Raw genomic sequence first — 115,343 nt, forward strand, 5'->3', positions numbered from 1 at the left:
AGCCCGCTGGGCATCAGTCACCGACAACGGCGGAATCTTCGGACCGGGACGACTCATGAACAACCAACGACGAACCTGCGACTCAGGTCACTAGGCCGTGTCTGACAAGTGCTGCATGAGTGAGAGGGCTCTGATGTATCGGATGTGCGCTGGCCCCGTCGTGTGGGGGCAGGCTTGGACCGCTTTCGATGCGTGGCGGCCGATCTAGAGGACGTGCACCATCAGCACGACACTGAGGGCAACTCCCACAAGGCCCGCCATGTCGTAGTGCTTCCAGAATGGTTTGCGGGAAGCGAGTGCCGTCTCCGCGCGCCCAGGGGACATGGGGTCATAGAGGACTGCAACGCTGTCCCCTTCGCGGGTGCCGGCGGGGACGTGGTCTTCACCTGCACTGTGTGTCCGCTTGACACCGTCTGGCGTCGTGTAGCTCAGAAGGAATTGCGGGCCGCCCTTCCCACGCCAATCACGATCGAAGCACCGAGCGATGACCTCGACGCCCCGGGAACGAAGCGTCAGCCGTCGCCGCATCTGCCAGACCACGACCAGCAGTAGAAAGATTGCGACGCCGTCGTAAGCGATCGTGTCCTGCACCCTCAAAGGCCCCCCAGTTTCGCAGTGGCACTGGTGAGCATTCAACCAGCCGTCGAGACCCTCCGGGGCTGCGTTACCGGCTCGCGAAGCCAGAGAATGAGTGAGGCGAGCTGAAGCCCGGCGTGGTAGCGAGCGGCGAGCTTGTCGAAGCGGGGCGCGATCGCCCGGAACTGCTTGAGCCGGGCAAAGCAGCGTTCGACCACGTTGCGGGTTTTGTAAAGCTCACGGTCGAAGGTCGGCGGTCTACCGCCCTTCGTCCCTCGCCGCAGGCGGTTGGCTTTCTGGTCGGCCCGCTCCGGGATCACGGCCTGGATGCCCCGCCTGCGCAGGACTTGGCGGATCGCGCGGGTCGAGTACGCCTTGTCCGCGATGACCGCATCGGGTCTGCGGCGGGGCCGCTCGGCACCGGTCCGGGGCACCCTCAGCTCGTCCGTGACCGTGTCGAAGACGGTGGAATCGTTCACGTTGCCGGGTGTGCCTGCGACGGCCAGAGGCAGGCCCCGGCCGTCGCAGGCCAGATGGATCTTCGTGGTCAGCCCGCCGCGGAACCGGCCCAGCGCCTGGCCAGCCGACGCGCGTGCCGGATCTTCCAGTTCGTCCCCCGCCGCCGCCCCATTTTTCGCGCACCCGCGGCGTGCTGATGAGCCCGGTTGATCGGGTCCGTGGACAGCTTGAACGTCTCAGACCGGTGCGGTGCAAGCGCGAACGCCCGCCAGATCCGTGAGATCGCCGACTGTGACATCCCCGTGGCTGCAGCCATCGATCTGGTCGACCAGTGGGTGGCGTTCTTCGGCCTCTCCTCAAGAGTCTTGACGATGACCCGCTCGACGTCCGCATCACTGATCTTCCTCGGGGCACCCGGCCGCGGTTCGTCGGACAGGCCGTCCAGACCCCGTTCGATGAACCGCCGCCGCCAGGTGCGGACCGTGTCCGCGGCAACATTCATCCGGCGGGACACCTCCAGGATCGAGTGTCCCTCCGCGCACTCCAACACGATCCTTGAGCGCTGAGCCAGAGCCTGGGCCGTCGTGCGACGACGCACCCAACCCTCCAGCACAGCCCGCTGAGCATCAGTCACCGACAACGGCGGAATCTTCGGACCCGGACGACTCATAAACAACCAACGACGAACCTACGAGTCAGGTCACTAGTTCTGAGCACCCCGGCGCCCGCGAACTGCTTGCCAACCTCGCCGAATACGCGCCGTGGGAAGGCAAGGGGGTTCGCAGCGCCAGCTGCGGCGCCAGCGGAGCGCCGCGCTGAGCTCACCGCCCACAGCGACGACACCTCCGCTCACGGGGTGATGGGATAACTGGCGCACAGCGCGTGGTCGATCAGGGCGCTGGCCGCGTTCTCCTGCTCCAGTATGTGCTCCGTGGTGTCGCCGCGGGCCTCGGACATGGAGACAACAGCGCTTCGACGCCCGTCATCGGTGACGCCGTTCAGGGTGATGTAGCCGCCGTCCCCGCCCTCGTGGCTCCAGTAGGTTCCTCCGCATCCCAGGGGGCGTTCGACCAGGCCGAGCCCGTATCGGCCCCGGGGCCACAGCTGTTGGACCTTCGCGCTCACAGGGACGGTCTGCTTCATCTTGGCCAGTTGCCGGGCCGGTAGTAGGCGTCCGTCGAGCAGCGCCCGGAAGAAGCGGTTCTCGTCCCGAGTTGTCGTGACCCAGGAAAGGTTCGCGTAGTCCACCGGTATCTGGTCGGTGACATTCACCCGGGAACGGGGTCCGAAGAGCTGGTAAGCCTGGGCGTGGGGCCGGGGCAGGGTGGGCGAGGTCCCCACCCAACGGGTCTGGTCGAGGCCCAGGGGGCGCAGGATGCGGTTTTTGATCTCTTGGTGAGCGGGGTGACCGGTGGCCATCTGGATAATCATGTCGAGCAGGACGTAGCCGGTGTTGGAGTATGCCCAGCCCTTGCCGGGCAGGAAGTCCTCCGGCTCATGGGCCATGGCGAGGTCGACCAACTGCTCGGGTTCGTAGATGTCGTGGCGCTGCTGGTAGTACTCCTTCGGCGTGGTGTAGCCGGGCAGGGCGTCCCGGATGCCGCCCGTGTGCTGAAGGAGGTGGCGGATGGTGATCTGGCTGCCGTCGTTGCCGTTGCCCCGCACCACTCCGGGCAGCCAGTGGTCGACCGTGTCGTCCAGGTACAGCCTGCCCTCGGCTTCCAGTTGGAGGACCACGGTGGCAACCAGCGTCTTGGACGTGCTGGCCATGCGGAAGTAGCCGCCGGAGGAGACGGGGCGGCCGGTGTTCAGGTCGGCGGTACCGCTGGTGGCGACCGACTGCCGACCGTCAGGCGCTATCAAGCGGGCCTGCACACCGCTCACACCGAGGGCGTGGATCGCCCTGGTGTCCCGGCGTAACTGCTCCACAGGAGTGGGTCCGGCCGGCTGAGCGATGGCGGGGACCACCTCGGCGGCGAGCAGCGTAGCGATACCGAGTGCCACGACCAGGTGTTTTCTCAGAGTCGAAGTCATGTCTGGACGCTAGTTTCGTCCCCACCGGGGCGCGATCCGGCGCACCCCAAGATCGGAACGGGGGATAACCCCCCAGCGCGGGCCGTCTCCGGTCTGGTATCGGTCTGCCGAGCGCGGTGTGACGGTTCGCGAATCCAACACCACCGAGCGGTCCCGCCGTCAGACGGGGCCGCTCTCTTGTCGAAGGAGCCTCAACCTCGATCGTTTCCTTGGTCCGGACAAGGCCATGCGCCCTCAGGAGTTTCGCGACCGCGGGCGCCAGGTCGAAGTCGAGTACCTCCACGCTCACCTGCCGCGCGTCCTCAAGTCACCGGTCGGTACCCCGCACCACCCACCCCGAGCAGGAGAACACCCGGTGATCTGCGGCGAACCCGCGACTTGGGCGTTCTGACACCTCCCACTCAGTGCGGAGAAGGCCCGTACCCCCAGGGCTTCGGCGTAGTCGACGGGTCCCCCGTTTTGTGATCATGCATGGCCGAGGAGGGTGAGGGGGTCAGCGGGCGTCGCGGCGGAGGCCGGCGGCGATGCTCTTGACGCCGCTCAGCCGGAGGGCGCTTTCCCCAAGACGAAACGCCCTGCAAGAGCGGGTCACGGTTCGGGCGGAGCGGGCGCTCGGGGAAGGCTCCGCCGGAAGCACGCCCCGAGGTCGGAGGGGACGAGAGACAGCGTTCCTCGGTGGCGGTGGGCGAGTTCGCGGGCGATGGGGAGGCCGAGGCCGGTGCCCCCGCGGTCGCGGGAGCGGGCATCGTCGAGCCGGACGACGCGTTCGAAGACCCGCTCGGCGTCCTCTCCGGATACGCCCGGCCCGTCGTCGTGCACGGACAGGACGACCTGCTCGTCCCGGTTCCGGACGTTGACCTGGACGCGGCTCGTGGCGTGGCGAGCGGCGTTGTCGACGAGGTTGCGCAGCAGTCGCCCGTGCTGCCGCGCACGTACGCGGGCGCGGTGGTGTCCGCGGTGAGTGTCACCGGTCGGTCCGGCAGTTCGTACTGCTCGACCAGCAGGGAGACGAGAGCGGCCAGGTCCACGGTGCCGCTGCCGGTCGTCGGTGCGTGGGCGTCGAGGCGGGCGAGGAGCAGCAGGTCCTCGGCGAGGCTCCGGAGGCGTCCGGTCTGCCGTGCGGCGGTAGCGACCGCACTGGGCCAGTCGCTGCGGTCCGGGTAGGCGAGCGCCACCTCCAGACCGGCCAGCAGGGTGGCGAGCGGGCTGCGCAGTTCGTGTGCGGCGTCCGCGACGAAGCGTCTCTGCCTGGCGGCGGCCTCGTCGAGGCGTTGCAGGGTGGTGTTGATGGTGGCGGCCAGGGCGGCGATCTCGTGGTGACACGCTCTCTCGGGTCGCCCGAGGTGACCGAGGCGGTGGCCGTACGGATCGCCTCCACCGGCCGCAGCGCCACCCGTACGGTGACGTAGGTGACAGCGGAGATCAGTACCAGGCTGACGAGTCCGGCCCGCAGCAGCAGAAGGTAGATGTTGTCGGTGATCGCCTCGGCCGTGTGGGGGAGCACGACCGCATGAACCCGCAGTGTGGCGTCCGGGGCGACGCCCAGGGCAGCCGCCTGCTCGGTGCTCAGTTCACCGGCCCAGATGTCGGCGAACAGGACCGGGTAGGTACCGCCGGACAGTTCGAAGCGGCCCACGGGCCCGTCGTCGCGGCGCTCCGGAATGCGGATGTAGCGTTGCGTGAAGTACCAGCCCGAATCGGTGTCGGTGGGCCCGGAGAGCGGGGGCAGTGCGGGCAGCACATGGGGGAACCCGGGGCGAGGACGTCCATGCCTCCTCCGGAGGCGACAGCTGTGCTGCGGCCGGTCGCGACGACCTCGTACGGTACGGCGCTTCTGCGGCGGCGATCCGGGTGCCCTGACGGTAGACGTCGCGGTGCAGCCACCAGCCGATGGCGACCAGGATGACGGCGGCGGTCGAGGCGACGACCAGGGCGGTACGGGCGCGTACGGACCGTGGCCACCCTACGCGTCGCGGCTCAGCCGTGTTCACGGTCGCCCACCAGGCGGTAGCCGATACCTCGCACGGTCTGCACGGACCGCCGGTCGAACGCGGCGTCCACCTTCTTACGCAGGACGCTGACGCGCGCCTCCACCAGATTCGGATCCATGGCGTCATCAGGCCACGCGTGATACAGCAGATCCGCTTTCGAGACCGCCTGGCCCGCCCGGCGGGCCAGCAGCTCCAGCACGGAGAACTCCCTCGGGGCGACCTCCACCCGCACCCCGGCCCGGCGGCAGACCCGGGCGGCGACATCCAACGACAGGTCACCCACGGCGAGCACGGGCGGGGCCACGGCGGCGGCTCGCCTGACCAGGGCCCGCAGCCGTGCAACCAGCACCAGGTACGAGAAGGGCTTGGCCAGGTAGTCATCGGCACCCGTGTCCAGAGCCTCCGCCTGGTCCCACTCCCCGTCCTTCGCGGTGAGCACCAGGATCGGAGTCGCGTTGCCCTCGCGGCGCAGCTGGGCGCAGACCTTGTAGCCGTTGAGGCCGGGCAGCATCAAGTCCAGGACGACCACGGCGTACTCACCGGTCCTGGCCATCCACAGCCCCTGCCGACCGTCGTGGGCCAGGTCGACGCTGTAGCCCTCGGCGGTCAGACCGGTGTGCAGGGTCCGAGCGAGGTCCACCTCGTCTTCGACCACCAGGATGCACATGCCGTGGAGCCTCGCACAGGGCCGGGAGGGTTTCCTGATCGGCCGGTCAGGTCGGGTCAGCAACCGGTGACCAGGGGCCGGGCACCCTGGCGACGTCTCCACGCCGCCGAAAGGTTCCGTCGCCGATGTCCCTCGATGTACGCGCCCCCGCCGCCACCGTGTCGGCTCCGGCCCGGCTGCTCTCCGGCCCGGTCAGAGCCCTGGTCATCATCGCACCCGCGTCACTGACCGCAGCTCTGGGACTCTGGGGCATCCGCAGGCAGAACACGATGTGGGGCGACGAAGCCGTCACCTACCAGCTCGCGCAACGCGAGCCGTCCCAGATATGGGACACGGTCCAGCAGGTCGACCTGGTCCACGCCCCCGATCCACAGGAGATGGCGAAAACAGACACCCTGGAGCGTCACTTTCGCGAGTACGCGACAACGCGGGTCAACGGAGCGCAGATCACTGTCTACGTCCGGGACCGCGACCCGTCCCCGAAGGGCGGTCCTCCGGTGCAACGGTCCTGAGAGAAGAGGACCGTGCGCGATGACCACGACGACCGTGACCTCTGATGCTGTCGCGACCCCCTGGATGCCGCCGCGAAGCTGCGCCCGGCCCCGGGCTGTACCAACGGTGACGACCACGGGGAGTGGCACATCGAGGCCGACCTGGGCGTGTTGCGTGCTCTGGCCCAGCTGGCGCTCGCTCAGGACTCGGACGAGCTGGCCGCCCGTCTGGAGAGGCCCTCGCACCCGCTGTGTACGGAGCCGCCGCATGCCGTCCTGGCGCCGGGCGCCACGCCACAGCGGTGGTGTGGCACCCCGGTCGAGAAGGAGGCCAACCCGTGCGAGGATCACGTTCCTGAGCGCGCAGCTGAGCCGGGTCGCTGCGCCTGGGTGGGGTTCGGACTACGGGTGGGCGGATTCGGCCAGCCGTCGGATCCGCCGTGGAACAGCCGTATCGGGCGGTGATCGGTCCGAGCGGCTGCCGCGTGCGGCAGGGCGGTCATGCGCGACAAGAAGGTCTGCAACCGGGGCAAGTGCACGGTTCCCAGGCACCGGGAGGCCTCGGTAGTCGGCACCGGGAGGCCTCGGTAGTCGCAGGCCAGTGTCCACGCGCCGATGACCTTCCCGCTGGGGGCCTTCCACGCGCTGTTGGACGATCGTGTACCCGGCGCACCGCTCTGCTCGCCGCGCAGCTCCGCGCAGAGCGGACCCGGCGATGCCCTGTCACGGATGCCTTCACCAGATCGGTCAGGTGCCTGGGTGGGGTGTCAGGAGTCGGGGTGCGCATCAGTCTGAAGCGTCCAAGCGGCCCCTGGGCAGCCTGCCGGGAGGGGCGGGAAGCGGTGCCCCTTCACGTCGGTACTCCAGTGATGGCCGGCGCCGCAGTCGCACTCATAGATTCCGCTCTCCGGCACGACCTCGCCCGGATGCCACGATGTCCGTTCCTCGCTCATGTTCCCTGTGTACGACGCCCCGCCGCAGGGCGCGACTCCGGGAGCCCCCGGCATGCTGTGACCGGCGCGGAGTCGCACCCTGGAAAGATGAGTGCGCCGACAGTCGTTCACCACTTCTCCCCCACCGGCTTCGGCGGGTCACCATCCGCGGGCAGATCGCCGAACTCCCCTACGACGATCACGACGCTGCTCGCTGTCGTAGTGGCAGGACACCTGGGCACAATGCAGATGTACCCCGCGCCGGACGGCGGCCAGGCGAGGCCGCTCCTAGCGCAGCGGGTGGCGCTCGTCGCGGAGATCCAGCTACTCAGGACTCGGAGCGCAGACCGGCGGACGCGTTGTGACGCCACCGCTCCGCAAGTTCAAGAAGCCCCCACGGGTACGAAGATATACACGAGCGCAGCGATCATTGACGGCTGCACAGGCTCTCGGCAAGCCTCCAGGTCCTACTCCTGGCCCGATACGACATCACCGGACGCCTACGGCTGTTCGGGAAGATCACCCCGCTGAAACCTGGCCCGGCCCGGGACATCGCCGACCACCTCCCGCAGATGGCCCCGGCCGCCCCTGGACCGGTGTCCCGGTCAGCGTGCCCTGGAACAGGCGCAACCCCCTTGCCGGTCCGGGTCGCCCCCTCCCGTGACAAGTCGGACGCGATCCGAAACCCTCGGCGGGAGTTCACGACCTGCCGGTCAGGGTGCTCACGGCCGCGCAACACGAAGGTCGCGACGCAATCGGTGGTCTCCCTCTCCGGGGCGGACTCCAGCAGCTTCGACGCCCTCGGCGGACGCTGTCGGGGTGATGCTCCCGCTGTGGAAGTGGACCTCCAGGCCAGGATCCGAACCGGATACGAAGCCTGCTGCCGGCAAACCTGGGCCGACCTTCCCACGGAGGCCACCATTCGAATGATCGAGCAAGCCCTTCCGGTGGTTGCTGAGCGTATCGCGAAGCAAGCACACGTTCCTGGGGTACGACGACGTCGCAACGCGGATGCCGAAACCCTTGAGGAGATCGATCATGCACGCAGCAGTCCGGCGATATGAGGGCGTGGCGGATCCGGCCGAAGCGGCACGCCTCGTCGCCGAGGGATTCGTACCGCTCGTACGTCAAGTCCCCGGATTTGTGGCCTACTACTGGGTCGATGCCGGGAACGGGGTAATGCTCTCGACCAGCGTGTTCCAGGACCGTTCCGGCACCGAGGAATCCATCGAGCGGGCGGCGCGCTTCGTACGCGACAACCTCGCTGCCCTCCTCCCCAACCCTCCCCAAGTCACCGCAGGCGAAGTCGTTGCCTCTGCATAGCGGTGTCCGGGGCACGCAACCAGTTCCGGCACGCACATCCCGGACTCACCCATGACGATGTCGAAGACAGTGGAGTCATTGACATTTCCCGGCGTGACGACAACGGCCAGGGGCAGCAGTGGCGCGGCCGATGCCGGATGCGTCGCCAGTGACGAAGGCGCTTGCCGGTGAAGTCGTAGGTCGTGCTCACGCGTGTCACCCAGGGGTGTGAGGGCGAACGGGCGTTTCAGCGCTGGAGGGGGGCCGTTGCCGCGAGTGTTTCGGACTGGTGCTCGCCGGGCGGGGGGCAAGCGGGCTGGGCCATGGTCGGGGGAGTTGGGTGTGCGCCGCGGATGGCAAGCGCGATCAGCGGCAGCAGGGTGAGGGCGGTGAAAACGGCGCCGACCAGGGCGGGGCCGGTCAGGCCGAGGGAGGAGGCCAGGGCCCGCCCGGCAAGGGCCGAGCCGACGGCGACGCCAGTGTTGTACGCGGATGTCGTCAGCGCCGAGGCGAGCGTGGGGGCATCGCCTGCGAAGCGCACGACGAGGGAGGTGACGACCGGGTTGACGGAGAATCCGGTCAGGGCCATGAGGAAGATCAGGGCGACAGCCGTGACAGGGCCGTCCGAGAGCGGGATCAGCAGCACCAGGACGAGGGCGGCGGCTGTTGCAGCGGTGATCGTCGTGGTCATGGGACGCCGGTCGCCGAGGCGTCCGCCGATGGCGGTGCCGCCCAGCGCACCGATACCGAAGGCGATCAGGACCAGTGGCACGATGCCGGTCGGGATACCCGCGCGGTCGGTCAGCAGCGGGGCGATGTAGGTGTAGGTCGCCATGATGCCGCCCATGATCAGCACCGCGGCGCCCAGTGCCAGCCACAGCCGTTTCTGGCGCAGCGCACGGAATTCCGCCCGCACCAACATTTCGGCCCGCTTCTCGGCGGTGGGGATGAAGCGGCCGATGACCGTAGCGGCAAGTGCGGAGAGGGCGGCCAGGGCCCAGAAGGGGCCACGCCAGCCGGTGTACTGGCCGACGAAGGAGCCGATCGGCACGCCGATGACGTTGGCCAGGGTCAGGCCGCCCATCATGACGCCGACGGCCCGGGTGGAGTTGCCGGGGCCCGCTGCGGTGGTGGCGATGACGAATCCGACGGCCCAGAACGCGCCGGTGGCCAGGGCGGTCACGACGCGGGCTGCGAGGACGACTGTGAAGGAGCCGCTCAGCGCGGCGACGACGTGCCCGAGCGCGAAGACGGCCAGGGCCAGAACCAGGGTCCGGCGCTGGGGCAGGCGCAGGGTGGCCAGCGCCATGGTGGGCCCGCCGACGATCATGCCGACGGCGAACGCGGTGATCAGCAGACCGGCGTGGGAGACGCTCACGTTCAGGTCGGCGGCCATTTCGGGCAGCAGTCCGGCGATGACGAACTCGGTGGTGCCCATCAGGAACGTGCCGGCGGCGAGCACCCAGACGACGAAGGGGAGCTTGCCGGGGTCGGACCCGGTGGCGGAGGGCATGCGAAAACTTCTTCCCGTACGAGGAGGGGCGGTGGGCGAGGTCAGGGGGCGGACTCGATGGTGATCCGCTCGGCCCCGGACAGCTGGTCGGCCTCGGCATCGATGTGGCCGAGTACCAGCAGGTCTGCGGAGGCGGAGGGGCCGTCCTTGTAGAAGATGGCGAGGTTGCCCCAGGGGGCGTAGTAGGTGAGGTCCCCGGTCCTGGGTGCTTGCGGTTCGGGGGCGTCCTGGGTGGCCAGCTTCCGCGGCGGGTCAGCGATCCGCTCGGTTCCGTGGAAGTCCTGAAGGTCCAGGGTGAGCGGGAGCAGGGAGGCGAGGTCGCGGGCGGCGGGACTGCCGTTCAAGGTCGCGTCGACGGGCTGGCCGTCGAGGGTGACGCGGATGTCCATCAAAATGCTCCTGTCTGAGCCGGACAGGCTCGTCGATACCGTCTGCGCGGACGCCTCGGCGGACGACGAGGTCGTCCCGGTGGCGGGTGCCTGCTCGGGTGAGTCTTCGGAGCAGGCGGTAGCGACCAGTGGCTGCAGCGCGCCGATGGTGGCGGTCAGGGCCCGGCCAAGGGGGAAGATCATGGGGTGCCGCCCTGCGGGTCGGGCATCGGTTCGGCGTAGTGCCGGAAGCCGTCACGGCCGTTGTGAAGGGCATACAGCCGCTCGGCCAGCATGTCGGGGCTGGAGGTCGCGGAGTCGGGGCTGATCGCCCCGGGCACGATCAGTTGTGCGACGTGGATGTTCTCCGGGGCGAGCGCAGTGTGGAGCATCTGCGCGTAGGCGCTTTCGGCGGCGAACGCGATCGAGGTGCCGGCCACGTTCTGGTTGGGCCGTACGGCGCTGGAGCCGTTGACGAACAGCAGCGTGCCCCGGCCGAGCTCCCGCATGCCGGGTAGCACCGTGTTCACGCTGGTGAGAGGTCCCTTGACGGAGAAGGCCAGTGGCGCGTCCAGGTCGGCTGCGGTGGTGTCCAGGACGGGCTTCATGAAGTCGCTGCGGGGCACCGGGCTGAACTGGAGGATCTCGACGGGCCCCAGTGTGTCCGCCGCCTGGCGCAGGGCCTCGGTGAGGGAGGCGGGGTCCAGGACGTCGGCGGTGAAGCCGCGGGCGTGGATGTTGTCCCTGGCCAGTTCGGCTGCCAGGTTGTCCTGGTGCTGGGCGCTGCGCGAGAGGAGGGCGACGTGGTGGCCCGCTTGGCCGAAGCGACGGGCGGCAGCCAGCCCCAGACCGGGGCCGGCACCGACGAGAGCGAAGGTGGTCACAAGAGTTCTCCTCAACGACGTGGATGAGGGTGGGCCGCATCGGGGCCCGGGGAAAGAGCGGTGTGCGCCCGGGTTCAGCCGGTGGCCGGGGTGGCGGTGTATTCCTCGTCGGTGACGGGGGTGAGCCAGTGCACGACGTCGTGGTCCGCGTCGCCCTCGTTGATGGCCAGGTGGACCATCAGACGGTTCGGCGCGGCACCGTGCCAGTGCTCCTCGTCGGCTTCGAACAGGACGCGGTCACCGGGCCGGATGACTTCCAACGGCCCGCCGCGGCGCTGGCACAGGCCGACGCCTTCGGTGACGAAGACGGTCTGGCCCAAGGGGTGGCGGTGCCAGTAGGTGCGGGCGCCGGGCATGAAGTGCACCAGGGACGCGGTGACCCGGGACGGGGCGGGCGCGGCGGCGACGGGGTCGATGTAGACGTCCCCGGTGAACCAGTCGGCCGGGCCCTTGACGGTGTCGATCGAGCTGCGGGTGATCTGCACGGTTGCTCCTTGTGCGGTAGGGGTTCAGGGCTTGAGGAGGGCTTTGATCGCACGGCGCTCGTCCATCGCCTTGTAGCCCTCGGCGACCTGCTCCAGGGGCAGGGTGAGATCGAAGACCTTGCCCGGGTCAATCCGGCCCTGAAGGACGCGGTCGATCAGGTCGGGGAGGTAGCGGCGTACGGGGGCGGGGCCGCCGCGCAGGCCGACGTGGGAGAAGAACAGCTCCTGCCCGTCGACGGCGACCTCGTGGGGGACGCCGACGAACCCGACATTGCCGCCGGGCCGGGCGGAGTGCAGCGCCTGGCTCATGGCCTGAGCGGTGCCGACGCACTCCAACACGGAGTCCGCGCCGATCCCGCCGGTCAGCTCCTTGATCCGGGCGACACCTTCCTCACCGCGTTCGGTGACGATGTCGGTGGCGCCGAACTCGCGCGCCAGCTTCTGGCGGGAGGCGTGCCGTGACATGGCGATGATGCGCTCCGCGCCCATATCCTTGGCCGCGATCACCCCGCACAGGCCGACCGCGCCGTCGCCGACGACCACGGCGGTCGAGCCGGGCCTCACCTCTGCGGCGTCCGCGGCCCACCAGCCGGTGCCCATCACGTCGGACACGGCAAGCAGACCGGGCCACAGGTCCTCGCCCGGCACGTCCTCGGTGGCGACCAGGGTGCCCTGGGCATTGGGGATGCGGACATACTCAGCCTGGCAGGTGGACATGAACTCGCGGTTCAGGCAGTTCGACTGGAAGCCGTTGCGACAGTTGGCGCAGGTGTTGTCCGAGGTGGCGAACGAGCCCACGACGAACTGGCCCTGCTTCACCGAGGTGACCGCGGATCCGACCTCCTCGACGAAGCCGACGTACTCGTGGCCCATGGGATGTGCGTGCTCCGTCGGCTCGGCGCCGCGATAGGGCCACAGGTCGGAACCGCACACGCAGGTCACGGCCGTCCGGATGACGGCGTCGGTCGGCTTGATGATCTTGGCATCGTCCACGGTCTCGAACCGGATGTCACCGGGGGCGTGGATGACTGCTCCGCGCATAAGGAAGGCTCCTTGACTGCTGAAGCCTGCCGACGCCGGGAGGGTTCCGGCAGGCCACCGAATGGGTGAGGGCCCCGCGCAGACAGCGATTCCGCCGCCCGCGGGCCCAGCGCCCGGCCTGCCCGCTCTGACGGGCGGACGGCGAGCGCCACGTCAACCAGGTAACCCCCATCCCGCGCGGACAGCGAGTCACTGACGAGGGGTGTACCAGCAGTACATCCCTCCCGTCCCGGGCAGGCCGTACCGTCGAAGGCATGGACAACCGCGAGGAGGTCCGCGAGTTCCTCACCTCGCGGCGAGCCAAGATCACCCCCGAGCGGGCCGGACTGCCCGCGGGGCCCCGACGCCGCGTTCCCGGCCTTCGCAGAAGCGAGGTCGCTGCCCTGGCCGACATGAGCGTCGAGTACTACGCCAAGCTCGAACGCGGCAACCTCGCCGGCGTCTCACCGTCCGTCCTGGAAGCTCTCGCCCGGGCCCTTCAGCTCGATGAGGCCGAACGCGCCCACCTGCTGAACCTGGCCCAGGCCGCCGACGGATCCGACGTCCTCAACCGCCCCCGCCGACGGCGTACGAAGGACCAGTGGAGGCCGCACCGCAGCCTGCAATGGACCCTGGACGCCATCACCGCAGGTCCCGCGTTCGTCCGCAACGGCCGCATGGACATGCTCGCCGCCAACCCGCTCGCCCGCGCGTTCTACGCCGACGTCTACGCCGTCCCCGGCAACCAGGCGAACCTGGCCCGCTTCAACTTCCTCGACCCCGCCTCGCGCCGCTTCTACCCCGACTGGGACCTCTTCGCCGACGTCGCCGTCGCCATCCTGCGCACCGAGGCCGGGCGAAATCCGCACGACAAGGACCTGCACGACCTCGTCGGCGAGCTGTCCACCCGCAGCGAGGAATTCCGCACCCGCTGGGGCGCCCACAATGTCCGGCACCACGGCACCGGCACCAAACGGTTCCACCACTCGGCCGTCGGAGAGCTCACTCTCGCCTTCGAGGGCCTGGAAATGGCGGCCGAACCCGGCCTCACCCTCACCATCTACACGGCCGAACCCGGCTCACCCTCCGAGGAAGGACTGCGCCTGCTCGCCTCGTGGGCGGCCACCCATGACGGCGACAGCCCCTCCACCAGCGAGAACGCGGGCCGGTAGCGACACCACACCGGGTGAGCTGGGCCGCAATGCCTTACAGGTTGTTCATATGGAAGTGGGTGAGTCGCTCGACTGCGGCGTCGACGTATTCGGGCTCGTCGTACATCTCGTAGTGGCCGGCGCCGTCGATGACCATGAGGTCGACGGGGTTGGGGGCCAGCTTCCACAACTGCATGCCGGTGTCGTAGGAGCCGATGCGTCCGGCGAGGACGACCTGTAGTGGCTGGGTCATGAGCTGATCAGCCAGGTGGAACGCGTCATAGCCCAGCAGGAGGGAGTAGCTGCGCGAGAGGCGGCGGTCGGTGGAGTGTTCGTCACCGCCACGCTCGGTCCGGTAGTCGGTGATGGCCTCAGTGGTGTCGATCGACTACGAGGAACGGCACCCGGTGGAGTGTGGCATCAACCGCCTCAAGCGCCACCGCGCGGTCGCCGCGCGATACGACAAACTCGCCGTCCGCTATGAGGCGACCGTAATGGTCGCGGCCATCAACGAGTGGCTCTGACAGGGCCGTCGGTCCTCATGCCGGACCGGTGCCGGGCATGATGGACACCATGACCACGCCGAGCGCCGACTGGATCACTGTCACCGCCTACGAGAACCTGCCGGGCTGTCTCCGGCCCGTAGCGGCCGTTCGCGCTTGACTGCGCGATCGGGGCATCGACTGGATGCCCTTCAACCGGACCGAGGTCCGCTGGGACCTGGCCTGTGGTGTCAGTACCGACGGTCGGTGGCACGGCTGGTTCGACGTCCACATCAACGCAGACGCTCTGCGACGCCATGGACTGCACCCCGACCAGCCGAGCGCCCGGGTCACTGCCCCCTCTCCACCCGGCTGGTGGCACGCTGCAGCCGAACGTCACGCTCGTTCGTGATCCACTTCTGAAACAGGCCCTGGATCCGGTCCAGCTTGGCGTCGAAGTCGGAATCGGTGGACTCCTTCCAGCCCACCCGTCCCGATCAGCGGACCGGATTCCCCCACCGGCGGCCACAGGAGCTGTCCGGTTGTGCCTGCGCCGGGCCGCAGCGCCTTCGTCGACCGGGAGCGTCGCCTGTCACGGCAGTTGGTTGAACGCCTGGTCGGCATCGGCCACGGCTTCGGGGTGGACGTCGTGGGCGGTGCGACCTTCGGCAACCTTCTGCCAGTTGGTCCGGGCGAGCACCCGTTGGACCGCGAGTAGCTGGGCGGCCAGCAGGCGCGCCTGGATGCCTTCGCCGAGGGCGTCCGCCAGCGCCTCCTCGTCCTCGAGCCGGTACCGCATGAGCCGTCCTGCCAGGCTGGGTGTCGTGAATACGAGCCGGTGGAACGCCACAACCTCAGGGTGGTCATTAAGGCCGGTGACGGGGTCGTACTGCTCGAGGCCGGCCCGGAAGTGGCGGTGCAGCGCCGTCACCGGCTCGATGCCGGACTCACGGTCGCGTACGACGCGTGCTGACTCGCCCTGGTGGTCCGCAAACCGGTAGAGCACCAGGTCTTCCTTGGTGGGGAAGTACCGGAAGAGAGTCGGTTTGGAGATCTCGGCCGCCGCGGCGACGTCGTTGACCGAGACGCGGTCGAAGCCGTGTTGCAGGAACAGCGAGACGGCCGCGTCTCCGATGGCGTCGCGCGTCCGCTCCTTCTTGCGGGCCCGCAGCCCCATCAACTCGCCCATCTGACCACTGTAACATTTATGACCGGGTTGCTTTTTTAACCGAGTAACGTTTCCATGGGCGGCGTGAATCAGATGGACATTCTTCCCGTGCTCGTCACTGGGGCGACGGGCCGGGTCGGCCGCGTCGTCATCGACCAACTCCTCGACGCGGGCGTGCCGGTCCGCGCCCTCACGCGTCGCTCCGAGGCAGCGGCGACGCTGCCTGCGAAGGCCGAGGTCTTCACCGGCGACCTCACCGTGCCCGAGTCACTCGACCCCGCATTGAACGGCGCCGGTGCGGTCTTCCTCGTCTGGACCGCCCCACCTCGGACCGCAGAGGCAGTCGTCGAGCGGCTGGCAGCCCACGTGCGGCGGGTCGTCTTCCTCTCCTCCCCTCATCAGACGCCGCACCCCTTCTTCCAGCAGCCCAATCCCATGGCGGTGCTGCACGCCGACATCGAGCGGCTCATCGCGGCCACCGGAATCGAGTCGACGATCATCCGGCCGGGGATGTTCGCGTCGAACTCGCTGGCCTGGTGGGCGCCCGCGATCCGGGCCGGAGACGTCGTCCGGTGGCCTTACAGCGCCGCCGAGTCGGCACCGGTCGACGACCGTGACATCGCAGCCGTCGCGGCTCGGACGCTCCATCAGGGCGGATACGTCGGAGGCGACTACGTCCTTACCGGCCCCGAATCGCTGACCCTGGCCGCGCAGGTGGACGTCATCGCCGCTGCCCTGGGGCGCCGGATCGCATTCGAGGAGATGTCGCCGGACGAGTTCCGAGGTCTGTGGGAGGGTACGGTGCCCCGCCCGGCCATCGACATGCTGCTCGCCGCGTGGAGTGCGGCGGTCGGACAGCCCGCGTACGTCACCACCGCGGTGGCCGACGTCCTCGGGACGGCACCGCGAGCGTTTCGCCAGTGGGCCGTTGACCACGCCATCGCGTTCACGAAGGGTTCGTGACCTCGTCGACCGCGACCTGCGCCCCAGTCCCGCAGCCCTCAGTCGCCCCGGTCCTCGGCCACTCAAACGGTGACCGAGGACCGCACAGGCCGCCCGGCGTGCCCGCATCCCCTGCGGCCCGACTGTCCTGGCCCCCCTGCTCCCACCCGCCGCTGACCGTGGAAGACCGATCCGCACACTCCAAGCGGAAGGGGGCGCCTGGCCTCCCCAGGTTTTGGCGCGCCTGCCCGGATGACTGATCGTCATGGTGGCTGCGTCGCGTCCCGCCGAGCAAGCCGGCCGCCCGCCGTCGCACTTGCTCGGCGGAAGTCGGCACGAGTGGTGCGGCTCGGAGGCGTTGAGGCACCGCCTGCAACAGCCGGGGACGACTGTGGGGCCGACGGGAGCGCCCCGGCAACAACGAGCGCGAGGTGCTGACGCCGGCTGCGCGGGGCACGTACGCATCCCGAGTACAGGCGACACTGGTTGCGTGATTATCGAACGTGCGTATGCCCATCTCTCCTCGTACGACGAGGAAACCTGGCCTTGGTCGGTGCCCTGCGTCCGTCAGCTGCTCAGCGAAGGGCTTCGGTTCACCGCACCTGTGACCTTTCTGGTCGGCGAGAACGGCTCGGGGAAGTCGACACTGGTCGAGGCACTGGCGGAGGGGTTCGGTCTGGACTCCTACGGCGGCTCCCACGACTGGAGCTACGCTTCCCCGCGCGGCAGATCGGCCCTCGGCAAACGTATGAAATTCGACACCGCCTCGGGGCGTGGGCGCCGCATGGCTGCCAGTTGGTCAGCCCGCAAGGGCTTCTTCCTGCGTGCCGAGACCGCGCGGGACGCTTTGGACAGGGAAGGGTTCTCGCCGGACTGTGTCAGCCATGGTGAGGGCTTCCTCGCGGCGTTCCGGGAAAAGTTCCTGCACGCCGGGCTCTATGTCCTTGACGAGCCGGAGGCAGCGCTTTCCTTCTCTTCGTGCCTCGAGCTGATCGGGCACATCGACCGGTTGGCCAAGGAGGGCGGCCAGATCATCTGTGCCACGCACTCCCCGTTGCTGACCGCACTGCCGGGTGCGGACATCGTCGAGGTCGGTGAGCACGGTATGCGCAGGGTCGCCTGGCGCGAGCTCGGCGTCGTGGATCACTGGCGCCGCTACCTCGCCGACCCGCACACCTATCTGCGGCACATCGTCGAACCCTAGAGGGAGGTCCTCCTTTCAGCCCCTCGGCACATGAGCGATGTGGAAGAACCGGCTCTCCGCGCCAGCCGACAAGCGTGCTGCTCTGCCGACTGCGCTGGGTCGTACAGGCCGGCCCGACGGTTGCGCTCACCGTCGGTGCCCGGCCTCTGCCCACGGGCCCGCGCTCCGAGACTCCCTTCTGAGGCCGCCGCGGATCAGCGGGGCGGCCCGTCGTTGAGGAACCGTCCAAGTTCCAGAACCCCGCTGTGCGCTTGACCTCGATGACGCCGGACGTGGCGATCAGCGCCTTCCACTGCCTCCGGGCCGTGGAGGCCGGCGGCACCGAAGCGGCCGCCGGTTCGCCGGCGCCGAAGGCGAACGCGCCGGCTGCTCGTGGATGTCGCCAAGCTGGTCATCCTCCCGGTCACCGCCCTGTGCGGCATCCACCCGGCCCGTGGCTCCTTCGCCCTGGCGGCTGTCGGGCGGGGCCTCGTGACCTACTTGGGCGGCTGGCGTCGCAGGCATGGGCAGGGGGGGCCGCCGGGATGTCGCCGTACCGGCCGACGAGGGCGGTTGGGGACCGTGCGGGTGCCGGCTCACTGTGGAAGCGGCTGTATCCATGATGAGCGGCCAGCAGGCCGTCCGGTACCGCGGCGGTCTCCGCTGCGCGCTCGTGTTCCGGCAGGCATCTCGACTCGCTGATCCGTACCGGAACCCACCGGTTCACCACTCGCGGCCCCCTCCTCGGTCAGGCGCGTGGCGTCAGTCGCACAGTCAGAATCTGGAACGGGCGCAGAACGAGCGGCACGCCGCCGGCGGTGACGGGCAGGTCGGGTCGGTCTTCTACCGGCCGTTCCAGCAGGTCGGTCGTCGTGGCCGCCATCACCGGGAATCCCGCGCGCAAGGTTGTCGTGGCTCGTCCTCCGAGCGACTCGTAGAGACGCACGATCACGTCTCCCGAGCGGTCGTCCGCGAGCTTCACGGCCTCGATCACGACACCGTTGTGGTCGACCTCGGCCAGTGGGGCGACAGCCGTCGAGCCGGCGACCGTTCGTTCGGCGAGGTTGAAACGGTAGCCCTCGCGGACGGCGTCACCGATGTCCGCACCGATCACCAGGCCGTAGCGCAAGCGGTGTTCGCCCTGGTCGGCTTCCGGGTCAGGGAAGAGCGGGGCGCGCAGCAGCGAGAGCCGGGCGGTGGTCGTCGTCCCGCCGTCGGGGCGGACGTCGCGGGTGACGTCGTGGCCGTACGTGGAGTCGTTGACCAGCGCCACTCCCCAGCCCGGCTCCTCGATGTGCAGGAAGCGGTGGGCGCAGATCTCGAAGCGGGCCGCGTCCCAGCTGGTGTTGGAGTGGGTCGGCCGCCGGACGTGGCCGAAGGGGATCTCGCTGGTGGAGTCGGAGGCCCGGATGTCGAACGGGAAGGCGGCCTTGAGGATCTTCTCCCGCTCCCGCCAGTCGACGGTGATGTCGATGTCGAGTCGCCGAGCGCCTTCTCGCAGGGTCAACTGTTGGCGGATCCGTGACTGGTTGACGCTCCACACGATCTCGATGGTGTCGCCGTGGGCCGTGACCTCGTCGGCCTGGGTCAGGTCCTGCACGGTGTTTCGGTAGAAGGCGTCGACGTCCCAGGCGTCCCACTGGTTGGGGAAGTCCTGATGGAGTTGGAGCAGGTTGCCCGCCGATCCGGGGGCGAGCGCCTCGCGCCCGGCTGTCAGGTCGTACGCGGACGTGATCAGTCCGCGGGCGTCGACCGTGATCCGCACCAGCCCGTTGTCCAGGACGAGGCTGCCGTCCTGGCCTGCTCGTACGGGTGCCGTCCGCAGTGGTGCCGTACGGAGGGCGGCGGCGAGTGCCGGCACCCCGTCGCGGCCGTGCGGGGCAGCGTTGAAGACGACCAAGCCGCCGCCGTCGGCTTCCGCAGGCCCGGCCAGAGCGCGCTGGGCGGTATCGATGACCGCGTTCAGTTCCCGGGCGACTTCCTGGTGGGCCTGCTCCGTCTCCCGGTGCACCCAGGCGATGGAGGAACCGGGCAGGATGTCGTGGAACTGGTGCAGCAGGACGGTCTTCCAGATGCGGTCGAGCGCGGAGTACGGATAGGGCTCACCGGTCCGCAGAGCAGCCGTGGCCGACCAGAGCTCCGCCTCCCGCAGCAGGTGTTCGCTGCGGCGGTTGCCCTGCTTGGTGGCGAGCTGGCTGGTGAGCGTGCCCCGGTGGAGTTCCAGGTAGAGCTCTCCGACCCATACCGGCGCGTCGGGGTACTCCGCGTGGGCCTTGGTGAAGAAGTCCACGGGCCCCTCCATCTCGACCTTCGCGGAGCCCTCCAGGTTCGCCAGCCGGTCGGCGCGCGCCAGCATCTCGCGGGTGGGGCCGCCCCCGCCGTCGCCGTAGCCGAACGGCACCAGGGAGCGGTTGGCCGCACCCTTGTCGCGGAAGTTGCGCTCGGTGTGGCCGATGTCGGCACCGGAGAGGTCGCCGTTGTAGGAATCCACGGGCGGGAAGTGGCTGAAGACCCGGGAGCCGTCGATGCCCTCCCACCAGAAGGTGTGGTGCGGAAACGCGTTCGTGGTGTTCCAGGAGATCTTCTGCGTGAGGAACCAGTCGATGCCGGCGAGCTTCATCAGCTGGGGCAGCGCGGCGTTGTAGCCGAAGGTGTCCGGCAGCCACATGTCGCGCGTCTCGACGCCGAACTCCTCCAGGTAGAACCGCTTGCCGTGGACGAACTGGCGTACCAGGGACTCGCCGCCCGAGAGGTTGGTGTCGGGCTCGACCCAGAGGCTGCCGGTCGGCAGGAACTGCCCGGTCGCCACCTTCTGGAGCACCCGGGCGTACACCTCGGGGCGCTGTTCCTTGAGCCAGGCCAGTTGCTGGGCCTGCGACATGACGAACCGGAAATCGGGGTGGTCGTCCATCAGCGCGGTCACGTTCGAGACGGTGCGGGCCGCCTTGCGGACGGTTTCGCGCACCGGCCACAGCCAGGCTGTGTCGATGTGGGCGTGGCCGACGGCCGAGATGCGATGGGCACCGGCGTACGCGGGTGCGGAGAGGGCGGGAGCCAGCAGTGTCCTGGCCTGCCCGGCAGTGCCTTTGATGTCCTGGAGGTCGATCGCGTCGAGCGCCGCGCTCACCGTGTGCCGGATCTGGCTTCGACGGGTGGCGTCCTCGGGCAGTTGGTGCATGAGACCGGACAGGACGTCGAGGTCTTGGACGAGCTCCCAGACCGTCTCGTCGAAGACGGCGAGGTCGGTGCGGGTCAGCCGGTACAGCGGTTCACCGGCGGACTCGGCGCCTCCCCCGGCGCGCAGCCACGAGGCGACATCACCGGCCCGGGTGGGGACGAACGGGTCACCCGCGGCGTCGAAGTCGAAGATCAGCGGGTTGGCGGCGGCCTCGATGTAGAACTCGAACTCCTCACCCCCCTCTGCCCGTTCGGCGATGAGGAGCCAGGTGTTGCGCGGATTGAGGGCCTTCACGGGGGTGCCGTCGGCCCGGTACACGAGCCCTTCGGCGGAGAATCCGGGCTGGGTGGCGCCGAAGCCGAGGTCGAGCACCGCTTCGACCCGCTCCCCCGCCCAGTCGACGGGGACGCCGCCACGGATCCTGAACCAACTGGTGGACCAGGCCGGGCCCCAGTACTCGCCGGTGCTGATCGGCTCGTAAGGTCCGGCGATTCCCTCGCTCACCGGCACGGGTTCGCCGGAGAGGTGGTGAACACTCACCTCGAGCGGCAGGGAGCGGACGTGGACTGCGGGCCTGAGGCGCTGGTCGAGTACCCGGGCGAGCCGGCGTTCGGTCAGCGTGCGGTCGTCGTGCATGGAGACTCCATCGAAAGTTCCGCGCGGGTAGCGGCGGGCCCGTCCGCCGGCCCGGTCGGATGACAGCGGTGTCCCGGGAACGGCCGGACGGTGCAAGGCTTACGGTCGGTCGATCCCGTACCGGATGACTTCGGTGGGGACCACGGAGCGTCGTGCGGGCAGAGGGGTGCCGGGGCCGGCGTTGATGCGGTCGATGAGCATCTGGCCGGCCCTGCGCCCGATCTCGTCGGCGTCGTAGGACGCGATCGTCAGCGGGAGACCGAGGACGTCGGCGAGGTCGAAGTCGTCGAAACCGGCCAGGGAGACCGGGGCACCCAAGGTGCGGACGGCCCTGATGGCCCCCTGGGTCAGACGGTTGTTGGTGCAGAAGAGCGCGGTGGGGGCGTCAGGTCCCTCCAGCAGCGCGACGGCGGCGTGCTCGGCCTTGGCCACGTCCGCGAGTCCGCGACGGATGTGGCGTTCGTCCGGCTCCAGGCCGGCCGCCTCGTGGGCTGCCCAGTAGCCACGGAAGCGTTCGGCACCGGTGTAGAGCGCGGGCGGGTTGCCGAGGAACCCGATGCGCCGGTGTCCGTCCTCGATAAGCCTGCCGGTGGCCGCTTCCGCTCCGCCGAAGTCGTCCACCAGTACGCAGTCCGCGTCCATCCCCGCCGGCGGCCCGCAGGGTTGCTGACGCGGGTGACTGGGGGCCGGGCTGCCCGGTCCGCAGCCGTCGGCACCAGTGGCGGAAGCTCGGGCGGGCGACACCGAGAATGCCGCACATCCGCTTCACGCCGTAGCGGGGGTGCAGATCGGCGACACGCTGAAAGCGGTTCAACGGCGCGTCTCCCCCGGCGAAACGCCTCTCCGGCTTCGGCAGGATCTCGCGCTCCTCCTCCAGCTCACGGACCTTCCTCCTCGGAGCCGCGATCTCCGCCTCCATCGTGGGCGGCTCCTGCGATACCTCCGGCCGGCTTCGCCGGGGCAGCTCACTCCGGCTGCCCGGACCCAGTTCCGCAACGTCTCCGGACATACCCCGAGATCGGCCGCGCTCTACCTGATGGTCGTTCGGGCCGCGACTCGCACAGCGCGACCGCGTCCGCCTCGAACCGCGGCCGGTGATTCTGCATGGCCACAAGCTGTCCGTCCTCAAATCCTCAGGACCCGGTGTCTCCTGTGTCCAACATCAGAGGTCACCCCCGCCCCTGAATCACGTCTGGGCCTCGTGGCAGACGTTTCTGCCTTTTGTGATGCCCGCGCCAGGTGGTCGCCGCACCGTAGGGCCGTTCACAGACAGGCGGGGAGCGTCGCTGAGGGATGCACAGCGGGTCAGCCGGCAGTGGAGATTTCGCGGACTTGATTATCTATTAGGCTCATGCCACAAAGGAAAGATTTTAAAGGGGGTTGAGGGTGCCCCCTCCTGACAGAGCCGGACGCACCGACGCGACCGCGCCAGCTAGTTCCCTGCCCGTCCCTGACGACCCGGAGTCCGAGCGGATGTCTCACTCGCTGACACCCCATAACAAGGGGAATCTGCCAGCCCTCAACGCGCCACCACTGATCCGCCTTGACGCATACGTCGCCGAGGACGGATCGACAGTGGTCAACGGCCACCTGCTGGTGATGGGTGGCATGCGCCCGGCCAACGAGGCGATTCTCGACGCCGTGGCCATGTTCGCCCGCGCCCTGGGGGCTCCGGTGGCGGCAACCGTCATCGACCGCAGACTGCGGCAGATCGCGCGGCTCCGGGTGTACCCCGACGGATCGAGCCGAACCATCGCCGAGGAGGAGGACCTGCCACCCGGGCGCGAGCGAACCATCGCGGAGGAAGAAGCCTTCCCCCCGCTCGCCCGCGTCGAGCGGATCATCCAGCACGCGCAGCGCGAGGAACTGCACGCCGCGTTCGTCCTTGCCGGTGCACTGCGGGAGCACCTCACGCTCCGCCGGGGCGCGGAGGACGAACTGTCACTGGAGGCCAGGGCGATCGAGGCTTACATCGCCTACCTTCGCGGCGACTATGTGATCTCCACTGCTCTCGCGCTGACGGTCGCACGCATCCGTTGTGGCATCGATCTGAATAGGGCAGCCCCCGAGGTGGTCCGCGCCACTGCCGCGTGGCAAAGGCTGCAGGACGAGGGGCAGATAGCAACCCGAGGAAAGGAACTGCTGCACATGTGGGAGCGGTTGTCCGTGGCGGGCCTGTTGAAAGAACCGTCCCATCACGCCATGGCCCAGGCCGTCCGGACCAGGATTGAACGGGACGGCCGTCACGCGGAGGTACCGCCCCCCGCTCTCGAGCCGGCGTCGGCTGCTGTTCAGGTCGTGGTCCCGCCTGAGGACAAGCCCCTCAAGCCCACCCGAAGGGGGATACGCCGCTTCACCAGGCGGCCGGGTCGAGCGGACGCCTGAGAGTCCTCCCGTACGCAGTTCTTCGGTAGCGGACGAGAGCGCAGGCGATTGGGCGCGTACGATGCCGTGTTCTGGAAGCTGGCAGCGTGCTGGGTGGCCGTCCGGGCAAGCCGAAGGCTCACGCTGGGGGTATCACCCGCTCCATTCCTGGGGTACGCCGGATCGCGCCCCGGTGGCGACGGCACCAGCGTTCAGTCACGGCTGCTAATCCCGGGACCGATCCTGGGCCACGCATGACGAAGGGTCTGACTCATCGATGCGCATCCTCCTGATCGGGCCGCCCGGGGCCGGCAAGGGCACGCAGGCAGTGCGCCTTGCCTCGCATCTGTCGATCCCGCACGTTTCCACCGGTGACCTGTTCCGCGAGCACATCGCCGCGGGCACCGAGCTCGGCCGGCACGCCCACACACACATACACGCCGGACTTCTGGTACCGGACGAGCTCACGATCGGGGTGATCGAAGAGCGCCTCGCCCGCCCGGACACCGAGCGCGGATTCCTGCTGGACGGCTTCCCTCGCAATCTTGCCCAGGCGCAAGCGCTGGACGGCATGCTGGCCGGCTTCAAGTCGAGGCCGGACGCCGTGCTCGATCTGGAGATTCCCGAGGACCAGGTGGTCAGACGGATAGCTGGACGACGTTTGTGCCGTCAGGACCGAACACACATTTCTCACGTCGATCACAGCCCGCCCGAAGTGGCAGGAGTCTGCGACCTTTGCGGCGGTGAGCTGTACCAGCGAGACGACGACCGCGAGGCAACCGTTCGTAAGCGACTGAAGGTCTACCGCACCCGGACGGCGCCGGTCGTCGACCACTACCAGGCCCAGGGTCTGGTGACCACGATCTCAGCCCACGGGCAGGTCCAGGAGGTCCTGCACCGCGCGCTGGACGCACTCGGCCGAGGCCGGGCCGACGCCGCCGGTACGTCGACCTGATCCCCCTCCGCCGGGAACGTGCGGGGCTGCCGTCTCTGGAAGCCGCCGCAGAGGACTGCAAGATCTGCCCGCCCCGACCGCTCTCATCCCTCGGAGGATGCCCACCTCCAGTGCCTCGCCGACCTGGCGAACCGGGCGAGCGAGGGCTCCACTTCGCTGTCGAGGCCGCCTGTCATGGTGCTCTCGGAGTGCTACCGATTCCGCAGGGCTGCTCGGCTCGTCCACCGGCCGCGAGTTGCTCGCTCTCTGCGAGGACTTCAGCGAAGAGCTCGTCACAGCGATGCGGTGGCTCCGCGTGACGGGTCACCAGCGTCGTGAGCCGGATGCCCAGTGCGGCAGCCGTGACGGACGGTGGCATGAACGGAGGGCTGCTACGGGCGGCGCCGCATGGAACAGGTCCGGTTCGGTCTCGGCGGGGACGCCCGGGCTGACCAGGCGCTTGAGCTTGTGGCGGGTATTCTCGGTCTTCTTCGGCTTGAGCGGGAGATCCAGGGACTGGCTCAGGTCGCGGGCACGCATCGGTCCAGCAGCGTCGGCGAAGACGTCGAGGATCCGCCAGGCCGAGGATGTCCAGTTCACCGCCGCGTGGACGCTCTGCGTCCCAACCCCGATTCGGCGTCAAAACGACTTGTCTCGACTTCTTGATGACGCTTTCCGTCTGAGCGAGCGCCGCCCGGTCCGCGGTGGTGCGCTGAGATCAGGGGTGGGATCAGCGTTGAAGAAGACGTCCGGAAGAGGCAGCAGGCTGACGACGGTGCTGCTGGCGGGCGCGCTGGCCGGGTCGGCGCTGACGACGGTCACCGGTACCGCGTCCGCAACCCCGGGGGCCGCCGCCCCGAACACCGCCGCGGCGGCCGTGGTGCCGTCGGGTCCGGGTGTGGAGCTGTCTGCCGCGTCATTCACCCAGATGACGGTGGACGACGCCAGCCGGCGCGTGTGGATCGCCGGGGACCGTGTCTATCCGGACGGATCGCGGGACGGCGAGCTGATCGGCGTGCTCTACGGGGGCGTCGGGCCCGCCGTTGCGAGCGTCCACATGGCCGCCCCCCTGTCCGGCGTCGCGGTGGAGCCGAACGGCTCGAAAGTCTACGCCGGGCAATCGGACCACATCGCGAACTACTCCCACCACAGCGGGTCCTTGTACCCCCTCGACCCGAGCCCGGCGCCGGCCGACAGCTGTGGGCGGGAGCTGGTGCACACCGGCGGGCGACTGTTCTTCACCAGCCGGCCCGCAGCATCGCCCGGGGGCTGCGTCGACGCGCTGGGCAGTGTCGGCGTCGCCGCGACGGCCGCGGGCGGCAAGGCCGGGGAGGTCATGTACTCGAGCACCCCGGTCCATCTCGAGGGAGGGCCCGGAGGTCTGCTGGTGACCGCTCCAGAGCGCTGGTCCCCGACCGCTGACCCCGACCTGGGGATCTACCGGGTGACGGACGGGGCGGACGGGAATCTGTTGGAGTTCATTGGCGAGCGCCGGTTCACCGAGAACGGCTCGGGCCAAGGCATGGACTTCCGGGACGCCGACTTCTCCGCGGACGGCACCGTCCTCGCGGTGGCAGACGGGGTGCGGGGGACCGTGCTGCTCGACGGCCGGGACGCCGGCTTCCTCGAGAACCGCTACGCGCCGCTGCCGGAGGGTGTGGCGCCCACGGCCGTCGCCTTCAGTCCCGACGGCAAGTGGTTCGCCCAGGGCGGCGCGGCGTCGGACGATACAGCCGACCTGACCCTGGCGTTCGCCGACCCGTCGGTCGAGCGGCAGCCGCTGCGCATCAGCTTCGAGGACAACGCTGCGGGCCACCGCGTCGTCCCGCGTGGCGTGGAGTTCTCCGGAGACGGGCAACAGCTCTTCGTCGTGACCTCCAACCAGGAGGGCACGAGGTTCTGGTTGCACAGGATTCAGACCCGGGAGGCCCTGGCACCGTCGCGTCTCGTGGACGTGACGCACGGCCCGGCCGTCGCCGGGGGGCCGTTCAGGGTGACCGGGCGACTGGACCTGGACGGACTGGCACCTACCGAGGCGCCGCGGATCACGGTGCAGCGGATGAACGGCCCGGAGGTCGTCGACCTGCCGTCGGTCCCGGTCGCCGAGGACGGTACGTTCGTCCTGGAGGACGTTCTGCCGGCCCGGGTCGGGAACGTCCAGTACGTGCTCGGCTATGCAGGTGACGAGGTCCATTACATCTCGGAGCACTGGCTTGTGGTGGACACGGTCGAGGCGTCGAGCACGGTGCCCCGCAGCGGCCGGTAGCCGACGCGCGCGGCGGGCTTCATCGGCCGCCTGGCAGATCATGTCGAAGCTGATCGGCCCCGGTGAGCGTCCGAATTGTCCGACAAGAGCGCGGAGTTCCGGCGCTTCCGGGTCCGCTGGGAAGGACGCGACGAAAACCCTCGGAGGGCTTTGCTGACGGCGGTTCTTCCGTAGCGGACTCGGTTCTCACCGGATGCCGAGCGCGGACTTCGCCCCGTCGTGGAGTTCGATGCGTCGCTCCCAGCGAACCGACGGGGCGTTGGAAGTGGTGAGCAGGGCGAAGGTCTGCTCGATGGCGTGGCGGAGCTTGTCGATGCCGTTGATGTTGGGTGTTCCTCTCCGGGAACGTCCACGCCGGTCGACCCGGGACGGACCGGCGACAGCACTGACACCTTCCGCATGCCTCAGCACTCCCCCACGGCGGCGAGTTCGAGGGCGACCGCTCGGACGATGGTGGCGGCCCCCGCAGCAGCTCCGCTGTGGGACCACCCGGATCGCCGGTCTCGGTGTCGACCGACACAACCACGCCTTTCAGCCACGGGCTCAGGCGTACGGTGTGACCGGGGACCGCAGGCCGAGCCACTGCTCGGCGTCCCAGGCACGGAACCTCTCAACCTCGGTGAACCCCAGCTTTCCCGCGAGGCGCATCGAGCCGACGTTGGCAGTCTGGGTGTGGAGCACCACCGGCTCGCCGGGAAGGACGCCGTCGAGCCAGTCGAGTGCCGCCGTGCACGCCTCGGCGGCGTACCCGAGCCCCCACGCCCGCGGGAGGAACAGGTATCCGAGATCGACTTTCCCCTCGGCGGCCGGGCGCCCGTGCTCCGGTGCTCTCCTGAGCAGGATCTCGCCGATCATCGCCCCGTCGAGTTCAACGACGAAACACCCGGGCCATTGCCCAGGCACCTCGGGCACCTCGCGCTCGAGCTCGGCACGCGGGCGGGGTCCGCCGAGGTAGGTGTGCACCTCTGGCGACGCCAGCAGCTCGATGAACGTCACACGGTCCCGGGCCTTGGACTCACGGAGCACGAGCCTCTCGGTCCTGATCGGGACCGGTGGCCAGGTGACGGACTTCAGTTCACTCATGGCGGGCAACCTATCGCGCCCGGGCGACGTGTTTGCGTAACTTCCGCACGTGGCTGCGGATTTGGCGCCGGGTACCGCATGCGCGACGCGAAGCTCTGAAGGTCACACTCTGGGCTCTTCCTGCGGACCGGTCCGCGATCTGGTGCGGTGCGAGGGCTGCCAGGCCGATTCCTTCGGATCACCTTCACGGTCTTGTGCGGCCTGGATACGGTGACGGCATGACGACGATCTTGCGGCACCCCCGACCTGGGTTCATGTGGGATTGGTGGGCAGTGGACGCCCAGGGCTTCCTCGTGCAGTTCAGTGGCGGGCCTGCTCCTGAGCATCTACTGGTGCATGCGGATCGTGTCGACGCCGCGGCTGCATGGGTCGAGGAGAACTGTCCCGCATGGTTCAACGATGCTCCCCCATCGCTTCACGCCTTCAACTGCAACGGCGAACTGCCGGTCTACACCCGCAACAGCGTCCCGGACTCCCCGTTGCGACTGTCCGACGCCCCGGCAGCCATCACCGACGTCGCGACTCTGGTTGAACTGCACAAGGCAGTGGGAGAAGTCTGGACCATTTACCTTGACGAGGGATGGGCCTAGGCACCCCGGGTGGGTCACCTGGCTGACCAGATGAAGATGGCGGCGATGTGGAGTCCGGCGAGGTAGATGGTGGCGGTCTTGTCGTATCGGGTCGCCAGGCCGCGCCACTGCTCACCACACTGTCAGCCCAACTGGGCATCTTGGCCGCCAGCTTGAAAGACTTCGACGTCCCGATCGCAAGTGCTGCGCCGAGTCAGGCGTCGTTCATCAGCGCCGTCAGCTCGGCGTCAGTGGCCTCGGGCCTGAGCGGTGACGTCCAGGTAGTGCAGCTGGGAGACGCATCGGCCGGTAGCGGCGATGAGGGCGGCAACCCTCGCTGTGCGGATAGCGGCCGCGGCGTTGGAGCCAGCTGGGCGCATCACCGCGAGGCTACACAGCAGCTTGTGGGCCTTCTGGGGCTCCAGCCGGTCGCCGCGCGCTGCTGGGGGCATCTGCAGGCGTAGGGAAAAGACCGGGTGTTCGACGAAGGAGTCACAGGTCTGGATGCCATGCACGGGGCCACCAAGACTGATGGTCGCGTTCATTCCGAGTGGCGGAAGTAGCGAACGTGGGACTCTCACTGTTCTGCTGGCGAGCCCAGGAGAGCGTGTCGCTGTCAGGCGCGCCGTCACGTTCGGGGATGCCGCAGATGCGCCGTACGCTGCGCTCGCCGTCGGCACCTTCTTCGCTGGTTGTGGCGGCGCCCTGAGGACGGCGCGGAGTTGATGTTAGGACTCTGAGCCCCGACGGTTCACGGCCGGGGCTCGGCTGGCCTACGGAGCCGGGCTGATGTCGCCGTTGGTGGCCATGTCGAAGATGCCCTGGGTCTTGCCGTCGACCTTCAGGTGCTTGAGCCAGTGCTTTGAGAGGTTGTGCAGGTTCTTGTGCTGCATCTCCCACACCACCGAATGCCCGGCGCAGTCCAGCTTGACCATCAGCTTGTGGTCGCCCGCGATGGCGTTGTAGAGAGCGGGGACCGAGAAGTTGAGTTCCGGATCTTCGCTGGACGTGTTTACCTGCCTGTCGTGCTCCCCGTACGCGATGAGCGTCGGTACGCTGCCTCCAAGGACGCCGCCCTGCGCCGCAGTGGTCTTGTTCCAGCCCCACCGGACGAAGTTTCTGATGCGGTTGAGCCCTTCACCCACCGTCCCCCACATACTGCCCATCGGATCACTCTGCATGATCGCATCCCACACCACGTGCTCCATCGCGGGTTCGCGCTGGCCCTCGCAGTGCACCTCGTCGCCCCACCCATTCCAGGTTCCCGACTTCGTGCTCACGAACATCGGGAAGCCAGGCCGCGGCAACGGGGCGGGGGCGTTCGACGTGCCGTCGGGCGGGAAGATCGGCGCCAGCAGGAATAGGCTCGACACCTTGCCGGGGTTCTTGACCGCGTACGGCCCCATCGTGAACGCGGCCGCAGACCAGCTGATGAAGGCGACCTTGTCCACCTTGCGCTCGCGGATGATCCACTCCACGACGGCGTTCAGCTCGTCCCGGTCGCTGTTCGAGTTGGTCAGCTGGAACGGATAGTTCGGCGTGCCTGGCGTGAAACCTGGAGGTCTCGGCTTCAGAAGGTACTGCTGGGCGGGGTTGACGTTGCGAGGGTCGTCCATCTTCGGTCGCGGTGACAGCCCCGAGCCCTGGAGGTCCATCATGAAGACGTCGTAACCGGCCTTCGCCAGCGCGTTGGCCCAGCTGTACGACCTGTAGTCGAGATCAAAGCCCGCGAGCACCGGAACGCTCCGGCCGTGGAGCATCAGGACGGCCGTGCGCTCGTCGGGATGGCCGGGCGGCGTGCCGTCGACCTCCCGCACGAAGAGCTTGACCTGATCCCCCGCGTTCGCGCCGGGGACGGTGGACTTGTGAGGGATTGCGTGATCGTGCACGTCGACGGGCATGAGGATCCGTTCTGTGGGTTCGGCCCGGGCGTCGTTGCCCTGCACAGACCACGCTCCTGGCGCGGGCCCGCCTGCGCCACAGCAGAGGGGCCAGCCGCGTGACGTGCACTTTCCTGCTGCAGCTGGTCGCCGGGACCAGTTCGAGAGTCCGCGCGTCGGCAGGTCGCCCGTAGATCTCCGGCCCTTCGCCGTACTGCTCACGATCGGACAAGGGGTACATGATCCGCTGCTAGTCCGGTGACAGCGTCGTCACGTCAAGCCCCTCCCGCCGGACCGGCCCCAGGGGGCACCGTACCGGGCGCCACAGGTTCCGGCTCGGTCGGCCAGGTACCCCGGAAACCTCCACGTTCTTGGGCCCTTTGAGCTCCTTGGGCCCACAGGAATCGGACGGCACCTGGCTCACCGTCTCCCCTTCGCGCTCGCCTGGCGATCCCGCGCGGGTTCGGCCTCCTCCGACTCGGCAACGCGTCGGCCCAGTTCGTCCCGCAGCGACTTCTCCCGCTGCCGGACGGCGAGCTCCCGATCCTCGAGGAACCCCAGCCCGAACGGCATCCGGCACCTCCACCGAAGAGAAGACGCGACACGTCACCCCTATTGCGGAAGAGGCGTGTTCACTTCACACCTGAACAGCGGAGATCCCAACAGCACAGCCGGAAAGACGATCGTCTTCCATGAGAAGCCTTTGTCGTATCGATCTTGGTGAGCATGGGTTCGAACGCGACGGCTCGGTCGGGCGATCTTCGGTCTGTCCGTGCATGAGGACAGGACCTCTGGTGCAACTCGGGGTTGTCGAGACCTTGAGCACACCAGGAGGCCCTGTTGTCGCTGCCCTGTGCCCTCGCACCGGCAGGCGCCAACTCGGCTTCACCTGAGCGTGATTGCCTCGCTCATCGGCTCGGGGATACCGGCGGCCCACCGGACCGGACTCCTCAATGATTCTTCGGGGTCGGCTCCTCGTTGTGGGGCGCTGCCAGGCAGCATGGAACGATGCACTTCGAACAGCCGCTGCCTCGCGAGGTGAAAGTCATCGATTCGGCCTCGCTGTTCAGGTTGGAAGAGCGAGCGTGCGACCTCCGTCTGAATCAGCGGTTGGACCCAACGTGGGTGCAGGCGAATACGGCGCCAGAAGGAACTCACTACCTGTGGCCAGCCTTGTGGAACAGCCTGCCCCACCGCCCAGACGTTCCACGTCAGCTGCGATGCGAGCTGCTGATCACGTTGCGTGCGGGAGACCGCGTGATGAGCCTGCTGGATGTGCTTCCCGACGACTTCACCCCGCTGCCTCGGGTGACCTCACGCGAAGAGGGCATTCAGGTCAGCCAGCTCCTTGACCGTGCTCCTTCGGTCAGGGAATGGCTACTGCGGGAGGACGAGGGATCGGATCGGCTGTGCCAGGCGTCGCCAGTAGATGAGCGCGCATCCCAGGGTGAGGAATGCCTCGTGGACGTTGTCGCGGACCTCCCAGCTGATCCGCAGCCACGGAACTGTGGCAGGTGAGCGAAGGCCCCCTCGGCAACCCGGCGTTGGGCGCCGAGTCCGGAACTGCCGCGTCGCACGATCAGTGGCTTCACGCCGAGCGCGCGGACGAGGCGGCGGTACTCGTCGTAGTCGTAGACACGGTCACCGAGCACGACATCGGGCGGCTCCGGGGCCGGCCGCTTGCCCCGCACGGGCGGCGCTGAGCCCTCGACAACGCCTGAACTCCAGGACGGAATGCTGCCTGCGGAGGTTGTCATCCGGGTCGCCATGAACCGAGTGTCCTCGATGGAGGCCTGCCTGCACCGTAGGGTGCGCCTACAAGAGGACAGGAGAGCGCGAGATGCCCGAGGCAACGGTGGCCGGCGTGCTGGCCGAACTGGCTGAGTTCGAGGACCCGAAGATCCGTGCGGTCAACGAGAAGCACGGTGACGATCACGGCGTGAACCTGGGTGCGCTGCGGTCGCTCGCGAAAAGGCTCAGGGCGAACCAGGATCTAGCCAGCCGGCTCTGGGAGTCGGGTGACTCTGCGGCGCGGCTTCTTGCGCTCCTGATCTGCCGTCCGAAGGCGTTCACGCGCAACGAGCTGGATTCCATGCTGCGCGAGGCGCGCACACCTAAGGTGCACGACTGGCTCATCAGCTATGTCGTCAAGAAGAGCCCGCACGCCGAAGAGTTGCGGCAGGCGTGGTTGGCCGATCCGGACCCCGTGGTCGCCGGCGCCGGCAGGGCTCTGACCACGGCACGTGTGACGACCAAGCCCGAGGGCCTCGACCTGGCGTGCCTGCTGGATGTCATCGAAGCGGACATGAGTGGTGCCCCGGACCGTCTGCAGTGGGCGATGAACCATTGCCTGGCCCAGATCGGGATCAGGCACCCCCCACACCGGGCTCGCGCCCTCGCCATCGGTGAGCGCCTCGGAGTGCTCAAGGACTACCCGACCTCGCCTGGTTGTACATCTCCGTACGCGCCCGTCTGGATCACCGAGATGGTGCGTCGGCAGGAGGAGAGTTGAGTCACCCCCGAGGCATGTTCCGACCGGGGCAGAGCCTGCGGCCGCGTTCCGAGGCGCCGTATCGCTCGCGCCGGCCTGTCGCTGATGGCCCGCCCGCCCCTCCCACCGCTGGAATGCCACCTGATCCGGCAGCCGGACTACGCCCTCGTTGCGGACCTCGAAACCGCCGCCGGCAGGGGCGGCCGGCCTGACAAGCGAGCCCGCCTGGCCGCGCCCGATTAACCGACAGCTGTCTGCCGACTGTGCTCCCTGAGCGACTTCTCGATGATGTGCGCACACGTGGTGAACATCTCGACCTGGTCAGGGGTCAGGTCGCTTGCGGAAATCTGCTCCAGTGTGCGCCACATATCGACGATGGGCTCCTGCAGCGCGCGGCCGGAATCGGTGAGGCTGACCACCATGACCCGCCGGTCGTGGGGAGCGGGCTCCCGGGTCAGCAGTCCGGCCTCCTGCATGCGGCGCAGCGACTTGGAGACGGTGGAGTGGTCCAGGCCCACGCGCTCAAGCAGCTCTGCCTGCGTTTGGCCGTCCTGGTCGAAGAGCTGCATCAGCAGCAGTTCCTGTCCCGGGTGCAGGTTCAGGGCGCGCAGCATGGCGGCGGCATGGCTGCGGTGGGCGCGGGCGAGCTGGAAGACGGCGTAGCTCAACCGCCCGTCACGTGCCGTGTTCGGCAGTTCCGGTGAGGTGGTGTCGGACATGACTGCTTCCTCATCATAGGAGTGGGCGTGGTCGGTCAGTTGACAGTGAGGACGATCTTGCCGCGGCTGTGGCCGGCATCGCTGGCCTGCTGCGCCTTGGCGGCTTCTGCCAGCGGGTAGGTGGCGCTGAGCGTGGTCACCAGTTTGCCGTCGGCGACCTCCTGGGCCAATTCGGCCAGCCTCGCGGCGGAGCGCCGCTGCGGGCCCTCGGCGAAGATGATGCCGAGTTCGCGGGCGCGGAAGTCGGCGGTGGTGACAATCCGGTCAGTGGTGCCACGCAGGATGATGGAGTCCTCCAGTGCACCCTTGCCCGCGGCGTCGAAGACGGCGTCCACCCCTTCGGGGGCGAGCTCGCGAACCCGATGGACCAGGTCGTCCCCGTAGACCAGCGCGGTCGCGCCGAGTGAGGTGAGGTACTCCTGGTTGGCCGGTCCGGCGGTGCCGATGACGCGGGCACCGCGTGCGACGGCGAGCTGTACGGCGATGGTGCCGAGCGCACCGGACGCCCCGTGGATCAGCAGCGCCTCGCCCGAGGTGACGTCGAGCAGGTCCAGCACGCGTTCGGCGCCGTCGCTCGCCACGGGCAGTGCGGCGGCGTTCGTCCACTCCAGGCCGACCGGCTTGGGCGCGAGGACGGCCGCCGGAGCCAGGGCGTACTGGGCGTAGGAGCCGGTGTCGGACCAGCCCAGGACTTCGTCCCCCACCTTCAGGTCGTCGACGCCCTCGCCGACGGCGTCGACCACACCGGCGAGCTCCCCGCCGGGCACGGCGGGGAGCGTGGTGGGGAAGATGGCCTCCATGACACCGGAGCGGATCTTGCCGTCCACCGGGTTGACGCCGACAGCCTGAACACGTACGCGGACCTGGCCGGGACCGGGCTGAGGAATGGCGATCTCCGCCTCGTGCAGAACCTCGGTACCACCGAACGCGTCGAAAACAATGGCCTTCATGACTGCGGTCTCCTCATGCAGGATGCTGCGTCGACCACTTGTGTGGCCAGCCACATAAAAGTAGCATCGATTAAGTGGCTAGCCAAGTAATCGCTTCGAGAGGGTCCCGCAGGCCTGCCGAACCACCGAAGTGCCATGTGGTGGGCCCATGGACCACAAGTACCGTGCAGGGCGCACTCGCTGCCCATGGGAAAATGATCACCGTCTCCGCCGCCTCACGGGCGCTGGAGTGCATCGCAGTCTCATCCAGCGGCACCCGGAGCTGCGTGCGGCCGTCACCGCACGCGCTGCCGCCGAACCACCGCCCGGCACCATCCCGGTCCGAGCGCGAGCAAGCGGTCCCTCGTCGTGGACATCGCGAACCCCACCGACCGCATCCGTCGCCGGGACACTCAGATCCACACCTCGAACGGCGTCTCGGAGGGAGCCGCCCACGGCACACCCGACCTCGTAGACCTCACTGAGATGCGCCGTCCACCGGCAACTACCCACCAGCGTCCTGCTCGGCAAGGCAGCCACATGACGATCCGGTCGAGATGTCGGCGCCGGCATCAGGCCCGGGCCCGCCGCCGTCACTCCACACGGCGCGGCCACTCCGTCTCGGGAGAGGGCGAGCGAACCCGCCCCACACCCGGACCTACCCGCCCCACACCCGGGCCCACCCGGCTACGATCCCCATACTCAAGCCCGTTGACCAGGACGTACACCAAAGTCCGGCTGGAGTAGCAGGACCTGCCCGGCCGATCACAGATGTGGGCCGTCGGGCATGATGCCCGAGTGAGCATCATCGTGAAGTTCTTCGTCGCGCCGGACGACACGTCAGCGCGCCTGGTCCTCCAGGCCCGACCGGGACGGGCATTCGAGTCGCTTTCCCTCGGTAACTTCGATCCCGAAGAGGCGGTGGTCGAGTGGGAATGCCTTCTGGCCGGAGGCAGTTTCGAGGAACTCGTCGAGGCCGGTGAGCCTCGCGTCGTCGCCGGCCAGGACAACGACGGATGCTTCGTCTTCGCGATCTCGCCTGGCCTGTCCACTGCGCTCGCGGACGCCACGCACTCCAGGTTGAGCGATGTCGCCTCCTCGTGGGCACAGTTGCGTGCGGAGGACGGCGAGGCCATCGACGCGGAGATCGCGGACGCGATCGTGGGTGATCTGGCTGCTCTCGTCAGCAGTGCCCGGCACCAGAAGCAGGGCGTCTACTGCTGGGTCGCGTAGTAGTTCATGTTCGAAGCCAGATCGCGACGGCCGCGGCGGTGGCGGTGCCGAGGAAGACGTAGCCACGCTTGTCGTAGCGAGTGTCCACCGCCCGGGACTGCTTCAGGCGGTTGATCGCCCGCTCGACGGTGCTGCGCTTCTCGCAACGGTCCTCGTCGAAGCCGGGCGGGCGGCCACCGCGTCCGCCTTTGCGCAGGCGGTCGGCCCCGCTGTCGGTCTTCTCCGGGATGGCGTGGCGGATCCCCCGTCGTCGCAGGGTGCTCGCGGATCGGACCGTTGCTGTAAGCGCTGTCGGCCACGAGGCTGTCCGGCTTCTTGCGCGGCCTGCCCAGGCCGGATCCGGGCACCCGGATGTTCTCCAGAACCGGCTGGAACTGGGTGCAGTCTGCCCGCCGACCTGGAGTGACGATCAGGGACAGCGGGCGGCGGCGGCCGTCCGTGCCCAGGTGCGGCTTCCTGGTGAACCCGCCGCGCAAGCGACCCAGGCCCTCACCTCATGCTCACCTCCACCAGGCGGGTGACGAGACTCTGCAACGGCGCCTTGTTCTGGTGTTCCATCCCTGCGGCATCCTTTGCCCCGGGGGGCGGAGGCGAGTCGGTACGGGCTCCGACCGCATGCTGATGCGCACGGACGGTAGTGGAGTCGACGAGATATCCGAGTCGATCTCGCCTGCGGCGTCAGCCTCGACCTGGCCCTGCTCTCGAGCACGGAGTAGTCACATGACCGGCCGAATTAGTACTAGATGTCCGCGCAGATCCGGCGGGCTTCTGCCAGATCCTTCTTCACTTCGGCGTCGAAGTCGAAAACCCGGACTTGACGTTGTTGCGCGCGGTTGAGGGCCTCCGAGAGCGGCTTGTAGGCCGGGTCTCCCGCAGCAGCCGCAGCGGACAGAGTGACGGCCCCGCTCCAACGGTTGAGGGCCACCAAGCCCTCGTCACCCTTCGCCGTGTACTTCGACTCGTCGAAGTTGGCGAGAGCGACGCAGGCGCCGCGCGCATCGGCCGCCGGCTTCGTCGCGGGTGTGTCCACGGTGTCGTCCTGTGTGACCGCCCAAGCCGTTCCCACGCCTGCGGCGCCCAACAGAAGCCCGATGACCAGGGATCCCACCAGCGGTGCGGTGCGACGTGGCTCGGCATCCGAGTTCTGGGGATTGGAGGCCACTTGAGACGACGGAGATGGCTGATGCATGGCCCTGACCGTACCGGACCGGCCATGCAGTGCGGGGGGGGCGGCCATGCCTCTTCGCCAGCGAGCGCTTTCAGCGTGGTCGACGACCGAGTGATGTCGGCGGCGTGGGCCGGGGTGCGCAACGGACGGGGCTCCCCTGCCCGTTCAGAGAGGTATTCGCCGTCTCAACTCGGGGGCAGAGGTCTGTCGGTCCCCTGCCTTGTCGCACTCGACCTGCCTCACGCCCTGGTCGAGTGGGTCACGAGGCTCATCGTCACTCTGGAGGGTGACCGGCGGTGCCGGCTACCACCGCGCCAACGGGCGCTCGTGTACCTGTGCCGCCACGACACCTTCCCGAGCATCCCGGCATGCTTCGGCATATCCGTCGGCACCGCCCGTGCCCACGTCACTGCCGGCTGCCTCCGCGCCGGTGGACCGCTCGGCGGCGGCGAAGCCGCTTCTCGTGCCGGCGGCTCCCGGCCGGCGGGTAGGACCGGCCTGTCCGAGAGGAAGTGTCAGAAGGTCCAGACCTCGGGACCGCTTGATGCGGCGGGACCGGCAGCAGATCTTCACCATGTCGCCGCCCCATCGGGATGGTGCGGGTGCTGTGCCGCACCACCCGGCAGCGGCGTCCTGACAGCCTTTGCGCGTGGCGTCGTGTTCCCTGGCGTCACACGGGTGAGTATGTGCGGACCCAGCCCTCTTCCCGCACCGAGGCGATGCGATGCCCGACCGTGCCGACCATGCCCGCCCGAGGGGCGTCGCACCGCCCAAGCGGCACCGCCCGGCGGAGCAGTCGCTGTTCAGCGGCATCTACGGCCTCGTGCTGGCCAGCGCGCTGGTGGCCGCGTTGGACGCGACGAGCGCGACGGCTGACCCCGGTCCGGACGCGCTGTGGGTACTGCTCACCGCGTTGGCGGCGGGCGCCGCCCATGGCTACGCACACGTTATCGCCCAGCGTGCGGCCGCCGATGGGACAGCCCCCCTGAGCAGACTGCGGTTGGTTCTTGCCGAGTGGCCCCTGGTCGCCGCCGTGCTGCCCACGGTGGGGATGCTGCTTGCTGCGGTAGCCGGGTGGTGGACGGAAGCTACGGCCGCGGAGGTAGCCTTGCTGTTCAATACCGCCGCCCTGTTCGGCTGGGGCACCTGGGCCGCCCGCACCGCCGGCCACGGATGGCCGTCCTCGCTGCGGGCGGGAGGCCTGGACATGCTGATCGGTCTGGTGATCATCATCGCGGATGCCCTGATCGAGTAGCCGGGCCGTCGGGTGATGTGTCGGCGGGCAAGATCTCGACACCTCGCGGAGCCGAGCATGCCACTGCGAAGAGCCAGTTGCGTAGAGCGGTCCAGGAAACCGTGCTGGAACAACCGCAGTTCCGTTCGGCCGGCAAGAAGCCTGCGGCCGCGAGGTGAGTGCGGCTTCGGATTGCACGAGGAAAGCGTGCGCTGGGGTGAGGAGCCCGATCACCTCCTCCCCGACCTCGTCGCCGGGCAGGTACTGGACCCCGACGGGGTGACCCTTCTTGCTCCCGAGGACGAACCCTTCAGGGACATCTACAGGCGCACCCTGGGCGTTCTCGAACGGCGGTTCGACCTTTCGCTCTGCCCGTGCTACCTGCAGGAAGCACGACTTCCGGCATATGCGGTTCGCGGCACTCCCGCCATGCGCCTTTGACCACTCCAGGAGCCGGCTGAGCTCACCCGGCCCGTCGACACGCACCATTCGGTCGCCAGCTCACGCGCTCACTCGCCAACTGAAGCACTCAGTCATGGACCCGCGGTTGCCAGTTCCTGGCGGAGCTCTCCCGGCGAGGTGGGCGGCCCGTACCCCCATCGAGATGTCCCCCGTGACGCTACTGGGGCCTGAGGACAGGAACTCACCAGGCGTAGTGCGTGGATACGTTTGCCACCGGCCCTGGTGCTCGATCAGTTCGGCTTTGAAGGAGCCGTTGCGCGCCTCGGCCATCGCAATGTCGTAGCTGTCGGCGACGGAGCCGAGGGACGCGATAGCGTCGGCTTCGACCAGGCGGTCGCCTTGGCGAATGGACACGTATTGCGAGCCGCGGCCGCTGTGATGGATGAGCCCCGGGCCCTTCTTGCCCCCTCGCCCTCGCTGCCACACGGCCATCCGCGAAGCGTCGAGTCTGCATGCCCTCCGGGCCTGCCGCCGTCTCTCGGAACCGCCGCGATCACGCCGAGACGAACGGCTCCGTCAAATGCGGCGTCGCCAAATGCAGCGTACCGGCGGTTTCGCGGCCGAGCATGCGCTCCCTCGAGTGCCTGGCCGCCTCAGGGTCGGCCTCGTGCGCGTAGGCGAGCTCGGGGTTGAGCAGCTGGAGCGCGTGCACCAGGAGGTCGCCGGTGACGAGCGCCATATCGTGCCCGTCGGCGACGAGCACGCTCTGATGTCCAGGCGTGTGACCGGGTGTGGCGACCGCGCGCCCGGCGCGCAGCGGCGTGTCCCCGTCGAGGAGCCGGAGCCGGCCGGCGGCCGCGAGCGGGTCGGTGAGGGTCTCGTGAAGCTGCGGGTTGAGCGTGTCGATGACGTCGAACTCCGCCCGTTGGAGGAGGTATTCGGCGTTCGGGAAAAAAGGTCGTCGGCCGCTGGTCGCGCTGGCGGTCGAAGCGTTGCCGTCCAGCACGCCTGCCGCTGACGGGACGGCCGCCTCCGTCACGACCGCCCAACCCACGTGGTCGGTGTGCAGATGTGTGAGCACCACGGTGTCGACTTCGGCCGGGTCGATGCCCGCGGCGGCGAACGACTCCGGCAGCACACCGGGTACGGGCGCCCAGGAGCCTGCCGGGCTGTCCGCCGGACCGATGCCGGCGTCAACGACGGTGATGCCCTGGTCGGCTCGGATCGCGTATGCGCGGAACTGGAGCCGCCAGCGGCCCTCCGCGTCGACCGCGCCCGGGTCGTAGCGGTCGGCCTCGGCCCACTGTGCGGCCGTGGCCTCGGGGAAGGCTTCGGCGCGCGGCGAGAAGAACGGGCCCTCGCCGTCGGCGAGGGCGATGATCTCGGTCGAACCGATCCGGAGGCGGGGAACGCTGAGGGACATGACCGCGATCCTGCCATGCCTTCACGCGGGTGGTGACTCACCTCATGCCGTGATGATTTCTATGTGTGACGAGGACGGCCCGACCAGGCCCTTGAGCCACTCCCCCGAGAGCCGATATACCGGGCCGGCTTGGAACTCGACCTTTCGGCGGCCTCCCCTCGGCTTTGGAGATCACGGGTCGACGCGTGGAGATGGCCGCCGTCGACGAGACAGGTGGACGATGCGCACCGTCAGTCGCGACCTGTCTGCGTCCACGGCTACGTTTTCGTCCCTGGCTGTACGGGCCGGCGGAGTGGTGGGCGAAGCGGTGTGGCTCGCGTGCCGCAGGTAGGTCGACAGGGGCGGGATCTTCGCCTGGACGTTGTCGACGTTGCGTTCCAGTGCGGTTGGGTGCGCATCGCGAAGGCGCGTCTGAGATCGCGCGGTCGTGGCGGGAGAGGTACGTCGGTGCCGCCTCGGGCGCCATTGGCCTGCTGGGCAGACCGCTGGCCCTCCTGTTCACCGTGGAGCGGTACCTGGCGGTTGAGGCAAACAGCATGCCTTGGCACGCAGGGCGGTTGTAGCGCTGTCGAGTCCGGACAGGCGTAATTCCGCCCGTCCGGGCCTGACAACCTTCCCGGTCAGGACATTAGGGAGCCCAGGGCACGAGCATGTCCTTCATCGCATCCGTCAGCGCGAGTTGCAGCAGGGGGCCATAGGTGATCCGGCCGACGCCGAGGCGGCGGAAGCGCTCGAGATCGTGCTTGACCGGATGGGCTGTGGAGTTGACGGGAACGGCAACGGCGCCGATAACCGCCTCGAGCAGATCGTCGTCGTCCTGAATCCGCACCGGGTAGACACTGTCGGCGCCGGCCTGCTCCAGGGCCCGCAGTCGCTCGATCGCCTCGTCGAGGGCGCCTGAGGCATTCTCAGCGTGCAGGAAGAAGTCGGTGCGCCCGTTGACCCAGACCGGGATCCCCGCATCCTCAGCCGCCGCGCGCAGGCCGGCGATGTAGCTCGCGTGCTCCTGCGTGCTGCGCAGACGTCCGCCCTCCGAGTGGACGGTGTCCTCGATGTTGAGACCGACGCCACCGATCTCGGTGAGTCCCGCGATGAGATCTGCGGGCTCCTGTCCGTACCCGGCCTCCAGGTCCACGGACACGGGGACGTCGACCGCCGCGACGATCGGCCTGACGGCGGCGAGTACCTCCTCGAAGGTCTGCCCCTCGTGGTCGTCGGCCCCCCGCGATTCTGCTAGCGGATGACTGCCGACCGTCAGGGCGGGGAACCCGGCGCCGACTGCCGCCCGCGCGGACCAGACGTCCCAGACGGTCGGCAGCACGAGCGGCTTGTACTCGACGTGCAGTTGCTTGAGGCGTTGAGCGCGCTCAACGGTGGTGCGAAGGTCCATGTCGAGGACGCTATCCCGGATCGCCGCTGAACAACGTGTCGGCTGGGCGCGCCACCCGGTGGCCGAAGGGTGCAGTCCCGATCTCGCCGAACCGGGCATCCCACCAATACTGCCCACGCCACAGGCGGTGGGCATTCAACCGCGACGCCCGGATCCCCCGCATTGCCGCATCACGGGGCCTGCACGTTGCACACAAACGCCTTCGGGTTCAGCTCTCGCGGCGAGACCGCCCCCGGGTCGGCCCGTCCTCGACACCGGCCTGCCCCGCCCTCCCGACGCTACCGGGCCGATGTCAGGACGGCTACGGACTGCCGGGCCGAGGTGCGCTGTGTCGGGGTGCTCGCAAATGTACCTGCCGTGTGCTGGACCGGCCCTCGGCGTCGTAGTCGTCGATGACTTGACCGAACCGCTCCCCCGGCCCGGAGACCCATCCGCCGCGCCACGCAGGTACCAGGCGCACGGGGAACGGCGGCGGAGTGCTGGCGCCGAACCCCTCCTCGACCGTGTGCCGACCCGCGCCGGCTCACGGGGCGGGCGGTCGGCGGATCTCTACGGTGGCGCAGGTGTACGTGGTGTCCTCGAGCAGCGTCGGAGTGATGGCAATGCCTGTCAGGTGCTCTGCCAGTGCGAACGCGGCCGGCGACGAAAGATCGGTCTCCGGAGCGTCCTCGCCGAAGTGGAAGCCGATCCTCTGCATGACGTCGACGAGTTCGTCAGAGGCGGTGCCCCATCGGTCCTCCGGAAACATGGGGTCGAAGCACAGCCGCCGGACCTGGTCCTCTGCCCAGAGGAACATACCGACAGCGTTGATGTTCACGAAGTGGGACACCCAGGTCGCCCCGGCGGAGGCCGGCAGGGCTCGCTCTTCGGTGACTCCGAGGTAGCCGTTGGGCTCGATCAGCAACGTCCAGGCGCCAACGGCCGTCAGAGCCACCAGTTGGCGGTCGCCGCGCTCCAGGTCGTACCGGGCGTAAGCCGCGTCGACGACTGCCGCTATGCCGCGCAAGGGCGTCTCTTCCCGCCCGTCGAGCCGGGACACCACCTCAGCCGGTGTCAGACCTCGCACCAGGGTGAAGCAGTACGCCTCGGCGATGTCTGGAAAGTCGTTCTCGAACCATGCGTAGTCCGCTCCGGTCTTCGGCATGCCACCCATCATGGCTCCCAGGACTGACAGTGGAAGGTCAGGGGTGGGGCAGCGAAGCGGTCGGATGCGGTGTCGGCCGGTGCGGGGAGCGCTCTTCCTCACCCGCTGGAGACCCTCGTCGGAGAGGCTTGCCCGTCCGCACCGGCTCTCTGCGCCACCCCTCGCTCGCTCTCTGCCGGCCCGGCGTCGGTGAACCGCAACCGGGCTCCCGGACCGGAGCGTTCCCCCTCGCCTTCCTCGCCGTCGGACGCACACGAACCGAACGTCGCGCGACAACGTCGGGACCCGGCTCCCGAACCAGCGATGCGGTGGACTGCGGCTGCTGTCTGCGGCTGCGGTGTCGGTCGGCTGAAGTATTCTTCGCGCCACCACACACCGACTCGGAGGACCGAGAGAATTGTCCGGCCTGTCTGCTTTCCCGCTGCCCTTCCGTGCTTCCCGTTCCATATCGTTCGCGTCACCCCGAACGCTGCGGGAACTGCAGATGATGCAGTGCAGCTCACACATTCGGGCGAAGCCGGGGTGGTTCGACAAGATGAACGATGCCGACATCGCCGCCAGGTGGACGCAAGAAGCAGTCGCCCAGGGGCTGAGCGAAGCGCAGGTTCGTTACGTACTCGCCGAACTCGCGCATTACGCCGCGCTGCGGGACGGACGAACCGGCATCGAGGTTTCCGCCGTCGACGGGGTGTGGCATTCGGACACGCTGGTCGACGAGACGCTCAGATCCCGGCTGCGCGACGCGGTCCGGGTTCTGGAACAGGTGCCCGAATCAGAACAGGACTGGCATCCCGGCTCCGACGGCCAGGTACTGGATCTGGTTCACCCCTCACTGTTCTGCCTGGCGAGAGAGGCGAGCGACGCGCCCGAGCGGGCGTGGCTGAACCCTACGGACCGCTACTCGGCATACGAGTTCTCGGAGAAGTTCCAGTGGCTCCCCACGGACGTCGATGTCAGCGCCGACGGCGCTGTCGCCTTCCGTTCGTACGTCAACAACGTGCATCCCGAGACTCATCATGAACTGGCCTCCGTACTGCCGGACCTGTTCGCACGCATGCGCCCTCTGCTGGAGAACGTGCTCACCGATCTGCGCCATCCACGGCCCCCGCGCATCGAGGCCGACCCCTTCGGGTGGTACGACTCGGAGCCGGAATTCCCGGACAAGTCCTCCTACGGTGATGATGCGGCCTACACAGAGGCCCTCCGCACCTGGGAGGAGGCCCAGGACGACTGGTGGGAATCCCGCCGCCCGGTCGTTCCGGACGCCCCGGCCTTCACTCCGCCGAAGCTGCCCGACGCATCCGCCCGAGTCGATCTGCGCGGCCGCAGCCTCCAGGTCATCGTCAAGCTCGCCAGCATCTGTCTCACCCCCGACAAGCCCGAGTACACCGGCGGTTCCTGGCATGTCGAGGGGATGCTGAACGAGCGGATCGTCTCGACCGGCATCTACTACTGGGACAGCGAGAACATCTCCGGGAGTCGGTTGAGCTTCCGGGCGGCACTCGACGACCCGGACTACGAACAGAACGACGACAACGGCCTGCGTGAGGTCTACGGCCTGGAGAACGAAGACGCTCTGAACCAGGCGCCGGGTTCGGCAGCGACCCCAGCCGGCCGCTGCCTGGCGTTCCCGAACATCCTGCAGCACCGTGTCGGATCATTCCGCCTCGCGGACCCCACCCGCCCGGGATCTCGCAAGATTCTCGCGTTCTTCCTGGTCGACCCGTCGGAAAAGATCGTCTCGACGTCCGATGTGCCACCGCAACAACCGTGGTCCGACACCTCGACCATGACGCTTGAACAGGCCAGGAACTTTCGCGAACAACTCATGCGGGAACGCAAGTTCTTCGTCGACGAACACAACGATCAGCTCTACGAACGAGAATTCTCCCTCTGCGAGCATTGACCCCCATCCTGAACGCGCACAGGTCAGAAGGGGGCGGCAGATGAGTCGGGGGCTCTGGTCCGCCGGAGCGGTCACCAGGTTTCCGGGCGCCACGGAGATAGGTCCACAGACACGTGCGAGTCGATGTGATCACGACTGAACTCGTGCTGAGGACAACGCTGTTCGCCGTGATGGCAGTAGGCGGAGACGCGGCGAAGGGATGCCGAGGGAGCCGAGGGATGGTGCGGCGGATCCCGCGGCGGCTTAGGTGGGCGCGGTTCCGGCGGAGGCCGAATGCCTTGTCCGCGCGTACTCGATCCAGGTGGACGCGTGACAGGCCTGACACTGTGCGGGGTCACGCCTGCCCCTCACTCCCGCTCCTCCGGCACTGCGGCCAGGCTCGCCTCGATGGCCTCCTCGTCAGACATGCCGTTCCGTTTCAGGTCGCGCGAGCGCCACGGATCGTCGTCGCTCGTCCAGGTGCGGTTGATCGCCTCCTGGAGTCGGGACAAATAGGCCTCACCGTCACGTTCGTACTGTCGCACCTCGGCGGCCTGCAGGCGGATCAGCCTCGACCCCTCCACGGCGCTGTACCAGCAGCGCGCGTTCATGAAGAGATGCTTGCCCTTGGCAAACAGGATCCAGGTGTTGCCGTCGGTCGCGATCCGTTCCGGGCGCTGTGCTTCCCGCGCGATCCGGGCTGCGTCACCCCACCGCTCCACCGGCGGGACCTGCTCCGGAGTTCGTCGATAGGTGTCGTTGAGCGAGACGTACTCGTAGGTCGGGTCCGCGTCACGGTGCAGCGCGAGGAAGAGGTACCGGTGGCAGATCGTGCATCCCAGCTGTGCCTCTACGCGTTCCATCAGACCTGAGTCGTGCAGACGGAGCATGTCGTCCAGCGCCACCCAGTTGTGCGCCTGGCGGAGACGGCCGGCGGCGACCCCGTTGTGCAGCGCCGTGATCGTTGCGTCCACGTCCACGCCACCGGACGCCGATGTCGTCCTGATCAACAAGCCCGCGCAGCCGGGGCAGCGCTCGTCAGCGGGATCCGTCTTGGCGTACGTGTCCTCCGCTGTCACCTGGATGAGCCTCAGATGATTGGGCGCGTCCTTCTTGGCCCACGCGTCGTAGAAGACCTTCACGAACCCGCTCCCGACGGCGTGGGTCGCGTTCAGGCCGGCGCGTCCGACGATCGGCCCACCGAGTGCCTCCTCGACCTGGCTTCTCGAGGCGTCCCGGCTGAGCCCGGGGATCAGGGTACTGAGCCCCGTGAAGCCGTGGGGCGCGGCCTCGGTGGGCTGGACGTGGAAGAGGATCGCCGTCACCGCGCCGTCCCGAAGCATGATCTCGCCACCGGATCCGAACGTCAGATACCGGTCGCGGTGTGCGGGCGCGCCAACCTCGAACTCGCTGATCAACGGGTTCGAGCCGAGCAGTTCGACGGCACGCTGCACGACGTCGTCGTGCTCGGCCATCAGGAGAGCGTCGTTGAACGGCTCAAAGGCTTGCCGCACCGCGGTTGCCCGGGCTGCTGCCCTGCTCTCCGTCTCCTGCGCACGCCGGACGCGTTCCGCATCGCTGATGATCAATGACTCGACGCCGAACCACAGCCGCTTCTCGAACGCCTCACGGTTCCAGGAACGCGTCAGATCGGCCTCGCACAACAACGCCAGGGAATCCCGAAGACCGCCCAGAAAACGCTTGTTCATCATGGTCAAGTACTGCTCGACCTCGGAATCGATGCCACCAAGGGTCGTGTCGATCACCCGCCGGCATTCTCCCGGCGGACGCGCGGGGGCGGTATCGGGGTGGAAGACGGCAAGTTCACCGAAGAGTACGGCGAAGACGGCCCAACGCCGAAGTGCGCTGCGCTCTGCGGCGGCGACGTGCTGTGCGGTCACTGCGAAGCGGAAATGATCATGCCGTCCGTCCCGGGCGACCCACACATTCAGCGTGCCGTGACCGTCGATCCGGACGTCGATGAACGGCTCGTCGCCACCCGGGTCGGGCAACAGCCAAAGCCGCCGCACGCCCCTGCCGGGCGCCGGAACCTGTGGGCCTCGCTTCCTACTCATAGCTCCTCCTCATGCATCTCACCGCGCTGCTCCCTTTCCTCGCGGGGCCCCGCCGCCTTCATCGCCAGGTGCCGCTACATCTCGGGCCTCTCGATCATCCGTTCCCCCGCCCGGGCGTTCGCCGCTTCGTTCGACGTCGTGCCGACGCCGCCCGATACGGTTCGACGGAACCTCGGCTGCTCTCGTCGATGGCCCCCGGAAAGCGGTCGGGTTCCGATTCACGACGTGGCCCCTGGTGGTGAGGGTCGAGTGCCCACTTCACAGAGCGAGCGACTGGTACGCCAAGGCGTGTTCGACCACTTCCTCTGCCGACAACTCCCGCTCCAGCGGCCAGAAGACGAGATCGCTGACGTGACCGGACGGGCAGACCAGAGCCCTGTCGAGCATGTCCAGCCATTCGTTCGCCTCGTCTTCGGAGGCGTAGTCCGCCTCCATGATCCGCTGCACGAGCGTGATCGCTTCCGCCCGACTCAACCCCACCGCACGCATCAGGCCGCCCCCCATGGGCGCACCTTACCGAGCGGCGTGATCGGCCGGACAAGTCCTGCTGACCCGAATCGGAGATTCCTGCCTCTGTGTGCCGACCAGGGCTGCCACTTCGACACGTACCGCAGCCTGCTCCGCAGGCGTGCCATCAATCCCATGATCGCGCGGCGCGGCGTCGCCCACGGCTCCGGGCTGGACAAGGTGCGTCGGGTGGTCAAGCGCGCCTTCGCCTGGCTGGACCAGTCGAAACGGCACCGCATCAGCTGTAAGCGACGCACCGATCTCCACCAGGGCCTGCTCCAACTGCCGGCCGCCTCCGCCCGCGCCGCTTGCGGACCTCATCCTGAGCGATCAGCCGGCCACGCTGAACCACCCCGGCCGCACCTCGGTCAGAAGCGGCTGCAGGGACCGCACTGCGGACCGCAGGTCCTGCTCCGTGGCGTCGAGGGGCTCCGGCAGGCTCAGCCCGTACCGACGCAGCCGCCAGAGGTCGAAGACTTCGCTCCCGTCTGCTTCGAAGTCCACATCGACCTCGGTGCCGTCGTCGCTGACGAAGCGGCACCCTGCTCCATGAACCGTGTAGGAGTAGGTGCCGATGTGATCACTCCGGCTGATCCGGCGCGAACGGGCCAGGCCGAGCACGTCTGCCAGTTGCTCCAGCGAGGGGACGGCAAGCCGCAGGGCCTCGTCGATCGCGTTCAGAGCGTGGACGTAACCGAGCACGAGGTCTCGCGCAGCCCCAACCCGTTCCATACGGCGTCATCCCCCTGAGCCCGTGGCTGAAGGTATTGTTCCATGGAGTCGCCCGCATCTCCGCAGGGCGGCGATCCCGGAACGATCAGCGAGTTGCCGACCAGGAAACTCACCACGGCAGTCGGAGACCTGCATCAGGTTGAGTCGTTGACGACCTGGACCCCGCGGGTGTCGGCGGAGTTGTTCGGGCCGGCAGACAGCACGCCCCTCGAACCTCGCTCCAGAACCCGCGGGAACACCCGCGCCGGACTATCCGTGCTGGCGTTCACCCCGCCTGCCGGCTGAGGACTGCACCAGCGCATCACGCCAGTGCCACGAACCTGCGTGAACGAGTTCGGTTGAGCCTCAGTCCACGGCGATCGAATTTTGGTCACTCTCGAAAATCGCATGAACACTACGGGTAGCATCAACTTGCTTGCAGACCAACGCAATTGGACACGGGGGCGTGTATGGACGAGCAACTGACGGCCTTGGCGACGGCAGCTGCAACCACGGTCATGAACTCGCTCGCTACCGATGCCTGGGAACGGGTGCGGACGCTGGTCGGGCAGCTGTGGCACCGTCCGGAGCAGGTGGCCGCCGTGGAAGAACAGCTGGGAGACGCCCGCGAACTGCTCCTCAGCCAGGCCCATGAGGACGACGCGCTCGACCTCGCCGCCGCTTGGCGGCTGCGGTTCCGTCAACTGCTCGCCACTGACGAGACAGCGGCACAGGCTCTTGCTGAGATCGTCGCTGAACTCACCGCCGAAGTGGGTGAAGACAACAAGCAGGGGTGGGAAGCCCCACGAAGTCTGGAGATGCGGGCGCAAGCCAGCGACGACGCACGGGTGTACCAGTCCGGTCGCGACATGACGAACATCAGGCGTCCGTGACGTCCCGCCGGGATCGCGGGGAGACGGCCGGCGACGTCGAGCTGCATGCCTGGGCCACTCAGCGTGGCACCGTGTATCAGTCGGCGGGGGGCATGGTCGTCGTCCACGGCGGCGTGAACCACCACCGGCACGAGCACCATCACTCAGGCAACGAGGAGTCTGTACGGACCACCACCCCCTCGACGGTTGGGGAGTGCCCGTACCCCGGACTGCGCGCGTTCGGCAGGGACGAAGCGGAATGGTTCTTCGGCCGGGAAGTCCTCGTCAGCAGGATCATGAACCAGCTCGAACTCTGTCTGACCGATCACAGCCCGCTGGTCGTCGTCGCTCCCTCCGGTGCAGGCAAGTCCTCGCTGCTCCGCGCAGGGCTGCTTCCCGAGCTGGCCAAGGGCCAGCTGCCCGGATCCCGGCGCTGGCCACAACTGCTGTTGACCCCCACCGCTGATCCGCTCGCGGCGCTCGTCTCCGGTCTCAGCAGACTCACCGGATCCGAAGAGGCGCTCGTCGCAGATGCGATGGAAGCCGGTCCCGGCAGCTTGAGCACTCTGATACGTGAACGGCTCGAACTGCCGCCGGAGGGTCGGGTGGTACTCGTCGTGGACCAGTTCGAGGAGCTGTTCACCCTCTGCCAGGACGAGTCCGTACGCCGCGGTTTCGTTGACACGCTCGTCGGCCTGGCCGGTACGGATGAGCCCGTCATCCTGGCCGTTTACGGTCTGCGCTCAGACTTCTACAGCTCTTGCACCGCGTTCCCCCACCTGCGTGACGCCTTGATGAACCGCCAGGTCATCGTCGGCTCGATGAGTGACGACGAGGTGCGCAAAGCGGTGATCAGGCCGGCCGCGCGGGGCGGTCTGTCGCTTGCGCCGGGGCTGGTGGACGTCATTCTGCGTGACCTGCGCGGCGCCGCCGGACCGGAGGAGGGTGCGTACGAAGCCGGGCGGCTTCCGCTGCTCGGACACGCTTTGCGGGCCACCTGGCTGGAGCGCAGGGACAACATGCTTACCGTGGACAGCTACCGCGACACGGGAGGCATCGACGGCGCGGTGGCGGCCACCGCCGAGGAGGAGTTCGGGAAGCTGAGTCCGTCCGCCCGGCAGGCGACGCGGCTCATGTTCCTCGGCCTCATCAGGATCGGCGACAACGGGGAAGTCACTCGCCGCCGCCGTACCCGCGTCGATCTGCTGCTGGCCGCCGCCGACCCCGAGGCGGTCCCGGATGTCGCCGAACGGTTCACCGGCGCCCGCCTGCTCACCCAGAGCGCGGAGCGGGAGGACGGCGTCGTCACCGTCGAGGTGACGCACGAGGCACTGCTGTGGGCCTGGCCACGGCTGCGCCAGGAGTGGATAGGGGCAGGCAGGAGCGGTGTACCGGTCCGGCAGGAGCTGGAAGAGACAGCCGTCGCCTGGGAACGTGGCGGACGGAACGACGTGACGCTGCTGTACAAGGGGGCCAAGCTGGAGGTGGCTCGCGCCTGGGCGTCGGGCGCGAGCCCCGAGGACCTCACCCCACTGGTCACAGGGTTCCTCACCGCTTCCCGGCGCCACCAGCGCAGGGTCCGACGGATCGGGCGCGTCGCGGTGACCGTCGTCGTCGTGCTGGCGCTGCTTGCCTCGGGGCTTGCGATCTTCGGCTTCGTCCAGAAGGGTAATGCTCTGGAACAGCGCGACAACGCCATCTTCGACCGGGTCAGCGCCGAGGCGGATCGTCAACGCGACACCAACGGTGCGCTGGCCGCGCAGCTCGACCTCGTCGCATACCGGATGCGGCAGACGGCCGGACTGCGCACGCGGCTGATGACGGCGACGGCTTCCGTGCTGTCCACGCCGCTGCCAGGGCGGTTCGGCGCCTTTCCCTCGGTGGCGTTCGGCCCGGACGGCCGGCTGGCCACCGCCGGCGGCAAGGTGCGGTTCTGGGACGCCTCGGACCCGGTCCACCCGGCCCCGGTGACCTCCGCGCTCAGCGCCGGGGAGGGGGTCAACGTGGGACCGGTCGAGTACAACGAGCGGGGCGACCTGCTGGTCCGAGGCGGCTCGGACGGCAGCATACGGATCCTGGACGTCTCCGACGCCAGTCACCCGGTGGCGCTGTCGGATCCGGTGGCGGTTTCGAAGGGCCAGGTGGTGAGCCTGAAGCTCAGCCCCGACAACCGGGTGCTGGCTCTCGGCACAAGACTCGAGACCAACGGCACGTCGACCGGCGATGTGCAGCTTTGGGACGTCTCCGACCCGAGGCGTCCGCACCGGCTGAGCACCGTGGTGTCCGTGCAGCGGCAGGGCATTACCTCCGTCGCTTTCAGCCCGGACGGCGCCACCCTCGCTGTCAGCGGCGGCACGGGCCCGGGAACCGACCGGAGATTGCTGTTGCGCTTGTGGGACGTGTCGCGTCCGTCCCTCCCCAAAGCGCTGGGGAGTGAGTTGGGCGGTCACAAGGGCGTGATCCACCAGGTGGCGTTCAGCCCCGTAGGGCAGGTGATGGCCACCGCTGGGGGCGATGGCAAGGTGCTCGTCTGGGATGTTTCGGACCGACAACGGCCGAAGATGACCAACACTCTGTTCCACAGCACCACCGTCGACGTGGTCACCTTCAGCCCGGACGGGCAGGTGCTCGCCACTGGCGACAACTCTGGAAGCATCACCCTCTGGAACATCGGTGCCGCTGCGCAGACCAGGGCGATCGCCCCCCTGCTGCGCGGACACACCACCGTCGTCAGCCGTCTGGCCTTCGACACCACCGGTCGAACCCTCGCCAGCGCCGGCGGGGACGGCAAGGTGCTGCTCTGGCGGCTGCCTCCGACACTGGCCGTCACCGATGGCGGTCAGGGGGTCGGCGCGCTGGCGCAGTCCGGTGACGGACGGCTCCTCGCGGTGGCCTCCGGCCTCCGAGTGACTCTCTGGGATGTCTCCGACCCGAGGCGACTCACCCGGCTCGGCGCGCTTCCGCCGTTCCGTACGAGGGTGGATGCGCTGGCTGTCAGGCCTGGGAAGTCGGGCACGACTGTCCTGGCCACCGGAGACAGCGGCGGTGGCGTGCGACTGTGGGACGTCTCCGCGCCGGCCCGTCCGGTGGAGGCCGGTGGGGCACTGCCTGGGCAGACGAAGCCGGTCTCAGCCCTCGCCTTCGACGCCGGTGGACACACGCTGGTCGCGGCCTCGATGAACTTGCAGGGCGGTTATGTGGGCGGGCTGCGCGCCTGGGATGTGTCGGACCCGAAGCGCCCCGCAGCACTTGGTGACGAACTGGGCGGACAGCGGTGGCCGGTCAGGGGCCTGGCCGCCGTGCCCCGCGGCGGGTACATCTACAGCGGGGACATCAACGGCTCGGTCCGTGCGTGGCGAACGGCTGACGGAACCGTTCCCTACTTGGCTGAGCGGGTGGCCAGTGCCCAAGTGGTCTGGTCCCTGGCTGCGGGCCCGAACTCACGGTTGATCGCGACGGGCAGCGGAGACAGCAAGATCAAGCTGTGGGACGTATCCCAGCCGATGTCCCCGAAAGCCATCGGGAAACCGCTGCTCAGCGGCGGCATCGTGACCGGTGTCGGCTTCGCGCCGGACGGCAGGCTGCTCGCGGGGAGCAACGCCCTCGGGCAGATCCGCCTGTGGGACATTTCCGACCCCGCCCACGCGGCCGCCTATGGGCTCCCCGTCACGGGCCACATCAACTCGGTCGCGGCACTGAGGTTCAGCCCGCACGGAGGCTTGCTGATCACAGGTGGCGAGGATGGCACCGTACGACTCTGGCAGACCGACCCCGCCCGTGCCCGTGCGATCTTGTGCGCATCGACGCGTGGGGCCATGAGTCCTGCCCTGTGGAAGAAGTACGTGTCACCGGACCTGGTCTACGACCCGCCCTGCGGTGGATGACACCGGCTCGCGGATGCCCGACATGCCTCCGCCCGCGGCCACTCTCCGGGCTGCGGGCCCGGTGCGGATCCTGCCGGGAACTGCGTGCCGTCCAACAGGGTGACGACGCGGAAGGTCGCGGTGTCGTCCGTGCGAGGCGCTGCCGAGCTTGCCCGGTGCCCGGTCCGACGTCATCAAGGCGCGGGGCGCGGTCCGCGACCTGCTGAAGGCGCACCGGTCCGGGGCCCTGGCTCGCGACCTGGTCCAGCGGGGTTGCGGTTGTCGCGGCGGAAGCTTCTATCGTCCTGAGCAGGGCCGGAGAGACCGGTCTGATGGCGCGGTCGTGAGGGAGGCGTCGATGGGCTGGCCTATCGCGCAGGTCGCACGGATGTCGGGCGTGACCGCCCGGACCCTGCGGCACTACGACGAGATCGGCCTGCTGTCGCCGGCCAGAATCGGAACCAACGGACACCGCTACTACGAGGAGCCCCAGTTGCTGCGACTGCAGCAGATTCTCGTGCTGCGTGCGCTGGACGTTGGTCTTCCCGACATCGGCCGGATTCCGGCACAGCAGATCGACGAGGTGGACGCCCTGCGGGGACACCACCGCAGGCTGCTGGCCGAGCGCGACCGGCTCGAAGCCCTGGCCGGCACCGTTTCCCGCACGATCGTCGAACTGGAGCAATCCAGGAAGGACGGCACACCCATGACCGCTGTCAACCGACCGGAGAACCTGTTCGAGAGCATCCGGCCCTCCCAGTACCAGGAAGCCTGCGCGACTTTCCCGGGCATGCTCAGGAAATCGCCCGGAGGGTCGCCGCGATGACGACGCAGGACGTCGAGGCCGGGCAGCGCGACCGCACGACACAGATGATTCTGCTGGCCGACCTCATGGCGGCCGGCCACCCGGCGGACGCCGCGCCCGTCCAGGCCCAGATCGAAGCCCAGTACCAGGCCTTGACCGGACTGCGCGCCGTGTCCGCCGAGGAGTACCGCGCCATCGGCCCGCTCCTGTGTGGACAACGAGGCGGGGCTCACGGCGTACGAGGCGATCGCGCCCGGCCTGGGCGAGTACCAGCGGGACGCCATCGAGGCGTACGTCGCCTCCCGGCTGAGCTGACCCAAGGCCGGCCAGGGCAACACGCCCTCCCCGCCGCACCGAACGGGTGCGCCTCGCCCGGCTTCCCGGATGTGCCGAGCGAGGTGCTGCCCGTTCTCGGGTTCTGACTCGGGTTCCGTGCAGCCGACGGCTGAGCGTTGCGAACAGGGAGGCGGGGCGGAGCCGGTGTCGCCGAAGCGGGCTGCTCATGTGCGGCAGGAGAACGCTGCGAGACGACCTCCCGGACGGCCTGTGCGGTGCCCGGCTGTTCGATCGACTCAGTCGCGGCGTGGACCAGCCCTGCGCCCCGCTCCACCACTTCGACCGCCTCGCCGCCCGCTGGGAACGCCTTGACTCCATGACGCCTTCATCTCCCTCGCCCCGGCCTCACCTGCTGGAGGCGGCTTCGGAAGCCGGAGAACGAGTGACCGGTGTCAGGGCCGGCCACGGTCCCGCCGAGTGGCGTCAGAGCATTGGTAGGCTCCTCCGCGTCTACGGCGAGGCCGGGGGGATGATCGTGAGAGCAGAGCCGTCGTCAGGCCCTCGGAGCCGCCGGTTCGGAGGAACTGGCGCCGCTGCCCTCTTCGGTGGGCTGACATCCGTGGTGACCGTTGCTGCGATCGGGAGGGCATGGGCTGCTTGTGACATCGGGAGCAGCGCAGCGGCCAACAACCTGACCCTGCTGTTCCTCGCGCCTCTCATATGGACGGCAGCTGCGATTTCGTGGGTCATTCTTCACAGCACCATCGGGAGGCGTCATCGCAGGACGGCCCTGGCCGCAGGGCTCGTCTTCACTCTGTGGTTCACCTGGTTCCTCGTCACATGGCTGGGCATGCCGGACTCCTATCCCTCTCCGTTGTGCCCGGGCAATGTCCCACCCTGGTGGCCGAGATTCATCCCGGTATGACGCCGGGTGCGCCCTGTGAACGACCCTGGCACCGAGAGTGGCAGCTTCGGTGATGTTCGCCGATGGGACGCAGGATCGTTCCCTGTCGGTGGCATCGAGATGCCCGTCCGGACAGGGGGCTGTCAGTGGCAGTTGACAGGCTGAGTTCGTGTTGATCAACGGATTCGAGAACGACCCGCTGGTTGCCGGGGAGGGACTGCTGTCCTTGCCGGGGTTCTGGCCTGCCTACCTGCTGTGGCTGTGCCGGACGGACGACAACGAACCGGAGCCGGCATGGTTCGGTGTCGACGAGGCCGACACGGACGCGGCGCTCGAGGCCCTGACCGACGAGAATCGGTGGCCGGTCTTCCGGATCCCGTTCGACGCGGGCCACACCGTGATCGTCGTCGGCCGCAACCTCGCGGACGACCCCGGGACGGAGTACTTCATCTCCCACCCGCAGTGGGACCGGCACGGGTATCTGGCGACCGTCGACGGGCATCAGGCGGGCCCTGGGCTGTCCTGGCCCGAGCTCACGCACATCGCCGGCACACCCGATCCTTACGCTCCCGGCGCCCGTGCGCCCCACGTCCGGCTGCTGCTCCTGCTGCCCGCGCTCGGCGACGCCGTTCTGCCCGGCGAGGCGACCGGGCTGATCGCCGACGCACTCGTCCAGGTGGGCGTGGCCGCCGACGAGGCTCCCGGGCTGGCGCGGGCGCTCCTCCAAGACCACCCCCTGTGGGAGCCGGCCAGGTGGGCGCTGCCCACCGCTTCCCCGCTCTCCGGATGCCAGGGCCCATTCCCCGGCATCCTCCACTGCGACGAGCCCGGCAGCCCGCGCTGCGGAATCAGGCTCGCGCAGGGCATCGCCCGAGACCAGAGCGACCGATTGGCCCGAGCGCTCGGCACCTGGCCCACCACGTGACTCCGCATGACAGCCAAACGCCCGCACGAGTCGGTCACCCGCACGTGCCGGCGCGTTTCCGGAACTCGGCGACACGCTCCCAGCCACCTGCAGCCCGCTCCCGCCCTGGCCAGTGGCGCTGACGGCTCCCGGCTGCAAAGCCCCTGCTCGAACGTGACGTCTGTCCTCACGGCCTGTCGAGGTACGGCTTGCAAGTATGTACGTGTGTTCATATCCTGCTGGAGTGATGTGGCTGATCTTGAGTTGTGCGGTGCTCTCGGGACTGGCGGGCACGCTGTGCACCCGCGCCTCGGAGGGGTTCACGCGCTGGGGCTACGCCATCGCGGCGCTGGCCTCGTACGCGGCCGCGACGGCGGCGATGGCGTGGCTGGTCCAGCATGAGCCTGTCGGCTTGGTCTACGCGGTATGGACCGGTGCGGCCGCGGTCGCACTGGTGGCCATCGACCGGCTCTTCTACGAGGTGCGTCTGAGCGCGCTGCAGCTGGCTGGGGTTGCGGCCACCGTCGTCGGGATCGGGCTGCTCGGAACGGGGATGGGACAGTGAGCGCTTACCCGCCACGCGCCTGGCTCCTGCTCGCACTGACCGTGGGGCTGGAGATCATCGCGACGTTGTCGCTGAAGGCGTCGCACGGCTTTCGCGACCTGGTGCCGTCCCTGGCAGCGATCAGCGCGTACGCGGGGACCGTTGTGGTGCTCGCACTGGTACTGAAGACGATCCCGATGAGTATCGCGTACGTGATCTGGACCGGTGCCGGCACTCTCGGCATCGCGCTGCTCGGCACAGTGCTGTTCTCCGATCGGTTGTCAACGAGCTCGTGGGCCGGGATCGTCCTGGTGGTCGTCGGCGTCATGATGGTCAACGTCGGCAAGAAGGACCCGTCAGCACCAGGAAGGGAACAGGGTGGCTCGTCCGAAGGGCGCAACGAACGATCCGGGGCGACGCGAGCGGATCGCACTGGCCGCGGTCGAGCTCATCCATGAACGGGGTGTCGGATCGGTCTCCGCGCGCGCGGTTGCCGATCGGTGCGCCGTTCCGGTGGCCTCGGTCAGCTACTACTTCGACTCGGTTTCGGCGCTCCTGATCGAGGCGTGCCGCCTTGTCCTGCAGGAGCGCTCGCGTGAGCTCGATCGGTGGCTGGCAGCCTCCACCCCGGAGACGGTGATCACCGACCTTGCCGCACTTGTCGTGCGTCAGCTCACCGAGCAGCGGGCGACGAGCATGATCGCCTACGAGTTGTACGTCCTGGGCATGCGCGACGACGGGCTGCGAGAGGTCAGCGCGGCCTCAGTGAACCACTTGCGCCATCGCCTCAAAGGCTTGGTGCCACCCAGTGAGGTCGATCGCGTCGCAGCCACAGCGGACGGATACCAGATGCACTGCCTGTTCGAGGATCGCGTCCCCACGGCACGAGAAGTCGCTGTGATCTTGCAGGCTGCATGATCTTCGACCGGGCGTGGCCTGGTCGCGCGCCGGGGCGTAAGCGGTGGGCCGAGGTGGGCGATGACACGGTCGCCGCTGGCTCTGTCACACCGGAGCAGGAGGCGTCATCGATGAGCACGGCCGCAGTCGCGCGCACTGCGGCCTGTGAACCTGCGGAGCGATCTGCGCTCGGTCCGCGCACTTGGCGCCGGCCTTCGCCGGGTGGTGGGTCACGCTGCCTAGCGGAGGTCAGTTCCCTGAGAGATCGTCACTGGCCGACCTGATCTTCGCAGCGGCTCGGCAGACCAGATGGCTGACGCACCACGCGATAGCTGAGGTGGACGACGCTTGAGCTGAAGGTGCGGGTCTCGACGAGTTCGAGATCCACCTGGTGCTCGTGCCGGGGGAAGTACGGAGTGCCGCCGCCGACGAGTACCGGGTAGACCCTCACCCGGTACTCGTCGATCAGACCCAAAGCGGCTGCCTCGGCGGCGAGAGTGGCCCCGCCGATCGCGATGTCGCCCTCCCCCGGCTCGGCTCGCAATCGCTCGATCTCCTCCGCCAGGTCACCGAGGGCCAGGCGGGCGTTGCCCTGTACCGCGGAGAGCGAAGTGGAGAACACCACCTTGGGGAGCGACCTCCAGATCGCGGAGAACTCAAGCGTCGAGAAGTCGATCGACGGACTCTGATCGACGGTCTCCCAGTACAACATCGTCTCGTACAGCCGTCGCCCCAGCAGATGGACTCCGACGTCTCGCACCTCATCGGTGGCGAAGCGGAACACCTCCTCGTCGGGCGCCGTCCAGTTGAAGCCGCCGTCCGGCCCGACGACATAGCCGTCCAGCGAGACGCCCATCGAATAGGTCACGCTGCGCATCAGAGGCCCTCCTCGGTGAGAGGTTCGACAGTACGACCGCCCGACGCCGCAGGCCTCCAGGCTCGCGAGATGGGCCGTGGCCCTTTGTCCCGCTCGCACACGGTCGATCACCGCATCCAGTGCCTGTCGGTGCTCCATCCCACGAAGCGCAGGGCACGCCCGGTGTCTGCCGTTCCGTCGTCGCCGAAGGTGCCGCCCTCGGCTACCAGGGTCAGGCCCGCCAGGGCGGGGACAAGCCGGGTTGCGACATGGGCCGGGTGGCGGGCCATCTCCTCCCTCAGGCCCGCGATGGCCCGCTGCTGCTCCTCCGGCGGGCACAGGGAGAGGTGGAACACCATTTGGCGCCACGCGTACGCAGCGTCCTTGATCGTGCCCAACGGCCGCGGGTTGCGGTGCACACGGGCGGTCAGTCGGCACACGGTCACGAAGCAGCGGCGCGCCAGGTCGGCCCACCCGGGCCTGGGGGCGATGCCCACCCGGTGGACCAGCGTGGCCAAGTTGTGCGTGGTGAGGATCTGCGCCTGCTCGATCACCGTCCCGTTCGCGGCGACCGACCAGGACCGCGAGGACGGCGCAGCGCGATCGGCGCACAGCCGTGCGAAACCGGGCGAGGTACGAGCGCCGTACGAACGGCTCAAGGCTTCGCCGGCCTCGACGATCGCCAGATTACGGATCGCCGCGTAGTCGATGCCGTAGTAACGCTCGTACAACGTGCCGCCGAGAAGTTCGCCCGCGACCCGCGCGGCCTTGAGGAACTTCGGGCTGAACGTGCCCATGAAGATGTCGGCAGCCAGTTCCTCCACGAACGGTGCCCCGAGGTCGCACTGCCGGTCGAGAACGCCGAATTCGCGGACCATCGGGTTGGGCAGGATCGTGCCCGGGAAGGCCTGCACGGCCAGCTCGCCGAGCTGCCGCAGCACAGCGAGCGCACCTTCACCGTCCGACGTGCCCGGCATCGCAGATCGCTGCCCCGACACCGCCCGTACCCAGGGCAGTTCCTCGACGCGCACCTGCCGTTCCAGGTTGCGCAGGAGCAGTGATCGACGGTTGCGGAACGCCCGGTAGTTTGCGGCCATCACGGCTCGCAGCAGCTCGTCGTCGTACGCGTGTGCGGTGGTGTCGGCGACCAGCTGCGGCACCAGCTCGGCCATGACCTCGGCAGACGGGACAACGCCCCGCTCCACGAGCGTGCTGAGGGGTGCGCTCAGCGCGGACTCGACGACCTGGCCGATTGCGGCCGGTACGACGGCTCCGGCGGGCAGACCGGTCTCGCCGCCTTCCTCCTCGGTCACCGGTCCCAGGAGCGGGGCGACGTCGGTGATGCCTGTCTCCAGTGGGAGCGCGGCGAGCCGACGCAGCATCAGCTGGGCCAGGGCGTGGTGTGAAGGACGCGCCGACTGCTCGGTCTGGCGCCGGCGCAAGGCCATGTGCGCGGCCGAGCCGGGCAGGCCGCGCCGCCGCACCATGCTCTGCACTGCGTGCCGCAGCAGGCCGAGCCGACGCGCCTCGAGCGGCCGTCCGGCGACGACCTCCTGCAGTGCCCCGCGCAGAATGCCCAGGTTCTCCTTGGAGTGGCGGTGTTTGGTGCAGCGTGTGTGTTCCGCTGCGAGCAGCCGGTAGCGGCCGAGTAGAGCCTCACCCTGCGCCAGCCAGCCGGCGTCGGGGGCGAGCTCGAGGATTTGGCCGTCCCGCGCCGTCCGTAGCCAGTGGACGAGCAACTCGTCGCCGAACGGCTGCCACACGGCGAGCGCCTCGCGCTGGGTCTCGACGGCCGCGTCGGGCCGCCGCCGTATCAAGGTGTCGACGGCCTCGGAGACGGTGTGCCGATGGACAGCCACGGTGGCGTCCGGCGCGGGCCCGTCCGCCGGGCGGGGCAGAAACCGCAGCCGATCCGCGAACGGCTCCAGCTCCGCCACGAGGTCCAGCGCCGCGCCGGTCTGCCCGTGCTGCACCAGCCAGGCCATGGTGAGCAGCGCGGCCTCCTCGGGCACGCCGATCTCGTAACTGCCGCTGTGCAAACGGGCCCACAGCCAGGCGAGTCCGGGCTCGGTGAGGCAGTAGGCGAAGAGTGCACGCCGCTCGGCGGGCACGTCGAAACTCCGCGCGGCCTCGATCTCGTGGAGCTGGAGCGGGCCGCCCGCGCTCGCGGTTCCGGTGGCGAAGCCGCCCCGTATCACCTCCGGAGACACCCAGGGCGGGAGCCCGACCACGGGCGTACGCGAACCGACCGACAGCCGTCCTGAGGCCATGGCCGCCAGAACCTGCCGCCACCGCTGCCCGCGCGCCTCGGCGCGGTGCCGGACGCCTGTGTCCTCGTGGGTCAACGCGGTCGTGAAGGCCTTGGCGAGCTGGCTCTCCGGATAGGACGGGGCCACGATAAGAGGCTGCTGCTCAGCGTTGTCGTTCATAAGCCGACGTGGCAGGTTCCGCCCCTGCGCCCTCCGGGTCCAGAGCCCGGTGCTCTACTACTGAGCTACACGTCGATGACGGTAGACGTTAGACGTCCGGTGATCACCGCACAACCGTCTTTTTCTCAGGTGCGCACGGCCGACGCGGTTCGGCGAGCCGATGCCGGCGGCTGCTTTCGTGGTGGCTGGACGATGGCCGCGGCTGAGGCATGGCGGCCTGAAGCAGGGTGATCGACGGGAGCGCATGACGTTCAGGAGCCGCAGACTACAAGTATGACTCGTCGCTGCGCACGTCCAGGTGTGGGATGTCGGTCGGCGGCCGGCCGACGCTGTCGTCATCCGCGCCTCATGATGACGTCCGTGCTGTTGCTGCCCGGCCGGGCGGGCCTTCGAGTGCTTCCTGCGGCTATGGCCTGAGCCCGGGAATCCGCAGGCCGCTCTTCCCGTTGACCGCGGGATCCTTCGTGTTCTGAAGCGAGTCGAGGATGGCGAGGCCCTGGCCGACCACTCCCGCCGCGATCTGGTTGACACCGTCGGTGCCGTTGAGCACGGTAAGGCTGGCGCCCGACATGCCACGGGCGGCCGCGTCCGCGAGCGCCGGAAGATTCTCGACCACACGGTTGGCGGCGATCAGCTCCTGGTTACCGTCGCGCAGCGAGAGGGCGCGGGCATTGTTCGCGTCGGCCTGAGCCTGTGCGAGTGTCCGCTCCGTGTAGGCCTTGCCGTCCGCCTCGAACTCGGCAGTGTCCCGGGCGGCTTCGGCGAGGGTGCGCTGGCGGTATGCCTCGGCGTCTGCCGGGCGCCTGACCTCGCCTTCGAGGTTCTGGGCCGCCAGTTCGGCCTGGCGCTGGGCGAGCGCGGTCTGCTCCTCGATGACCTCGTGGGACGCCATGGCCTGAGCAAGCGGGCCGGCCTGGGCTGCGCGTGCGTTGGAACGCTCGGTCTCGGCGAGGAATCCGGCCCGCTTGATCGCTGTGTCACGCTCGTACTCCGCCTTGAGGGCGGCCGCCTGCTGCTCGCGTTCGGTTGCCTCCTGGTCGGCCTTGGCCTGGGCGATACGCGCATGCCCGGCAACTGCCGCGGCGTGCGGAGCGGCCAGGTTGTTGATGTATCCGGTGGCATCCTCGATCTCCTGGATCTGGAGTGCATCGACGACGATACCGAGTTTCTCCATCTCGCTGTGACTGCCTGCCATCACTTCCTGGGCGACCCGGTTGCGTTCCCGGATGATCTGCTCGACGGTCAGTCCGCCGACGATCGACCTGAGGTGTCCGGCGAAGATCCGGCCGACGAGTTCCTCCATCCGTTCTTGTTCGGAGAGGAAACGACGGGCTGCGTTAGCGATCGAGATCGCGTCATCACCGACTTTGAACACACAGACCGCGCGTACGCTCAGCCGAATGCCCTGCTGGGTGACGCAGTCCTCAGCGATCTCCGCTTCCCGCAGTGCCAGGGACAGCATGCGGGCCTTTTGCTTCACAGGCAGTACGAAACTGCCGTGACCTGTGACGATACGGAACTGCGTTTCCTGCGACTGCCGTTTCGTACCGGATATGAGCATGGCCTCGTTCGGCGCTGGAACCTGCCAGAACAACATGAGTGAACTCCCGTCGGGTACTGGGAAGCACTGCACCTCTCAAATTTGCAGCACCCGGGTCAGGACGGCAACGGCTCGACGATCACCGAGCGAGCTGAAATGGAGTCGATGACGATCACCCGTGTGTCTCTGGCGAGGGTGATGTGGGAACGCGACCATGCCGCGTAGGTCTCCGAGCCCCCGCGAACCGCCACCAGAACCTCACCCGGCCCGTCCGGAGGAATCCCCACGGTAATTCTTCCGATCGCCCCGACCGGACTCTGGGCGGATTCGTCAGTACTGGTCATAGGCCCTCTCACCGCGCGGACGGCTCAAGATCACAGGCAATCACCTCCGGCCTGCATTCACGCAGGAACGGCCACGACACATCAGCCGACGGCGACGACTTCTCTCGATGTCTTCACGGTACTCCCGCTCCGGGCCTGGAGCGTGAATGCATGAGCGCGCGGGCCTGCGAGACCTTCATCCTGCCGCGCCGCTCGCTGTGCCGAGGTCGCCAGGGCTTCCAAGATCACCGCTGCTCTGCGTGAAGCGGATCTGCACCGGAGCCTGAGGCCGGGCAACGGGCGCGTTCAGTGCTGCACCGTGAGTCCGGGGCAGTGGCGCCGCATCGCGTCCAGGACCGCCTCAGACGGCTCCGGCAGGGTGTTCGTGGCCATACTGGCGGGACCGAAGCCGAGTCGTGCGTTCATGGACGCGGCACTGCGGACGAGCTTGGGCGCTCGAGCCAGATAGGCATCCGGGTCGTGCAGCACGAGCTCGATGAACCGCTGCGAGGTGTTGCGTACCCGCTGCTCGCGTATCCGCACGGCGGCAATCTCGTCCCAGCCGAACCGCCCCAGCCTCACGTGGTCCACTCCCGCATCGTCCAGGACCAGCTCCGGTCGGTCGCGGAAAAGGCGCTGGATGATGATCACCGAGCAGAACCCGAAGAAGGACACGGCCGTCACCCCCACCGCAGTCATGATCACGGTGCTGTGGGCGATCAGGAAAACGATGCCCAGAGCGACGAAGAGCAGAGAGCCGGCCAGCATGGCCCACACACGCCCCTTGGCGAGCGGGTAGACCGTCGGGGGCAAGGGGACGCCGTTTCTGATCACGGGCCCAGACGATAGGACCAGAACTCTCGTCAGCGGAAGACTTCGCACGAACCGTGCGATACCGCGGCCGGCCCGTCTGCCGTCGTCCCACACGACTCGGCCTCGCCTTGGGCGTGGGTGGGCGCCGACGGGTCCCGGAGTTGAGGGCCCGGTAGCTCGTGCTCGAGGTGGGACCTGCCGGCGAGGGGCGGTGCCTCAAAAGTTTGATGCCAAAAGTTCAGCTTCTCGATCGTGAGCTGTCCGGGAAAGCGTCGAGCAGTTGTCGTGGCTGGTGGAAGGTGACGCGGTAGGAGTTGCAGAAGACGGCGAGCGCGGCAGGAATGTTTCGGCAGAGGGGCAGCGATTCGGCCGCGGATGTCGAGAACGTGGCGGCGCCTTCGTCCCAGGGACATAGCGGCCACGAGCGGCTGCGCGACAGTGGAGGACGACGAGTCATGGATGCCAGGCAGATGGCGCAGGAGCTGTCCGACGCCCACGAGCTGTTGAGCCAGGCGTCAATGGCGCGGCTGGCATACAACGGACTCGACGGGCGGCCGCGCGTCATCCCGATCGGGATCTTCTGGACCGGTGACGAGATCGTCATGTCCACGGCGGCCACGGCGCCCAAGGTAGGAGCGCTGTCCGCCCGACCCGAGGTCGCCCTGACCATCGACGCCGGCGACAGCCCCGGCTCGGCCAGGATGCTGTCGGTGCGCGGCGTCGTGCGCCTCACGATCGTCGACGGAGTGGTTCCGGAGTACCTGGCGGCCGCGCGGACGAACTTCGACGCCGAGTACGCGGCCGAGTTCGAGCGGAACTGCCGGGCCGTGTACGACCGGATGGCCCGTATCGCGGTCGAGCCGCAGTGGGCACGGTACTACGACTTCGGTGCCGGCCGAGTGCCGCGGTTCCTCGCCGAACTCGGCAGGAAGTCGAGCTGACCTCGTCGCCACCGAGGCTTTGAGCGCATGCACCCTGCGGGTACGACACCAATGCCACAAGACAGCACAGCCAGTGGCGCCACCCGCATGATGCCCTGTCGGCGAAGGCTCCCCCGCCCCCTGGGCTGGTGGGTCGGCAACGGCGACTGCCTGACACCCCGCTCGGCGACCGCAACTACGGTCATGACGCCTACGGCCGCCGAGGCCGGGGTTCAGAGCACCAGGCAGGTCATCGTCAGCAAGGGGCGTCCCGCACGGTTCCGGTCGGGGCCCATCGCCGAGTCGTCGAGCGCACGATCGCCCGGATCGACGTCTTTGGCGCCGTCGCATCCGCCGGGAACGGCGCGACGAGGCTCACGAGACCTTCCTCGGTCTCGCCGGTTGCCCCGTCAGACACCGCCACGCCCAACACTCTTGTCAGGACCTTCAAGGAGCATCCACCAGAGTTCGTCCGGCGGCAGGGTTGAACGCGACGAGGCCGTTGGCATAAGCGGACTCGACGCGGCTTTGTTCAGTCGCATTCGGAACCGCGTTCCTGCATGTGGTGCCTGCGCTTGACCCTGACATCAGTTGAGTGCACGGGCCGGGCTTGGTGTCGGGCAGGCCCAAGCTGTGTCCGATCTCGTGGGCGGCGATGCGGGTTTTGTCGTGGCCCTGAGATACCGCCTGACTGCCGAGTTCCACACGCACCTGGCCGCCCGGGCGCACCGGGCCGAGTGTCGCCTGGGGCCAGCCGGTGGTGGCGATGATCTGGATCTCGGCCCGGGTGCCAGGTGCGGCTTCGACCAGTTTGACGTTGTCGACGTTCTGGTTCCACGAGGCGACTCCGGCGGTGATCGCCGCCTCCCATCCGCCTGCACGACTGTCGTCGTAGCGAAGCGTCACCACCGCGGCCGCGCTCGCCGCCGTGGCGGGCTCCGGCGCGGGCGCGGCATGCGCCGCTGTTGCTGTGGCCAGGGCGATCGCGGCGGCGGTGCCGGCTGCCTTCAGCCATGAGGAGTACGGCATTGGCGTCCCTTCACTCGTGGGGGAACTCGGTTCCGCTCGGAGCCGAGAGTGGGGAGAGGCTGCATCAGCCTGTCGGCCGGTCGCAGAGCCGACTCTCCCGGGCCTCAGGACTATGCCCACCACCCCGCACTGATCATGCCCCTGTCATTACGAAGGGCCGGAAAGGGGTGCTGGGTGAGCCGTCGCAGCTTCGGCACCCCCCGTCCTCACGCGCAGGCACGGCCGAAGCGAATGCGCCTGCGCGGCGCCCGCCTCCGCCCCACCCACGCTCCGCGATCATCAACTCGAGGCTCTGGTCGTCGCGTCCGAGGGGATGGATCCCTGACTCGGTGCGGTGTGTCAGGTGATTGATTTCAGGTGTGCTGAGGCAGCGTGTGTCGGCAAAGTCGATGAGGTGACAGAAATCCGCCGTGCTCTGATCCGGTGGTCTTCGCTCGGGATCTCGTCGTCCCTGAGTGCGTCGAGTCCACCCATCCGCCGCGATAGCGGGACGAGGTGCAGTTCGGTCCCTCAGTCGGTGCCCCGGATGCGTATCCCGATCGGGTCCGGATCGGTCACGAGGGCCCGGTCGGTCTCCAGCGGATGAGGCCATGGCGCAAATTGGTCCGTCAGGTGACCGGGGAAGGAGCGAGTCCCGAAGGCGACGAGGGACGCGGCTGTGCAGAAGGTGACTTCGAGGGGTGGGGACCGCTGTTCTGCCGTCCGGGGAGGGTGGGGCGCCGGGCGTCTAGGTATCCCGTCCGCCCCCTCGATGTTCCGGAGCCGGCCGGCCCCTGGACGCTCCGGTAGTCGCCGCACGCAACCATGTGCGGCGGAGGGCTCGCTGACGCGGCTGCGGAGCACCGGGCGGATGCGCCCGAGGGCGGCCGGGACGGTCACGAAGGTGGGTGCCACAGGTGGGCTGCGGGCCGGGGCGGTGGTGGTTGAGAGGGACGCGCCTCGCGAAGGACCGGGGACGTTCACCCCTTCACGCCTTCACGGGAGGTCCCATTGCACCGGCCTTGCCCGTGCCGTCCCGGTCGGGATCGAAGTGGGCCGGGATGTGCCGGAAGAAGAAGTTGTGGATCAGCCGGGCCGAGGACTTGCTGTCACCGAAGTACTCCTGGGCCTGGTGGAACTGGCCGGGGTCGAACAGCACGAGGCGGTTCGGCACCATCGCCAGGGAGACCAGCTCGTGCCAGTTGGCGACGTCACCGCCGTCGGCGAGGATCTCCTGGGCGTCCGCACGGTCCCGCAGCTCGAAGAAGTGCCGCACCCCGGTGCGCCGGTGGGCGTAGAGGGAGGTGCCGCCGCGGCACTGTTCCGCCGTGTTGAGATACAGCACACCGGCCCAGCGGGCCTCGTCCACATGGATACGGGCACCTCGGTGCAGGTTGACCTTCCAGTCCATGGCCGAGGACATGTGCAGGTGGTTGGCGATCAGCTCCTCCCGGGTCCCGGGGCCGAGCACCTCGCAGATCCGGCCGATGGCCTCCTCCTCCATCCAGTGGGGTGCCGGTGCGGTGCGATAGGCGAAGGCGCTGTCCGCACGAGGGGTGAAGGCGCAGCCCAGGGCTGACGCTCTGGCGCGTTCGAAGTCGGTGTACACGTCGTCCACGACGACGAGGGAGGCGTGGTCGATGCCGGTGACGCTCACTGCGAGGCTCCTTCCAGGTCACGGGCGACGGCCGGGCAACCGAGGATGAAGGCCGTCACCTCCGCCACGGCGCGGCGGGAGGCGGCCTGACAGAACCGCTCCACATGGCCGACCGGGTAGCTGCTGAGGGTCACGGACGTCCGCTCGCGCAGCCGGTCGGCCAGACGCAGGCCGTGCCGGGCGTCGGCCCGGGTGTCGTAGGTTCCGGTCTGGATCAGCACGGGCGGCACCGGGGCGGCGGGCAGCGGGAGATGCAGGGGGGACAGTGCGGTGAGGGCCTTCAGCTGGTCGGTGCGGGACGGGTCTCCGAGCATCCCCGTCCAGTGCCGGCCGATGCCCAGCCGGGGGAAGTCGACCAGGTCGGTGACCGGGAAGCGCAGGATCCAGCCGTCGAACAGCGCGGGCTCCAGCAGCACCGCGCGTGCGGCGCCGACCGCGCCCATGCTGTGCCCGAGGACGACGAGCGGGCGCCGCGGCCCCACCGTCCCGCGTAGCAGACGGGCCGCGTGCAGGAGGTCGTTGTAGCCGCGTTCCCCGCCCGGCACACGATGGGCGGGTACGAGCGACCGCGTCACCACCCGGGCGAGCGTCAGCCGCTCGGCGCGGGCCAGTTCCTCCAGGGCGCGTTCCAGGGGGGCGTTGGCGAGAGCGGTCAGCCCGCTGTGCTCCAGGAGCAGCACGGGGCCCGCGGTGCCGGAGAGCTGTACGGGAAGCCGGTTCCCGTCTCCCGCCGTGCAGTACCGGGCGGTGCGGGGCATGGGAGCGGGCCACCCGGTCGAACTCAGCGGCCGCGGTCGCTGCTCGCCGTCCAGCAACAGCTCCATCCGGCCGGCAGTGGTGCCGTCCGGCTCCCGGGAGACCTTGAGCCACAGGGCGCAGTCCGCGGCGGGCGAGGCGGCGACCTCGGGGAAGGAGTCACCGGGCCGCCCCCCGGCCACGAGACGCGCATCGAGGGTGTCGTCGTCGACCCGGTACAGGGCCTCGGCGGCCTCCGCGCCGCGCCCGGCGACCGTACGGACCAGCACGCTGCGCCGCGTGCCCCAGGCCCAGGCCAGTGCCGTCCCTTCGGGAAAGGCGACGGCCCTGCCGTCCTCGCCGTCCCCGGGCGGCCCGGCGCGCAGCACGGCCCTGGGCGTGCCGAGCGCCTCACCGTGCCACCAGCGCCGTGCTCCCAACAGCAGGCGGGTGCGCGGAGTCCTCGCGTCCGGCAGCGGTGTGACGACGAGTCGACCCGTCACCGGGTCCGGACGCAGCAGGCGCTGCGTCGTCACGCCGTGCGCGGTGGAACGCACCAGCACGGTCGCGGGGTCACCCGTCGCCTCCACGGTGACCAGGGCCAGGGGATCGGCGCCCAACTCCACCGCTCGGTCGTTCGCGAACGGCTCACCGCTGCGGTGGACGGCCACCCTGATCCCGTCCACGGGAGGGTCGTCCAGCCGGGCCCCCGGCGCGAAGCCCGTGTACACGAACCCGGGCCCCTCCGTGCCACCGGTCGTCGACGGTACACACGCCAGGTGGACGAGGCTGGGGCGGCGGGCGAGCACGGTGTCCGGAGCGCCGGACTCCGAGAGGTAGCCGTAGTCGCCGCCGGGACGGCCGTAGAGGACGACCGGCGGGCCCTCGGCGGCCGGATGGACGGTCAGCGGGGTCAGTCCGTCAGGTTGGTCGGGCATGTCGACGGCGTGGACTCCGGTCGCGTCCCCGCGCAGCAGGCGGGCCCCCGACTCGGCGTCCTGCCACCAGTAGCCCGCCGTGCCGACGGTCAACAGACCGTGCACCGCCACCGGTCGGCCGGCGCTCCCGCCCGTCGTCGGCATCCCGGTCAGCCCTGCTCGTTGGAGGTCAGTTCGTGGCGGCCGGAGGCCAGCCGCAGAGCCCCCGCCACGAGTAGCGCGGCCACCAGGCACCCGGCGGCGGCCTGTACCGGAGAGCTGTCGGCCGCGGGTGAGCGGACCAGCAGCACGCAGTAGGTGAACGGGTTCACGGCCGCCAGCACCCGCATGAAGGCCGGAAGGCCCTCCAGTGAGTAGAACAGCGGAGCCGTCATGACCAGCGGCAGACTGAACAACGACGTCATGAGGTCGCGCTTGCTGTAGCTGTTGATCCCGAACCCCAGTGCGCAGCCGGTCAGCACGGTCAGCAGACACACCAGTACGGCCAGGCCCGCCATCCGCACGTCCTGGACGACGCTGCCCCGCCCGAGCAACTGCTTCAGCACGAGGATCGCGGCGATCTGTGCCGTGGCGACCAGGGTGTTGGCCGCCAGGATCGAGCCGATGTACTGCGGGAAGGACACATCGGTGGTCCGGGCGACGGCGTACACGCCCCACTTGCGGTCGTTGGCCACGTCGCCCATGCACCAGAACAGGGCGCGGATGGCGATCACGACGAGCACGCCCGCGTAGGCGAAGTCGTCGTACGGCATGCCCTCGATGCGGGCGCCCCCCACGAGTGTGCTGAGTCCGGTGACCATGAACAGGAAGTAGGCGGGGGCCTCGATCATCCGGCTCAGGTGGCTGGTGCGCCAGTTCCACACGCTGAGCAGGTGGAAGCGGGCCAGCGTCAGGGAGGTCTTCACTGCTGCACCATCACACTCTCGGGGGCCGGGGTCCGCTCCGTGTAACGCGCGAGGTACACGTCGCGCAACGACTGCTTCTCGGCGCTCAGGTCCTGCACCCGCAGTTCCGGCGGCAGCCAGGCGAGGACCGGGCGCAGTCCGGTGGCCAGCGGCACCTGCACCGACAGGCCGGTCCGGTCCGCGTCGGTCTCCAGGGTCCACTCGGGGGGCAGCACGGTGGCGAGCCTGTCCGGGCACGGCTCAGGCATCGGTTCGGCGAACACCACGCGTACCTTCATGGTCGCCCCCGCCCGCCGGACGAACTCCTGGATCGGCAGATGGGCGCGCAGCCGGCCCTCGTCGAGCAGCACCAGGTCGGACGCTGTCCGTTCGATGGCGTCCAGGTCGTGCGAGGAGACCAGGACCGTGGCACCCGAGGCCGCTCGCTCGCGCAGATGCTCCATGACGAGTTCACCGGCTGCCGGGTCCAGTCCCGCCGTCGGTTCGTCGAGCACGTAGATCGCCGCCTCTGCCACCAGGGCGCGAGCGATCTGCACACGCTGCAGCTGGCCGCCGGAGATGTACTCGGCCTGCCGGGTCCGGACCTTGTCGAGGTCGAGCAGTTCCAGCACCCGGTCGACGGCTGACTTCGGCACACCGGTCAGCCGTGCGACCAGTTCGATATTCTGACTTACCGTCAACGACCAGTCGACCATGGTGCGTTGTGGGGCCCACATGAGTCTCCCGCGTCCGGTGTCGGTGGTGACCGTGCCGGACGTGGGACGGATCAGCCCCGAGACGATGTTCAGCAAGGTCGACTTGCCCGCCCCGTTGTGGCCCACCACGGCGAGAAGGGTGCCGGGTTCCACGGCGAAGGAGACGCCGGAGAGGGCATTCGTCCCCGTGCGGTACTGCTTGGTGATCTGATCGACGGTCAGGCTATGCACCGAAATACTCCTCCACAAGATCCGCGCCCGCTTGTTCGCCGCCCTCGGGAGGCAGGGTCAGCAGGCTCCGTGCTCGGTCGGCCGCGAGTGCGCCGCTCAGCCAGGACCAGGCCCCGACCGGCCACACACGAGGTGCGGGCCCGCCGGCCGCGAGGCCCGGCTCCCCCGCCGGTGAGCGCCGTACCGCGATCAGACGCACCGGTCCGAGCCGGCACCCGACCGGCACGACCGCGCCCAGGCTCTCCGGCCGGGTGAGCACCACCTCGCCGCTCACCGTGCAGAAGGAGCGGCGTTGTTCCAGACCGGCCAGAGTCCCCTCGCGCATCGCGGCCAGCGTACGGCCCCGCACTCCGGTCGGCGTGAGATACGGCCGTGCGGCCCCTGTGGCGCGCTCCACCACGAGCAACTGGTCCGAGGCGATGGCCCATCCGCGTGCCGACAGTGCCAGACCGAGGCTGGTCTTGCCGCTGTGCGGATCGCCGTGAAAGGCCAGACAGCACTCCCCTCGTACGAGCACCGTGGCCTGTACGGCGGCGATCTCTTCGCGCATGGCCCGGAACGGTGGCAACGGTGAGGGCACCGACGACCAGCGGGTGAACCGCCGCTCCTCGATGAGGACGCCACCGGGCTCGGAGCTGAGCCGGAAGGCCTTGGGCGCGTCGTCCTTGGCCAGCAGCGACCGCAGGAAGCCGCCCTCGCCGGAGGCCAGATCGACCCGGTAACGCGGCGGCGCGCCGGGCTCGGCCCGGTGCGGGCCGAAGAAGAAGTCGAGGTCGGTGGCATCACCAGGGGTGCAGCGGACGCGCACCACGGTGCCGAAGAAGTCGAGCAGCCGCTCGGCGCTCGGCGCGTCATGCGGCACAGGCGCCTCCATCTCCGGCCGGTCGCGGACACACGGCCAGGAGCTCTTCCAGGTGTTCCTGGGGGTCCCAGGTGACCCACGAGGTGGGGCCGTCGGCTCGCACATCGAAGCGTGCACCGCGTGTCAGATGCAGGCGCCAGGCCAGCCGGAGCGGCTGGTCGGGTGGGGCGCACCGGCCGAGGCGCTGGGGCCGCACCATCCAGGTGCGTCCCCACCGGGTCGGCAGGACCGGGGCGTCGTCCAGCAGGCCGGCGTCCAGCCACGGCAGCAGGGGCAGACTGCGCTCCCGGATGCCGACCGGGCGCCCGTAGGAGTACAGGCGCGCCTTGTGCCGCCGGTCCGTGACGAGCAGGTCGTCGGAGACGAACACCCAGCCGAGTCGCAGGAGATGAAGGAGTACGAGCGACTTTCCGGCTCCGCTGTCCCCGGTGATCGCGAGTGCCCGGGCGCTGCCGTCGGGTGCCGCCACCGCGGCGCCGTGCCGGAGGTGCACGAGGTCGCGGAGCGGAGGCAGCCCGAAGGGTGGCACGGGCGAGGGCCGCCGGGCGTGCTCCCCCCATTCCTCATAGAGCCGCCACGGCCCTGTGGTCGTGCGCCACCGGACCCGCTTCACCGCCGCCGTGCCGAGTGCTTCCGTGAAGGAGCCGCCGCTCTCCGTCTCCAGACGCACCACCAGCCCCGCCGGCGAGTCATGGTCTACGAGGTGATCGCTGAGGTAGTAGCGCAGATGGGCCACGTCGGCGGGATCCGGGCAGCGGAACTCCACGGTGACGTCCCGGAACCGGGCTGCCACCGCCATGGCGCCGGGTTCAGGCATCGAGGCCGGCCTCCATCCCCTGCTCGCGCTGCCAGGCGATGAGCTCCTCGCTGATCTCCCGCCGGTCGACGCGGTACTCCGGCTCCTGGGCGGGCAGTCCGTGGACCCGGCTGGGGATCAGGGAGCAGGCGTGCTCCTGCGGGCTGAGGATGCTGTCGAACATCCGCCACGGGAACTCGACGCTCAGCCCCAGCCCCTCGCGCTCGTCCCACAGCCCGCTGCCGGGGCGCAACTCGCACTCGGTGAGGTACTTGGGCGCCGGGAGACCCGCCCGGCGATGGGCGCGGATCTCGTCGAGCAGGCGGCGGCGGTGATCGGGGGTCTCCTTCGGGTGGCCGATCATCACGCCCCACACACTGTGCATCCCGAAGTCCCGGGCCGCGTAGAGCATGCGAACGCCCTCCTCGACGGTCTGCCGCTTGTTCATCAGGTCGAGGTGGTCGTCAAGCAGCGTCTCGATGCCGAGCTGGACCGTGACCCGGCCCAGCGCCGCGAGCCGGCCGAGCCTCTCCCGGCCGAAGTCGGGCCTGATCTCGCAGAACACGCGGTAGTCGTGCTGCTGACCGGAGTCGGCGATCGCCTGGACCAGCCGGGGCGGCAGCGCGGTGTCGAGGAACTGGAACCGGCGCTGCCCGTACGTCCTCGCCAGATGGTCCATCTCCGCAAGGACGCGCCACGGGTCGTGCATCTTGAACCGGGCGTCATAGGAGTCGTTGAAGTTGCAGAAGTCGCACCGGTCCCAATAGCAGCCGCGGGACACCTCCATGCTCACCACCAGCCGGTCGCGCAGCCACGGCCGGCGCAGACCCGCCTCCACCAGCGCGGACTGCTCCGCGTACCCGTCCTTGAAGGTGTGTGCGCGTCCGGCGACCAGCCGCCGCCGGCCGCCGAGCGCGTGTTCCAGTGCGTCGGCGAGGACGTCCTCCGCCTCGCCGTACACCACGACGTCCACCTCCTCGTGCAGCGCGAGGACGTCGCGGGCGACCTGGACGGAGCCGAAGTAGCCGCCGAGCACGACGCGGGGCCGGGGCACTCCCCTCTCCCCTGCGACGCGCGCGACACGGCGGGCCAGGAGCAGACTGGGCAGCAACTGGAAGTGGGTGCTCGTCAGGCAGAGCACCTCGGTACCGACGAGACGCTCGGCCAGCCGGTCGAGGTAGCCGTCGAACGACTCCCGCAGCAGGGCCTCCTCCTCCCCCGTGGCGAGGAACTCCGTACGCGCCAGCTCCTCGCGCTCCGCCCGGTGTGCGGCGCCCGGCGGCGACCACAGAGGCAGCAGCGCGACGTCGGAGGCGAAGTGCCGGTTGGTGAACAGCTTGTACGCGCTCTCCGTCAGGCCCCCGCTCCGCGCATGGGCGTAGAACTCCATGTGCGCCGGGACGAACCGGGCACGGCATCCCAGCTGCCGCAGCCGCCGGGTGATGAGCACGGCCGGATAGCAGGTCGCGAAGGGGGTGAAGAACGGTAGCGAGACCACCGCCACGGTGACCGCGGGCGCCGTGCGGGCCACCGGTGTCAGCGGCAGGAGTGCGGGGCTCTGCGTCATCGGTGTCCTTCCGCGCGCCGCTCCGTCGGAGCGTGGTGTGCGCGATGATGGGTGCGGATCCGGTGCACCGGCTTGGCCCCGGTGCACCGGATCCGACCTGCGGGGCGGGTCAGTCCACGACGAACTGCTTGTGCAGACCGGAGGCCATGATGGCCTCCTCGATGGTGGGCTCGAAGAATCCGTCGTCCTCGAACTCCACCTCCGCTTCGGCGGTGTTGAGCTGCTCCCCTTCCATGTGATTCACCTCCTCTCGGCGAGTGGTTGCGTCGACCTGTCCGGCGTCTCGACGGACAGGAGTCTGTTGACCAGCAGCCGCCACACGAAGGTGCGCAACTTCGGTACGGACCCGTGGGCGCAGCGCCCGGCCAGATCGGCCCATGAGCTGCCGCCGTCGCCAACGAGGCGGGCCACGGCGGCGCCCGACACGGACAACCGCAGCCGCTGCCCGGTGATCCGGGAAGCCAGGAGGACATCGGCGGCCTCGGTGACAAGCCGCGTGCCGGGGCCGAGGCGCAGCAGCAGATCGCCGGTCAGCTGGGCGGCGGAGTTCAGCAGGCCGGCGCCCGGCTCGGCAGGCTCCAGGCAGCGGTGGTGCAGCGCGGCCCGCACCAGAGCGCGCTCCGAGGAGTCGCAGCACAGCTCCGCCGCCGCCGCGGGCATGCCGTCCAGCAGTCTGCTGGGGAGGCTGAGAAGGGCGCCTTCCCGCGGCTCGTACAACAGGGTCCGTTCGCCCTCGCGGAGCCGGACGACCCAGCCTTGCGCGGGTCGCAGCGGAATGCGGTCCCAATCAGGTCCGGGGCACGGGACTTGCGGCGGGTCGTCGCCGTCGCGCCCGGCCGTGCGCCGGGCGGCCGCCCGCAGGAAGACGACCTCCTCGGCGGGCCGGTCCTGGTCCCCGAAGGCGCTGCCGAGGATGCGGTCGGTCCGGGCGGCGACGTCCCGGTCCTCGGCGCTGGCGGGTTCGGGCAGCGGGCCCACGTAGTCGTAGCGCAGTGCCATCTGCAGGTCGTCGGCCGGGTTCTGGTGGAGCACCCGTACCTGGAACAGGTCCGGAGTGGCGGCGACCGGGGACAGGGCGTCGAGGACGAACGGGCCGATCCCGAAGGTACTGTCCGGCACCGCGTACCGCTCGCGCGAGCGGGCCAGCGTAGCCGCCGCGAACTCCACCGTGCGGGCCGTCTGCCAGCGCGCCTCACCGGGGAACCCGGCGATCCCGAACAGGTGCACGCTGACGCCGGAGGCGAGGAGCGCGTCCAGGTTGGGCGCGATCCAGGACGCCTTGATGTCTTTGCGCATCCGGTCCAGGACGTCCTGGTTGTACGACTCCAGCCCCAGGTCGAGACGACGGCAGCCGGCCGTGTACAGCGCGTCCGTCAGCCGGCGGTCGATCGTCGGCGAGAACCGGGTCTCGCCGTACCAGAGGTAGTCGCGGTCGGCGAGTCCGTGCGCCAGAGCCCGCATGCTGCGGACGGTCAGGATCTCGTCCACGAACTGGAAGTGGCGGGTGCCGTGGCGCCGGTGCAGCTCGTCCATCTCGGCGACGACGGCCTCCGGCGCGCGGATGCGGAACTTGTCGGAGGCGAAGGGAATCGCGCAGAAGGCGCACTTCCAGGCGCAGCTGCGGGAGGCGATCACCGGGAGCACCGGCCCCGGCGCCAGGTAGCCGTCGGCCAGCGGGTGGTCGGTGAAGTCCGGTACGGGCAGCTCGCCCAGCGAGGCGGTGGCGGAAGGGCACCGGTGCAGTTCGTCACCGTCCGGTACGACGATGCCGGGCACGCCGTGCAGGGACCGGCCGGACAGGAGCCGGTCGACGAGATCGACGATCGACTCCTCGCCCTCGTAGCAGACCAGGGAGTCGATCAGTTCGAAGAACGGGTGGCCCGGCCGGAGCCGGTCCGCGATCCGGGTGACGAAGTTCCCTCCGACGGTGATGTGTACCTCGGGTCGCTCCCGCTTGATGAGACGCGCGGCGGTCAGTGCGGCGATGAGCTGGGAGTCGGCGGAGACGGAGAGACCGACCACCTCCAGGTCCGGCAGTGCGCGCAGCCGGGGCACGAGGACGCGCTCGAAGACGTGCACGTACGGGTTGTGCACCGTGTCTGCCACGGCGCGCATGGCCTGTCGGCTGGAGACCGGACGGTGTCGCAGGTCGAACCGGTCGAAGTTCAGCTCAGCACCCGGGGTCAGGGCCGCGATCCCGTCCAGCACGGCCTGGCAGACGGCTGTGGCGGCCCTGTGGCCGTCGACGTCGGTGATGCTCTCGGGTGAGCGCAGGAAGGCTGCCGCACGGTCCACCGACGAGCGGGCCGCCTCGAACTGGTCGCGGGCCCGGGGACCGAGTACCTGGTCGCACTCGGCGGCGTAGCCACCGGCCCCGTCGGGACTGAGGAGATGGCGCATCGTCTCGGCCGACAGGTCCAGCGCGGACGCCGCCACGTGGTGCCGGCGCAGCACCGCCAGCAGCAGGGGGACGGCGAGGTGCGGTGCGTACGGGTTCCACAGCGGCGGGTTGATCAGCAGTACCCGGGACGAGCCGGGCCGGTGGTCCGGAGGAATGGGCATGTGCGCGGGCATGGGCTCACCTCGCCCCCTCGCGGGGGAATCAGGCGGGTGTGGGCGCGGTACGGGCTCTCAGGAGCGGTCGGTGTACGTGCCTTCGCCGTTCCAGCGGGCGATGCGGCCGGGTACGAATGTCTTCCGCACCGTGTTCTCGTCCGGTATCCAGGCGCGCCCCAGAAACCGGCGCGTCAATTCTTCGAGAGGGCTTTTGCCCTCCGGGCCGTCAGTGAGATTCATGGGCTCGTTCAGGGCGACTACCGGATTCGATATGAATCTGGGCCGACCCCGGCTATTGGGTGCCGACTGGTGTGCGGTCAGCGGATGCAGGAGCCAGGCGTCCCCCGCTTTTCCGGTGAGCGAAAGGCGGTCGTCCGACGTGCCGACATGATCCCGGGTGGGAATGTGCGCGCTGGTCATTCCGCACGGATGCTCGGCCAGTTGACGGAGAATGCCCCTCGTGGCCGAGGGCGCCGCGAGAGTGGCCCCCTCGCCCTCGCCGACATCGGACCAGAGGATGAACAGCAGCAGTGCCTGTTCGGGGCTGTCGGGGTGGTGCACGAAGAAGTCACCGTCCACGTGCCAGCTCTCGGACAGCTGCGTGGTGCGGAAATTGCAGATCAGAGCGTTGCTGAGGCGGACGGGCCGTCGGATCCGGCCGGCGCCGCCGAGGAGCGTGCAGACGGCCGACCAGAGCACGGGAGCCACGTCCGCGAGGTCCGCCACACGGCTCGGAGGCAGCGAGGTGAGGCCCGCCGGGACGGTGAGCCGACCGTCCGTGGACAGCCCCTCGCGCCGGAGAGTTGTCTCGAAAAGCGTCCGGAGTCGGGAACCAGGTGTGAGGTCCACGGCATTTCTTACCCGGACATATCCATTCCGGACGAAAGAGGCCGCGATCTTCTCGAGCGAAATCGCGGAAACGCGTGCGCTCTCGTAGGGGTGAGAAAGGGATTCCTGGGAGGGCGTGGAAACATTCGTCAACGGAGCCCCCGTTGCTCGTCTGACTCGACCGCCGCGAGGCTAGCAACGCCCCGTTCGCAGCGTCAATGACCACGATCGGGTCCGCGTTCGAACCGCGCACAGCGCAAAGGGGACTTACTGTTTCCCAAACATGGAATTCCCGCCGTCCCGGTGGCCCGATCTGCCGGCCGCCGGGCGAGCCGTCTTCGGCCGCCGCACCGCTCGCACCGTGCGGTGCGGCTGCCGCTCACGCTCGGCAACCGGCACTATCGAGCCAGATCCACATCCTTTTCCTCGCCAGCCGGTTCGAACAAAACGGGGACGGATCCGACGCCGGGGTACGCGCCAGAGCCGGTCTCGCGTACGTCGTTCGGGCACCCGTTCGCCGAAAGGGCACCCCTGAGACGGTCCTGAAAGGAATTCCACGCCTCCATGCCGCCGCACTCGGGCCGGGCGTACGGGTTGCGCGACAGGGCGGGGAGGAGCACGACCGTGGACCCGGCAGCGCGTAGGGGCAAGCCGGTCGGTCAGGGAGCGGCAGGCCCGAACTCGTCGCCGCGTGAGTTGGCCTTCACCGCCCGACTGGTCACGGCATGAGGAAGCGAGCGCCACCGACAGCACCGCCCCCTGCCTTTCACCCGGCGGCCTCCTGGAGGAGCCGGCAGGGAGGGCCGTACGGAGGTGGAGGGCGGGATGGGAGACTGTCCGGATGAATATCCGGAGCAGGAACAACATCACCGTCGCCGGGCGAGTGGACGGGCCGGTACTCCTGCTGGCACACGGGTTCGGATGCGACCAGAACATGTGGCGCCTGGTTCTCCCCGTCCTGGCCGAGAACTACCGGGTCGTGCTCTTCGACTACGTCGGATCAGGCCGCTCGGCCCCCGCGGCCTGGGACGAGGAGCGGTACAGCTCGCTGGAGGGCTACGCCCTCGACGTGCTCGAAGTCTGCGAGGAGCTGGACCTGCGCGATGTGACCTTCGTGGGGCATTCGGTCAGCGCCATGGTCGGGGTCCTCGCCGCAGCGCAGGCCCCGTCGCGGTTCTCCCGCCTGGTGATGGTCGCGCCCTCCCCGCGGTACATCGACGAGGAGGGGTACCGGGGCGGGTTCAGCGCGGAAGACATCGACGAGCTGCTGGAGTCCCTGGAATCGAACTACCTGGGATGGTCTGCGGCGATGGCCCCGGTCATCATGGGCAACGCGGACCGCCCGGAACTCGGCCAGGAACTGACCACCTCGTTCTGCGCGACCGACCCCGACATGGCGCGGGTCTTCGCCCGCACGACGTTCCTGTCCGACAGCCGTGCGGACCTGAAGACGCTGAGCGTGCCGACCCTGGTCCTGGAGTGCCGGCAGGACGTGATCGCCCCCCGCGAGGTGGGAGCCTACGTTCACGCCGCGATCCCAGGCAGCCGACTGGTCACGCTGGAGGCGACGGGGCACTGCCCCCAGCTGAGCGCTCCGGAGGCCACCGCCGCTGCGATCACCGACTTCGTCGGGACAACCGGATGACGTGCGGCACCGACGAGGGTCAGGACCCTGGCAGAGACCATGACGTGACCGCCACGGACGCGATGTTCACCTGCCTGCTGGAGGACAGTGCGGAAGAACTGTACGACCAGGCCCCGTGCGGGTACCTGTCGACGATGATGGACGGCACCATCGCCAAGATCAACGGCACCCTGCTGGAGTGGCTGGGCCTGGAGAGGCACCAAGTGGTGGGGCGGATGCGGTTCACCGATCTGCTCACGGTGGGGGGCAAGCTGTACCACGAGACGCACTTCGCCCCGATGCTGCAGATGAAGGGCGAGATCAGCGGCATCGCCCTGGACATCAGAGCCGCCGACAAGCAGCGGATCCCCGTACTGGTCACCTCGAAGGTCAAGGCCGGCGACGCCGGTGAGCCGCTCCTCATCCGCACCACCGTGTTCGACGCCCGCGAGCGCCGCGCCTACGAGATGGAGCTGCTGCGTGGCCGCCAGGCGGCCGAGGAAGCACGCCGGCAGGCGGAGGCCGACCGCGCACGGCTTCAGGAAGCCCTCGCCGTGCTCCAGCAGAACCTGCTGCCCGCCGAGCTGCCCGTGATTCCTGGCCTGGAAGCCGGTTCGTACTACCACACGGCCTCCCCAGACCTGCTCGGCGGCGACTTCTACGATCTGTTCCCCCTCGACACCGACCGGTGGGCGTTCTTCCTGGGCGACGTGTGCGGGAAGGGCCCCCAGGCCGCCGCGGTCACCTCGCTGACCCGCTACACGCTGCGGGCCGCCGCCCTCCACGACCCCGACCCCGTCACCGTCCTGACCACCCTGAACGCCGTACTCCACGAGCGGTACACCAGCGGCGACCCCCGATACTGCACCGCCATCTTCGGAACCCTGCACCGCGAAGGCGACCTCGCCCGCGTGCACCTGGCCTCCGGGGGCCACCCCTCCGCTCTGATCCAGCGCGCCGACGGCGGGGCGGACTTCCTGCCCACCCCAGGTGGGATGCTCATCGGCGTCCTGCCCCACGCGCAGTTCACCGCCGCCCGCACCGAGCTGCACCCCGGCGACACCCTGCTGCTGTACACCGACGGCCTGACCGAGGCACGCATCGGGCCCGACCGCGATCTCTACGGAGAGGACGCCCTGCGCGCGTTCACCGCCGGTAAGCCCCCCGCGGGCCCTCAAGCGCTTGTCACCGCCTTGACCGGGCTCCTCGCCGGTTTCGGCGACGGCCTCGACGACGACACCGCGCTGCTCGCCCTCGGCGTACCCGCCCCGCTCCCGACCTCCTTCCCCACCCTCGCGAATGAAGACAAGACCTGAGATGAGCCCGCTGACGATCACCTCCCGAGACGCCGCCACCGGCCCCGTGCTGGAGATCACCGGTGACCTCGAATACGCGACGGCACCCCAACTCCGCAACGCCCTCGACGACCTCACGCTTGCTGCGGGGCAACTACTGGTCCTGGACCTCTCCGGCATGGATTTCTGCGACTCCAGCGGCATCACCACCCTGCTGGCGGCTCGCAACCTGGCCACGGAACAGAACGCAGCCCTGGCCTTGGCCGCGGTCCCGCCCAACACCCTCCGGGTCTTGGGGATTGTCGGCCTGGACCGGGTCTTCACCATCCATCAGGACGCCTCCCAGGCCACCGCTCCCCGCTCCGCCACCGGCTGATCCACCCCTCGGGAACGGACGGCTGCGGTTCGCCCCCGCGTCAGGGGCCCATGGTCTCGCCGGCGGACCGCCGAGAGCGGCCCCGAGAGCGGTTGCCGGAACCGCGTACGCTCCGCCTCGAGGCGTACACACATGTCCGTTGCATGAGGCGAACGGGGTGGAGTTGATCGGCTCCCGGACAACGGGACCGACCCCGGCGGACGCGGTGGCTTCAGCAGCGGCTGCGGTCAAAGACTCCTCAGTGCAGCGGCGCCCCGGCTGCCGGCTTCTGCCGTGTACATCACCAAGGAGAAACCTGAGCCGGGCAGGCTGAGGGTGTGCCGGTCGACTTCCAGCTCGCCTGCAGTGGGGTGATGCAGGATTTTTCGCACGCTGGGCACGGGGCGCACCGCGTGGTCACGCCAGTTGCTCGCAAAATCAGGATCGTGGGTCGCGAACTCGTTGATCAGCTCTGCGAGGACGCTGTCCGTGGGGTGCCGAACGCCGGCTGCGCGCAAGTCAGCGGCTGCCTGCTGAGAGAAGTCGGACTCCGAACCGGGCGCCCCGGTGCACAGGGTGTCACGGAATCTTGTCGAGATGCGCGTGAGGTTGCGCTCTTCGGTGGTGAGTTGGGAGAAGTCCGTGATCAACGCTGCGGCTGCCGCGTTCCAAGCGACGATGTCCAGCCGTGCGTTGACGATGTAGGCCGGGATGCCGTCGAGTCTGCCGAGTAGCTGTCGGGCATCCTCGGGCACGTGCTCCGGCGCGCCGTCGTTCTCTGCCGGCAGCACTTGTCCGGCGAGGCGGGCCAGATGGTCACGCTCCGCTCCAGCGAGCTGGAGAGCCGTCGCCAGCGAAGACAGCACCTGCGGTGAGGGCCGGGGAGCGCGTGCCCGTTCCAGTCGTTCGTAGTAGCTCACCGACACCTGCGCCAGGGCGGCCACCTCCTCGCGGCGCAGTCCGGGTGTGCGACGGGCGCCCCGGCCCGGTGGAGTCGTCGCTTCGGCCGGCACATCTTCTGGTCGCAGTTCCTCGCGGCGGCGGCGGAGAAAGTCTGCGAGTTCCTGGCTGCTCACCCTTCGATGCTGTCACAGGGAGAACAGCTGAGCCTCGCACTGTTGGTCCGGGGCTTGGCTGTCCGTTCCACGCCAACAGATCCGCTGTGCATGGTGGTCCGGTGGTTGTCGACTACGAGGAGCAAATGTGTCCAGCACACCTGAGGAAATTTTTCGTCGCCTGATCGACCTGATGCTGGCCAAGGACATGAATGCCGTGGCGGACCTGTGGGCGCCCGACGGAATCGCGGAGTTCCCTTTCGCAGCCGGCATCTCCCCCCGTGTTCTTCGCGGACGTGAGGAAGTACGCACCCACATCGCTCACTATCCGGATCTGATGGACATGAAGGAGGTGGCAGCACTGACCGTGCGGCCCACGGATCGAACGGACACCGTCGTGGTGGAGTGGACGGCCATCGGCCGCACCGTGGCCACCTCCCAGCCCTACCGCCTGGACTACATCGTGGTTCTCACGGTCCGCGACGGGCTGATCGCTCTGTTTCGGGACTACTGGAGCCCGCTGTCGGCGGCCGCCGCTGCCGGAGGGCTCGCCGGGCTGATCGGCTCGCTTGAGAGGAAGGACGCCTGATGTCCGGAGTGCTCGTGACCGGAGGCACCGGCAGGACCGGGAAGACACTGGTGCAAGAACTCCGCAACGCTGGTGTGCGGGCTCGGGCAGCCAGCCGGAACCCGGCCGCAGCCGATCCTGACGCCATCCGCTTCGACTGGAGGGACCCGATCACCTATGGACCCGCGCTGGACGGGATGGACCGTGTCTTCCTGCTTCCTCCGGTGGAGTCCGTGGACCCGCTGCCGCTGGTCGAGCCCTTCCTGCGCCAAGTACAGCGGGCAGGCGTCCAGCGCCTCGTCATGCTCGGCTCCGCCATTGTCCTGCCGAACGCGCCCAGCGCTGTCGAGATGGCTGCACAGGTTCAGGCTCGGCCGGGAGGTGTCGTACTCCGCGCGTCCGGCTTCATGCAGAACTTTCTTCGCCCGCACCCCCTGGCCGAGCACATCCATCGACTCGGTGAGATCCGCACCGCAGCCGGTGACGGCGAGTTGGGGTGGGTCGATGCGCGGGACGTCGCGGCCGTCGCCGCTGCCCTGTTGGCCGACCTGGGGGCGGACGCTCGAAGCGACTACCTGATCACCGGGCCGCACGGGATGGGATATCCACAGGCCGCGCAGATCATCACCGCTCGGACCGGCCGACAGGTCCGGGTGGAGCACATCACGGAGGAGGACCAGATTGCCGCCTACCGGGCCTCCGGAATGCCGACGGAGTTCGCTGCCGCCCTCGCGGCCGTCGAGCGCGGAATCAAGGAGGGACGCGAAGACCAGGTCAGCACCGCGGTGCTGGAACTGACCGGCCGTCCACCGCGCAGCTTTGCCGACTTCGTCACTGATCACGCGTACGAGTGGAAGCGGTAATGGTTGAACAGGAGCAGTGCGGTCGATTGGAAGCCACGCGGAATCAGTTCGGCAAGCTCCGCCGCCGGCCACCGCTGTCCGAGGCGCCTGACAGACTCGCGTCATGTTCACGGGGATCGACGACGTCGACTGGGCGTCCATGGGCCATGCGTACGGCGATGCTTCGGATGTACCGGACCTACTGCGGGGGCTGGCGTCCTCCGACGCGGGCGAGCGGGAGATCGCACTGGACGCCATGCACGGCGCCGTGCACCACCAAGGGGATGTGTACGACAGCACGGTCGCGTGTATCCCCTTCCTGTTCGAGCTGGTCGGGACGGTCGGCCTGCCGGGACGTGGCGAGATCGTCGACCTGCTGCGCAGCGTCGAGGGGGACGGCCGCGATCCGGAGGAGATGGACTTCTGGTCCGACGACGACGACGAGTACGCGGCCTGGGCCGGGATGCTCGCCGAGGCGGAGTCGCAGGTGCGGGCGCGCAGTGGTGCGCTCCTGGAGCTCCTCGACGACGCGGACGAGGAGCTGAGGCGTGCGTTGCCGGGCGCGCTGGTGCAGTTGCACAACGAGCCGGAGACGGTCCTGGCCGCGCTGAGTCTAAGGCTCGCCGGGGAGCGGGACCCGAATGTCCTGCGGGCGTTGGTGGCCGCACTGGGTGAACTGGGCGTCCGCAGGCCCGAGTGCACGGAGCGTGCAGGTGAGACTCTGGCCGGCCTCCTCCCCCGGGACACCAGGCCGGGCAATACCGGGCTGCAGCTGTCCGCCCTTGTGCAGCTGGTGCGCTGCGCGCCCGGCCGGCTCCCTGATCGGTCCGTGGAGATCGCCACAGACGTCATGCGGAATGCGCGCGACGCACAGGAGGACGCAGGGCACGGGAACACGGGCCCCGTCCTGCAGACACCGACGATGATCTCCTATCTCCGCGGGCTAAAGGCGTCCCGGCGCGCCACGGCCAAGGCCCCCTGGGCGACCGAACTGCTCGCGGACCTGCACCGCGCCCTGGACGACCGAGCCGCCGAACGCTTCGCGCTGTTGGAGGACCAGCTGCGCAGCCCCGACTGGGGCCAGCGACGTGACGCCATCGACATGGCGGGCCTGTTGCTCACGGGATGGCGAGGCCCGCACGGGGAGCCCGTGCGGCTCCTGGGTGAGCAGCTCCTCGAAGCCGACCACCGCATCATCCGGTGGGCGGCATCGGAGCTCGTACGCCTCTACGCCATCGGCGGACCCGCGGCCGACGCACTGGCCGAACGGGTTTCGGCCGTGCCTGACTTCCCGCCCCAGGCACGGTGGAACGAGACCTCCTACGGAGCCGTGCTGAGCGCGCTCGCCGCACAGGGCGATGCGCGTGCCGTGCCGGGGCTCCTGGAAGTGCTGCGGTTCGGACACGTGCCGGAGGACCTGGGCGACTGGATCGACCGCATGGACCGGAGTGTCGGCGCAACACTGGCGACGGTGCTGGACGAAAGGCTGTCCGCGCTCGATCCCGTGGACCGCCGCTCCTGGCGCGCCGAGTACCTGCTGAATGCAGCGGTTGCCGCCGGATCGGCCGAGGCGACGGACACGGTCCTGCGGATCCTGCGGACCCCCGAGGACCGGCCCGTCCCAGCAAGGGGCGCAGCTTTGCGCGCCCTGGCACGGCTCGGCCCGGCGACCGCCCGGGAGTGCCTCCCGGAGCTGCGGTCACTGGCGCGGAACGGCTCGTCACAGCACAACCTCGACGCCGCGGCGGCACTGTGGTCGGTCGGGGGCGAGGAAGAAGCCGTCCTGCTCGCACTCAGAACGGCACTCGCGGCCGAGGACTGGTCGCCGCTGTGCGACGCACTGCGTGTGGTCACCGGCATGGGAGCGGGGGCTGCCGTGCTGCTGCCCGAACTGCGCGCGCTCGCGGCCTCACCGGAGAGAAACACCGGCTGGGTGGCGGGCGACCTCGCGGCGGCGTTGTGGGAGGCGGGCCGTGACGTGGAGGAGTCCCTACCCGTCCTGCTCCACGCCTGGTCCGCGCACATCGACAACAGACCCGGCGTAGCGGGCGTGTGGGCGGGCATGGGTTCCGCGGCCGCCCCTGCGGTACCCGTACTCCGTGAGGAGATCGCTGCCACTCGGCGCCACAACAACACGGGTGGCGAGGGCCGGATGCGCTACCGCTGCGCCGATGACGAACTGCTGTTGCAGCACGCCCGCGCAGTGCTCGAGGCGTGCGACGGGTAGAGCGGTTGTCCCCAGGGGCGAACCCCGAGCGGAGGGGGCGGTCCCGGTCGGAAGAGAGTGCCGTGCACGTCGGGCGGCACAGTCCGCCCCGGCATACACGGATCTCCCGTCTCCCACACTCCGGGGCAGGTCCAGGCCCCTTCGTGTGCGCCTCCGTCACCGGCACCGCTTCGGTGTCGGCGGTCATACCCTGCTCGTCGCCGGCTTACGTACCGCGTGTTCGCCACAGCCGGATTCTCTGTCGAGTTCAGCGGGTTGCGCTGAGCTTGCTCTCTGCGCTCGCCGAGCGAACGGCGGTGAATCCGTTGGCTCCCGCCGCTGCGCTGCCCGCCTTCGCGGCGGGCCCCGGCGCGTCCGCGAAAACCCGTTGGCGGTCCACGGCGACCACTGCTACTTTTCCGCAGGCCGTGCGAGAGAACGAGGAGGTGGTACCCGTGAACGTATCGACATGGGTGCTCTCCTCCGGGGTCACGGTCGGGCGATAGGTCGTCCGGGAGCGCCGTTCCAGAGCCCTCCCGAAAGGCACGACCATGCGGTTCACTTCTGAACGGCTCCTCGACGACGGTGTCCTCGAGCGCGAATTCACCCTCGGCGAGATCCCCGGCACCCTCTGGACGCCTGGATCCGCCGTACCGGGCCCGCTGATCCTGATGGCCCACAACAACGGACTACCCAGGCGGCAAGCCAGGCTGGTGGCCCGGGCCAGGCACTCCGCGGCGCGCGGCTACGCGGTGGCCTCCATCGACGCCGCCGGGTGTGGTGACCGTCCCCGTTCGGCCGCTGACGAACAGGCTCGCTCCGACCTCCGCCGGGCGGTGCAGGCCGGGGAGCCGGTCGACGAGATCTTCGAGTCCCTCGTCGGCCCGATGGTCGAGAAGGCGGTTCCGGAATGGCAGACCACCTTGGACGCCCTCCTTGGGCTGCCCGAGATCGCGGGCCCGGTCGGGTATTCGGGGTGGACCGCCGTCGGCATCCGCCTTGCGGTGGTCGAGCCGCTTGTCACGGCGGCCGGTTTCTTCGCCGGGGGGTACGTTCCTCGCGCCCAGCGCGAGGAGGCCCGGCAGGTCACCGTTCCGCTGCTGTTGCTGCTGCAGTGGGACGACGAGGGAAACCCCCGGCAGCGGGCCCTGGAGCTGTTCGACGCCTTCGGCAGCACAGAGAAGACGTTGCACGCCAACATGGGCGGACACGTCGGCACCCCGTGGTTCGAGGTGGAGGACGGGGACCGGTTCTTCGATCGGCATCTGAGGAGACCGGGCCGCAAGGCCGTCGGCGGACGGTAGACGGTACCGGCCGGTCGGTGCGGCACCATTCAGGATTGACTCCGTTGAAGGGCCCGCCGGTGTCGGTGTCATGATCCGTTCCCGGAACCGATGGGGTTCCTGTCCGCCGCCCTGCGGGCAGGAACCGCGGTCCAGGCCGTAGCGGCGCGGGAGTTCGCGGCCCCGAGTGGTTCATCGCGACGCCGTCATCACGGACTGATCGGGTCCGTTGTGCTGTCGCTCCCGTCAATGATGGGTGCGAGCGCTGTTCCACAGCCGCATCAGCATCTGCTCGTCCATGTCCGACGCGTCGTCCTCGACACGCTCCCACCCGGCCCCGCGCACCTCCGTGTGCAGGTGCCCACGTAGCCGGCGGGGTAGGGCAGGACGTGCTGGGCGAGCACGACGTCAGGTCGGGGCGACTTCGTGGTGAGACCGTCGTCGATCATGGCATCGGCGCCGTTTCCGTTCTCCTCGGAGGGCTGGAAGAGCGCCACGAAAGTGCCCCGCCAGGAGTCCCGGTGCTGGGCCATCAGCCGTGCACAGCCAATCAGGCAAGCCACGTGCACGTCGTGGCCGCAGGCGTGCATGACCGGCTGTTCGCTGCCGTCCTCGTCGGTCGCGGTCGCGGTCGCGGTGGAGGCGTACGGGAGACCGGTCTGTTCGCTCAACGGAAGGGCGTCCATGTCCGCCCGCGCCATGACGACCGGGCCGTTCCCGTTCGCGAGGACCCCGATCACTCCCGTACCCCCGACGTCTTCGGTGATGTCGTAGCCGAAGTCCCGCAGGGCGTCCGCCGCCTTCGTCGCCGTACGGTGCTCCCGCAGGCCCAGCTCGGGATGCCGGTGCAGGTCCTGGTGGAGGTCCTCCACGTCGGAGCGGATCGCGTCGAGACCGGCCAGCACGGTTCGGGCAGGATCGGTCATGGTCTCTGCTTGTTCGGGTGGGGCTGATCTTCTTCCTCATGCCCGTCCTGCGGATCCGATGCGGCGCGCACCGTCGACACCACGTCCCTCGGGGGCGCATGTCGGGCAACCGGGCGGAGTTCCGCCGTGTCACCGGGCGTCGCGGCTCCACAACGCTGCCTCGCCCCTGGGTACGAGCACATCCGGCTCACGACGTGCGGCCGCGGCCGGGTCAGGTGTTGGTGGCGTCCGCGGGAACGCCGTCGGGCAGCCCCGCCGCGGGACCAGTCCCTTCGTCGGCGCCGGGGCACACCGCACCCAGGGTGTAAGCGGTCATCGACAGCGCGCCGTACGCGTAGCCATCGACCAGGACCTCCGTCCCGCCGCCGGACGCCGCCGCGAGCCCCGCGAGGTAGAGCAGCGGGATGAAGTGATCAGGGGTGGGCGCCGCCGTGCGGTAGTCCCGGTGACCCTGCAGGCGGGTAACTGCCGCAGGGTCGTGCAGCAACACGTCCTTGGCGCTCTCGTCGAACCGCTGGGCCCAGTCGAAACCCGAGTCCGGGCGGCTGGGGTCGACGCCGCCCAGGTTGTGCACGACATTGCCGCTGCCCAGAACCAGCACGCCGCCGGCCCGCAGGGCGGCGAGTTTCGTGCCGAGGTCGAAGTGGTGGTCCAAGTCCTTGTCCGCGTTGATGCTCAGCTGGACGACAGGGATGTCGGCCAGGGGGAACGCGTGGCGCAGGACCGACCACGAGCCGTGGTCGATGCCCCAGCTGTCGGCGTCCGCCCCGACCCAGGTCGGCTTGACCGCCTCACTGACCTCGTCCACGAGTTCTGGCAGGCCCGGGGCGGGATACTGCACCTCGAAGAGCTCACGCGGAAAGCCGTAGAAGTCGTGAATGGTGCGGGGGCGCGGCATCGCCGTCACCGCCGTGGCGTTGATGTACCAGTGAGCCGACACCACCAGGATTGCCTTCGGTCGGGGCACCGACCGGCCGAAAGCCTGCCATGCGGTGGTGTAGCGGTTCTCCTCCAGAGCGTTCATCGGGCTGCCGTGGCCGATGAACGCCGCAGGCATGAGTGGCGACCCGTGTGTTTCCGTTGCAGCTGTCACCGTGTCACCTGAGTCTTCTGTATCGCGGGGGCAGGGCACCCAGCACGCTTATCCGGGGCCGCTCGACAGGCAAGCTCCCCGCAGCGCGTCACCGCGAAGTTCATACGGCCGACGTAGCGTCCCGAACAGCCAGGGGTACAGGTCTCGCGGACGACGCGGACCGGACTTGATGTCCCGATTGCACCAGGGCCCGCGTGGTGAGCGGCGCTCAGAGCCTTTGAGACACACCCCCGATCGCCACGGTCTCATCCAGGGCCATCTGCCCGACTTCCGGAACATGCTGAGGGACTTGCCGGAGAGGAACTCCATCACCAGGCGCACGACCGTCCGTCGCCCGAGGCCCGTCCGACGTCATGGACGGTGACGATGTCGGAGTGTGACAGGCCGTCGGCAACGGCGGCCTCACAGGCGAACCGGGCAACCTGACGGCTGCTCTCCGTACTGCCGGACTCGATGTGGAACTTGACGGCTACCGTCCCGTCGATCTTCGGGTCGTGCGCCTTCCGGACCTGCCCGAGCCCACCCGCCCCGATCGACTCACCGAGCGGTAGCGCCCGTCAAACACGGCCCCTGCCTGCACAGCACCCCCTCGACAGCCAGCGCGCCGCGTGGTGGTCCGCCCTCCATATGCCGTCGCGCGGCGCAGAATCGAACCGCCGGTGAAAGGGGGACCTGACCAGCCATCACGCACCACCGAGCTGCGATGCCCGTCTCCCGAACTCACAGAGGGTCGCCACTCATGCCTGCGGCGTTCATCGGCCACGGCAGCCCGATGAACGCCGCGTGGAACACACCGTACGATCTTCGGCGGAGCCAGCAAGACGGGCAGACGATGAGGACTTCGCATGCAAGGACAGCCCGACAAGAATTCGACCGGTGGGCCGGGCGGCAGCAGAGTTGGGGTGCCGGCCTGATCGCGGTCTCCGCAACCCTGTTCCTGTGGCTGGGCTACATGTTGCTGGTGCCGTTCGGCGTGCACGACAGCAGGGACGAAATCGCCTGTGACGCACCCGTGTTCCACGGGAGCGAGGGCGCAGCGTACAGCCAGGGCGCGGAGAGGCTGTGCAGCGCCGAGCGCGACTGGCCGGAACTGCTCACGATCGGCCTCCTGGCCGTGCCCCCCGCAATCGTGGGCGCCGCGCTGTTCACCAGCGGGAGCGCCCGTAAGCGCGCAAGCTCTCACGTCTTCCGCATCCTCGAGATGCAGGAGTCCGAGGAACGCGCACGGCGAAAGACCCGGCGAAACCCTGAGTGAAGGGCGCCTCGACCACCGAACTCCACCTGTCGTCCCCGGCGGTGCTGCACTCGTCACCAGCGCCTACCCGCCGGGCCTGATCGCCATACGGCTACGGCACATACGAAGCAGGCTTGGTGACATGCCGACCGAGTCCAGGCCGCGCGCAGGCTGCGACGCCTCAACAGGGGTCGATCGGGACGGTGTTACGAGCTCATGGCATCGCGCATGGGACGCATCAGCATAAAGGGACCTGTCCCCACCTACCCTGCACGCCTGACGGCGCACCACCAATGGCGTGTGGCGTGGGTCACTGTTGACCATCCAATCGGCGCGCATTTAATATCGGCAGGAATGGACAACCGCAGGGGCAGTCGGAAAGCAGCGTCATTCTCGACTTCTCGCGTGCGCCCATCCGGCTCGATCAACGGAGTTTCGGTAGGACATGGCGACACGCACAAGCTCACTCGAGGCGCTGCTGAACCCGCGAGGAAACCCATACAGACCGCGGTAGCCCGCGCCCGCCGCATTCTCTGCAAATCGGCTGCACCGTTGCCTACCCACCCCCACCAGGTCACGAACTCACGCCGCCACCTTCCCACCGCAGCGGCTCTTTCGCGCGGATTGTTTTCACTGCAGCCATCCCGACATCGGACTGAATCACGCAAAGCGCGGCCACGCCAGGCACGCGCCCACCCGATGGCGTGAAATTCGAGTTGCCCGGAAACCCGGGATCCCGTTTTCGCCGCGTTCTTTTCCAGTAAGGAACCCGTGTCTTCCCCCCGAATACAGAACATCGATCAATCCGGCAAGGGGGCATCCCCCGCCCCCCTGTCACTGGCGCAGGAGCGGCTGTGGGTCATGGCGCGCATGGACGGAGACGCCAGCGCCGCCTACAACGAGCCGATGCCCTTCGACATCCGGGGACCGCTGGACCGGGACCTGCTCATCCAGGCCCTGCGCCTGCTCGCGGCTCGGCACGAGGCCCTGCGCACGCGACTGGTGCCCTCCGGCGGCTCCGCGCTCCAGGTCGTCGACCCGCCGGAGACGGGATTCCCGGTGACCTTCGAGGATCTGACGGGACTGCCGGACGCGGTTGAGCGCTTCGCGCGGACACGGCGGGCGGTGGAAGGCGCTCCGTTCCGCCTGGGCGAGGAGCCCATGGTGCGCGGATGCCTGGTGGCGCTCGAACCGGACCACCATGTCCTTATTCTGACTGCCCATCACATCATCTTCGACGGCTGGTCCCGCAGCCTGCTGCTGCGGGAGTTGGGCCTGGTGTACAGCGCGCTCCAGCAGGGGCGGGACACGTCACTGCCGAAACTCACCTGGCAGTACAGCGACTACACCCGCCGGCAGTGGGACTGGATATCGGGTGAGGAGCCCTCCTCCCACGCCGACTACTGGGCCGCCACGTTGGCCGGCGCCCCGGCCGTGCTCTCCCTGCCCACCGACCGGCCCCGCCCGCCGGAGCAGGTGTTCGAGGGCGACCGGGTTCCTGTGACCGTGGAGGAGGACCTGACGCAGGCCCTCCGCAGCCTCGCCGCGGACAACGGTGTCACTCTGTACGCGACCGTGCTGACCGGCTGGGCGGTACTGCTGTCCCTGCTCTCCGGACAGGATGACATCGTTGTCGGGGCCCCGACGTCGAACCGCCGCAGTGGGAACGTCGAAGGCCTGATCGGCTTCTTCGTCAACACCCTCGCCCTACGGGCGGATCTGTCCGGCTCCCCCAGTGTCAGCGACGCCCTGAAGCAGGTGAACCAGCGGATCCGAGACGCCCTCAAGCACGTCGACCTGCCCTTCGAGCGGGTCGTGGAAGCGGTCAACCCACCGCGAAGTCCTGCGTACACGGCGCTGTTCCAGGCCATGTTCGCCTGGGTCCCCTCCATGCGCGACGAACTCGAACTCCCGGACGTGAAAGTCGAGTTGCGGGAGGACGCCGCTCACGTCCCCGCGAAGTTCGACCTGGTCCTGGCGCTGGCCGACGAGGGCCGCCACCTCGTCGGGGAGATCGACTACGCCGTGGCGCTCTTCGACCGGGCGACCGTCGAACGGTACATACACCAGTTCCTCCGGGTGCTGCGCCTGATGACCGAACGGCCCGAGGCCGAGATCTCCGACCTGACGTTGCTGGACGAGGGCGAGCAGCGTGAACTCCTCGCCACCTTCAGCGCCGGTGGCCCCGGGGACGTACCGGGCGCACCGGCACCGGCGGGTCTGTTGGAGCGGTTCGCAGCGCAGGTGCGCGAACGGCCGCGGCAGACCGCGGTGGTGGCCGGGGACGCGGCTGTGGACTACGCGACGCTGGACCGCCGGGCAGGCCGGCTCGCCTGCGCCCTGATCGCCCACGGGGCCGGGCCCGATCGCGTGGTGGGCCTGCACGCCGGTCGCACGGTCGAGCTCGTCGTCGGCGTGCTCGGTATTCTCAAGGCGGGAGCCGCCTACCTGCCCCTGGACCCGGGACAGCCTTCGGAACGGCTCACCGCCATGGTGAGTGACGCCGCCCCGGTGATCGTGCTGACCGACCAGGCGGATACCGCGGACGCCGACCGGCAGTTGTGGGAGAACCTGGCGGGAGTGGAGGCCGAGGGGGCGTGCGACGAGGCGCCGGGTGTCGAGGAGGACCCCGCCCGGCTCGCCTACGTCATCTACACCTCGGGATCGACCGGGCGCCCCAAGGGCGTGGCGGTGACGCACGGCAGCGTCGTCAATCTCTTCGACCACTGGCGTGAACTCATGGGAGACGCCCCGGGTGAGGCGTCATCGGCGTGGTCGAGCATCGGCTTCGACGCGTCGGTCCACGAGCTTCTCGTACCGTTGACCACCGGAGCGGTGCTCCACGTGGTCCCCGACGAGCTGCGGGGCGACCCCGGAGCCCTGATGGGCTGGCTGCGCGAACGCAAGGTGACCCAGGCGTTCCTGCCCCCGTCCTACGTCCTGTGGATCGACGAGGATCCGGGCACCCGACTGGCCGGGCTGAGTCTGCGTCAGCTCCTGACCGGAGTGGAGTCGCTGCCCGAGAGAGCCCTGCACCGTATGAGCCGGCTTCTGCCCGGCCTGCGCGTCTGCTTCGGCTACGGTCCGACGGAGGCGACGCTGTACTCCACCGCCTACACCGACCCGCAGCCGTACGATCGGTCGTGCCCCATCGGGCGGCCGCTGCGCGGCACCCGCCTCTATCTGCTCGACGGCCGCATGTGCCCGGTACCGGTGGGAGTTCCCGGTGAGGTCTACATCGGCGGGGCCAGTCTGGCCCGCGGATATCTGAACCGGCCCGACCTCACCGACGAGCTCTTCGTGCCCGACCCGTTCGTGCCCGGCGAACGGGTCTACCGCACCGGTGATCTGGCGCGCTGGCTGCCGGACGGCAACGCCGAGTACGTCGGTCGGCGCGACGACCAGCTGAAGCTGCGCGGCTTCCGCATCGAACCCGGCGAGGTCGAGGCAGCACTGCTGGCGGTGCCGGGGGTGCGGGAGGCCGTTGTGCTGGCCGACCGCGACCTGCCGGGCGGCCCCCACCTGGTGGCCGGCGTGGGGTGCGACCAGGAAGCCACGCGTACGACGTACGAGTGGCGCGCGGCCCTCATGGACCGTCTGCCCGACTACATGATCCCCGTCGTGGTGGCGGAGTTCCCACGCCTGCCACTCAACCGCAACGGCAAGGTGGACCGGACTGGTGTGCTGCGCGCCGCGGCCGAGGCCCACTCCGGGCGGGTCAACACGGCCGCGCCCCGCGACCACGTCGAGATGGCGCTGTACCGGATCTGGCGGCAGGTGCTGCTGCATCCGGACGTCGGAATCGGCGACAACTTCTTCGAGCTCGGCGGCACGTCGATCTCGGCGATCAAGATGGCGTCAGTCGTCCAGGAGCAACTCGGTGTGACGCTGCCGGTCCGGGACGTCATGCTGCACCCCACCATCGAGGCGCTCGCCGAGCGGGTGCGCGGCATCGGTGCCGGGGCTCCGCAGTCGACGGAGCCCGGCAGCTCGGTGGAGTTCCGCGCGGGCGGCGGCCGGCAGCGACTGGTGTGCGTGCATCCCGCCGGTGGCACCGCGTTCTGCTATCTGCCGCTGTCCCAGGCGCTGCCGGACGACGTGGGTGTGGTGGGTCTCCAGGCGCCCGGCATCAACCCCGGCGAGTCCACTCTGCCCGGTGTGGAGGCGATGGCCCAGGAGTATCTGCGGCTCGTCGGTCCCCGCCCGGACGAGGCGCTGGTGCTGTGCGGGCTCTCCTACGGCGGCCTGATCGCCTACGAGATGGGCCGCCGCCTGGTGGAGGCCGGACACGAGAGGGTGAGTGTGGTCCTGCTCGACACCCACGGCACGGAGGACGCGGCGCAGCGCGCCGCGATCGCGCCGGTCGGCATGGAGGAGTTCCGGGAGAAGCTGGTGCGATTCAACGGCATGTACCCGGGCATCGACGACGACCAGGTGTGCCGGTATCTGACCGTCTACAACCATCACCGCGAGACGGCGCGCGACTACGTCGTACCCGGATCGCCGGCCCGCGTCGTGCTGATGCAGGCGATGGCTGTGGAGGACGAGGACGGCGGCGGTGCGGCCGAACGCCTCCGCGCGTTCTGGCGGAGCCGCGTCAGCGGTCAGTTCGTCGTCGAGCCGGTGGCCTGTGGTCACTGGGACATGTTGGAGAGCGACGAACTGCCTCGCGTTGCGGGCGTCCTTGCCGCTGAGCTGGACCGGCTGGCAACCGGTCCGGGCGGGGCCGGGGCGGAGCGCATGACACTCACTGGTACGTCGGAGGCATGATGGAACCGCGCGTGAAACCCTCCCCCGCCGGCCCGGCTGAGGACCGGGGTCCGGCTCTCGGGATCGCCCTCGAGGTACACCGCCGGGCCCTGCGCTCACCGCGGGCGGAAGCGGTCGCGGACGGCGACGTACTGCTGGACTACGCGACGTTGAACGCTGCGGCAGCCGCCGTGGCCGCGGCGCTGGGCCGGCAGGGCGTGACTGCCGGGCAGGCCGTCGCGGTGGCGCTGCCGCGCTCGTGGCGGCTGGTCTGCGTGATGCTGGGCATTCTCCGGCTGGGTGCGCAGGTGGTGCCGCTGGACGTACAGAGCCCTTCCGAACGCCGCCTGTTCATGCTCCGGGATTCCGCCGCGACCACCTTGGTGTACGCCGCGCCCGAGAACGTCACCGAGCTCCCGGAGGGCATGAAGGCGGTCGCTGTCGACGCCCTGCTGCCACGACTCCCGGATCCCGCGGTCACCGTTCCGGCGCCGCCCGCGACCGGCGGTGTGTCCTTCCTGTTCTACACCTCTGGGACGACCGGACGGCCCAAGGGGGTCGAGGTCCGCGACGCCGGAGTCATCCGGCTGGCACGACCCGGCTACATCCGCGTCGAGCCCGGTCTGCGCTATTCCTGCCTGGCGAACCCGGCGTTCGACGCGCTGAGCTTCGAGATCTGGGCACCCTTGCTGACCGGTGGCTGCTGCGTGGTGATGCACGACGAGGACGTGCGGACCCCCGAGCGTCTCGCCTCGGCGCTGCGGCGCGATCGGGTGGACACCGTCTTCATCACGACAGCGCTGTTCAACGCGATGGTGACGGCCGTGCCAGACTGCTTCGCCGCGGCCGGTGAGGTTCTGGTGGGAGGGGAGCAGCTCGACGCCCGGGTGATGCGTCGTTGGTACCGGGACAACGCCGCCGGCGGGACCCGTCTGTTCAACGTCTACGGGCCGACGGAGTCCACCACCTTCGCCCTGTGCCATGCGATCCCCCGGGACTTCGACGGTGAGGTGGTGCCGATCGGCCGGCCGCTGCCGCAGACCGATGCCGTCCTGGTCGTGCCGGGCCAGGAGAGGGTCGCCGCATCCGGTGAGGTCGCCGAGCTCCTGCTGAGCGGCGCCGGTCTCGCGGTCGGGTACCGCAACCTCCCCGAGGAGACCGAGCGGCGCTTCGTGCGCCTCGCGTGGCTCGACGGTGGCAGGGAGCGGTACTACCGCACGGGTGACCTCGTACGAGCCGACGACGAGGGCCGGGTCGTGTACGTCGGACGGACCGACCGCCAGGTCAAGGTCCGCGGCTTCCGCATCGAGCCCGGCGAGGTGGAACGGCGCGTCGCCGCCCATCCGGCGGTCCGGCGGGCCCACGTGTGCACCCACCGCGCGGGCCCGGCGGGCCCGAACGAACTGCTGGCGTTCGTCGTCCTTCGACGGGAGTTGACCTTCGAGCAGTTCGACAGCCACCTCGTGGCCCAGCTGCCCGCCTACATGCGCCCGCACCGGATCCATCTCGTGGAGGAACTGCCGCTCAACGCCAACGGCAAGGTCGACCAGGCCGCACTGCTGCGGCAGGCCGACCGGCCCTGGCGGCCGGTCGCCGGCGACGGACCGGCGGCGACCGAGACGGAGCGCGAGGTCCTCGCGCTGGCCGAGGAGATCCTGGGTGCCACCGGCCTCGGGCTCGGCGACCGGTGGATCGCCAGCGGCGGCGACTCGTTGAAGGCCCTGCGGTTCTGCTTCGCCGTCCGGAAGCGGTGGGGCCGCGACCTGACGCAGGCGGTCGTCCTGCACGGTGGCCTGGCCGCGATCGCCCGGGCCGTCACCTCGACCGGACCGGCGGAGGTAAGCGCCTTTCCGGCGCCGGTGGTCGCCGGCTCCCGCTCGGCGCCCGCCACGAGCGAGCAGCAGCGGCTTTGGCTGCTGCAGCGCCACGCACCGAGCTCCCGGGCGTACTCCGTCAACCAGGTCTTCCGCGTGGACGGGCCGGTCGACCTCGTCGCCCTCCGGCGGGCGCTGCGGATGCTGGTGACACGCCACGCGGCACTGCGGACAGGTTTCTCCCTCGGGCCGCAGGGGCTCCGCCAGACAGTCGACGAACCGTTCGACCCCTGGCACGAGCCGGGTACACGGCGGTCCTGGGACGAGGAAGAAGCACGCGCCTTCGCCGGCACCTTCTTCGCCGAGCCCTTCGACCTCGCTGTCCCCCGTATGCTCCGGGCCTGCTGGCTGCCCCGTGACGGCGGCGGAACGCTTCTGCTGCACCTGCACCACATCGCAGTCGACGGCTGGTCACTGAGCACTCTGCTGCAGGACCTGTCCGCCGAGTACGCCGGAACCGGCCCAGGCACGGCTCCGGCTCCGGCTCCGGCTCCGGCTCCGACCCCACTGGACTTCGCCACCTGGCAGAGCGACTGGTTCGCCACTGCGGCATACCAGGCAGGTCGCGACGAGCTGCTGGCGTACTACCAGGGCCTGGAGGAGCCCCAGGAACCGCTGCCCGCCCAGGACACGGATCCGGCGCCGCGGGCGCGGCTGCTGCACACGTCGCTCGACGTCGTACGACGGGCGACGGTGGACCAGCTCTGCGCCAAGCTCGGGCTGACCCGCTTCCAGGTGCTGCTGAGCGTGTTCTCGTGGAGCGTGTACGGCGTGAGCGGCCTGGTCCGCCCACGCATCGCAGCCCCGGTCGCGAACCGCCCGGTGCGCGAGTTCGAGGACAGTGTCGGCATGATGGCGAACACCGTGCTGCTGCCCGTGACCGTCGCGCCTGGTGAGGACCTGCGCTCGCACCTCACCCGCACGGCAACCGGCACCGGTCAGGTGCTGCGACACCACAACGTGGCGCTCGCCGATGTACTGACCGGCTGGGAGGCCGTCGGCGACGGCACTCCGTTCGATTTCCTGTTCGTCCTCGAGAACACCGACTTCGGGGCGTTGCGGCTGCCCGGCTGCGTCCAGCGGCCCCTGTGGTGGGCCGCGTCGGAGGCCAAGTGCCCGATGACGGTCTCCGTGCTCGAGCACCCCGATGGCCTCGACCTGCTGTGGGAGTACGCCGAGGACCGATTCACCGACGAGGCCGTCGAGGCGATGTCGGAACTGATGCGACGGGGCGTGGACGCGCTCGCGTCCGGTGGCCGCTCCACCGCGCGGGAGCTGGTGGCGCCGTTCCGGCGGTCCCTGCCGGCACACGGGCGCGGGCCGGTGCCGGAGCCGGGCTTCGCCACGGTCGCCGAGGGCTTCGCACGGCAGGTCGCCCGCACACCGGACTCCCCCGCCGTCGTCACGGCCGACCTCAGCAGCCTGAGCTATGCGGCGCTCGACGCCCACGCCGCGGTCCTCGCTGCGGAGCTGACCGACCGCTACCCGATCCCGGCCGACGGCAGTCCCTGCCGGGCCGCCCTGTACCTGGACCCGTCGGCCGAGCACGTGGTGGCCCTGCTGGCGCTGGCCCGGCTGAACGTCACCGCGGTCCCCCTCGACCCCTCCTACCCGGTCGACGTGCTGCGTCGCGTCCTGGAGCGGGTCGATCCGCTGTGCGTCCTGGTCGCGCACGACGGCGCGGCAGGGCTGGACACGCTGCTCCCTGACGGCGTGGTGCGCCACCCCGTCGTCCTGGGGTCCGCGGCGCCGCACAGGAGCGAGGGCGCGAGCCCGCCGTACGAGGGGCGCACGCACGACGGCACCCGACCGCTGTACACCCTGTTCACCTCTGGTTCCACCGGTGTCCCCAAGGGCGTCCAGATCTCCGACCGAACGCTGTGCGACCTGATCGAGTGGCAGTCCGGCCCCGGTGGCCTGAACGCCCCGGCGGCCACCCAGCAGTTCTCGATGCTGGCGTTCGACGTGTCCTTCCAGGAGATCTTCGGGACGTTGTGCACCGGCGGCGCTCTTCAGCTCGTACACCCGGAGTGGCGCCAGGACGCCCCCGCGCTTCTGGAGCGGCTGGAGTCCGCGGGGACCGAGCGGATCTTCATGCCCTACGTGGCCCTTCAACTGCTCGCCGAATACGCGGTCCGCCTGGGCAGGTTCCCCTCGCGGCTGCGCGAGGTGGTCACCGCGGGCGAGCAGCTCGTGTGCACCGACGCCATCCGAAGCTGGTTCGCGGGACTGTCCGGTGCCCGCCTGTTCAACCACTACGGTCCGACCGAGACGCATGTGGTCAGTGCCCTGTGCCTGGAGGGTGACCCGGCTCGGTGGCCCGAGCGGCCCGCCATCGGGCGACCGGTGGCCGGTGCAGACCTGCGCGTGGTGGACGCCCAGGGCGACAGCGTTCCGTCCCTGTGCACCGGCGAGCTGCTGATCGGCGGCACCATGGCCACGCACTGCTACCTCGACGAACCCGCCCTCGACGACACCCGCTTCGTCGAGGTCCCCGGCGCGGGCCTGTTCTACCGCAGCGGCGACCGGGCGTGGTTCGACCGCGAGGGCCTGCTGCACTACGCGGGCCGCGACGACCAGCAGGTCAAACTGAGCGGGCACCGGCTGGAACTCGGCTCCGTCGAAGCGGCCCTGTTGCGTCATCCGGCCGTGGTCAACGCCGTCGTCGTACGCGACGGTGACCGGTTGACGGCCTGTGTGGAGGTCCGCGGCGAGTGCCCGTCGGCCGACGACCTGACCGCGCACCTCTCGGCTCTGCTCCCTTCCTACGTCCGCGTGGACCGCTTCCGGAATCTGGGGACGCTGCCGCGTACGCCCAGCGGCAAGCTGGACCGGCAGGCGGCGCTTCGCGCACAGGGAGAGGAGATGTGTCGCTCGGCGGTCCCCCCCACCGGGCTGTCGACCGAGGAGGAGCGGCTCACCGTCGCCTTCCAGGAGGTCACCGGGGCGACGATCGGACCGGACCAGACCTTCTTCGAGGCAGGTGCCTCCAGTCTCGCTCTGATGCGATTCCATCTTCGCTGCACCACGGCACTCGGTTTGCGCTTCAGCGTCGCGGACCTGTTCGAGCACGTCACCGTCCGCTCCCTGGCCCGCCACCTCTCCGCCGACGGCCTCCCCGGTACCCGGGCACCTGCCGCGCCGGCCACGACGGACAGCAGAACCGCGACGGCCGGCGAACCGATCGCGGTCGTCGGCATGGCCGTACGGGTGCCCGGCGCCTCGGACCTGGCGGCGTTCTGGGACCTAGTCGTCTCCGGCGGCACCGGTATTCGGCGTGTCGACGCCCCGGAGGGCGTCATCGGCGCGCACAGCACGCTCGACGGGATGCTCGACTTCGACCCGGGCCACTTCGGCATCAGCCCGCAGGAGGCGCGCCTGATGGACCCTCAGCAGCGTCATCTGCTGATGGCCTGTGTACAGGCGCTGGCTCACGCCGGCATCGCGGACCCCGCGGCATCGCGCGTGGGCCTCGTTGCCGGTGCCGGGGAGAACACCTACTTCCAGTCGTTGCTGCGCGAGGCCGACCCCGGCCGGCTGCCCGACGGCTTCCAGCTCGCCCTTCACCACGAGAAGGACTTCCTGGCCACCAAGGTGGCCTACCACCTCGGACTGACCGGCCCCGCCTTCAGCGCTCAGACGGCGTGCTCCAGTTCCCTGGTCGCCGTGCACCTGGCGGCCGGCATGCTCCGGCAGGGCGAGGCCGAGACGATGCTGGCCGCAGGAGTGCTCGTCGACCCGGGGCTGAGCGGCGGCTACCGCTACCGCCCGCAGCACATATTCTCCGCGGACGGCGACTGCCGCCCGTTCAGCGACGACGCGACCGGAACGATCGGCGCGAGCGGCGTCGGCGTGGTGGTGCTCAAACCACTGGGCCTGGCACGCCGCGACGGCGACACCGTCTACGCGGTCATCACAGGTTCCGCGATCAACAACGACGGTGCGGCGAAGATGAGTTACACCGCGCCCTCCCTGGCCGGGCAGCGTGAGGTGATCCGGACCGCCCTGGCCCGCGCCGGACGCACGGGGGCCGACCTCGGCTACGTGGAGGCGCACGGAACCGGCACCCGGCTGGGCGATCCGATCGAAGTGAGTGCGCTCCGCCAGGCGTTCGACGTGAGCGAGTCCGGTCGCTGCGCGCTCAGCTCCGTCAAGAGCCAGCTCGGCCACATGGGCGCGGCCGCCGGTGTGGTGGGTCTCGTGCGTGCCGTCCTCGCGGTGCACCACGACAGCGTTCCGCCGAACATCAACTTCCGTGCCTTCAACCCGGAGATCGGTCCCGATCCCACCCCCTTCTTCGTCCCGGCCCGGGCGACGCCCTGGCCCGAGGGGCGCGAACGGGTGGCCGCGGTGAGCAGCTTCGGGATCGGCGGTACCAACGCCCATGTCCTCGTGGAACAGGACACCGGGGCCGGTACCGCCGTGACCTGCGCGGTGCCGGAGAGCCTGGTGCTGTCCGCGTCCAGCGCGGAAGCGCTCGCCGCCGATGCCGCCTTGATCGCGGATTACCTTCAACTGCGTCCCGAACGCTTCGAGTCCGTGCTCCGCCACCTTCAGGCCGGACGTGCGGCCCGCCGCCTGAGGACCGCGGCGCCTGTAGCGGACGCCTCCGCCGCCATTCACTGGCTGCGCACGGTGGCCGCGGGGCAGGTCGCACACGGCACCGCGGACCCGGACGCCGCGCCTGTCTCCCCTGTCGGGCGCACTGCCCACGACATCGCAGAGGACTGGACCGCCGGAAGACCTGTCGAATGGCAGGCGGGCCCCGCTTCCGCGCCCTGGGACTTCCCTCCCCCCTCCTTCGCGCTCGCGGAGTACGACTTCGACCGCACGCCCGAGGCGCGGCCGGCAGTACCCCGCCGACTGCCCCGGGCCGAGTGGCTGCACCAGCCGCACTGGGTCCGGCTGCGCCGCGCCTGCGTCGCGGACGCCACCGCACGGGCCGGCCGTGGACCCGTTGTGGTCGTCGTGGCCTCCGAGAGCACCCCGCAGGCAGCGTTCGCGCCCTTCCAGGCCGTGGCCCCACGCGTGGTGCGGGTGCGCCCCTCGGGCACCTTCGCACGCAGGGGTCCTGATGTCTTCGACGCCGACCCGGCCGACCCGGCCTCCCTGGGCCGGCTGCTCGACTCGCTGACCGGGGGCGGCACCGACGGTCCCGTGTCCCTGGGCGACGTGGAGTGGGTGCACGCGCTGCCCCTGGACGTGACAGGGCCGGTCGGTCCCGGCACGCTGGGACGGGCCCGCCACGCCTGCCTCGACACCACGGCGGCACTGGCCCAGGCACTGTCCGGGCGGACCGGCTCCCCGCGCGTCTGGTGGTTGTCGCACGGCGCCCGGCCCGTGACCGGAACGGTGGCCAGACCCGAACTGGCGCTCCTGGCCGGGCCGGTCGAGGTCGGCGCCCAAGAGGCTGCTCTGGACGGACACTGGCTGGATCTCCCCGACGGCGATCTCACCCGATGGGGTGGGCAGGTGGCCTCGGTCGTCGCCGGAGCACGCGCAGCCGGACATCCCCACAGTCCTGTTCTGCCCCGGCAGCTCGCGCTTCGGCAGGGCTACTGGTGGCGTCCGGGCACCACGCGCGTGCCGGCGCCCTCCGGCTCGGAGCCCCTCGTACCGTCCGGTGAGGACGCGGTCCACCTCGTACTGGGCGGCACGGGTGGCATAGGCCGTGCCATCGCCGCCTGGCTGCTGGAACACACCCGCGGCCGGGTCCTGCTGCTGTCGAGGAAACCGCGGCTGCCCGCGGAACTGGCCCGGTGGGCCGACCGCGTGGGCCTCGTCCCGGCGGATCTGGCGGTCATGCCCGTACACGAAGTGGCAGCGGCCGTCGGCGAGCACACCCCGCGGTTGGACGGGGTGATCCATGCGGCCGGTCTCGGATACGGCGGGCTGCTCGTACGACGCGACGCCGAAGCGATGCGCGGCCCTGCCATGGCGAGGGAGAAGGGCGCACTCGTCGTGGAACACCTGATCAGGGCGTTCCGTCCGGAGATCGCGGTCTACTGCTCCTCGATGTCCGCCCTGCTCGGCGGCGTCGGCCAGAGCGACTACGCGGCCGGCGCGAGCCTCCTCGACGGCTTCGCCCACCACCGCGCCGGAGAGACGGAGACGACCGTCCGGATCGGCATCGACTGGGACATCTGGAGCGAGACCGGAATGGCGACCCGGGTCATGGACGGGGACAGCCGCCATCAGGACCACCTGAAGGTCGGACTGACGGTCGAAGAAGGTAAAGAGGTCTTCGCGCACGCCCTGGCCCTGCAACTGCCGCAGGTGCTCGTCTCCACGACCGACATCGATGACTCCCGCACGTTCTACGCCCCCTCAGGCGACGACCGGGCGGAACCGCTCGCCTCGCACTCCGGGCCGGCGCTGCGCACGGACGGCGAGGCGGGTTCCGCTGCGCCGGACAGTGCCGCGGAACGCGCCGTCGCCATGACCCGCCTGATCCAGGACCTGCTGGGCGTGGACGAACTGGACCCGCACGACTCCCTGTACGACCTCGGCGCCGACTCACTGACCCTGATCACCCTGATCGCCCAGATCGAGGACGACTACGGTGTCGCATTCGACCTGGCCTCGTTCAGCTACCGGGTCAGCCTCACCGAGGTCCTCAAACACATGGAGGCGGCCCTCACCCCCGCCGAGCCCACCGCCGGGACGGCAGGGAGCACCGCCGCCTCGCGGGTCGTCCTCGACGTCTGGCAGGAGGGAACGAGCTCGGCTGTCCTTTGTCTGGTGCACCCCGTGGGCGGGGACATCCTGGCCTACCGGTCGCTGGTGTCCGCTCTCGGGCCCGAACCGACCGTGTGCCTCATCGCCGACCCAGCACTCCGTGACGCCGAGATGCCCGCGTGGTCACTGACCGAACGCGCCCGCCACTACGACGCAGCACTTCGTGACCGCTTCGGCGGCCCCGGCCACCGGCTCCATCTGGCCGGGTGGTCCTTCGGCGCGCGGGTGGCCATGGAGATGGCGGGCCTGGCCGAGGCGGCCGGGCGGCCGTCGGAGTCGCTCCACCTGCTGGACCCACCGCGGCCGCAGCCGGCCGGCCCGGCCGCAGCCTACGACGAGACGTACCTCGAGAAGGTGTTCGCAGCCGAACTCGGCACCGGCAGCCCAGCGGCACCGGCATCGGGGGCCGGCACGGCGTCGGCTCCGTCCGAACACGCGCAGGCGTACGCCGAACGGCTGGCCCGCTGCTGCCGGGCGAACCTGCTCAGCATGGGGGAACACCGGGTGCAGCCGCTCGCTTCCACACCCACTTTCATGTGGCTGGCCGAACAGCCGACGGCGGGGATGCCCGCACCCGGCGATCAGCAGGAGACGGACCGTCAGTGGAACGCCTGCCTGCCCTCTGCCGCGGTTCGGCGGACCCTGCCCACCGACCACTACGGCATCGTCGCGACGCCCCATGTGCACACCGTGGCCGAGACCATCACGGCGACGTTGACGGATCCCGCAGCCGCTGTCCGCCGCGAGAGGGGAGGGGAGCGCGCCCGGTGACCCCCTGCCCGCTCCCCCCCCGGTCGAGTGTCGCGGCCCGCGGTAGCAGGGCCTGACCCGCTGGACATCAAGGGCCCACGGACCCGGGTGTTGCAGTCGTCCGGACCTGTCCACAGGCTCACCGGCCCGGACGACTGCAACACCCGGAGACGTGCGAGGCGGACGACGGGATCCACGACGACTCCGCTCTCGCAGCATCATCTCGCCCAACTGCTCGACCGAAGCCTGTAACCCGTTCTGGAGGAAGTCATGGAGTCATACGAACGCGAAGCACTGGAAGCCGTGACCACATGTCCCGCGCGGCCGTACCGCACGCTCACGGTGGATCGGATCACCCCCGTTCTGGGTGCGGAGGTATCAGGCGTCGACCTGTCGAGGGAGATCCCGGCGACGCAACTGGAGGAAATACGCACCGCGTTCCTTGATCACCACGTTCTCGTCTTCCGCGATCAGGAGATCACCGTCGAGGACCACAAGCGTTTCGCCGCCGTCTTCGGCGAACTGCGCCCCGTGAACCCGCCGCCGCCGGAGGGCGACCCCTACATCCTGGAGATCCGCACGACGTCGGCCGCGGCGAATGTGGCGGGCAACGGCTGGCACGCCGACGGCACGGCCGACGCCGAGCCGTCGCTCGGGTCGATGCTGTACATCACCGAGATCCCCGAGCCGGGCTGCGGCGGCGACACCCTCTTCGCCAACATGCATCTCGCCTACGAGATGCTCTCGCCGGCCATGCGCTCCCTGCTGGACCCGCTCACCGCCATACACGACGGCGCGCACGCCCTGGCGGGTTACACCCCGCCCGCGGACTACGTCATCCCCAAGAGCGAGCACCCGCTCGTCGCCCGTCACCCCGAGACCGACCGCAAGCTGCTCTACGTCAACAAGGCGTACACCAGCCGAGTCCCACAGCTCTCCGCCCAGGAGAGCAGTGCCCTGCTCGACATGCTCTTCGACACCATCGCCAGCAGGCCGATCCTGCACTGCCGTGTCCGCTGGACCCCGGGCACCCTCGTCCTCTGGGACAACCGCTGCGTTCAGCACCACGCCTTGTACGACTACTACCCCTACGCCCGCTACGGCCAGCGCGTCGCCATCAACGGCAGCGCTGTGAAGGGCTGACGGTGCGACCGTAGGAGGTGTCGTGCACGGGGTTCCGTGCACGACACCTCCTACGGTCCCTGCGTATGCCGTGGCGCCCCATTCCCGTCGGCGAGGCGGCCACTCCTGTTGCGTGGTGCCCGACAGGAAGCTGTCCACCGGGTCCTGCAACGACGCCGCGTTCGCCCTGGTCGATGGGACATGGGCCGGAGACAGCGCCGACCCGATCAACCCCTGGCGCGAGAAACAAAGTGTTCGCGAGGGCGGGTGCCGTGTCCACCGTGGGCAGTGCGCCACCGTCGCACTGGAATCGCCTACGCGCACAGCACCGCGTGCGCGGGCTCGAACGAGGCATCCGCACGTTCCATGACCGGTTGGCAACGACCTCTTAGACGGTCATTGCGATCTGCTCCCGGCTCCCTGCCGTACTCAGACGCGCGATGTCCACGGCCAGTCGACTGTGCACGTGAGCGATCAGCTTCGCAAGGTCGGCGCAGTACACGGACGGATTGGCGAAGCCGGTCTCCGTGCGGTAGCGGTGCGCGAACTGACCACCCCCGCACTCCTTGACCAGTGGGCAGGCCCGGCAGGGTCCACAGAGACCCGCCTCCCCGGCCTGGCTGGCACGCATCGCCGGATGCTGCAGCACAGTGTCAAAGGTGTGTTCCTTCACGTTCAAGCCGGTTGCGGCCGCACCGTCGTAGGCCACCTTCAACGTGTCCACAAGTTCGATGGTGCCGTCGGTCTCCACTACGACGAAATCCAGAGGCGCGGTGCCGAACACTTCACTGCACGCAGTACCGCCGAGCAACTGAGCGATCAGCTCCTCGAACAGCCTTATCCGGACCGGCTGATCAGGTTGCGCGTACCAGTGGTCGAATACGCTGATCAGCCAGTCCGCATAACGTGTCTCGCTCGGCACGTGCCCAGGCGGCGGCGTGTCCCAGGTACCGTGCGGCAGGAGCAGATCGATGACTGGCGGCTGCCACGAAGCCAAGGCCTCGTACACCTCGACCGGGTCGTTAGCCAGGTCAACGGTGGCGAGCAGGCCGGTGAACAGTGGCTGGTAGGGCGCGGCCGTAAGGGCTCTCAAACCGCGCGCCACTTCGGCGTATGAACCCCGACCATTGGCGAAGCGGCGGTGTCGGTCGTGATGGGCCTGTCCGCCGTCCAGGCTCACGCCGATGCCGACCCGGTGCTTGGTGAGCAGGTCGAGGTTGGCCTCCGTCAGCAGGACCCCGTTGGTCTGCATGGAGAACCTGACCTCGGCCGGCACGGCGGCGCGCACCGTCTTCACGACGTTTTCCAGGGTGTCCCGGCCGGCCAGCAGTGGTTCACCGCCGTGCAGCACGAACCCGACCGACTCCAACGTATGTTCCCGGACATGCTCAGCAACCCGCTTCGCAAGCGCAGCAATTGTCTCAGTGGACATCACCATGGGCTGAGCCCGCCAGCTCTGGTCCACAGCCTCGTACATGTAGCAGTAGTCGCAGGCGATATTGCAACGGCTGTGAACCTTGACGACAAACTGCCGGAAAGGGACTCCGCCCGCGCGTATCAACGCCGCAGGAGTAAGCGCACCACTCGCCTGACTCGCTCGTTCCGGTGTCTCGATCATACGCGCGCCCGGGTAACGAGGTCGGGCTGGAAGGCGAGGCTCTCGACCTTCCCAAGGCCGACTGTGGCCAGTTCCCCTGCCTGCGATTTACATTGGTCCGCGCCGCGTGGCGTGCCGCTCACGCCGCCCGCATGCTCAGGCACCCACGTGGGTGCCTGAGCATGCGATTTATCCGAGCCCATGGCCTTCATCTTGCCTCTCAGTCCGAGGGAGCAGACGAGTTGAACGAGACCCCGGGGGCCTCATCGTTGACTCGATCCAGCGCCCGCGACAGGATGCTGGGGTATGTGGCCAGTGGGTCGAGTGATGTGCCGCCGAGATCCGCCAAGCGACTCGTCGCCGGAGCGGGGGTCGCCTCTGCGGCCACCGGGGTCACCAGCACAACCGCCAACGCGGCACCGGCCACAAGAGCCTTCTTCGGATTATTCTTCTTCATGATCACTGCCTTCCCTGAGAAATGAAATCCTTATGCTTCCGAGCACTGCAGGTTCACCGGCTCGCCAAACCGCGGGAGGTTCAACCGCCCCAGGTGACGTCGCCCGTGGAATCGGCCGCGGAGATATGAACGGTGGTGACGACTCGCATGGAATGTGAAGGGGTGACATCAACGGGCGCCGAAAAACTGATGGCCACAAAAGCAACCAAGGCGACTGTGGTTATTCTTGCGCAACTGACGAGAACCACGGAACCCTCCCTCAGGACTGATTAATTCCGGGCCTATTTTGTCTATCTGTCAGCGTCGCCCGCTCCTGCCGATGCCCTTACTGTGTCTGACCGAGAGCCGGATGGGAACGAATGAAGGGTGGACACAATATGCAGTGGCATAAGCCGTCCACGCCGCACGATCGCGCTTCCGATCACGGCCCTGCGACCTGGATAGCGTCGCTGGAAACGACTGTGAATCCGCGCAAAGACGGGTGCTCGGCAACGGCTCTGCGGGACAAGCGCGAGGCGATACCCACGGCCGCAGCGGGACCGGAAGCGTCAATGAAGAAGCCCAGCGTCGGACCCGCCAGCGCGTCTGGATGGACAGCGACATGCTCGACGGTGTCGCCAGAAGCCGCGAATGAGGTGAAAATACTGGCCAGGTCTGACGGCAATCCCGTCCCGCACGGAGCCCGCAGGCATACATGAATCAGGTACATAACCCCATCTTCAGGCGCCAACATATAGGACTACAACCACTCAAGCTGGACGTTTTGTGCCGGTGGCATAAAATGGCCACCGGAGCTGTGCAACGTCTGGCCTTGGACCTAAAATCCGGATGCATCGTGGTCGGTGCAGCCGGATGGGGGATCTCGCGGTGCTGGACGTCCTGGGACTCGATGCAGAGGCAGAAGCCGTTTATCGGGCCATGATCAGCTATCCCCGTGCCGGAGTTGCAGAACTGGCGGCCAGTCTTGTTCTGACGGAGCAGAGAGTCCGTGACGGGCTGAGTCGACTCAGCGAGCTGGCACTGATCCAACCCACTGTCCAGGGCGGCGTCGGATTCTCCGCAATCAGCCCCGAGACTGCCATGGAGGCACTGCTGTCACGGCAGCAGGCGGAGCTGGCGGCCCAGCAGATGCGCGTAGAGTCTTCCCGCGCCGCAGCGGCACAGTTGATCGCTGAGTGGTCCGCGTTGCGCCCTCGGACGACTGACCAGGAATCCGAGCGGCTGACCGGACCCGACGCCATAAGGGAACGGCTGGCGCTGTTAGCTGAATCTGCGGAAGAGGAGATCGCTACATTCGCTCCGGGCGGCGCACACTCGGCCGAGGACCTGGAGGCAAGCCGCGCCCCCAACAGCGCTCTGCTCAACAGGGGGGTGCGCATGCGAACAATCTACTTGGACAGTGTCCGCCACCACCGCCCCACCCTGGACCATGTAACCTGGCTCAACGGCCTCGGAGGGCAGGTCCGCACTGCTCCTGTCCTGCCGATACGGATGATCGTCGTTGACCGGCGTCAGGCGGTACTTCCCATCGACACAGACGACGCCCTGGCCGGAGCGGTCATCCTTCAAGGCGTCGGCACAGTCGCAGCGCTGTGCGCCCTGTTCGAGAGCGTCTGGAGTACTGCGGTCCCTCTGGGCACCGCTCCGCAACGCGACAAGGACGGAATTCCGTCACAGGAAAGGGCTGTACTCGCCCTGCTCGCACAGGGATACACCGACGAAGCCATCGCCAAGCGCCTGGGCGTCTCCCCCCGCACCGCTCGACGCACTGCCGCATCCCTCCTGGAACACCTGGACGCCCGCAGTCGCTTCGAAGCCGGGGTGCACGCCGTCCAGGACGGTTGGCTTCCGGCGACCCGCTGAGTGAGCGGATCCCCGAGCACACCGCCTCCGGCATACGCCCGCAGCACAGCACCCGTCGGCGAAAACGGTCCACTGCGGCCCATCTACACAGTGTCGTGCGCATGCTCCACCGCAGAGCCTCCTCCCCCGCTCCCCTAACTTGATCTTTAACCTACGCGCCGCGGACGTGGATCCGTTGACTTCTTCGTTCGTCGTTTCGTGGAGCCTGGTTTGCCGACCGTGTGCACGTCGTGGCGCGGGGTGGGCCGGGTGTTTTTGCTTCCGGGTGGCCGCGGCGCCGGCGGTTGGCCCTCTGGTCCCTCGGCTCGGGGATCGTGTGCTTGATCTCGCGTCTGCGCAGGTGACGCCGATTGCGGCGTGACGAGTACGCCTTCGCCCCCGACATGGTCGGGCCGGGTGCGCGGTCGTCCACCAGCCTGCCGGGGCTCCAGGCCGGGAATCATCTGCGGTGCATCCCCCCACTGGCCGGGCGTGATGACGAACCCGAGCGGGCGGCACCCGCCTTCCCGGCGAGGTGGATCTTGCTGGTGAGCCCGCCTCGCGAGCGTCCCAGGGCCTCATCGGAGCGGTGACGTGCGGGGCTCCTGCGCCGACCCGGGACCTTCGGGACACGAGTGGAGGCGCCTGCCGCGTGCTGATGAGCGCGGCAGGTTGTGCAATCGATGCTGACCATGCTCCAGTCGATCCGGCCCTCGGCATCGGCGTCGGCCTGGACAGCCCGCAGGATTCTCTCCCACGTGCCGTCCGCCGACCATCTTCGATGACGATCGTGAACCGTCTTCCAGCTACCGAAGCAGGGAGGCAGGTCCCGCCAGGGGAGGCCGGTTTGATGCCGGAGCAGAATCCCGTTGATCACCCGACGGTGGCACTGCCAGCGTCCACCCCGCCCGCGATTCGCCGGGAAGTGCGGCACCAACCGAACCCACTCTTCATCCGAAAGATATCCCCGCCCCATGCCCCACCGAACGAGTCCCCGGCAGGAGCGTCACGCGACCCATCGGACAAGACCTAATCATCTCCGCAGCCGCCGACGGGCACTCGGAAGCCGTGGTTGCACCGGATGTAGTCAATGAGTTTCCGCTGTCCAGGCATGGTTTCAGCCGGAAGCACGGATGATCTCGACGCTCTGTTTCCGCTTGATCGTCGAAGGGTGCGCGGTGGCGTCGATGCTGGGGTCACTGGCGAAGCGGGAGTTGCAGCCGCCCGCCAGCGGGTGGAGGACCTAAGTGGTCGAGTTTGGAAATCCTTCGGGGGTTGACGCTGAGGGAGCTCCCGTGCCAAGTGGTGGCGTGGAACGAACCGAAGCGCGAGTTGACCTTCAAGTTGGATGAAGGTCAACAATCGGGGCTATGGATGACGGCAGCACGGAACTACTGAGTATCAGCGCCTTCGCGCGGCGAGTCGGTCTTGCTCCGAGCGCCCTGCGTTTCTACGACGACAGCCGCGTTCTGCGGCCGGCGAGGGTCGATGGGGCGACCGGATACCGCTTCTACAGCCCTGCGCAGGAGGCCCGTGCCGTGCTCCTGCGTGGTCTGCGCGAAGCGGGGCTGCCGCTGGCCGAAGCCACCGTGGTGCTCGACGGGCCCGAGCGCGAGGGCCGAGAGGTGCTGGAGCGGCACTTGGAGAGGATGCGAGATCAGACGCAGACCGCCAAGGCAGCCGTCGCGGTGGCTCTGCAGTTCATCTCGACTGCAAGTAGTACGACGGAAGTGCGAATCGACGGTGTGGAGCTGGCCAGTGCTGTACGCCAGGTGGTGCCGGCCACAGCTTCGGACGGGCAGAATCCTGCGCTTGGCTGCGTCCTCATCGAGATCGATGACGGCGAGGTTCGTCTGGTAGCCACCGATCGCTACCGCCTGTCGATGCGCGTCCTGAAGCCGGCGGCGCTCGATGGAGGACCCTGCCACCTGCTGATGCACGCGGCTGACCTGATCGAGTTCGGGCAATGGGCGGCACGCGTCCACCAAGTCACCCTCCAGGTCGGACCGGACGGCACCCGAGCACGCAGTGCGACACAGTCCCGCGTCCTGGCGACGGTCGATGCCGAGTTTCCTTCCTACCGCGAGATGCACTCGGCTCTGCCCCCGACCGAATACCGCGTGATCGTGGATCGCCTGGCCCTTCGCGACGCGGTCAACAGCCGCGGCGACGCTGCACGCATCGCTGTGAGTTTCGCCGACGAAGAGCTGGTCGTCTCTCTGGCCGATCGCTCCCAGGCCGCCACTCTGCCTGCGGTCTGCCACGAAGACTTGCCCCAGCGGATCGGATTCGACCCTGCCGTCCTGGCTTCCGCGCTGGAGGCCAGCGTCGGGCCCGACGTCCTGCTGGAGATCTCCGCAACGGACCGTCCCGTTGTAGTGCGTTCCGCAGACCAGGGCAGCTTCACCACGCTGGTCATGCCGGTGGCCCTCAACACCTCCAGCTGACTCCGTCGCAACACCGCGCCCACCCTCATCACTCCAAGGAGAACCGTGACCGACCCCCAGAACGTCGTCGTGCAGTTGTGCGCGCAGGGCATGCAGGCCGAGACCGAAGGACGAGATGCCCAGGCCCGGGACCTGTTCCTCCAAGCGTGGGATGCAGCCGAGGACGACTACGACGCCTGCATCGCCGCGCATTACCTCGCCCGGCACCAGCCGACCCCGCAGGAGACCCTGCACTGGAACCAGGAGTGCCTGAACCGGGCCGACAAGGTTGGTGACGACCGTGTCCGCGGCTTCTACGCCTCACTGCACGGCAGCATGGCCCGAGCCCACCGGGACCTGGGCCAGATCGACAAGGCCCGCGAGCACTTCGAGGCCGCGGCCCGGCACATCGACGCGGTCCCGGCCGGCCCCCACCAGCAATGGCTCCGCTACCGCATCGCCGCAGGACTGCGTGCCACCGCCCTCTCCGCACCACAGCAGCACGAGGACCCGGTCGGCGAACTCCTCACGCGGCTCTGCGCACGCACGGACCTCGAAGCCCTGAGTCTGCTGCTGCCTCCGTACATGGGCAGCCTCGGCACACCCGAGGACGACGAACGCATCACCACCGCCCTGCGCATGCTCCACGCCGAACGTCGGCTTCCCGACGATGAGCAGTCCGTCCTCAGCCAGGCGATCGAGGTCCGGTCCGCCGCGTGAGCGCCTCCGCTCCTCGGTGACACGCGAGACGCCCGCTTAGGCACCCGACTGCCCGACTTGCTGCTGATGAACATTCAACGATCATGACGGGCCCGCCGCCCTGCGGGTCGGCGGGCCATCATACGTGCAGCTCCAGTCTGCTCTCGACACGGTCCGAACCTGGCGGGGCCGGTTCGCCCATGGTGGGCTGCCAGCCCTGGCCGACCGCAAACGGTCCGGGCGCCCCGCCCGGTTCACCCCCGTGCAGGTCGCTGTGGCCAAGGCGCTGGCCTGCCAGCTCCCCGACGAGAGCGGCATCCAGCTCTCCCGCTGGTCGTGTCCTGAACTGGCCGCCGAGCTCACCGCGCGCGGCATCACCGCGGCCGTCTCCGCGTCCACGGTGCGCCGTTGGCTGCGCGAAGACGCGCACAAGCCCTGGCAGTACCAGTCCTGGATCTTCATCACCGACCCCGACTTCCGGCCCAAGGCCCAGCGGGTCCTGGATCTATACGCCCGTACCCTTGAGGGCGAGCAGCTGGGCGCGGACGAGTACGGCATCAGCGCGGACGAGAAGACCTCCGTCCAGGCCCGCTGCCGCTGCCACCCCTCCCTCGCCCCCGGGCAGACCCGCGCGATGCGCGTCAACCACACCTACGGCCGCGGCGGCGCCCTGGCCGCCTACGACGTCCACCGCGCCAAGGCGTTCGGCCGCTGCGAACCACGCACCGGCATCGACCCGTTCATGCGCCTGGTCACCCAGGTCATGGCCCAGGAGCCCTACGCCAGCGCGAAGCGCGTGTTCTGGACCGTCGACAACGGCTCCTCCCACCGCGGCCAGAAATCCGTCGACCGGTTGGCCGCCGCGTTCCCGAACGCGGTCCTGGTCCACACCCCGGTGCACGCCTCCTGGCTGGCGACCTCGATGAGGTCCGGGACCGGCTCCGAGAATTCGAAGACCGCTACAACACCACGGCCCAGTCGTTCCAGTGGAAGTTCACCACCTCCGACCCGGACGATCTACTGGCCCGACTCGACCGGCACCAACCCGGCCGGCACGAAGAATCCTCCGTCGCCCTGGCCGCATGATCAACCCCCGAAGGACTTACGGCGCAGACCACTAAGTCTACTAACCATGGACGTTGTTGACACGGGGGTCTTGATCAAAGGCGGCGGCGCAACCGGACCCCTTCGACCTCGAACGCCCGCAGGATCCCGGCGTCGCGTTTGTGGCTGACCGCCTCGCCGCTCGTCTCCTGGAGTTCGGCGGTGATTCTCGGGGCTCCGCAGGTGCCGTCCGATTCCTGGTGCACCGCCCGTATCCGGGCGGCCAACTGTGCGTCGGTCACCTGCCGGGCGGCCCGGTCCGCAGCTGTCCGGCGCCAGTAGTAGAAGCTCGAGCGGCTGACGCCGAGGATGCTGCAGAGCCGCTGCACACCGTAACGGCGCTGTAGATCGGCGACACACTGAAAGCGGTTCAGGACCCGTAATTTAACTACTGCTTGAGTTGATCTCGTCGTGGTGCTCGATCAGGCACTTCAAGGCTTCGAGCGTGCGGGGAGGGTGGGGCCTGTGGAAGACGAGGACTCTGGCGAGCTCGGGTCCGGCGAAGGCCAGCATCGGCTTGGATCTCCCGGCGTGGTAGCTCAGCACGTTGCGCTTGCGGCCCATCAGTTCGGCCGCGAGAGTCAAGGTGACGGTGTTGCGGCTGCGGAGTACGGCGACCAGGACACGGTGGCGGTGATCGAGGGTGCCGAAACCGGGGTTACGTCCGCGACCGTCCCTGTCTGCGCTCTGGCGTTCGGCTTCGGTCAGGAGCAGTTGGCACGGTTCGAGCTGGACCACGAGCTGCTCGAAGTGTTCTCGGGTCATGCCAGTGAGTGCGTGGTGGGTGAGGAGGAAGGTGGCCACGGCCGGGATCGGAGGGCCCGACTCGGCCCGTGAATCCTCCGGAGGCTGCTGGCCGGGGTCCTGCGGGGCGATGGTGTAGTTCCACTCACCATGAAACTCATCGCGTTCGACGCGTCGCTCGGCGCTCTGGCGTTCGGCTCGGGTGAGCACGCGCCCGGTGGGGTATGCGTTCTCGTCCAGCACGGCCTGGACGGTCAGTCCGGTGCTGGTGCGGGTGGCCGAGATGGTCTCCAGCAGTACCTCGTAGCTGGTCAGCGGCTGCCCGCGCAGGCTGTGGGTGATCCGGGAGAACAGACGATGTTCCACCTTGTTCCATTTTGAAGTACCTGGTGGGAAGTGCATGACGGTGATACTCAGCCCGGACTCGTCGGCGAAGTCGGCCAGGCCCATTTTGAACAGGCGGGAGTCCGCCGAGTTGGCCCCTCCGGCATCGGCGGTGACGAGCAAGCGATCGGTGCTGGGATGATCGAGGCGCCCTTGGACCTTCCACCAGCGGCGCAGGGACTCCCCCGCGAAGGCAGCGGTGTTGCGGTCGGTGCCCACATTCACCCAGCCGCTGTCGCGGCCCAGGTCGTAGATGCCGTATGGAATGGCGAACGGGGTGTCGGGGCGGAAGAAGTCGTGATCCGGAGCGGTGATCGGTTGCCCTTTGGGGCGGTAGGTGCGGCCGGGGCGTGCGAAGTCGCCGATCGGTTCCTTCTGCTTCGCATCCACACTCACCACCGGCAGGCCCTGCGACAGGAAACGTTCGGCAGCGGTGTTGATGTGACGGAACTGGGCGTCTCGGTCGGGCACCTGACTGCCGGCCCGCGTCTTGGCCATGCCCTGCAGACTGAAGCCCATCGCACGCAGCAGACCACCGACTACCGGGGCACTGACCGGATGACCAGCAACGGTCAATTCCTGGGACAAGTCCCGCAGCGAGGCGGTGGTCCAGCGCAACGGGGACACTGGATCACCCACCGCACGCGGCTCGATCAGCAAGTCGAGAGCCGCCAACAGACCAGGGTCGCGCTCGGCAGCGGACTTGCGCCCGCCGCCCGGTCTGCGAATCCGCCCCAACACTGTTGCTCCGAGCGCGAGTTCCGCACGCCCTCGTGCCACAGTCGACTCCGAAACCTCCGCCAGCCTGGCCACGGCCGCGATCCCACCATGCCCCAGAGCCTCCGCCTCGGAAGCCAGATACAGACAGCGCTGCCGCTCGTCCAGATGCGGCAGCACCACCGCGAACTTCGTATCCAGCACCGTCAGGACTTCATCCGCAATGGCCACAACAGCCCAACTGCATCGAGTCGCAGAGGTATCGGCCAGAAACCGGCAGTAGTTAAATTACGGGTCCTCACCAGCGCGTCTCCCCGGCGAAATACTTCGCCGCCTTCCGCCGGATCTCGCGTTCCTCCTCCAACTCACGGACCCGCTTCCGCAGAGCCGAGTTCTCCGCCTCCAGCGGAGCCGGTTCCTGCGTCCGGCGGCCCCGGGGACGGCTCACCCCGGCCGCCCTCACCCAGTTCCGCAGCGTCTCCGGGTTGATCCCCAGGTCGGCGGCGACCGACCTGATCCTCGCTTCCGGCCGCGCCCCGTACAGCGCGCCCGCGTCCACCTTGAACTCCGGCGGACAGTTCTTCATGACCGCGAGATGCCCGTCCTCAGATCCTCAAGATCCAGTATCTCGTGTGTCCAGGACCAGGGGTCAAGGCCCGTATGAGCTGGGCAGCGAACGTGATGATGTCGGTGACGTGGCCGACAGCGCGATTGCGGAGGCGTGGAGCGAGTGGTCGCGAACAGACGTCCCTCGTCCTGCTCAACCGCAGGTCCATGGGGTCAGCTCCTGGCGGCTGCTCGCCGGCCCCGAGACCGGCCGATGGGCGCTGGAAGCACCCTGCTGTGGTGGTGTGGCACCAAGCCCATGATTGGTTGACACCGCGTACGCCGTCCACCGCCCCGGGCCGAGCAAGGTGCGCTGAGTCGGTGAGCGCGCGTTCGCCGGGCTGCACCAGTTCAAACGGCTCCACATCCGCTTCCGACGACACGCGGATCCCCACCAGGGCCTGCTCGAGCTGGTCTGCAGCCTTGCATGCCTCCGCCGCCCGCGAGCCGCATTCTGAAA

General features: G+C 69.0%; 88 protein-coding genes, 1 tRNA gene and 11 pseudogenes. 43 read left to right on the plus strand and 57 right to left on the minus strand.

Annotated features, from left to right (window positions below; genetic code table 11):
- Positions 1-204: 204 nt before the first annotated feature.
- From JOC24_RS13410 to JOC24_RS13435, 5 genes and pseudogenes are all read right to left on the minus strand, one after another.
- Positions 205-591: a DUF3592 domain-containing protein gene (locus JOC24_RS13410; protein WP_205020479.1), complete on the minus strand. Its 387-nt coding sequence runs from the start codon at positions 589-591 to the stop codon at positions 205-207.
- 41 nt (positions 592-632) lie between these two features.
- A pseudogene (locus JOC24_RS33205) lies at positions 633-1,705 on the minus strand (IS5 family transposase).
- A gap of 179 nt (positions 1,706-1,884) precedes the next feature.
- A complete protein-coding gene (locus JOC24_RS13425; RefSeq protein ID WP_205020480.1) occupies positions 1,885-3,069 on the minus strand; it encodes a serine hydrolase domain-containing protein in 1,185 nt (394 codons plus the stop codon).
- A gap of 588 nt (positions 3,070-3,657) precedes the next feature.
- Positions 3,658-5,060: pseudogene (locus tag JOC24_RS13430) on the minus strand (sensor histidine kinase).
- A complete protein-coding gene (locus JOC24_RS13435; protein ID WP_205020481.1) occupies positions 5,047-5,727 on the minus strand; it encodes a response regulator transcription factor in 681 nt (226 codons plus the stop codon). The pseudogene JOC24_RS13430 and the gene JOC24_RS13435 overlap by 14 nt, the downstream one beginning before the upstream one ends.
- A gap of 125 nt (positions 5,728-5,852) precedes the next feature.
- On the opposite strand from JOC24_RS13435, the gene JOC24_RS13440 reads away from it, so the two are divergent.
- Together JOC24_RS13440 and JOC24_RS13445 are read left to right on the plus strand one after the other, a co-directional pair.
- Positions 5,853-6,239, plus strand: a complete 387-nt coding sequence (locus JOC24_RS13440; protein ID WP_205020870.1) for a hypothetical protein — start codon at positions 5,853-5,855, stop codon at positions 6,237-6,239.
- Between the two features lie 1,949 nt (positions 6,240-8,188).
- A complete protein-coding gene (locus JOC24_RS13445) occupies positions 8,189-8,473 on the plus strand; it encodes a hypothetical protein (protein WP_205020482.1) in 285 nt (94 codons plus the stop codon).
- 226 nt (positions 8,474-8,699) lie between these two features.
- Here the strand turns inward: JOC24_RS13445 and JOC24_RS13450 are convergent, their stop codons facing one another.
- From JOC24_RS13450 to JOC24_RS13470, 5 genes are all read right to left on the minus strand, one after another.
- The gene (locus JOC24_RS13450) at positions 8,700-9,965 is read right to left on the minus strand and encodes an MFS transporter (protein WP_205020483.1); all 1,266 of its coding nucleotides are present in this window, start codon (positions 9,963-9,965) and stop codon (positions 8,700-8,702) included.
- A gap of 41 nt (positions 9,966-10,006) precedes the next feature.
- A complete protein-coding gene (locus tag JOC24_RS13455) occupies positions 10,007-10,537 on the minus strand; it encodes a cyclophilin-like fold protein (protein ID WP_205020484.1) in 531 nt (176 codons plus the stop codon).
- Positions 10,534-11,217 (minus strand): SDR family NAD(P)-dependent oxidoreductase, encoded by a 684-nt coding sequence (locus JOC24_RS13460; RefSeq protein WP_205020485.1) that lies wholly within the window; start codon positions 11,215-11,217, stop codon positions 10,534-10,536. Before JOC24_RS13460 ends, JOC24_RS13455 begins: the two co-directional genes overlap by 4 nt.
- A 74-nt stretch (positions 11,218-11,291) precedes the next feature.
- Positions 11,292-11,702, minus strand: a complete 411-nt coding sequence (locus JOC24_RS13465; RefSeq protein ID WP_205020486.1) for a (R)-mandelonitrile lyase — start codon at positions 11,700-11,702, stop codon at positions 11,292-11,294.
- A 24-nt stretch (positions 11,703-11,726) separates the two neighbouring features.
- Positions 11,727-12,743, minus strand: a complete 1,017-nt coding sequence (locus tag JOC24_RS13470; protein WP_205020487.1) for a zinc-dependent alcohol dehydrogenase family protein — start codon at positions 12,741-12,743, stop codon at positions 11,727-11,729.
- Between the two features lie 254 nt (positions 12,744-12,997).
- Between JOC24_RS13470 and JOC24_RS13475 the strand changes: the two genes are divergently transcribed.
- Positions 12,998-13,894, plus strand: a complete 897-nt coding sequence (locus JOC24_RS13475; protein ID WP_205020488.1) for a helix-turn-helix transcriptional regulator — start codon at positions 12,998-13,000, stop codon at positions 13,892-13,894.
- Between the two features lie 34 nt (positions 13,895-13,928).
- On the opposite strand, the pseudogene JOC24_RS33995 reads toward JOC24_RS13475, so the two are convergent.
- Positions 13,929-14,258, minus strand: a pseudogene (locus JOC24_RS33995) (alpha/beta hydrolase); the annotation flags it as partial.
- Here JOC24_RS33995 and JOC24_RS13485 point away from each other — a divergent pair.
- Positions 14,239-14,397 (plus strand): transposase, encoded by a 159-nt coding sequence (locus tag JOC24_RS13485; protein ID WP_205020489.1) that lies wholly within the window; start codon positions 14,239-14,241, stop codon positions 14,395-14,397. The pseudogene JOC24_RS33995 and the gene JOC24_RS13485 overlap by 20 nt on opposite strands.
- A 308-nt stretch (positions 14,398-14,705) precedes the next feature.
- Here JOC24_RS13485 and JOC24_RS13490 read toward each other — a convergent pair whose 3' ends face one another.
- Both JOC24_RS13490 and JOC24_RS13495 read right to left on the minus strand, forming a co-directional pair.
- Positions 14,706-14,843, minus strand: coding sequence for a hypothetical protein (locus JOC24_RS13490; RefSeq protein ID WP_205020490.1), 138 nt, complete (start codon positions 14,841-14,843; stop codon positions 14,706-14,708).
- 104 nt (positions 14,844-14,947) lie between these two features.
- Positions 14,948-15,544 (minus strand): TetR/AcrR family transcriptional regulator, encoded by a 597-nt coding sequence (locus JOC24_RS13495; protein ID WP_205020491.1) that lies wholly within the window; start codon positions 15,542-15,544, stop codon positions 14,948-14,950.
- Between the two features lie 72 nt (positions 15,545-15,616).
- On the opposite strand from JOC24_RS13495, the gene JOC24_RS13500 reads away from it, so the two are divergent.
- Together JOC24_RS13500 and JOC24_RS13505 are read left to right on the plus strand one after the other, a co-directional pair.
- Positions 15,617-16,486 carry an SDR family oxidoreductase gene (locus JOC24_RS13500; RefSeq protein ID WP_239580458.1) on the plus strand — a complete coding sequence of 290 codons (870 nt, stop codon included), beginning with the start codon at positions 15,617-15,619 and terminating at the stop codon, positions 16,484-16,486.
- A gap of 469 nt (positions 16,487-16,955) precedes the next feature.
- Entirely contained in the window at positions 16,956-17,669 is a 714-nt protein-coding gene (locus JOC24_RS13505) for an AAA family ATPase (RefSeq protein ID WP_205020492.1), read from the plus strand.
- A 727-nt stretch (positions 17,670-18,396) separates the two neighbouring features.
- Here JOC24_RS13505 and JOC24_RS13510 read toward each other — a convergent pair.
- Positions 18,397-21,462, minus strand: a complete 3,066-nt coding sequence (locus JOC24_RS13510) for an alpha-mannosidase (RefSeq protein ID WP_205020493.1) — start codon at positions 21,460-21,462, stop codon at positions 18,397-18,399.
- A gap of 99 nt (positions 21,463-21,561) precedes the next feature.
- A pseudogene (locus JOC24_RS13515) lies at positions 21,562-22,116 on the minus strand (substrate-binding domain-containing protein); the annotation flags it as partial.
- A gap of 819 nt (positions 22,117-22,935) precedes the next feature.
- Between JOC24_RS13515 and JOC24_RS13520 the strand changes: the two are divergent.
- Positions 22,936-23,847, plus strand: a complete 912-nt coding sequence (locus JOC24_RS13520; protein ID WP_205020495.1) for a hypothetical protein — start codon at positions 22,936-22,938, stop codon at positions 23,845-23,847.
- A 256-nt stretch (positions 23,848-24,103) separates the two neighbouring features.
- A complete protein-coding gene (locus JOC24_RS13525; RefSeq protein WP_205020496.1) occupies positions 24,104-24,781 on the plus strand; it encodes an adenylate kinase in 678 nt (225 codons plus the stop codon).
- A 303-nt stretch (positions 24,782-25,084) separates the two neighbouring features.
- Here JOC24_RS13525 and JOC24_RS13530 read toward each other — a convergent pair whose 3' ends face one another.
- On the minus strand, positions 25,085-25,360 hold the full coding sequence (locus tag JOC24_RS13530) for a hypothetical protein (protein WP_205020497.1): 276 nt from the start codon (positions 25,358-25,360) through the stop codon (positions 25,085-25,087).
- A gap of 136 nt (positions 25,361-25,496) precedes the next feature.
- On the opposite strand from JOC24_RS13530, the gene JOC24_RS13535 reads away from it, so the two are divergent.
- Positions 25,497-27,026 carry a WD40 repeat domain-containing protein gene (locus JOC24_RS13535; protein ID WP_239580431.1) on the plus strand — a complete coding sequence of 510 codons (1,530 nt, stop codon included), beginning with the start codon at positions 25,497-25,499 and terminating at the stop codon, positions 27,024-27,026.
- A 186-nt stretch (positions 27,027-27,212) separates the two neighbouring features.
- On the opposite strand, the gene JOC24_RS13540 is transcribed toward JOC24_RS13535, so the two are convergent.
- Positions 27,213-27,437 (minus strand): hypothetical protein, encoded by a 225-nt coding sequence (locus tag JOC24_RS13540; RefSeq protein ID WP_205020498.1) that lies wholly within the window; start codon positions 27,435-27,437, stop codon positions 27,213-27,215.
- Positions 27,438-27,569: 132 nt separating this feature from the next.
- Positions 27,570-28,109, minus strand: a complete 540-nt coding sequence (locus tag JOC24_RS13545; protein ID WP_205020499.1) for a GNAT family N-acetyltransferase — start codon at positions 28,107-28,109, stop codon at positions 27,570-27,572.
- 218 nt (positions 28,110-28,327) lie between these two features.
- Here JOC24_RS13545 and JOC24_RS13550 point away from each other — a divergent pair, with 218 nt between their 5' ends.
- The gene (locus JOC24_RS13550) at positions 28,328-28,699 is read left to right on the plus strand and encodes a hypothetical protein (RefSeq protein ID WP_205020500.1); all 372 of its coding nucleotides are present in this window, start codon (positions 28,328-28,330) and stop codon (positions 28,697-28,699) included.
- A 227-nt stretch (positions 28,700-28,926) separates the two neighbouring features.
- On the opposite strand, the gene JOC24_RS33805 is transcribed toward JOC24_RS13550, so the two are convergent.
- The 3 genes from JOC24_RS33805 to JOC24_RS13560 form a co-directional block, all read right to left on the minus strand.
- On the minus strand, positions 28,927-29,058 hold the full coding sequence (locus tag JOC24_RS33805) for a hypothetical protein (protein WP_275588510.1): 132 nt from the start codon (positions 29,056-29,058) through the stop codon (positions 28,927-28,929).
- A 393-nt stretch (positions 29,059-29,451) separates the two neighbouring features.
- Positions 29,452-30,495, minus strand: a complete 1,044-nt coding sequence (locus tag JOC24_RS13555) for an alpha/beta fold hydrolase (RefSeq protein WP_374104498.1) — start codon at positions 30,493-30,495, stop codon at positions 29,452-29,454.
- 483 nt (positions 30,496-30,978) lie between these two features.
- Positions 30,979-31,131 carry a hypothetical protein gene (locus JOC24_RS13560; RefSeq protein ID WP_205020502.1) on the minus strand — a complete coding sequence of 51 codons (153 nt, stop codon included), beginning with the start codon at positions 31,129-31,131 and terminating at the stop codon, positions 30,979-30,981.
- A 435-nt stretch (positions 31,132-31,566) separates the two neighbouring features.
- On the opposite strand from JOC24_RS13560, the gene JOC24_RS13565 reads away from it, so the two are divergent.
- From JOC24_RS13565 to JOC24_RS13575, 3 genes are all read left to right on the plus strand, one after another.
- Positions 31,567-32,076 (plus strand): hypothetical protein, encoded by a 510-nt coding sequence (locus tag JOC24_RS13565; protein ID WP_239580432.1) that lies wholly within the window; start codon positions 31,567-31,569, stop codon positions 32,074-32,076.
- The gene (locus tag JOC24_RS13570) at positions 32,073-32,261 is read left to right on the plus strand and encodes a hypothetical protein (protein WP_205020503.1); all 189 of its coding nucleotides are present in this window, start codon (positions 32,073-32,075) and stop codon (positions 32,259-32,261) included. The genes JOC24_RS13565 and JOC24_RS13570 overlap by 4 nt, the downstream gene beginning before the upstream one ends.
- A 137-nt stretch (positions 32,262-32,398) precedes the next feature.
- Positions 32,399-33,070 carry a DNA alkylation repair protein gene (locus JOC24_RS13575; RefSeq protein ID WP_205020504.1) on the plus strand — a complete coding sequence of 224 codons (672 nt, stop codon included), beginning with the start codon at positions 32,399-32,401 and terminating at the stop codon, positions 33,068-33,070.
- 218 nt (positions 33,071-33,288) lie between these two features.
- Here JOC24_RS13575 and JOC24_RS13580 read toward each other — a convergent pair whose 3' ends face one another.
- A complete protein-coding gene (locus JOC24_RS13580; protein WP_205020505.1) occupies positions 33,289-33,768 on the minus strand; it encodes a MarR family winged helix-turn-helix transcriptional regulator in 480 nt (159 codons plus the stop codon).
- 35 nt (positions 33,769-33,803) lie between these two features.
- Positions 33,804-34,718: an NADP-dependent oxidoreductase gene (locus JOC24_RS13585; protein WP_205020506.1), complete on the minus strand. Its 915-nt coding sequence runs from the start codon at positions 34,716-34,718 to the stop codon at positions 33,804-33,806.
- A 777-nt stretch (positions 34,719-35,495) separates the two neighbouring features.
- On the opposite strand from JOC24_RS13585, the gene JOC24_RS13590 reads away from it, so the two are divergent.
- The gene (locus tag JOC24_RS13590) at positions 35,496-35,930 is read left to right on the plus strand and encodes a hypothetical protein (RefSeq protein ID WP_205020507.1); all 435 of its coding nucleotides are present in this window, start codon (positions 35,496-35,498) and stop codon (positions 35,928-35,930) included.
- Here JOC24_RS13590 and JOC24_RS34180 read toward each other — a convergent pair.
- Complete coding sequence (locus JOC24_RS34180; RefSeq protein WP_205020508.1) at positions 35,912-36,406, minus strand: transposase; 495 nt, start codon at positions 36,404-36,406, stop codon at positions 35,912-35,914. The genes JOC24_RS13590 and JOC24_RS34180 overlap by 19 nt on opposite strands.
- Positions 36,407-36,669: 263 nt before the next feature.
- The gene (locus JOC24_RS13600) at positions 36,670-36,960 is read right to left on the minus strand and encodes a hypothetical protein (RefSeq protein WP_239580434.1); all 291 of its coding nucleotides are present in this window, start codon (positions 36,958-36,960) and stop codon (positions 36,670-36,672) included.
- A gap of 342 nt (positions 36,961-37,302) precedes the next feature.
- Here JOC24_RS13600 and JOC24_RS13605 point away from each other — a divergent pair.
- From JOC24_RS13605 to JOC24_RS13615, 3 genes and pseudogenes are all read left to right on the plus strand, one after another.
- Positions 37,303-37,512 (plus strand): annotated as a pseudogene (locus tag JOC24_RS13605) (IS5/IS1182 family transposase); the annotation flags it as partial.
- 310 nt (positions 37,513-37,822) lie between these two features.
- The gene (locus tag JOC24_RS13610) at positions 37,823-38,353 is read left to right on the plus strand and encodes a hypothetical protein (protein WP_205020509.1); all 531 of its coding nucleotides are present in this window, start codon (positions 37,823-37,825) and stop codon (positions 38,351-38,353) included.
- 186 nt (positions 38,354-38,539) lie between these two features.
- On the plus strand, positions 38,540-38,773 hold the full coding sequence (locus tag JOC24_RS13615) for a hypothetical protein (protein WP_205020510.1): 234 nt from the start codon (positions 38,540-38,542) through the stop codon (positions 38,771-38,773).
- 514 nt (positions 38,774-39,287) lie between these two features.
- On the opposite strand, the gene JOC24_RS13620 is transcribed toward JOC24_RS13615, so the two are convergent.
- From JOC24_RS13620 to JOC24_RS13630, 3 genes are all read right to left on the minus strand, one after another.
- Positions 39,288-40,157 (minus strand): MBL fold metallo-hydrolase, encoded by an 870-nt coding sequence (locus tag JOC24_RS13620; RefSeq protein WP_205020511.1) that lies wholly within the window; start codon positions 40,155-40,157, stop codon positions 39,288-39,290.
- A 628-nt stretch (positions 40,158-40,785) separates the two neighbouring features.
- Positions 40,786-41,547 carry an isocitrate lyase/PEP mutase family protein gene (locus JOC24_RS13625; RefSeq protein ID WP_205020512.1) on the minus strand — a complete coding sequence of 254 codons (762 nt, stop codon included), beginning with the start codon at positions 41,545-41,547 and terminating at the stop codon, positions 40,786-40,788.
- Between the two features lie 523 nt (positions 41,548-42,070).
- Positions 42,071-42,691 carry a DUF6461 domain-containing protein gene (locus tag JOC24_RS13630; protein WP_239580435.1) on the minus strand — a complete coding sequence of 207 codons (621 nt, stop codon included), beginning with the start codon at positions 42,689-42,691 and terminating at the stop codon, positions 42,071-42,073.
- A gap of 397 nt (positions 42,692-43,088) precedes the next feature.
- Here JOC24_RS13630 and JOC24_RS13635 point away from each other — a divergent pair, with 397 nt between their 5' ends.
- The gene (locus JOC24_RS13635) at positions 43,089-44,597 is read left to right on the plus strand and encodes a DUF4246 domain-containing protein (protein WP_205020514.1); all 1,509 of its coding nucleotides are present in this window, start codon (positions 43,089-43,091) and stop codon (positions 44,595-44,597) included.
- 347 nt (positions 44,598-44,944) lie between these two features.
- Here the strand turns inward: JOC24_RS13635 and JOC24_RS13640 are convergent, their stop codons facing one another.
- Together JOC24_RS13640 and JOC24_RS13645 are read right to left on the minus strand one after the other, a co-directional pair.
- The gene (locus JOC24_RS13640; protein ID WP_205020515.1) at positions 44,945-46,651 is read right to left on the minus strand and encodes a hypothetical protein; all 1,707 of its coding nucleotides are present in this window, start codon (positions 46,649-46,651) and stop codon (positions 44,945-44,947) included.
- A gap of 258 nt (positions 46,652-46,909) precedes the next feature.
- Positions 46,910-47,140 carry a bacteriocin immunity protein gene (locus JOC24_RS13645; protein ID WP_205020840.1) on the minus strand — a complete coding sequence of 77 codons (231 nt, stop codon included), beginning with the start codon at positions 47,138-47,140 and terminating at the stop codon, positions 46,910-46,912.
- A gap of 84 nt (positions 47,141-47,224) precedes the next feature.
- On the opposite strand from JOC24_RS13645, the pseudogene JOC24_RS33225 reads away from it, so the two are divergent.
- A pseudogene (locus tag JOC24_RS33225) lies at positions 47,225-47,443 on the plus strand (IS5/IS1182 family transposase); the annotation flags it as partial.
- A 45-nt stretch (positions 47,444-47,488) separates the two neighbouring features.
- On the opposite strand, the gene JOC24_RS13650 reads toward JOC24_RS33225, so the two are convergent.
- Positions 47,489-47,890 carry a DUF6896 domain-containing protein gene (locus JOC24_RS13650; protein WP_205020516.1) on the minus strand — a complete coding sequence of 134 codons (402 nt, stop codon included), beginning with the start codon at positions 47,888-47,890 and terminating at the stop codon, positions 47,489-47,491.
- 449 nt (positions 47,891-48,339) lie between these two features.
- Between JOC24_RS13650 and JOC24_RS13655 the strand changes: the two genes are divergently transcribed.
- The 7 genes and pseudogenes from JOC24_RS13655 (at position 48,340) to JOC24_RS13685 (ending at position 56,955) form a co-directional block, all read left to right on the plus strand.
- Positions 48,340-48,762 (plus strand): hypothetical protein, encoded by a 423-nt coding sequence (locus JOC24_RS13655; protein ID WP_205020517.1) that lies wholly within the window; start codon positions 48,340-48,342, stop codon positions 48,760-48,762.
- 71 nt (positions 48,763-48,833) lie between these two features.
- The gene (locus tag JOC24_RS34000) at positions 48,834-52,625 is read left to right on the plus strand and encodes a WD40 repeat domain-containing protein (RefSeq protein WP_205020518.1); all 3,792 of its coding nucleotides are present in this window, start codon (positions 48,834-48,836) and stop codon (positions 52,623-52,625) included.
- Between the two features lie 337 nt (positions 52,626-52,962).
- A pseudogene (locus JOC24_RS13665) lies at positions 52,963-53,724 on the plus strand (MerR family transcriptional regulator).
- Positions 53,725-54,758: 1,034 nt separating this feature from the next.
- A complete protein-coding gene (locus tag JOC24_RS13670; protein ID WP_205020519.1) occupies positions 54,759-55,514 on the plus strand; it encodes a hypothetical protein in 756 nt (251 codons plus the stop codon).
- A gap of 226 nt (positions 55,515-55,740) precedes the next feature.
- Complete coding sequence (locus tag JOC24_RS13675; protein ID WP_239580462.1) at positions 55,741-56,058, plus strand: DMT family transporter; 318 nt, start codon at positions 55,741-55,743, stop codon at positions 56,056-56,058.
- Positions 56,055-56,495, plus strand: coding sequence for a DMT family transporter (locus JOC24_RS13680; protein WP_205020521.1), 441 nt, complete (start codon positions 56,055-56,057; stop codon positions 56,493-56,495). The genes JOC24_RS13675 and JOC24_RS13680 overlap by 4 nt, the downstream gene beginning before the upstream one ends.
- A complete protein-coding gene (locus JOC24_RS13685; protein ID WP_205020522.1) occupies positions 56,416-56,955 on the plus strand; it encodes a TetR/AcrR family transcriptional regulator in 540 nt (179 codons plus the stop codon). The genes JOC24_RS13680 and JOC24_RS13685 overlap by 80 nt, the downstream gene beginning before the upstream one ends.
- A gap of 247 nt (positions 56,956-57,202) precedes the next feature.
- Here JOC24_RS13685 and JOC24_RS13690 read toward each other — a convergent pair whose 3' ends face one another.
- From JOC24_RS13690 to JOC24_RS13715, 6 genes are all read right to left on the minus strand, one after another.
- Entirely contained in the window at positions 57,203-57,811 is a 609-nt protein-coding gene (locus tag JOC24_RS13690) for a dihydrofolate reductase family protein (protein WP_205020523.1), read from the minus strand.
- Between the two features lie 107 nt (positions 57,812-57,918).
- Positions 57,919-60,219 carry a coiled-coil domain-containing protein gene (locus JOC24_RS13695; RefSeq protein WP_205020524.1) on the minus strand — a complete coding sequence of 767 codons (2,301 nt, stop codon included), beginning with the start codon at positions 60,217-60,219 and terminating at the stop codon, positions 57,919-57,921.
- A gap of 3 nt (positions 60,220-60,222) precedes the next feature.
- Positions 60,223-60,294: transfer RNA gene (locus JOC24_RS13700), tRNA-Gln, on the minus strand.
- Between the two features lie 331 nt (positions 60,295-60,625).
- Positions 60,626-61,816, minus strand: a complete 1,191-nt coding sequence (locus JOC24_RS13705; RefSeq protein ID WP_205020525.1) for an SPFH domain-containing protein — start codon at positions 61,814-61,816, stop codon at positions 60,626-60,628.
- Positions 61,817-61,875: 59 nt separating this feature from the next.
- Positions 61,876-62,103, minus strand: coding sequence for a hypothetical protein (locus tag JOC24_RS13710; RefSeq protein WP_205020526.1), 228 nt, complete (start codon positions 62,101-62,103; stop codon positions 61,876-61,878).
- 285 nt (positions 62,104-62,388) lie between these two features.
- A complete protein-coding gene (locus tag JOC24_RS13715) occupies positions 62,389-62,916 on the minus strand; it encodes an STM3941 family protein (protein WP_307792687.1) in 528 nt (175 codons plus the stop codon).
- Positions 62,917-63,350: 434 nt separating this feature from the next.
- Here JOC24_RS13715 and JOC24_RS13720 point away from each other — a divergent pair, with 434 nt between their 5' ends.
- Positions 63,351-63,836 carry a pyridoxamine 5'-phosphate oxidase family protein gene (locus tag JOC24_RS13720; protein ID WP_205020527.1) on the plus strand — a complete coding sequence of 162 codons (486 nt, stop codon included), beginning with the start codon at positions 63,351-63,353 and terminating at the stop codon, positions 63,834-63,836.
- Positions 63,837-64,262: 426 nt separating this feature from the next.
- Here JOC24_RS13720 and JOC24_RS13725 read toward each other — a convergent pair whose 3' ends face one another.
- The 11 genes from JOC24_RS13725 to JOC24_RS13770 all read right to left on the minus strand — a co-directional run bounded on the left by JOC24_RS13725 (position 64,263) and on the right by JOC24_RS13770 (position 76,746).
- Positions 64,263-64,844, minus strand: a complete 582-nt coding sequence (locus JOC24_RS13725) for a snapalysin family zinc-dependent metalloprotease (protein WP_205020528.1) — start codon at positions 64,842-64,844, stop codon at positions 64,263-64,265.
- Positions 64,845-65,811: 967 nt separating this feature from the next.
- Complete coding sequence (locus JOC24_RS13730; RefSeq protein ID WP_205020529.1) at positions 65,812-66,480, minus strand: DUF6445 family protein; 669 nt, start codon at positions 66,478-66,480, stop codon at positions 65,812-65,814.
- Complete coding sequence (locus tag JOC24_RS13735; RefSeq protein ID WP_205020530.1) at positions 66,477-68,297, minus strand: alpha/beta hydrolase; 1,821 nt, start codon at positions 68,295-68,297, stop codon at positions 66,477-66,479. The genes JOC24_RS13730 and JOC24_RS13735 overlap by 4 nt, the downstream gene beginning before the upstream one ends.
- A gap of 5 nt (positions 68,298-68,302) precedes the next feature.
- A complete protein-coding gene (locus JOC24_RS13740) occupies positions 68,303-69,058 on the minus strand; it encodes an ABC transporter permease (RefSeq protein WP_205020531.1) in 756 nt (251 codons plus the stop codon).
- Entirely contained in the window at positions 69,055-69,984 is a 930-nt protein-coding gene (locus tag JOC24_RS13745) for an ABC transporter ATP-binding protein (protein WP_205020532.1), read from the minus strand. The genes JOC24_RS13740 and JOC24_RS13745 overlap by 4 nt, the downstream gene beginning before the upstream one ends.
- Positions 69,977-70,846, minus strand: coding sequence for a hypothetical protein (locus JOC24_RS13750; protein ID WP_205020533.1), 870 nt, complete (start codon positions 70,844-70,846; stop codon positions 69,977-69,979). The genes JOC24_RS13745 and JOC24_RS13750 overlap by 8 nt, the downstream gene beginning before the upstream one ends.
- The gene (locus tag JOC24_RS13755; RefSeq protein ID WP_205020534.1) at positions 70,836-71,663 is read right to left on the minus strand and encodes a hypothetical protein; all 828 of its coding nucleotides are present in this window, start codon (positions 71,661-71,663) and stop codon (positions 70,836-70,838) included. Before JOC24_RS13755 ends, JOC24_RS13750 begins: the two co-directional genes overlap by 11 nt.
- Positions 71,656-73,209, minus strand: a complete 1,554-nt coding sequence (locus JOC24_RS13760) for a B12-binding domain-containing radical SAM protein (RefSeq protein ID WP_205020535.1) — start codon at positions 73,207-73,209, stop codon at positions 71,656-71,658. Before JOC24_RS13760 ends, JOC24_RS13755 begins: the two co-directional genes overlap by 8 nt.
- A gap of 109 nt (positions 73,210-73,318) precedes the next feature.
- On the minus strand, positions 73,319-73,444 hold the full coding sequence (locus JOC24_RS33810; RefSeq protein WP_275588515.1) for a hypothetical protein: 126 nt from the start codon (positions 73,442-73,444) through the stop codon (positions 73,319-73,321).
- Between the two features lie 5 nt (positions 73,445-73,449).
- Positions 73,450-75,783: a B12-binding domain-containing radical SAM protein gene (locus JOC24_RS13765; protein ID WP_205020536.1), complete on the minus strand. Its 2,334-nt coding sequence runs from the start codon at positions 75,781-75,783 to the stop codon at positions 73,450-73,452.
- Positions 75,784-75,840: 57 nt separating this feature from the next.
- On the minus strand, positions 75,841-76,746 hold the full coding sequence (locus tag JOC24_RS13770; RefSeq protein WP_239580436.1) for a phytanoyl-CoA dioxygenase family protein: 906 nt from the start codon (positions 76,744-76,746) through the stop codon (positions 75,841-75,843).
- Positions 76,747-77,434: 688 nt separating this feature from the next.
- On the opposite strand from JOC24_RS13770, the gene JOC24_RS13775 reads away from it, so the two are divergent.
- The 3 genes from JOC24_RS13775 to JOC24_RS13785 are packed head-to-tail and all read left to right on the plus strand — an operon-like array spanning position 77,435 to position 79,888.
- Positions 77,435-78,238 (plus strand): alpha/beta fold hydrolase, encoded by an 804-nt coding sequence (locus tag JOC24_RS13775; protein ID WP_205020538.1) that lies wholly within the window; start codon positions 77,435-77,437, stop codon positions 78,236-78,238.
- Positions 78,235-79,533 carry a PP2C family protein-serine/threonine phosphatase gene (locus JOC24_RS13780; RefSeq protein WP_205020539.1) on the plus strand — a complete coding sequence of 433 codons (1,299 nt, stop codon included), beginning with the start codon at positions 78,235-78,237 and terminating at the stop codon, positions 79,531-79,533. Before JOC24_RS13775 ends, JOC24_RS13780 begins: the two co-directional genes overlap by 4 nt.
- 1 nt (position 79,534) lies before the next feature.
- Positions 79,535-79,888, plus strand: a complete 354-nt coding sequence (locus JOC24_RS13785; RefSeq protein ID WP_205020842.1) for an STAS domain-containing protein — start codon at positions 79,535-79,537, stop codon at positions 79,886-79,888.
- A gap of 227 nt (positions 79,889-80,115) precedes the next feature.
- On the opposite strand, the gene JOC24_RS13790 is transcribed toward JOC24_RS13785, so the two are convergent.
- Entirely contained in the window at positions 80,116-80,943 is an 828-nt protein-coding gene (locus JOC24_RS13790; protein WP_205020540.1) for a helix-turn-helix transcriptional regulator, read from the minus strand.
- 127 nt (positions 80,944-81,070) lie between these two features.
- On the opposite strand from JOC24_RS13790, the gene JOC24_RS13795 reads away from it, so the two are divergent.
- The 4 genes from JOC24_RS13795 (at position 81,071) to JOC24_RS13810 (ending at position 85,842) form a co-directional block, all read left to right on the plus strand.
- A complete protein-coding gene (locus tag JOC24_RS13795; RefSeq protein WP_205020541.1) occupies positions 81,071-81,511 on the plus strand; it encodes a nuclear transport factor 2 family protein in 441 nt (146 codons plus the stop codon).
- The gene (locus JOC24_RS13800) at positions 81,511-82,353 is read left to right on the plus strand and encodes an NAD(P)H-binding protein (protein ID WP_205020542.1); all 843 of its coding nucleotides are present in this window, start codon (positions 81,511-81,513) and stop codon (positions 82,351-82,353) included. The genes JOC24_RS13795 and JOC24_RS13800 overlap by 1 nt, the downstream gene beginning before the upstream one ends.
- Before the next feature lie 103 nt (positions 82,354-82,456).
- The gene (locus JOC24_RS13805) at positions 82,457-84,559 is read left to right on the plus strand and encodes a hypothetical protein (protein ID WP_205020543.1); all 2,103 of its coding nucleotides are present in this window, start codon (positions 82,457-82,459) and stop codon (positions 84,557-84,559) included.
- Positions 84,560-85,089: 530 nt separating this feature from the next.
- Positions 85,090-85,842 (plus strand): dienelactone hydrolase family protein, encoded by a 753-nt coding sequence (locus JOC24_RS13810; protein WP_205020544.1) that lies wholly within the window; start codon positions 85,090-85,092, stop codon positions 85,840-85,842.
- A gap of 335 nt (positions 85,843-86,177) precedes the next feature.
- Here the strand turns inward: JOC24_RS13810 and JOC24_RS13815 are convergent.
- Both JOC24_RS13815 and ygiD read right to left on the minus strand, forming a co-directional pair.
- A pseudogene (locus JOC24_RS13815) lies at positions 86,178-86,747 on the minus strand (M20/M25/M40 family metallo-hydrolase); the annotation flags it as partial.
- Between the two features lie 211 nt (positions 86,748-86,958).
- Positions 86,959-87,804 carry a 4,5-DOPA-extradiol-dioxygenase gene (gene ygiD / locus JOC24_RS13820; RefSeq protein ID WP_205020545.1) on the minus strand — a complete coding sequence of 282 codons (846 nt, stop codon included), beginning with the start codon at positions 87,802-87,804 and terminating at the stop codon, positions 86,959-86,961.
- 775 nt (positions 87,805-88,579) lie between these two features.
- Here ygiD and JOC24_RS13825 point away from each other — a divergent pair.
- The 4 genes from JOC24_RS13825 to JOC24_RS13840 all read left to right on the plus strand — a co-directional run bounded on the left by JOC24_RS13825 (position 88,580) and on the right by JOC24_RS13840 (position 104,328).
- On the plus strand, positions 88,580-89,095 hold the full coding sequence (locus JOC24_RS13825) for a hypothetical protein (RefSeq protein ID WP_239580437.1): 516 nt from the start codon (positions 88,580-88,582) through the stop codon (positions 89,093-89,095).
- Positions 89,096-89,845: 750 nt separating this feature from the next.
- On the plus strand, positions 89,846-93,844 hold the full coding sequence (locus JOC24_RS13830; RefSeq protein WP_307792689.1) for a non-ribosomal peptide synthetase: 3,999 nt from the start codon (positions 89,846-89,848) through the stop codon (positions 93,842-93,844).
- Complete coding sequence (locus tag JOC24_RS13835) at positions 93,844-103,206, plus strand: non-ribosomal peptide synthetase (protein ID WP_239580469.1); 9,363 nt, start codon at positions 93,844-93,846, stop codon at positions 103,204-103,206. The genes JOC24_RS13830 and JOC24_RS13835 overlap by 1 nt, the downstream gene beginning before the upstream one ends.
- 249 nt (positions 103,207-103,455) lie before the next feature.
- A complete protein-coding gene (locus tag JOC24_RS13840) occupies positions 103,456-104,328 on the plus strand; it encodes a TauD/TfdA dioxygenase family protein (RefSeq protein WP_205020547.1) in 873 nt (290 codons plus the stop codon).
- A gap of 367 nt (positions 104,329-104,695) precedes the next feature.
- Here JOC24_RS13840 and JOC24_RS13845 read toward each other — a convergent pair whose 3' ends face one another.
- Together JOC24_RS13845 and JOC24_RS13850 are read right to left on the minus strand one after the other, a co-directional pair.
- On the minus strand, positions 104,696-105,925 hold the full coding sequence (locus JOC24_RS13845) for an FxsB family cyclophane-forming radical SAM/SPASM peptide maturase (protein WP_205020548.1): 1,230 nt from the start codon (positions 105,923-105,925) through the stop codon (positions 104,696-104,698).
- Between the two features lie 199 nt (positions 105,926-106,124).
- Positions 106,125-106,361, minus strand: coding sequence for a hypothetical protein (locus JOC24_RS13850; RefSeq protein WP_205020549.1), 237 nt, complete (start codon positions 106,359-106,361; stop codon positions 106,125-106,127).
- A gap of 867 nt (positions 106,362-107,228) precedes the next feature.
- Between JOC24_RS13850 and JOC24_RS13855 the strand changes: the two genes are divergently transcribed.
- Complete coding sequence (locus JOC24_RS13855) at positions 107,229-108,224, plus strand: LuxR C-terminal-related transcriptional regulator (RefSeq protein WP_205020550.1); 996 nt, start codon at positions 107,229-107,231, stop codon at positions 108,222-108,224.
- A gap of 264 nt (positions 108,225-108,488) precedes the next feature.
- Here the strand turns inward: JOC24_RS13855 and JOC24_RS13860 are convergent.
- A pseudogene (locus JOC24_RS13860) lies at positions 108,489-109,179 on the minus strand (IS5 family transposase); the annotation flags it as partial.
- 394 nt (positions 109,180-109,573) lie between these two features.
- Between JOC24_RS13860 and JOC24_RS13865 the strand changes: the two are divergent.
- From JOC24_RS13865 to JOC24_RS13875, 3 genes are all read left to right on the plus strand, one after another.
- Positions 109,574-110,650 carry a DNA polymerase III subunit beta family protein gene (locus JOC24_RS13865; RefSeq protein WP_205020551.1) on the plus strand — a complete coding sequence of 359 codons (1,077 nt, stop codon included), beginning with the start codon at positions 109,574-109,576 and terminating at the stop codon, positions 110,648-110,650.
- A gap of 45 nt (positions 110,651-110,695) precedes the next feature.
- Positions 110,696-111,349: a hypothetical protein gene (locus JOC24_RS13870; RefSeq protein ID WP_307792691.1), complete on the plus strand. Its 654-nt coding sequence runs from the start codon at positions 110,696-110,698 to the stop codon at positions 111,347-111,349.
- Between the two features lie 124 nt (positions 111,350-111,473).
- Positions 111,474-112,562 carry an IS630 family transposase gene (locus JOC24_RS13875; RefSeq protein ID WP_307792692.1) on the plus strand — a complete coding sequence of 363 codons (1,089 nt, stop codon included), beginning with the start codon at positions 111,474-111,476 and terminating at the stop codon, positions 112,560-112,562.
- On the opposite strand, the gene JOC24_RS34185 is transcribed toward JOC24_RS13875, so the two are convergent.
- From JOC24_RS34185 to JOC24_RS13890, 3 genes and pseudogenes are all read right to left on the minus strand, one after another.
- Complete coding sequence (locus JOC24_RS34185; protein ID WP_374104499.1) at positions 112,489-112,806, minus strand: IS3 family transposase; 318 nt, start codon at positions 112,804-112,806, stop codon at positions 112,489-112,491. The genes JOC24_RS13875 and JOC24_RS34185 overlap by 74 nt on opposite strands.
- A 478-nt stretch (positions 112,807-113,284) precedes the next feature.
- Positions 113,285-114,502: pseudogene (locus JOC24_RS13885) on the minus strand (ISAzo13 family transposase); the annotation flags it as partial.
- 73 nt (positions 114,503-114,575) lie between these two features.
- Positions 114,576-114,863 carry a transposase gene (locus tag JOC24_RS13890; protein ID WP_205020553.1) on the minus strand — a complete coding sequence of 96 codons (288 nt, stop codon included), beginning with the start codon at positions 114,861-114,863 and terminating at the stop codon, positions 114,576-114,578.
- A 252-nt stretch (positions 114,864-115,115) separates the two neighbouring features.
- Here JOC24_RS13890 and JOC24_RS13895 point away from each other — a divergent pair.
- A pseudogene (locus tag JOC24_RS13895) lies at positions 115,116-115,341 on the plus strand (IS5/IS1182 family transposase); the annotation flags it as partial.
- Positions 115,342-115,343: the final 2 nt, after the last annotated feature.

This window comes from Streptomyces sp. HB132 (assembly GCF_016909575.1).
In the GTDB taxonomy this organism is placed as follows: Bacteria; Actinomycetota; Actinomycetes; order Streptomycetales; family Streptomycetaceae; genus Streptomyces.

Excerpts from the sequence above, each read along its gene's own strand:
- JOC24_RS13425 (WP_205020480.1), bottom strand. The coding sequence starts at position 3,069 with ATGACTTCGACTCTGAGAAAACACCTGGTCGTGGCACTCGGTATCGCT.
- JOC24_RS13435 (WP_205020481.1), bottom strand. The coding sequence starts at position 5,727 with ATGTGCATCCTGGTGGTCGAAGACGAGGTGGACCTCGCTCGGACCCTG.
- JOC24_RS13440 (WP_205020870.1), top strand. The coding sequence starts at position 5,853 with ATGTCCCTCGATGTACGCGCCCCCGCCGCCACCGTGTCGGCTCCGGCC.
- JOC24_RS13445 (WP_205020482.1), top strand. The coding sequence starts at position 8,189 with ATGCACGCAGCAGTCCGGCGATATGAGGGCGTGGCGGATCCGGCCGAA.
- JOC24_RS13450 (WP_205020483.1), bottom strand. The coding sequence starts at position 9,965 with ATGCCCTCCGCCACCGGGTCCGACCCCGGCAAGCTCCCCTTCGTCGTC.
- JOC24_RS13455 (WP_205020484.1), bottom strand. The coding sequence starts at position 10,537 with ATGATCTTCCCCCTTGGCCGGGCCCTGACCGCCACCATCGGCGCGCTG.
- JOC24_RS13470 (WP_205020487.1), bottom strand. The coding sequence starts at position 12,743 with ATGCGCGGAGCAGTCATCCACGCCCCCGGTGACATCCGGTTCGAGACC.
- JOC24_RS13475 (WP_205020488.1), top strand. The coding sequence starts at position 12,998 with ATGGACAACCGCGAGGAGGTCCGCGAGTTCCTCACCTCGCGGCGAGCC.
- JOC24_RS13485 (WP_205020489.1), top strand. The coding sequence starts at position 14,239 with ATGGCCTCAGTGGTGTCGATCGACTACGAGGAACGGCACCCGGTGGAG.
- JOC24_RS13495 (WP_205020491.1), bottom strand. The coding sequence starts at position 15,544 with ATGGGCGAGTTGATGGGGCTGCGGGCCCGCAAGAAGGAGCGGACGCGC.
- JOC24_RS13500 (WP_239580458.1), top strand. The coding sequence starts at position 15,617 with ATGGACATTCTTCCCGTGCTCGTCACTGGGGCGACGGGCCGGGTCGGC.
- JOC24_RS13510 (WP_205020493.1), bottom strand. The coding sequence starts at position 21,462 with ATGCACGACGACCGCACGCTGACCGAACGCCGGCTCGCCCGGGTACTC.
- JOC24_RS13520 (WP_205020495.1), top strand. The coding sequence starts at position 22,936 with ATGTCTCACTCGCTGACACCCCATAACAAGGGGAATCTGCCAGCCCTC.
- JOC24_RS13525 (WP_205020496.1), top strand. The coding sequence starts at position 24,104 with ATGCGCATCCTCCTGATCGGGCCGCCCGGGGCCGGCAAGGGCACGCAG.
- JOC24_RS13545 (WP_205020499.1), bottom strand. The coding sequence starts at position 28,109 with ATGAGTGAACTGAAGTCCGTCACCTGGCCACCGGTCCCGATCAGGACC.
- JOC24_RS13550 (WP_205020500.1), top strand. The coding sequence starts at position 28,328 with ATGACGACGATCTTGCGGCACCCCCGACCTGGGTTCATGTGGGATTGG.
- JOC24_RS33805 (WP_275588510.1), bottom strand. The coding sequence starts at position 29,058 with ATGCGCCCAGCTGGCTCCAACGCCGCGGCCGCTATCCGCACAGCGAGG.
- JOC24_RS13560 (WP_205020502.1), bottom strand. The coding sequence starts at position 31,131 with ATGCCGTTCGGGCTGGGGTTCCTCGAGGATCGGGAGCTCGCCGTCCGG.
- JOC24_RS13565 (WP_239580432.1), top strand. The coding sequence starts at position 31,567 with ATGCACTTCGAACAGCCGCTGCCTCGCGAGGTGAAAGTCATCGATTCG.
- JOC24_RS13575 (WP_205020504.1), top strand. The coding sequence starts at position 32,399 with ATGCCCGAGGCAACGGTGGCCGGCGTGCTGGCCGAACTGGCTGAGTTC.
- JOC24_RS13580 (WP_205020505.1), bottom strand. The coding sequence starts at position 33,768 with ATGTCCGACACCACCTCACCGGAACTGCCGAACACGGCACGTGACGGG.
- JOC24_RS13585 (WP_205020506.1), bottom strand. The coding sequence starts at position 34,718 with ATGAAGGCCATTGTTTTCGACGCGTTCGGTGGTACCGAGGTTCTGCAC.
- JOC24_RS13610 (WP_205020509.1), top strand. The coding sequence starts at position 37,823 with ATGCCCGACCGTGCCGACCATGCCCGCCCGAGGGGCGTCGCACCGCCC.
- JOC24_RS13620 (WP_205020511.1), bottom strand. The coding sequence starts at position 40,157 with ATGTCCCTCAGCGTTCCCCGCCTCCGGATCGGTTCGACCGAGATCATC.
- JOC24_RS13625 (WP_205020512.1), bottom strand. The coding sequence starts at position 41,547 with ATGGACCTTCGCACCACCGTTGAGCGCGCTCAACGCCTCAAGCAACTG.
- JOC24_RS13630 (WP_239580435.1), bottom strand. The coding sequence starts at position 42,691 with ATGCCGAAGACCGGAGCGGACTACGCATGGTTCGAGAACGACTTTCCA.
- JOC24_RS13640 (WP_205020515.1), bottom strand. The coding sequence starts at position 46,651 with ATGAGTAGGAAGCGAGGCCCACAGGTTCCGGCGCCCGGCAGGGGCGTG.
- JOC24_RS13645 (WP_205020840.1), bottom strand. The coding sequence starts at position 47,140 with ATGCGTGCGGTGGGGTTGAGTCGGGCGGAAGCGATCACGCTCGTGCAG.
- JOC24_RS13650 (WP_205020516.1), bottom strand. The coding sequence starts at position 47,890 with ATGGAACGGGTTGGGGCTGCGCGAGACCTCGTGCTCGGTTACGTCCAC.
- JOC24_RS13655 (WP_205020517.1), top strand. The coding sequence starts at position 48,340 with ATGGACGAGCAACTGACGGCCTTGGCGACGGCAGCTGCAACCACGGTC.
- JOC24_RS13675 (WP_239580462.1), top strand. The coding sequence starts at position 55,741 with ATGTGGCTGATCTTGAGTTGTGCGGTGCTCTCGGGACTGGCGGGCACG.
- JOC24_RS13690 (WP_205020523.1), bottom strand. The coding sequence starts at position 57,811 with ATGCGCAGCGTGACCTATTCGATGGGCGTCTCGCTGGACGGCTATGTC.
- JOC24_RS13695 (WP_205020524.1), bottom strand. The coding sequence starts at position 60,219 with ATGAACGACAACGCTGAGCAGCAGCCTCTTATCGTGGCCCCGTCCTAT.
- JOC24_RS13705 (WP_205020525.1), bottom strand. The coding sequence starts at position 61,816 with ATGTTGTTCTGGCAGGTTCCAGCGCCGAACGAGGCCATGCTCATATCC.
- JOC24_RS13710 (WP_205020526.1), bottom strand. The coding sequence starts at position 62,103 with ATGACCAGTACTGACGAATCCGCCCAGAGTCCGGTCGGGGCGATCGGA.
- JOC24_RS13720 (WP_205020527.1), top strand. The coding sequence starts at position 63,351 with ATGGATGCCAGGCAGATGGCGCAGGAGCTGTCCGACGCCCACGAGCTG.
- JOC24_RS13725 (WP_205020528.1), bottom strand. The coding sequence starts at position 64,844 with ATGCCGTACTCCTCATGGCTGAAGGCAGCCGGCACCGCCGCCGCGATC.
- JOC24_RS13735 (WP_205020530.1), bottom strand. The coding sequence starts at position 68,297 with ATGCCGACGACGGGCGGGAGCGCCGGCCGACCGGTGGCGGTGCACGGT.
- JOC24_RS13755 (WP_205020534.1), bottom strand. The coding sequence starts at position 71,663 with ATGCCTGAACCCGGCGCCATGGCGGTGGCAGCCCGGTTCCGGGACGTC.
- JOC24_RS13760 (WP_205020535.1), bottom strand. The coding sequence starts at position 73,209 with ATGACGCAGAGCCCCGCACTCCTGCCGCTGACACCGGTGGCCCGCACG.
- JOC24_RS33810 (WP_275588515.1), bottom strand. The coding sequence starts at position 73,444 with ATGGAAGGGGAGCAGCTCAACACCGCCGAAGCGGAGGTGGAGTTCGAG.
- JOC24_RS13765 (WP_205020536.1), bottom strand. The coding sequence starts at position 75,783 with ATGCCCGCGCACATGCCCATTCCTCCGGACCACCGGCCCGGCTCGTCC.
- JOC24_RS13775 (WP_205020538.1), top strand. The coding sequence starts at position 77,435 with ATGAATATCCGGAGCAGGAACAACATCACCGTCGCCGGGCGAGTGGAC.
- JOC24_RS13780 (WP_205020539.1), top strand. The coding sequence starts at position 78,235 with ATGACGTGCGGCACCGACGAGGGTCAGGACCCTGGCAGAGACCATGAC.
- JOC24_RS13785 (WP_205020842.1), top strand. The coding sequence starts at position 79,535 with ATGAGCCCGCTGACGATCACCTCCCGAGACGCCGCCACCGGCCCCGTG.
- JOC24_RS13800 (WP_205020542.1), top strand. The coding sequence starts at position 81,511 with ATGTCCGGAGTGCTCGTGACCGGAGGCACCGGCAGGACCGGGAAGACA.
- JOC24_RS13805 (WP_205020543.1), top strand. The coding sequence starts at position 82,457 with ATGTTCACGGGGATCGACGACGTCGACTGGGCGTCCATGGGCCATGCG.
- JOC24_RS13810 (WP_205020544.1), top strand. The coding sequence starts at position 85,090 with ATGCGGTTCACTTCTGAACGGCTCCTCGACGACGGTGTCCTCGAGCGC.
- ygiD (WP_205020545.1), bottom strand. The coding sequence starts at position 87,804 with ATGCCTGCGGCGTTCATCGGCCACGGCAGCCCGATGAACGCTCTGGAG.
- JOC24_RS13825 (WP_239580437.1), top strand. The coding sequence starts at position 88,580 with ATGCCTGCGGCGTTCATCGGCCACGGCAGCCCGATGAACGCCGCGTGG.
- JOC24_RS13835 (WP_239580469.1), top strand. The coding sequence starts at position 93,844 with ATGGAACCGCGCGTGAAACCCTCCCCCGCCGGCCCGGCTGAGGACCGG.
- JOC24_RS13840 (WP_205020547.1), top strand. The coding sequence starts at position 103,456 with ATGGAGTCATACGAACGCGAAGCACTGGAAGCCGTGACCACATGTCCC.
- JOC24_RS13845 (WP_205020548.1), bottom strand. The coding sequence starts at position 105,925 with ATGATCGAGACACCGGAACGAGCGAGTCAGGCGAGTGGTGCGCTTACT.
- JOC24_RS13850 (WP_205020549.1), bottom strand. The coding sequence starts at position 106,361 with ATGAAGAAGAATAATCCGAAGAAGGCTCTTGTGGCCGGTGCCGCGTTG.
- JOC24_RS13865 (WP_205020551.1), top strand. The coding sequence starts at position 109,574 with ATGGATGACGGCAGCACGGAACTACTGAGTATCAGCGCCTTCGCGCGG.
- JOC24_RS13890 (WP_205020553.1), bottom strand. The coding sequence starts at position 114,863 with ATGAAGAACTGTCCGCCGGAGTTCAAGGTGGACGCGGGCGCGCTGTAC.